General features: G+C 62.7%; 100 protein-coding genes, 2 tRNA genes and 3 pseudogenes (1 of these 105 running past the window's edge). 40 read left to right on the top strand and 65 right to left on the bottom strand.

Annotated elements, in window-relative coordinates:
* Nucleotides 1-2568, top strand: the 3' portion of a protein-coding gene (gene acnA / locus HV670_RS10370; protein ID WP_175104694.1) for an aconitate hydratase AcnA. The gene continues 147 nt to the left of window position 1, outside the view; 2568 of the gene's 2715 nt are visible here — the last part of the coding sequence; the start codon falls outside the window, past its left edge; its stop codon occupies nt 2566-2568.
* Nucleotides 2569-2819: 251 nt separating this feature from the next.
* Here the strand turns inward: acnA and HV670_RS10365 are convergent, their stop codons facing one another.
* Nucleotides 2820-3836: a hypothetical protein gene (locus HV670_RS10365; protein ID WP_175104693.1), complete on the bottom strand. Its 1017-nt coding sequence runs from the start codon at nt 3834-3836 to the stop codon at nt 2820-2822.
* Nucleotides 3837-4182: 346 nt separating this feature from the next.
* On the opposite strand from HV670_RS10365, the gene HV670_RS10360 reads away from it, so the two are divergent.
* A complete protein-coding gene (locus HV670_RS10360) occupies nt 4183-5403 on the top strand; it encodes a DUF2863 family protein (protein WP_175104692.1) in 1221 nt (406 codons plus the stop codon).
* Nucleotides 5404-5427: 24 nt separating this feature from the next.
* Here HV670_RS10360 and HV670_RS10355 read toward each other — a convergent pair whose 3' ends face one another.
* Nucleotides 5428-6663: a response regulator transcription factor gene (locus HV670_RS10355; protein WP_175104691.1), complete on the bottom strand. Its 1236-nt coding sequence runs from the start codon at nt 6661-6663 to the stop codon at nt 5428-5430.
* Between the two features lie 349 nt (nt 6664-7012).
* Between HV670_RS10355 and HV670_RS10350 the strand changes: the two genes are divergently transcribed.
* Both HV670_RS10350 and HV670_RS10345 read left to right on the top strand, forming a co-directional pair.
* Nucleotides 7013-7678, top strand: coding sequence for an energy-coupling factor ABC transporter permease (locus tag HV670_RS10350; RefSeq protein WP_175104690.1), 666 nt, complete (start codon nt 7013-7015; stop codon nt 7676-7678).
* A 70-nt stretch (nt 7679-7748) separates the two neighbouring features.
* Nucleotides 7749-8366, top strand: coding sequence for a BspC domain-containing protein (locus HV670_RS10345; RefSeq protein ID WP_246257204.1), 618 nt, complete (start codon nt 7749-7751; stop codon nt 8364-8366).
* 289 nt (nt 8367-8655) lie between these two features.
* Here HV670_RS10345 and HV670_RS10340 read toward each other — a convergent pair whose 3' ends face one another.
* Both HV670_RS10340 and yaaA read right to left on the bottom strand, forming a co-directional pair.
* Entirely contained in the window at nt 8656-9813 is a 1158-nt protein-coding gene (locus tag HV670_RS10340) for a M14 family metallopeptidase (protein WP_175104689.1), read from the bottom strand.
* 77 nt (nt 9814-9890) lie between these two features.
* Entirely contained in the window at nt 9891-10670 is a 780-nt protein-coding gene (gene yaaA, locus HV670_RS10335) for a peroxide stress protein YaaA (protein ID WP_175104688.1), read from the bottom strand.
* A gap of 49 nt (nt 10671-10719) precedes the next feature.
* On the opposite strand from yaaA, the gene HV670_RS10330 reads away from it, so the two are divergent.
* The 4 genes from HV670_RS10330 (at nt 10720) to HV670_RS10315 (ending at nt 14273) form a co-directional block, all read left to right on the top strand.
* Nucleotides 10720-11256 carry a putative toxin-antitoxin system toxin component, PIN family gene (locus HV670_RS10330; RefSeq protein WP_175104687.1) on the top strand — a complete coding sequence of 179 codons (537 nt, stop codon included), beginning with the start codon at nt 10720-10722 and terminating at the stop codon, nt 11254-11256.
* Between the two features lie 121 nt (nt 11257-11377).
* Nucleotides 11378-12553: a pyridoxal phosphate-dependent aminotransferase gene (locus HV670_RS10325; protein WP_175104686.1), complete on the top strand. Its 1176-nt coding sequence runs from the start codon at nt 11378-11380 to the stop codon at nt 12551-12553.
* A gap of 218 nt (nt 12554-12771) precedes the next feature.
* Nucleotides 12772-13488 (top strand): enoyl-CoA hydratase-related protein, encoded by a 717-nt coding sequence (locus HV670_RS10320; RefSeq protein ID WP_175104685.1) that lies wholly within the window; start codon nt 12772-12774, stop codon nt 13486-13488.
* 92 nt (nt 13489-13580) lie between these two features.
* A complete protein-coding gene (locus HV670_RS10315) occupies nt 13581-14273 on the top strand; it encodes a glutathione binding-like protein (protein ID WP_175104684.1) in 693 nt (230 codons plus the stop codon).
* Between the two features lie 9 nt (nt 14274-14282).
* Here the strand turns inward: HV670_RS10315 and HV670_RS10310 are convergent, their stop codons facing one another.
* From HV670_RS10310 to HV670_RS10195, 24 genes are all read right to left on the bottom strand, one after another.
* Nucleotides 14283-14918, bottom strand: a complete 636-nt coding sequence (locus HV670_RS10310; RefSeq protein ID WP_175104683.1) for a DUF1178 family protein — start codon at nt 14916-14918, stop codon at nt 14283-14285.
* 14 nt (nt 14919-14932) lie between these two features.
* Nucleotides 14933-15526, bottom strand: coding sequence for an NUDIX domain-containing protein (locus tag HV670_RS10305; RefSeq protein ID WP_246257203.1), 594 nt, complete (start codon nt 15524-15526; stop codon nt 14933-14935).
* A gap of 17 nt (nt 15527-15543) precedes the next feature.
* Nucleotides 15544-15840 carry a DUF2818 family protein gene (locus HV670_RS10300; RefSeq protein WP_175104681.1) on the bottom strand — a complete coding sequence of 99 codons (297 nt, stop codon included), beginning with the start codon at nt 15838-15840 and terminating at the stop codon, nt 15544-15546.
* Between the two features lie 16 nt (nt 15841-15856).
* Nucleotides 15857-17320, bottom strand: coding sequence for an NADH-quinone oxidoreductase subunit NuoN (gene nuoN, locus HV670_RS10295; RefSeq protein ID WP_175104680.1), 1464 nt, complete (start codon nt 17318-17320; stop codon nt 15857-15859).
* 21 nt (nt 17321-17341) lie between these two features.
* A complete protein-coding gene (locus HV670_RS10290) occupies nt 17342-18823 on the bottom strand; it encodes an NADH-quinone oxidoreductase subunit M (protein ID WP_175104679.1) in 1482 nt (493 codons plus the stop codon).
* Nucleotides 18824-18841: 18 nt separating this feature from the next.
* Nucleotides 18842-20905 (bottom strand): NADH-quinone oxidoreductase subunit L, encoded by a 2064-nt coding sequence (gene nuoL / locus HV670_RS10285; RefSeq protein WP_175104678.1) that lies wholly within the window; start codon nt 20903-20905, stop codon nt 18842-18844.
* A 24-nt stretch (nt 20906-20929) separates the two neighbouring features.
* A complete protein-coding gene (gene nuoK, locus HV670_RS10280) occupies nt 20930-21235 on the bottom strand; it encodes an NADH-quinone oxidoreductase subunit NuoK (protein ID WP_175104677.1) in 306 nt (101 codons plus the stop codon).
* Nucleotides 21236-21249: 14 nt separating this feature from the next.
* On the bottom strand, nt 21250-21927 hold the full coding sequence (locus HV670_RS10275; RefSeq protein WP_175104676.1) for an NADH-quinone oxidoreductase subunit J: 678 nt from the start codon (nt 21925-21927) through the stop codon (nt 21250-21252).
* A 99-nt stretch (nt 21928-22026) separates the two neighbouring features.
* Complete coding sequence (gene nuoI, locus HV670_RS10270) at nt 22027-22518, bottom strand: NADH-quinone oxidoreductase subunit NuoI (protein WP_425511410.1); 492 nt, start codon at nt 22516-22518, stop codon at nt 22027-22029.
* A gap of 14 nt (nt 22519-22532) precedes the next feature.
* Nucleotides 22533-23597: an NADH-quinone oxidoreductase subunit NuoH gene (gene nuoH, locus HV670_RS10265; RefSeq protein WP_175104675.1), complete on the bottom strand. Its 1065-nt coding sequence runs from the start codon at nt 23595-23597 to the stop codon at nt 22533-22535.
* The gene (gene nuoG, locus HV670_RS10260) at nt 23598-25937 is read right to left on the bottom strand and encodes an NADH-quinone oxidoreductase subunit NuoG (protein ID WP_175104674.1); all 2340 of its coding nucleotides are present in this window, start codon (nt 25935-25937) and stop codon (nt 23598-23600) included.
* Nucleotides 25938-25945: 8 nt separating this feature from the next.
* Nucleotides 25946-27247 carry an NADH-quinone oxidoreductase subunit NuoF gene (nuoF, locus tag HV670_RS10255; protein WP_175104673.1) on the bottom strand — a complete coding sequence of 434 codons (1302 nt, stop codon included), beginning with the start codon at nt 27245-27247 and terminating at the stop codon, nt 25946-25948.
* On the bottom strand, nt 27244-27720 hold the full coding sequence (gene nuoE / locus HV670_RS10250) for an NADH-quinone oxidoreductase subunit NuoE (protein ID WP_175104672.1): 477 nt from the start codon (nt 27718-27720) through the stop codon (nt 27244-27246). Before nuoE ends, nuoF begins: the two co-directional genes overlap by 4 nt.
* Nucleotides 27721-27735: 15 nt before the next feature.
* The gene (locus HV670_RS10245) at nt 27736-28989 is read right to left on the bottom strand and encodes an NADH-quinone oxidoreductase subunit D (protein WP_175104671.1); all 1254 of its coding nucleotides are present in this window, start codon (nt 28987-28989) and stop codon (nt 27736-27738) included.
* A 36-nt stretch (nt 28990-29025) separates the two neighbouring features.
* On the bottom strand, nt 29026-29628 hold the full coding sequence (locus HV670_RS10240) for an NADH-quinone oxidoreductase subunit C (RefSeq protein ID WP_175104670.1): 603 nt from the start codon (nt 29626-29628) through the stop codon (nt 29026-29028).
* 15 nt (nt 29629-29643) lie between these two features.
* A complete protein-coding gene (locus HV670_RS10235; protein ID WP_035534401.1) occupies nt 29644-30123 on the bottom strand; it encodes a NuoB/complex I 20 kDa subunit family protein in 480 nt (159 codons plus the stop codon).
* A 77-nt stretch (nt 30124-30200) separates the two neighbouring features.
* Nucleotides 30201-30560 (bottom strand): NADH-quinone oxidoreductase subunit A, encoded by a 360-nt coding sequence (locus HV670_RS10230; RefSeq protein ID WP_175104669.1) that lies wholly within the window; start codon nt 30558-30560, stop codon nt 30201-30203.
* A gap of 158 nt (nt 30561-30718) precedes the next feature.
* A tRNA-Leu gene (locus tag HV670_RS10225) sits at nt 30719-30803 on the bottom strand.
* 143 nt (nt 30804-30946) lie between these two features.
* Entirely contained in the window at nt 30947-31327 is a 381-nt protein-coding gene (gene secG, locus HV670_RS10220) for a preprotein translocase subunit SecG (RefSeq protein WP_175104668.1), read from the bottom strand.
* A 240-nt stretch (nt 31328-31567) separates the two neighbouring features.
* Complete coding sequence (tpiA, locus tag HV670_RS10215) at nt 31568-32362, bottom strand: triose-phosphate isomerase (RefSeq protein ID WP_246257200.1); 795 nt, start codon at nt 32360-32362, stop codon at nt 31568-31570.
* Between the two features lie 265 nt (nt 32363-32627).
* Nucleotides 32628-33632: an NAD(P)H-quinone oxidoreductase gene (locus HV670_RS10210; RefSeq protein ID WP_175104667.1), complete on the bottom strand. Its 1005-nt coding sequence runs from the start codon at nt 33630-33632 to the stop codon at nt 32628-32630.
* A gap of 264 nt (nt 33633-33896) precedes the next feature.
* A complete protein-coding gene (pnp, locus tag HV670_RS10205) occupies nt 33897-36038 on the bottom strand; it encodes a polyribonucleotide nucleotidyltransferase (protein ID WP_175104666.1) in 2142 nt (713 codons plus the stop codon).
* Between the two features lie 277 nt (nt 36039-36315).
* A complete protein-coding gene (gene rpsO, locus HV670_RS10200; RefSeq protein ID WP_175104665.1) occupies nt 36316-36585 on the bottom strand; it encodes a 30S ribosomal protein S15 in 270 nt (89 codons plus the stop codon).
* A gap of 304 nt (nt 36586-36889) precedes the next feature.
* Entirely contained in the window at nt 36890-38131 is a 1242-nt protein-coding gene (locus tag HV670_RS10195) for a branched-chain amino acid ABC transporter substrate-binding protein (RefSeq protein WP_246257211.1), read from the bottom strand.
* Nucleotides 38132-38465: 334 nt separating this feature from the next.
* Here HV670_RS10195 and HV670_RS10190 point away from each other — a divergent pair, with 334 nt between their 5' ends.
* A complete protein-coding gene (locus tag HV670_RS10190; protein WP_246257198.1) occupies nt 38466-39047 on the top strand; it encodes a hypothetical protein in 582 nt (193 codons plus the stop codon).
* Nucleotides 39048-39080: 33 nt separating this feature from the next.
* On the opposite strand, the gene HV670_RS10185 is transcribed toward HV670_RS10190, so the two are convergent.
* The 7 genes from HV670_RS10185 to urtA form a co-directional block, all read right to left on the bottom strand.
* Nucleotides 39081-39443 (bottom strand): FmdB family zinc ribbon protein, encoded by a 363-nt coding sequence (locus HV670_RS10185; RefSeq protein ID WP_175104664.1) that lies wholly within the window; start codon nt 39441-39443, stop codon nt 39081-39083.
* Between the two features lie 81 nt (nt 39444-39524).
* Nucleotides 39525-40757, bottom strand: coding sequence for a formamidase (gene fmdA / locus HV670_RS10180; RefSeq protein ID WP_175104663.1), 1233 nt, complete (start codon nt 40755-40757; stop codon nt 39525-39527).
* Between the two features lie 39 nt (nt 40758-40796).
* Complete coding sequence (gene urtE, locus HV670_RS10175; RefSeq protein ID WP_175104662.1) at nt 40797-41486, bottom strand: urea ABC transporter ATP-binding subunit UrtE; 690 nt, start codon at nt 41484-41486, stop codon at nt 40797-40799.
* A 20-nt stretch (nt 41487-41506) separates the two neighbouring features.
* A complete protein-coding gene (gene urtD, locus HV670_RS10170) occupies nt 41507-42250 on the bottom strand; it encodes an urea ABC transporter ATP-binding protein UrtD (protein ID WP_175104661.1) in 744 nt (247 codons plus the stop codon).
* 63 nt (nt 42251-42313) lie between these two features.
* Entirely contained in the window at nt 42314-43555 is a 1242-nt protein-coding gene (urtC, locus tag HV670_RS10165; protein WP_175104660.1) for an urea ABC transporter permease subunit UrtC, read from the bottom strand.
* A 150-nt stretch (nt 43556-43705) separates the two neighbouring features.
* Nucleotides 43706-44623, bottom strand: coding sequence for an urea ABC transporter permease subunit UrtB (gene urtB, locus HV670_RS10160; protein WP_175104659.1), 918 nt, complete (start codon nt 44621-44623; stop codon nt 43706-43708).
* Between the two features lie 265 nt (nt 44624-44888).
* Nucleotides 44889-46148: an urea ABC transporter substrate-binding protein gene (gene urtA, locus HV670_RS10155; RefSeq protein ID WP_175104658.1), complete on the bottom strand. Its 1260-nt coding sequence runs from the start codon at nt 46146-46148 to the stop codon at nt 44889-44891.
* A gap of 244 nt (nt 46149-46392) precedes the next feature.
* On the opposite strand from urtA, the gene HV670_RS10150 reads away from it, so the two are divergent.
* Together HV670_RS10150 and HV670_RS10145 are read left to right on the top strand one after the other, a co-directional pair.
* Nucleotides 46393-49806, top strand: coding sequence for a hybrid sensor histidine kinase/response regulator (locus HV670_RS10150; RefSeq protein ID WP_175104657.1), 3414 nt, complete (start codon nt 46393-46395; stop codon nt 49804-49806).
* Nucleotides 49799-50857: a response regulator gene (locus HV670_RS10145; protein WP_175104656.1), complete on the top strand. Its 1059-nt coding sequence runs from the start codon at nt 49799-49801 to the stop codon at nt 50855-50857. Before HV670_RS10150 ends, HV670_RS10145 begins: the two co-directional genes overlap by 8 nt.
* A 182-nt stretch (nt 50858-51039) precedes the next feature.
* On the opposite strand, the gene HV670_RS10140 is transcribed toward HV670_RS10145, so the two are convergent.
* From HV670_RS10140 to HV670_RS10115, 6 genes are all read right to left on the bottom strand, one after another.
* Nucleotides 51040-52581: a 2-isopropylmalate synthase gene (locus HV670_RS10140; RefSeq protein WP_175104655.1), complete on the bottom strand. Its 1542-nt coding sequence runs from the start codon at nt 52579-52581 to the stop codon at nt 51040-51042.
* A 131-nt stretch (nt 52582-52712) separates the two neighbouring features.
* Complete coding sequence (pssA, locus tag HV670_RS10135; protein WP_175104654.1) at nt 52713-53582, bottom strand: CDP-diacylglycerol--serine O-phosphatidyltransferase; 870 nt, start codon at nt 53580-53582, stop codon at nt 52713-52715.
* 50 nt (nt 53583-53632) lie between these two features.
* A complete protein-coding gene (locus HV670_RS10130) occupies nt 53633-54283 on the bottom strand; it encodes a phosphatidylserine decarboxylase (protein ID WP_175104653.1) in 651 nt (216 codons plus the stop codon).
* A gap of 172 nt (nt 54284-54455) precedes the next feature.
* Nucleotides 54456-55472: a ketol-acid reductoisomerase gene (ilvC, locus tag HV670_RS10125; RefSeq protein WP_175104652.1), complete on the bottom strand. Its 1017-nt coding sequence runs from the start codon at nt 55470-55472 to the stop codon at nt 54456-54458.
* Nucleotides 55473-55561: 89 nt separating this feature from the next.
* Entirely contained in the window at nt 55562-56053 is a 492-nt protein-coding gene (gene ilvN, locus HV670_RS10120) for an acetolactate synthase small subunit (RefSeq protein WP_175104651.1), read from the bottom strand.
* A gap of 268 nt (nt 56054-56321) precedes the next feature.
* Nucleotides 56322-58097 carry an acetolactate synthase 3 catalytic subunit gene (locus HV670_RS10115; RefSeq protein ID WP_175104650.1) on the bottom strand — a complete coding sequence of 592 codons (1776 nt, stop codon included), beginning with the start codon at nt 58095-58097 and terminating at the stop codon, nt 56322-56324.
* Nucleotides 58098-58465: 368 nt separating this feature from the next.
* On the opposite strand from HV670_RS10115, the gene HV670_RS10110 reads away from it, so the two are divergent.
* The 9 genes from HV670_RS10110 (at nt 58466) to HV670_RS10070 (ending at nt 64737) form a co-directional block, all read left to right on the top strand.
* Nucleotides 58466-59032: an RNA polymerase sigma factor gene (locus HV670_RS10110; RefSeq protein WP_175104649.1), complete on the top strand. Its 567-nt coding sequence runs from the start codon at nt 58466-58468 to the stop codon at nt 59030-59032.
* Nucleotides 59029-59481 carry a DUF3619 family protein gene (locus HV670_RS10105; protein WP_175104648.1) on the top strand — a complete coding sequence of 151 codons (453 nt, stop codon included), beginning with the start codon at nt 59029-59031 and terminating at the stop codon, nt 59479-59481. The genes HV670_RS10110 and HV670_RS10105 overlap by 4 nt, the downstream gene beginning before the upstream one ends.
* Nucleotides 59482-59519: 38 nt before the next feature.
* A complete protein-coding gene (locus HV670_RS10100; RefSeq protein WP_175104647.1) occupies nt 59520-60248 on the top strand; it encodes a DUF3106 domain-containing protein in 729 nt (242 codons plus the stop codon).
* Nucleotides 60245-60760 carry an RDD family protein gene (locus tag HV670_RS10095; RefSeq protein ID WP_175104646.1) on the top strand — a complete coding sequence of 172 codons (516 nt, stop codon included), beginning with the start codon at nt 60245-60247 and terminating at the stop codon, nt 60758-60760. Before HV670_RS10100 ends, HV670_RS10095 begins: the two co-directional genes overlap by 4 nt.
* Before the next feature lie 90 nt (nt 60761-60850).
* Nucleotides 60851-61786: a UDP-2,3-diacylglucosamine diphosphatase gene (locus HV670_RS10090; protein WP_175104645.1), complete on the top strand. Its 936-nt coding sequence runs from the start codon at nt 60851-60853 to the stop codon at nt 61784-61786.
* A 23-nt stretch (nt 61787-61809) separates the two neighbouring features.
* Entirely contained in the window at nt 61810-62841 is a 1032-nt protein-coding gene (locus HV670_RS10085) for a glycosyltransferase family 4 protein (RefSeq protein ID WP_175104644.1), read from the top strand.
* Nucleotides 62842-62862: 21 nt separating this feature from the next.
* On the top strand, nt 62863-63252 hold the full coding sequence (locus HV670_RS10080; RefSeq protein WP_246257197.1) for a diacylglycerol kinase: 390 nt from the start codon (nt 62863-62865) through the stop codon (nt 63250-63252).
* A gap of 52 nt (nt 63253-63304) precedes the next feature.
* The gene (locus tag HV670_RS10075; RefSeq protein WP_175104642.1) at nt 63305-64006 is read left to right on the top strand and encodes a TetR/AcrR family transcriptional regulator; all 702 of its coding nucleotides are present in this window, start codon (nt 63305-63307) and stop codon (nt 64004-64006) included.
* 146 nt (nt 64007-64152) lie between these two features.
* Nucleotides 64153-64737: an LOG family protein gene (locus HV670_RS10070; RefSeq protein WP_175104797.1), complete on the top strand. Its 585-nt coding sequence runs from the start codon at nt 64153-64155 to the stop codon at nt 64735-64737.
* A gap of 15 nt (nt 64738-64752) precedes the next feature.
* On the opposite strand, the gene HV670_RS10065 is transcribed toward HV670_RS10070, so the two are convergent.
* Both HV670_RS10065 and HV670_RS10060 read right to left on the bottom strand, forming a co-directional pair.
* A complete protein-coding gene (locus tag HV670_RS10065) occupies nt 64753-67368 on the bottom strand; it encodes an ABC transporter permease (protein ID WP_425511409.1) in 2616 nt (871 codons plus the stop codon).
* Nucleotides 67365-67979 (bottom strand): DUF4126 domain-containing protein, encoded by a 615-nt coding sequence (locus HV670_RS10060; protein ID WP_175104641.1) that lies wholly within the window; start codon nt 67977-67979, stop codon nt 67365-67367. The genes HV670_RS10065 and HV670_RS10060 overlap by 4 nt, the downstream gene beginning before the upstream one ends.
* A gap of 876 nt (nt 67980-68855) precedes the next feature.
* Between HV670_RS10060 and HV670_RS10055 the strand changes: the two genes are divergently transcribed.
* Nucleotides 68856-69140 (top strand): hypothetical protein, encoded by a 285-nt coding sequence (locus tag HV670_RS10055; RefSeq protein WP_175104640.1) that lies wholly within the window; start codon nt 68856-68858, stop codon nt 69138-69140.
* Complete coding sequence (locus tag HV670_RS10050; protein WP_246257196.1) at nt 69130-69423, top strand: DUF6723 family protein; 294 nt, start codon at nt 69130-69132, stop codon at nt 69421-69423. The genes HV670_RS10055 and HV670_RS10050 overlap by 11 nt, the downstream gene beginning before the upstream one ends.
* Nucleotides 69424-69493: 70 nt before the next feature.
* Here HV670_RS10050 and HV670_RS10045 read toward each other — a convergent pair whose 3' ends face one another.
* The gene (locus HV670_RS10045) at nt 69494-71236 is read right to left on the bottom strand and encodes an NYN domain-containing protein (RefSeq protein ID WP_175104639.1); all 1743 of its coding nucleotides are present in this window, start codon (nt 71234-71236) and stop codon (nt 69494-69496) included.
* Nucleotides 71237-71468: 232 nt separating this feature from the next.
* Between HV670_RS10045 and HV670_RS10040 the strand changes: the two genes are divergently transcribed.
* Nucleotides 71469-72590, top strand: a complete 1122-nt coding sequence (locus HV670_RS10040) for a fimbrial protein (protein WP_175104638.1) — start codon at nt 71469-71471, stop codon at nt 72588-72590.
* A 342-nt stretch (nt 72591-72932) separates the two neighbouring features.
* Complete coding sequence (locus HV670_RS10035; protein ID WP_175104637.1) at nt 72933-74033, top strand: fimbrial protein; 1101 nt, start codon at nt 72933-72935, stop codon at nt 74031-74033.
* A 139-nt stretch (nt 74034-74172) separates the two neighbouring features.
* On the opposite strand, the gene kdpE is transcribed toward HV670_RS10035, so the two are convergent.
* From kdpE to HV670_RS10000, 7 genes are all read right to left on the bottom strand, one after another.
* Nucleotides 74173-74871, bottom strand: coding sequence for a two-component system response regulator KdpE (kdpE, locus tag HV670_RS10030; RefSeq protein ID WP_175104636.1), 699 nt, complete (start codon nt 74869-74871; stop codon nt 74173-74175).
* A 103-nt stretch (nt 74872-74974) separates the two neighbouring features.
* The gene (locus HV670_RS10025) at nt 74975-77743 is read right to left on the bottom strand and encodes a DUF4118 domain-containing protein (RefSeq protein ID WP_175104635.1); all 2769 of its coding nucleotides are present in this window, start codon (nt 77741-77743) and stop codon (nt 74975-74977) included.
* 132 nt (nt 77744-77875) lie between these two features.
* Nucleotides 77876-78451 (bottom strand): potassium-transporting ATPase subunit KdpC, encoded by a 576-nt coding sequence (gene kdpC, locus HV670_RS10020; RefSeq protein WP_175104634.1) that lies wholly within the window; start codon nt 78449-78451, stop codon nt 77876-77878.
* 11 nt (nt 78452-78462) lie between these two features.
* Entirely contained in the window at nt 78463-80547 is a 2085-nt protein-coding gene (gene kdpB, locus HV670_RS10015) for a potassium-transporting ATPase subunit KdpB (RefSeq protein WP_175104633.1), read from the bottom strand.
* A gap of 97 nt (nt 80548-80644) precedes the next feature.
* Entirely contained in the window at nt 80645-82450 is a 1806-nt protein-coding gene (gene kdpA, locus HV670_RS10010) for a potassium-transporting ATPase subunit KdpA (RefSeq protein ID WP_175104632.1), read from the bottom strand.
* Nucleotides 82447-82539 (bottom strand): potassium-transporting ATPase subunit F, encoded by a 93-nt coding sequence (locus tag HV670_RS10005; protein ID WP_175104631.1) that lies wholly within the window; start codon nt 82537-82539, stop codon nt 82447-82449. Before HV670_RS10005 ends, kdpA begins: the two co-directional genes overlap by 4 nt.
* A 373-nt stretch (nt 82540-82912) precedes the next feature.
* Entirely contained in the window at nt 82913-83557 is a 645-nt protein-coding gene (locus HV670_RS10000; RefSeq protein ID WP_175104630.1) for a TetR/AcrR family transcriptional regulator, read from the bottom strand.
* A 104-nt stretch (nt 83558-83661) separates the two neighbouring features.
* Between HV670_RS10000 and rsxB the strand changes: the two genes are divergently transcribed.
* The 3 genes from rsxB to HV670_RS09985 all read left to right on the top strand — a co-directional run bounded on the left by rsxB (nt 83662) and on the right by HV670_RS09985 (nt 85957).
* The gene (rsxB, locus tag HV670_RS09995; protein WP_246257194.1) at nt 83662-84618 is read left to right on the top strand and encodes an electron transport complex subunit RsxB; all 957 of its coding nucleotides are present in this window, start codon (nt 83662-83664) and stop codon (nt 84616-84618) included.
* Complete coding sequence (nth, locus tag HV670_RS09990; RefSeq protein ID WP_175104628.1) at nt 84615-85259, top strand: endonuclease III; 645 nt, start codon at nt 84615-84617, stop codon at nt 85257-85259. Before rsxB ends, nth begins: the two co-directional genes overlap by 4 nt.
* 266 nt (nt 85260-85525) lie before the next feature.
* Complete coding sequence (locus HV670_RS09985; RefSeq protein ID WP_175104627.1) at nt 85526-85957, top strand: DUF1841 family protein; 432 nt, start codon at nt 85526-85528, stop codon at nt 85955-85957.
* A gap of 136 nt (nt 85958-86093) precedes the next feature.
* On the opposite strand, the gene HV670_RS09980 is transcribed toward HV670_RS09985, so the two are convergent.
* Nucleotides 86094-86459: a c-type cytochrome gene (locus HV670_RS09980; RefSeq protein WP_175104626.1), complete on the bottom strand. Its 366-nt coding sequence runs from the start codon at nt 86457-86459 to the stop codon at nt 86094-86096.
* 46 nt (nt 86460-86505) lie between these two features.
* The gene (locus HV670_RS09975; RefSeq protein WP_175104625.1) at nt 86506-86859 is read right to left on the bottom strand and encodes a c-type cytochrome; all 354 of its coding nucleotides are present in this window, start codon (nt 86857-86859) and stop codon (nt 86506-86508) included.
* Between the two features lie 260 nt (nt 86860-87119).
* On the opposite strand from HV670_RS09975, the gene HV670_RS09970 reads away from it, so the two are divergent.
* From HV670_RS09970 to tal, 4 genes are all read left to right on the top strand, one after another.
* Nucleotides 87120-87962 carry an AAA family ATPase gene (locus tag HV670_RS09970; protein WP_175104624.1) on the top strand — a complete coding sequence of 281 codons (843 nt, stop codon included), beginning with the start codon at nt 87120-87122 and terminating at the stop codon, nt 87960-87962.
* A 47-nt stretch (nt 87963-88009) separates the two neighbouring features.
* Nucleotides 88010-89194: a vWA domain-containing protein gene (locus HV670_RS09965; protein ID WP_175104623.1), complete on the top strand. Its 1185-nt coding sequence runs from the start codon at nt 88010-88012 to the stop codon at nt 89192-89194.
* Between the two features lie 127 nt (nt 89195-89321).
* Entirely contained in the window at nt 89322-90563 is a 1242-nt protein-coding gene (locus tag HV670_RS09960; protein ID WP_175104622.1) for a benzoate/H(+) symporter BenE family transporter, read from the top strand.
* Between the two features lie 164 nt (nt 90564-90727).
* Nucleotides 90728-91690 carry a transaldolase gene (tal, locus tag HV670_RS09955; protein WP_175104621.1) on the top strand — a complete coding sequence of 321 codons (963 nt, stop codon included), beginning with the start codon at nt 90728-90730 and terminating at the stop codon, nt 91688-91690.
* An 82-nt stretch (nt 91691-91772) separates the two neighbouring features.
* Here tal and mctP read toward each other — a convergent pair whose 3' ends face one another.
* From mctP to HV670_RS09920, 7 genes are all read right to left on the bottom strand, one after another.
* Nucleotides 91773-93326 (bottom strand): monocarboxylate uptake permease MctP, encoded by a 1554-nt coding sequence (mctP, locus tag HV670_RS09950; protein ID WP_175104620.1) that lies wholly within the window; start codon nt 93324-93326, stop codon nt 91773-91775.
* Nucleotides 93323-93556 carry a DUF3311 domain-containing protein gene (locus tag HV670_RS09945; RefSeq protein ID WP_175104619.1) on the bottom strand — a complete coding sequence of 78 codons (234 nt, stop codon included), beginning with the start codon at nt 93554-93556 and terminating at the stop codon, nt 93323-93325. Before HV670_RS09945 ends, mctP begins: the two co-directional genes overlap by 4 nt.
* Nucleotides 93557-93764: 208 nt before the next feature.
* Nucleotides 93765-94688: a class I SAM-dependent methyltransferase gene (locus tag HV670_RS09940; protein WP_175104618.1), complete on the bottom strand. Its 924-nt coding sequence runs from the start codon at nt 94686-94688 to the stop codon at nt 93765-93767.
* Between the two features lie 119 nt (nt 94689-94807).
* On the bottom strand, nt 94808-96061 hold the full coding sequence (locus tag HV670_RS09935; protein WP_175104617.1) for a Fic family protein: 1254 nt from the start codon (nt 96059-96061) through the stop codon (nt 94808-94810).
* Nucleotides 96062-96199: 138 nt separating this feature from the next.
* Nucleotides 96200-96673, bottom strand: coding sequence for a DNA-deoxyinosine glycosylase (locus HV670_RS09930; protein ID WP_175104794.1), 474 nt, complete (start codon nt 96671-96673; stop codon nt 96200-96202).
* Between the two features lie 131 nt (nt 96674-96804).
* Nucleotides 96805-98691, bottom strand: a complete 1887-nt coding sequence (gene htpG, locus HV670_RS09925) for a molecular chaperone HtpG (protein ID WP_175104616.1) — start codon at nt 98689-98691, stop codon at nt 96805-96807.
* Between the two features lie 77 nt (nt 98692-98768).
* A complete protein-coding gene (locus HV670_RS09920; protein ID WP_175104615.1) occupies nt 98769-100214 on the bottom strand; it encodes an aminotransferase-like domain-containing protein in 1446 nt (481 codons plus the stop codon).
* 398 nt (nt 100215-100612) lie between these two features.
* On the opposite strand from HV670_RS09920, the gene HV670_RS09915 reads away from it, so the two are divergent.
* The 4 genes from HV670_RS09915 (at nt 100613) to HV670_RS09900 (ending at nt 105488) form a co-directional block, all read left to right on the top strand.
* Nucleotides 100613-101299, top strand: coding sequence for a VOC family protein (locus tag HV670_RS09915; RefSeq protein ID WP_175104614.1), 687 nt, complete (start codon nt 100613-100615; stop codon nt 101297-101299).
* Between the two features lie 28 nt (nt 101300-101327).
* Nucleotides 101328-102260 (top strand): DMT family transporter, encoded by a 933-nt coding sequence (locus tag HV670_RS09910; protein ID WP_175104613.1) that lies wholly within the window; start codon nt 101328-101330, stop codon nt 102258-102260.
* A 135-nt stretch (nt 102261-102395) separates the two neighbouring features.
* On the top strand, nt 102396-102860 hold the full coding sequence (locus HV670_RS09905; RefSeq protein WP_175104612.1) for a RidA family protein: 465 nt from the start codon (nt 102396-102398) through the stop codon (nt 102858-102860).
* 324 nt (nt 102861-103184) lie between these two features.
* Complete coding sequence (locus tag HV670_RS09900; RefSeq protein WP_175104611.1) at nt 103185-105488, top strand: bifunctional diguanylate cyclase/phosphodiesterase; 2304 nt, start codon at nt 103185-103187, stop codon at nt 105486-105488.
* A 133-nt stretch (nt 105489-105621) separates the two neighbouring features.
* On the opposite strand, the gene HV670_RS09895 is transcribed toward HV670_RS09900, so the two are convergent.
* The 5 genes and pseudogenes from HV670_RS09895 to HV670_RS09880 form a co-directional block, all read right to left on the bottom strand.
* Nucleotides 105622-106077, bottom strand: coding sequence for a CopD family protein (locus HV670_RS09895; RefSeq protein WP_175104610.1), 456 nt, complete (start codon nt 106075-106077; stop codon nt 105622-105624).
* 111 nt (nt 106078-106188) lie between these two features.
* Nucleotides 106189-108492 carry a DNA topoisomerase IV subunit A gene (gene parC, locus HV670_RS09890; protein WP_175104609.1) on the bottom strand — a complete coding sequence of 768 codons (2304 nt, stop codon included), beginning with the start codon at nt 108490-108492 and terminating at the stop codon, nt 106189-106191.
* 1 nt (nt 108493) lies between these two features.
* Nucleotides 108494-110479 (bottom strand): DNA topoisomerase IV subunit B, encoded by a 1986-nt coding sequence (locus HV670_RS09885; protein WP_175104608.1) that lies wholly within the window; start codon nt 110477-110479, stop codon nt 108494-108496.
* A gap of 329 nt (nt 110480-110808) precedes the next feature.
* Nucleotides 110809-111072: pseudogene (locus tag HV670_RS32210) on the bottom strand (ABC transporter ATP-binding protein); the annotation flags it as partial.
* 74 nt (nt 111073-111146) lie between these two features.
* A pseudogene (locus tag HV670_RS09880) lies at nt 111147-112758 on the bottom strand (ATP-binding cassette domain-containing protein); the annotation flags it as partial.
* A 339-nt stretch (nt 112759-113097) separates the two neighbouring features.
* On the opposite strand from HV670_RS09880, the gene HV670_RS09875 reads away from it, so the two are divergent.
* The 5 genes and pseudogenes from HV670_RS09875 to HV670_RS09855 all read left to right on the top strand — a co-directional run.
* Nucleotides 113098-113280 carry a rubredoxin gene (locus HV670_RS09875; RefSeq protein WP_175104606.1) on the top strand — a complete coding sequence of 61 codons (183 nt, stop codon included), beginning with the start codon at nt 113098-113100 and terminating at the stop codon, nt 113278-113280.
* A 190-nt stretch (nt 113281-113470) separates the two neighbouring features.
* A tRNA-Arg gene (locus HV670_RS09870) sits at nt 113471-113545 on the top strand.
* Between the two features lie 322 nt (nt 113546-113867).
* Complete coding sequence (locus tag HV670_RS09865) at nt 113868-114542, top strand: hypothetical protein (protein ID WP_175104605.1); 675 nt, start codon at nt 113868-113870, stop codon at nt 114540-114542.
* A gap of 53 nt (nt 114543-114595) precedes the next feature.
* Nucleotides 114596-115141: a transposase gene (locus HV670_RS09860; protein ID WP_343054379.1), complete on the top strand. Its 546-nt coding sequence runs from the start codon at nt 114596-114598 to the stop codon at nt 115139-115141.
* Nucleotides 115138-115343, top strand: a pseudogene (locus HV670_RS09855) (IS3 family transposase); the annotation flags it as partial. The gene HV670_RS09860 and the pseudogene HV670_RS09855, both read left to right, overlap by 4 nt.

The raw sequence follows: 115343 nt of genomic DNA, 5'->3' as shown, positions 1-115343 counted from the left end.
CTGCGCAATTTCGACGGCAAGAAGATCACCGAAGAACACATCAAGCAGCTCGCCAACTGGGCGCCGACCGCCTCGCGCGTCGACGAGATCCCCTTCGTGGTCGCCCGCGTCGTGCTGCAGGACTTCACCGGCGTCCCGCTGCTCGCCGACATCGCCGCGATGCGCGGCGTGGCAGAGCGCATGGGCAAGGCACCGAAGGCGATCGAGCCGCTCGTGCCGGTCGACCTCGTGGTCGACCACTCGGTGCAGATCGATTACTTCCGCCGCCCGGATGCACTCGATCTCAACATGAAGCTCGAATTCCAGCGCAACAACGAGCGCTACGAGTTCATGAAGTGGGGCATGCAGGCATTCGACACGTTCAAGGTCGTGCCCCCGGGCATCGGCATCGTTCACCAGGTCAACCTTGAATATCTCGCACGCGGCGTGCACAAGAAGACCGAAGGCGCGGACGCGGTCTACTATCCGGACAGCCTCGTCGGCACCGACAGCCACACGACCATGATCAACGGCATCGGCGTGGTGGGCTGGGGCGTTGGCGGCATCGAAGCCGAAGCCGGCATGCTCGGCCAGCCCGTGTATTTCCTCACGCCCGACGTCGTCGGTGTCGAGCTCAAGGGCAAGCTGCGCGAAGGCCTGACGGCGACGGACCTGGTCCTGACGATCACCGAAATGCTGCGCAAGGAGAAGGTCGTCGGCAAGTTCGTCGAATTCTTCGGCGAAGGCACCGCCTCGATCGGCGTGCCCGATCGCGCAACGATCGGCAATATGGCGCCTGAGTACGGCGCGACGATGGGCTTCTTCCCGGTCGACGACAAGACGATCGAATACTTCGAAGGCACCGGCCGCACGAAGGAAGAAATCGCCGCATTCCAGGCCTATTTCAAGGCCCAGAAGATGTACGGCGTGCCGAAGGCCGGCGAGATCGACTACAGCAAGACGCTGACCCTCGACCTCTCGACCGTCACGCCATCGCTCGCGGGCCCGAAGCGTCCGCAGGACCGCATCGAGATCGGCAACGTCCGCGAAACCTTCCGCGACCTGTTCTCGAAGCCGGTTGCCGAAAACGGCTTCGCGAAGAAGACCGAAGACCTCGAAGCCGTCTACACGACGACCGACGGCGTCAATGTGATGAACGGCGACATCCTGATCGCCGCGATCACCTCGTGCACCAACACCTCGAACCCGAGCGTGCTGCTGGCCGCGGGCCTGCTCGCGAAGAAGGCCGTCGAAGCCGGCCTGACGGTCGCGCCGCATATCAAGACCTCGCTCGCACCGGGCTCGCGGATCGTCACCGAGTACCTGACGGCGACCAAGCTGCTGCCCTACCTCGAGAAGCTCGGCTTCAGCCTCGCGGCCTACGGCTGCACGACCTGTATCGGCAATGCGGGCGACCTGACCGCCGAGCTCAACGAAGCGATCACGAGCAATGACGTCGTCGCGGCCGCGGTGCTCTCGGGCAACCGCAACTTCGAAGCGCGGATCCACCCGAACATTCGCGCAAACTTCCTGGCCTCGCCGCCGCTGGTCGTCGCCTACGCGATCGCCGGCAACATCACGCGCGACCTGATGACCGAACCGGTTGGCAAGGGCAAGAACGGCAAGGATATCTACCTCGGCGACATCTGGCCGACCAGCGAAGAAATCCAGAGCCTGCTCAAGTACGCGCTGAACGCGAAGAACTTCAAGGCGAACTACTCGAAGCTCACGACCGAGGGCGACCTCTGGAGCAAGATCCACGGCGTGGACGGCGACGTCTACGAATGGCCGAAGTCGACCTACATCGCCGAACCGCCGTTCTTCGAAGGGTTCGCCATGGAACCGAAGGACAGCATCGAGCCGGTGAAGGCCGCGCGCGCACTGGGCATCTTCGGTGACTCGGTCACGACCGATCACATCAGCCCCGCGGGTTCGATCAAGGAAAGCTCGCCGGCCGGCGTATGGCTCAAGGAAAACGGCGTGCTCAAGGCCGATTTCAACAGCTATGGCTCGCGTCGCGGCAACCACGATGTGATGATGCGCGGCACGTTCGCCAACGTCCGGATCAAGAACCTGATGATCCCGCTGCAAGCCGACGGCAGCCGCATCGAAGGCGGTCTGACGATTCACCAGCCGAGCGGCCAACAGATGTCGATCTACGACGCGGCGATGAAGTACGTCGCGGCGAAGACGCCGACGATCGTGTTCGCGGGCGAGGAATACGGCACGGGTTCGTCGCGCGACTGGGCGGCCAAGGGCACGGCGCTGCTCGGCGTGAAGGCCGTGGTCGCACGCAGCTTCGAGCGGATCCATCGTTCGAACCTGGTCGGCATGGGCGTGCTGCCGCTGCAGTTCAAGGATGGCGACACGGTGAGCTCGCTGGGCCTGACCGGTGAAGAGACCTTCGACATCGAAGATCTCGGCAACGACTTCAAGCCGCAACAGCAAGTGACGCTCGTGATCCATCGCAAGAACGGCAAGACGGAGCGCGTGTCGGTCCTGCTGCGCATCGATACGCCGATCGAAGTCGACTACTACAAGCACGGCGGGATTTTGCCGTTCGTGCTGCGCTCGCTGCTCGCGGCGTAAGGGTCGTCGATCAAGGGGTGTCTTGCAAGGCACTGGGGATCGAGCAGCACCCCTGTCCGCCTCCGGCGCCCCGCCCGTTACCCTTTTGCGGGTGGCCGCGCTGACGCGCGGTCCTTCAAGCCCGGCTGAAAAGCCGGGCTTTTTTATGGGCGTTTGGATTGCTGAACCGGGGCTGATGCATCTCGCATGGCCATGTTCATGTTCGTGGCTCGCCCACGCATTGGGCTGGCCGCCGCCCCTGCATGCACGCGTCAGACGTAGTCGGGCTCATCGACCATGGCCCGCACCGCGACGCCGCCATAGGCCGGATCCAGCACGAGACCGACGTCTCGCTTGAGTTCGTCGAGCAAGTCCTTGAACGGCGCATCGAGCGGCGACGCGACGAACAGGTGTGCCTGGGCAGCGCCGTCCTCCGCGTCGGCGGCCTGGGGCAGCCGGAGCGCGATACAGCCGGTCAGCGACAGAGGCCCTGTGCCGAACAGGTAGGTCGCGCCGCACACGGCATTGAATGCACCGGGGGGCAACGGGCTCGGTTCGTCGAGAAGATTCGGGTACGTCTCGCAGGTCGACCTATAGGTCTCCCGCTCGGTCAGGCTCATTTTTTCGAGCGAAGCGGCCGAATAGCAGGCGTGCACGGTCGCGCCAGCATCGAGCAAGGCCCGCATCGAGGCGGCCCGGCGCGAGAGCGTTGCCTGCACACTGGCATCGTCGCGCAGGTGGGGCGCAAGCAGCGTTGCAGGAACAGGGGCGTCGGCCCAGTGCCGTAGCGGACTCGCCGGTGCCGGCGTATGAATCGCCGCGACTACCGCGAATGGGACGGGGCCTTGCAGACGTTCGGTCAGCCACCTCTCGACGAAATGCTGAATGCTGACCGCACAGGTCCGTGCATGGCGGTTGTCGCCGCATATCACTGCTGAGCCCGTCGTACAGGCGACTTGCCAGCTGTCGCTCATCGTCCAGATCTGAGCGCGTGAAAACGGTTCCGTGCCGGCCGGTCTCATCGATGCCGCGGCGCCATCGTCGAGCGTTTCATGAAATGCGGCGATGCGTTTGAAAACTGCAGGAGCGGCACCGTGCAGCAGAATATCGAAACGGTAGTCGAGTACACGCTCGCGACTCGACGCGCCCTCAGGACTCCGCCGCATCCGCACCGCCAGCCCTTCTCCTATCGCTGGCAGCGGCGTGGGCGGTCGGCCCGACAGCGCAGGCATGTCACGGTCAAGGGCACGCGGATCGGCTTCGGGCCAAGGGACGCGGGTATCCTCCATGGGCGCGCTTGGCAGGGGGTGCGTTAGGGGACTCGTTGGGGTGCGCGCCGGCGTATGCGTCAAGCGCGGCGAGAGCGGTGGACGTGTGCCAGATGGCTGGGCTGGGTTCAACTGACTCTCCTCGAAGAGTACCGGGACTCTCGACCCTATCCGGGCGAGTAGGGCGATACTTGTACAAATCGCTGAAAGAGCCGGTCGAAGCACGGCGATGCCCGTCGAAATGCGCGGCCTGCCCCCAATCCGCGCAGCGTTCGCGCGCGCACTCCCAGAACGACTAGAATGTGGGGCCAAGCCCGGTCAAACCGAATCGTAATGCGGGTTCACCCGCGCCCTCAGACTTGCCACCATGCGCTCCAGAATCGCCAAACGACTTCCGCCCGATGCCGACAAGCTTGTCGGCCTGTCGCTCGCCCTCGTTGCATCGGGCAGCCGTACTGAAGACCGTTTTTGGGAAAGCCGGATCGACGCACTGCTCGCCAAGATGTTGCGCAACGGCAGCCAGACGACGCTCGACGCCGCACTCGACCATCTCCAGCAAAACCATCCCGATGCGTATGCGGCACTGGCCGATATCGCCGAGACGCACAGCGAGTCGTTCGTCATCTCGCATGAGGAACAGGACTGGGACGTCGTGCTGCTTGCCGCCCCCGTGCTGGCCTGGACGCGTTATGCGATTCCGTCCGGCCCCCTGAAAGCCGATACCTCCGATGCGCTACGCACGCATCTGCATGCCCACGTGCTCGCGAGCAATGCGCGCGTATCGATGTCGCCCTATCTGTACAGCATCGACCAATTGCCGCGCCATCACGTCGAAACCTTCCGACTCGCCCAGCAGCTTGCGCAGGCGGCGCTCGGCGGCCATGCGCCGAAGCTCGCGTTCGGTGACCTGCCCGAGACCTCGCCGATCCTTGCCGACCCACGCTTCCTGCTCGCTGCGGTAGCGGCACCCGCGGGCATGGCCCTGTTCCGCTGGCAGGAAGACGATGCCGGCGTACGCATCGAGCGCGGCCAATGCCTCGATCAATGGTCGAACCAGGGCGGCGCGAACCTCGCGCTCGTGTTGCCGGGCTGCGAGATCGAGTGCCTGCTGCCCGATGCGTTCTATTCGGCCTGCCGCGATGCGGACGAAAAAATCCGCCCGCATACGGTACGCACGGCCGTGCGCTATCTTGCCGATACCTTGCAGGCCGAGCCGGCCGAACTGCGCGCGGTCATCGGCGGGTTCGGCGAGCGCCATGTCGACGAGTTCCGGATCGGCTTCACCCGTCGCGGCAGCAACGACGTGCTCTATGGCGTCGTCTGGCCGCTCTATGGCCGCGAGAACGTCGACGCGGATCTCGGCGACCATGATGTCGTCGGCGAGGTCCCGCTCGGTGCGGGTCCGCTCGACGAGCTGGTCGCCCTCCTCAAGGAGGCCGGTATCACTGAAGTGCGCCAGCACGCTGGCCGCTTCGAACCCGAGTATTGCGACGACTGCGGCGTGCCGCTCTATGCCGACCCGCTCGGCGAAATCGTCCATGCCGAAATGCCGGAGGATGTCCAGCCGGTGCAGCCGCATTTCCATTGACCCTCTAGCACCGGATCGTCGGCTTCATTCGTCGGCGAGCCCACGCCCACGGCGCGGCTTGTCATGACGTGGCGCGGCCAGGCCACGGCCTCGCGCGGTCGGCTTGGCCCTCGCCGAGGGCAACAGGTTTGCAGGGGAGTCGCCGGCCGGTGGCCCGAGCCCCTCATCGACAGGCGGCTCGACCGGCTTGAGCTCGGCCTCCTGCGTGGCAATGGGCGGCCGGCGCCGACGCGGTGCGAACGGCCAGGCCGGCTGGGCCGCGATCAGAAACGGGCCACCCCGCTCGGCCATGGGTAGGCTGACTGCCGGAGGTGAGCGTAAGGGCACCGGCGAACGCATGCCGCTGCGTGGCGACGGGTCGTTCAGCTGATGCTCGGTACGCAGCGCCTGGAGCTTGCCGTACTGCCAGCCGTTGTAGAGCGCGACCGCCGCGGCCCGATTCGCTGCGCCGAGCAATCGGAACACCGCCGCGAGATGGATCTTGACCGTTCCCTCACTGATGTTGAGCGCACGCGCAATGGTCTTGTTCGTATTGCCGAGATGGACAAGGCGCATGATTTGCTGCTGGCGAGGCGACAGCAGCCCCGCGCGCGCGCAGCGGCGCGAGGCCCGTTCATCGGCCAGCAAGGCCGCGCGCTCGGCACGGCTGCGCGCGGCGACCGGGCTGTACAAACTGGCAGACGCGTTGGCGGAAAGCCTTGCCACAGCCCCCTGCGACCCGGCCGGCCACGCACACGCCTCGGGCAATCCTGCCTCGGCCCGCTGTCCCGGCCGACCCGAAGCCCCCCGTTCAGGCCACATGGCTGGAATGTCCGGCCCCAGCGCGCAGATCGGCACATAGTAGCCACCGAGCAGCACGAGTTCGAGCGCACGCAGGATCAGCCGCGGCTCGAGCTGGCGCGGGATCACGCCGAGCGCCCCCGCGTTGAGCAGCGGGCCGACTGTAGAAGGGTCGCCGTCGTCGGTGAGCACTGCGATCGAGAGTGCCGGATGCTCGCGATGCAGTGCCCGCAGCGCGTCGAGTGTCATCGTGCGCACCTGCAAGTCGATCACGAGCAAGTCCGGCAGGCCGCGCCGCAACGCACGTTCGAGTTGGGCCCAGTCTCCCGCGTCCGAGATCCGCGCCTGCCGATGCACCTGCCGCAGCAGGGCTTTGAGGCCCTCGCGCCGCTCCGGCTGATCGTTCAGAACAAAAAAGAGCAAGGAAGCCCCCGCATGGGATGGTTGAACAAACGGATTGAACGAACGGGTGGCGGCCACCGGCCGTCCCCATGCCCGCAGACCAATCGAGCTGAAATCGACATCAGAAACCCACTCGGGGGCCTCCGGTCATCGCAGAGCAGAATCAGACCTTGACCTGCGCTTATGCTCGAGAAAACACCTCATCACGTTGACTTCATCTTCGCAAAACCCCTTGCAACATGCGCTTCAGCCGAAAGCGATAGCGGTCGAATCAAGATAACTCTAAGCTTGATTTAGGACGATTCCATACGTCATCTGACAGGAACCGTTCTCCGAAGCGAGCAATACTCTGAACGCAGGCGGGTTGTGCGCAACACCGCGCCGCCCTGCTCCCCACGCGCAGGATTTGTGCGAGTAAGATTGCTTTATGGGATTTATTTACGTACCCCTTCCATTGCCCTGGATGGTCTGCGGCTGGCTTGCCGCAGGAGGACTGCTCGCGTATGCCGTCTGGACACGCCCGCTGCGGCGCCTGCGCAATGACACGCTCCAGCACCTCTGGCTCGCAACGGTCGTCACCCTCTCGGTGCTTTGGGCCATCGACCAGTGGTTCAGCGACGGCCCCGCTTTCCACCTGCTCGGCGCCGCCCTGATGGTCACGCTGTTCGACTGGGCGCTTGCCCTGATCGGCATGAACGTGATGATCGTCCTTTCGGCGCTGGTGCTCGATGCACCGCTCGACACGCTCGGCCTGACGCTCCTCATGCTCGGTGCGGTGCCGGTACTCGTCGCGCTGCTGCTGCAACGCGTGATGTCGGCGTGGCTACCGCATAGCCGGATCGTTTTCGTCGGCGGGTACGGTTTCGTGGCGCCAGCGGCCTCGCTGATTGCCACAGCCCTGTCAGGGGTGGTGCTGCATACCGCGCTGAGCGGCGCGTGGACAGGCTTTCCTCACGCATTCTGGGACCAGGTGCTCTGGGTCGCCGGCGGCGAAGCCTGGTTCTCCGGCATGCTCACCGCGATCCTCGCGGTCTACAAACCTGCCTGGGTGACGACCTACGACGATCACCGCTATCATCTGGATCGTCGCTAGTCACCATTCATCAGTCTGAATGGAACTCGGATAAGCGATCCGGTATCTGACAGCAAAAGATCGCGGCCGCATGCCGCCCACGCGTTCGGCTTTCCTGAAACGGCAGCCGACAATCGGTTCCACTCAGTTGCGCTTTCCCTTGTCCACAGCTTCCCTTTTCTCCCGCTGCACAGCCGGCCTTGCGCTTCTGCTCGCCGCTTCATTGACCAGCCTTCCCGCCATCGCCGACCAGCTCGAGCAGCACAACGACCTCGTCAGCAAGTACATCAACGAGCAGCACGCGAACCCGATCGCCGCGGATTGTGCGGCGCACGCGGTCTTCATCATCGGCACCTCGCCGATCTATGACCATGTCGACTTCGGTGACGATGCCCTGACCGATGCGCATGCTTCGATCGAACCCTGGGACGGCGCCTTCGGAGCGGGCAAACAGAAGATCAAGGTCGACACGATGGTGGAGATCGAAGGCCTCGGCTACCGCAAGGGCGGCGGCGACAAGCCCGACGCGCTCAGCTTCCGCTGCGGCTACGCGGACAACAAGATGCTCGCCTTCGATTCGAACGAGCCCAATCCGGGCGCCTCAGGCAGCAAGAAACGAGGCGGACGAGGTTGGGCCCACGGCAAGCACGGCAGCTCGAAGAGTTCGAGCCATGGCTCGTCGCGCGCCAGCAAGAAGGCGAACCATTGAGCGGTACACGTCAGGTATGCCCGGATCTGCGTGGTCTGCGTGGTCTGCGTGGTCTGCGTCTTCGAAGTCAAGCAGTTGCGTGTCTTCCCGCAGCCAGGACATTGCCCGGGCCGTCGAGCACTGCCCGGGCCGTCGAGTTCAGTTTCGCTCCATGGCGATTCCCGGCGGCGCTCACCGGCCAGCCTGAACCGGACCCGCGCCGTCAGCCGCCGCCGTCAGCCGCCGCTGTTAGCCGCACTTAGGAGGCCCGGCGCCGAAAAGATCCGACCGGGCCGCCCGTCCCCTAGCCTCAGGGGGTCTTTGGAAACGCGTCGAGCTGCATCTCGATCGCTTCGAGCATCGCGGCGCCCAACGCGGCGCTGCGTGCGCCGTTCCAGCCGACTTCCGGGTCCGGCTGGTTCGCGTTGTCCTTGAATGGCATTTCAAGCGTCAGGGACAGGCAGTTGAATGCGTGCCCCGCGTACTTCGAGGCAAGCGAGAGCGCATCGTCGCGGTACTTGTCCGACTCATAGCCGTGGACGTCCTGGAAATCCTCGGCGACATCCTTGAAGAACTCGATGAACGCGCGTTGTTCGCGCGCCTGCTGCTCGGTGAAGTCAGGCAGCATTTCACTGCCGGCGACGAACACATAGGGCAGCGTCTCATCCCCGTGAATGTCGAAGAACATATCGACACCGACGCGGTGCATCTCGTCGCGCACGAGCTTCACTTCCGGGCTGCGCGCGAGGCTGGGATTCATCCATTCGCGATTCAGGTTGGCCCCAGTCGCATTGGTCCGCAGATTGCCGAGCGCCGAGCCGTCCGGGTTCATGTTCGGCACGACATAGAACGTCGCGCGCGAGAGCAGGTCCTCGCCGAGCGAATCGTCCACGGACCAGTCGCCCTGCGCGCTCAGCCGTCCCAGCAGGCCTTCGACGAACCATTCGGCCATCGTTTCCCCCGGGTGCTGGCGTGCGATGATCCAGATCTTCGGCTTGGCCGGATCGCCGTCGCCGAGCCTCAGCAGCTCGATGGGCCGGCCCTCGATCGTACGGCCGAGATCGGTCAGGCGCACGGCCGGATGGCGCTGCAGATGGCCGAGCACGACGTCATGGCGCGATTCGTCATAGGGCTCGAAATACGCGTAATAGACCGTGTCGCATTCGGGTGTGTGCTCGATCGTGAGCAACTGGCCGTCATAGGTGGTCGGCACGCGGAACCATTCGAGCTTGTCGTAGCTCGCGACCGCGGCATAGCCGTGAAAGCCGTCGGCGAAGGCGCACTGCCCCGCGTTCTCGAAGACGAAGCGGCATTCTTCGTCACGCACGCCATTCGCGCGGAAATAGAACCATTGCGCGAAGTCGGCATGGGTGTCGGCGCGTACGCGCAGGCGCACATCGCCGGCGCGCTCGGCCGAAACGATCTCGATCGCTCCGCCGTCGAAGCAACTCGTAATGCTCAGTGTCATGAAAATCCTCTCGCTGGACGTTTGCGAACGCATTGTCGGTCGTCTCGCGACATCGCGCTACCAGCAGTCGAGGCGCCCTATGCGAGCCGTCGGCGGAATACCCATGTCTGTTCGCTCGAGACATCCGGCTCGAACGCATACCCTTCGCTGTCGAAGGCCTTGAGCTTCTCGGGCTTCTGGATCCGGTTGAGCACTGCGTAGCGCGCCATCAGGCCGCGTGCGCGTTTCGCATAGAAGCTGATGATCTTGTAGCGGCCGCTCTTGAAGTCCTCGAACACCGGCGTGATCACCGGCGCGTCGAGCTGCTTGGGACGCACGGACCGGAAGTATTCCTCCGAGGCGAGATTCACGAGCGCTTTCGCCGCGGCCTTGCGCTCGGCCAACAGGTCGTTCAATGCATGGGTGATGCGCTCACCCCAAAATGCATAGAGATCGCGGCCGCGCGCATTGCCGAGCCGCGTGCCCATCTCGAGCCGGTAGGGTTTCATGAGATCGAGCGGCCGCAGCACCCCGTAGAGCCCCGAGAGGATCCGCAGATGCCCCTGCGCATAGTCGAGGTCGGCATCGGCCAGCGAAGGGGCATCGAAGCCCTCGTAGACGTCACCATTGAAGGCCAGCACGGCCTGCTTCGCATTGGCGGGGCTGAATTTCGGATCCCAGTCCTGATAGCGCTTGAAATTGAGTTCGGCGAGCGGATCGGAAATACTCATCAGCGAGCCGATCGAGGCCGGTGACAATCCACGCAAGGTATCGATCAAATCAGCCGAATGATCGACGAACGCCGGTAGCGTATGCCGGGCGACATGAGGCGGGGTCGTATAGTCGAGCGATTTTGCGGGGGATAGAACGATTATCATTAGGGCGCCGCCGCTTGAGCGGCCAAACATAACGGCCTTATTGTATCGAATGAGTTTTTTGACTGCCGCCCAGACGCCCCGCGTCGTGCTCGACTCGAACGTCTGGATTGACATCCTCGTGTTCGACGACCCCCATGCACGCCCTATCGCGGCCGCCCTCGCGCAGGGCGGGATCGAGGCCGTCATCGACGCGCGCTGCCTCGCGGAACTGACGCGCGTGCTCGACTATCCGCAGTTCGCGCGATTCGCGCTCGACAAGGAGGCGGCGCTCGCCCAGATCGCGCGGTGGACCACGATGATCGCGCCGGCGCAGGACACTCCGGCCGGCGAGGTCGCACCGCGCGCCCTGCCGCAGTGCCGGGACCGCGACGACCAGAAGTTTCTGGAACTGGCACGCCGCGCCGGCGCCGCGTGGCTGGTGAGCAAGGATCGTGAACTGCTCAGAATGGCCAAGCGCATCGCGCGCGACTTCGGCTTTTCGATCGGCCTGCCGGCCGCCTTCACCGCCCAACTCTCAGCCCGACTCTCAGCCCAACCCGCGGCCAAGCTCCCGGCCAGTCTCGCGGCGGCCACCCCGGCGCCATGAAGTGCCAGCCAGCGATGAGGGCGGAGCATCTCAGGCATACTTGCAATCTGAACGATGCTTTGGATCGTACAACGCTCGTCCAGTCTCGCGCCGCGAGCCCTCGCCGACCCTTCGTCAAGCCATGAACGCCCAGCCACAAGCCGCTTTCTCCGCCGATGCCCTGCAATCCCGCCTGCCGAAGGTCGGGACGACGATTTTCACCGTGATGTCCGCGCTCGCGACCGAACGCGGCGCCGTCAATCTCGGGCAAGGTTTTCCCGATTTCGACTGCGATCCGCGCATTGTCGACGCCGTGGCACAGGCCATGCGCGAGGGCGCGAACCAGTACCCGCCGATGGCGGGCATCCTGCCGCTGCGGCAGGCGATCTCGTCCAAGGTCGAGGCGATCTACGGCCATCGTTACGATGCCGATACCGAGATCACCGTGACAGCCGGTGCGACGCAGGGCCTGCTGACCTCGATCCTCGCGATCGTCCATCCGGGCGATGAAGTGATCGTCATCGAGCCGAACTACGACAGCTACCTGCCCGCGATCGAACTGGCCGGGGGCATTCCGGTCTTCGTCACGCTCGAGGCGCCCGACTATGCGCTTCCGTTCGACCGGCTCGCCGCGGCGATCACGCCGCGCACGCGCGCGATCATGATCAACACCCCGCACAACCCCACTGGCACGATCTGGCGCGAAGCCGACATGCGCAAGCTCGAGGCCATCGTGCGCGATACACAGGTACTGATCGTCTCGGACGAAGTCTACGAACACATGGTCTATGACGGCCAACGCCACGAGAGCGTCTCGCGTTATCCCGAACTGGCCGCGCGCAGCCTCGTGGTCTCGAGCTTCGGCAAGACCTATCACGTAACGGGCTGGAAGATCGGCTATGTCGCGGCACCACGCGCACTGACCGCCGAATTCCGCAAGGTTCACCAGTTCAATGTGTTCACGGTCAACACGCCGATGCAGGTCGGGCTCGCGCGGTTCATGGCCGATCCGGCACCCTATCTCGAATTGCCCGCGTTCTATCAGCGCAAGCGCGATCACTTCCGTGCGGGCCTTGAACATACGCGTTTTCGGATGCTGCCGTCCGACGGCACCTACTTCCAGTGCGTTGACTATTCGGCGATCAGCGACCTCCCCGAGGCCGAGTTCGCCAAATGGCTGACCACCGAGATCGGTGTCGCGGCAATTCCTGTGTCGGCCTTCTATCACGAACCGCATGAGTCTGGCATCGTGCGGTTCTGCTTCGCGAAGAAGGAAAGTACGCTCGACGAAGCACTCGGTCGGCTCGCGAAGCTGTAATCGCGGCAAGTTTTTCACGATCAGTCTTATATGAACATAAGAATTATCAAATACGACATTCAAGAGCCCACTATGTCGATGCCGACCCGTATAGAGAAACGGATCCCGATGGCGACTACTGCCGCGTCAGCCCTGACGCGTACCGAGGACTTCATCGGGGCATTCGCCACAGGGGTATTCGTCGACGGGCGGCCCATGCCGACATCCGGAGCCCTGCAATGAGCGCTGAACTCAAGACCGGGCAAAGCGGCGCGACCCTGATCCTCACCGTCTCGAACCCCGGCGGGCGGCTTGCCCATCCGGACCTGTTCGCTTCCGCGGTCGAGGCACTCGAAGTCGCCGAGCGCGATGACGGCACCCGCTCGGTGATCGTCAAAGGCCTCGACGGCTTGCTCAGCGTCTCGGGCAATCTTCGCGATCTCGCTGAACGGCGGCTGCCCGCACAGGATGCGCTTGCCCAGCGAATCGAACGGTTTGCGAGCTGGCTCGATGCATTGCGCATGTTTACCAAGCCCGTGATCGCGACTGTCGAACATAATGCCGACGGTGCCGGCCTCGCCGTCGCGCTCGCCTGCGACTTCATTGTCGCCGCCGAGAGCGCGCGCTTCAGCGTGCCGCAGCTCACGGCGGGTATCGCACCGGACAGCGGCATCACATGGCTCGCCGCACGCGGCTTGCCGAAGGCGCTTGCGTACGAACTGGTGCTCGCGGGCGCGACGCTCGATGCCGCACGGCTCTACCATGCGGGCGTCGTCAACCGGCTTGCGGAAAATGGCAAGGCGCTCGACGTGGCCATCGACCTCGCCGACGAACTCGGCACGCTTGGAGCAGGCGTTTTCGCACGCAGCAAACGGCTGCTCGAGGAAGCAGCCACACGCGATCTGCTTGCGCAGATGCGGGCAGAAGGCGATGCGCTTGTGGAGCTGTCGAGATAGGGTCTGCCAGTGCGGATCCCTGTTCGATCTGTGCTGTAATCATTGCCACCGTGGCGCCCTGCACCTGAACCTGCACTATCGACGGAGCAACCATGATCGACGTTTACAGTTGGCCCACTCCGAACGGCCACAAGATTCACATCATGCTCGAAGAGTGCGGCCTCGAGTATCACGTCCATGCGATCAATATCGGCGCGGGCGACCAGTTCACACCCGAATTTCTCGAGATCAGCCCGAACAACAAGATCCCCGCGATCGTCGACACCGATGGCCCGAAAGGCAAAACGATTGCCCTCTTCGAGTCCGGCGCGATCCTGATCTATCTGGCCGAGAAGACCGGCAAGCTGCTGTCCGACGACCCGATCGAACGCTACACGACGCTGCAATGGCTGATGTTCCAGATGGGCAATGTAGGCCCGATGTTCGGCCAGACCCACCATTTCCGGAACTACGCCCCCGAGAAGATCGAATACGCGATCAAGCGCTATACGAACGAGACCGGCCGGCTCTACGCCGTGATGGACAAACAGCTTTCGAAGACGGAATACCTGGCGGGCGATCGCTATTCGATCGCCGACATCGCGACGTTTCCGTGGACACGTTCATGGGAAAACCAAGGGCAAAAGCTCAGCGAGTTCCCGAATGTCGAACGCTGGTTCAATGCGATTGCCGCACGACCCGCCGTGCAGCGCGGTGTCGCGGTGCTGGCCAATGCGCGCCCGCCCGTGATGGACGACAAGGCAAAGGAACTGTTGTTCGGCGCGGCGCAATACGCGAGGCGCTGATACGAAGCCTTATTGCAAGGGACCTTCGAGCGAGGCGGGAATCGGCAAGGCAATCACCTCGATGCCTTCCTCGATGAGCTCTCGCGTTTCTTCGGCACTCGCCACGCCGCGAATCCCGCGCGCGGGCGCTTCGTCGTAGTGGATCTTGCGCGCTTCTTCGGCGAAGCGGTCACCGACGTTTTCCGTCTTCGCGATCAGCTCGCGTGCCGCCTGCATGAATTGGCGCTGCAGTTCATGCAGGGCTTCAGGAGGGAGAGACGGCGCCGGCACACCGTGCCCGCTGCCCGCGACACCACGGCCTTCTGCCCGCGCATCACGCACTGAACGCTCACTGCGTTCGTCTCGCTCACGCCGCCGCTCGCGATCCCCTGTTTCATCCCGCGCTTGTTCACGCTGTTGCGCCGCTGCACGCTCGCTCGCATGTGCCTCGCGCCCCTCCTCACGAGTCCCGCGACCACGCCCAGCCGGTGCGGTCGCGCCAGACAGATTGAGGCGCGGCGCCGAGGGCAGCTTGTCGATCTCGACCGAACCGCATATCGGGCAGCCGATCATCCGCTTCGCGTGTTGCGACTCGTAGTCGGCATCGGAGCCGAACCACCCTTCGAATCGGTGATCGTCCGCGCAACGCAGATCGAATACTTTCATGACGTCGATCGTCCTCAGACAGCCGGCGCGCCGAACGACCAGCTGCCGGACAGGATCTTCTCGAGCCAGAACGTACCAATGATCGTTTTCACGTCGGTGATGCGGCCTGACTTGATCCACTCGAACATCTGCGCAAGATCGGTCGTAAAGGTTTCGAGAAACTCGTGCTCGTCGAGTTCGGGCTCGCCGGCCGTGAGGCCACGCGCGGCAAAGAGATCGATATATTCGGTCGAGTACGAGAACACGGGATGGATCCGGGTCAGGAAGAAGAACTCCTTCGCCGAATAGCCGGTCTCCTCGCGAAGCTCGCGCTCCGCACACGTCAGGGAGCTTTCGTTCGGATCAATCTTACCAGCCGGATATTCGATCACGACCTGGTCGACCGGATAGCGAAACTGCCGCTCGACAAGCACGCGGCCGTCGTCGAACACCGGCAGCACCATCACCGCGCCCGGATGGACGATGTATTCACGCGTCGTGACGGCACCGTCGGGCAAGCGCACGCGGTCGCGCCGCACATCGAGAAAACGGCCCTTGAGCAGTTGTTCTCCGTCAAGCCGGGTCTCGATGAGTCCGGCGTCCTGATTACGGTTGAGATTGTCTGCCAAGGCCAGCTCCGAAAACTTCAGCGGTATTTGACGAGGTAGCGGAAGGTATAGCCGGGAAACGCGAACACGAGAAACAGACAAAACGTGACCGCGTAGAACTGCCATCCCTGCGGAAACAGATTCCCCGCTTGAGCCTCGAGGGTACGACCGATAGCGCCCACGACGAAATACAGCACGATCAGTTCCACGATACGCCACCAGGCGCTTTTGCGCTTGCCTCGCAAGGGAATGACCAGGAACAGGCGCTGATTCACGAACGGCAGATTCGCACCGACCAGCGCCAACAAAACGATAAACCAACCTGCTGCAGACATTCGGACGTACCAGCGCTTACGGAGTGAGTTGGTGAACTGCCTGGAGGCAGGCATTCATGAGCGGGCCCGGCAGAATACCGAGCACGATGACGACGAGGCCGTTCACCATCAGCAGCGCACGCGCGCCGCCGTAGGCGGTGATCGGTTCTTCGTCGGTCGGATCGTCGAAGTACATGATCTTGACGATGCGCAGGTAATAGAACGCGCCGAACACCGAGGTGATCACCGCAAGGATGGTCAGCCAGGTCAGGCCCGCGTTGACGGTCGCCTCGAGCACGGCGAGCTTCGCGTAGAAGCCGACGGTCGGCGGAATCCCCGCGAGCGAGAACATCAGCAGCAGCATCACGAAAGCATAGACCGGATGGCGGCGATTGAGCCCGCGCAGGTCGTCGATCGCTTCGCATTCGAAATCGCGGCGTGCGAGCAGCATGACGATGCCGAAGGTGCCAAGCGTCGTCATCAAGTAGATCACGCTGTAGAACATCGCCGAGCTATAGGCCCCGGCCGCGCCGTCCGCCTTGCCGTCGACCACGCCCGAGAGCAGGCCGAGCAGGATGAAGCCCATATTGGCGATCGCCGAGTAGGCGAGCATCCGCTTGATGTTCTTCTGGACGATACCGGTGATGTTGCCGACGATCAGGGAAAGCGCCGCGAGAATCACGAGCATCTGCTGCCAGTCAGCCGCATACGGCAGCAGCGCGATCACAAGGAAGCGCACCCCCCAGGCGAAGGCCGCGACCTTCGGGCCGCCGCCGGTCAGCAGTGTCATCGCGGTCGGCGCGCCGTGGTAGACGTCGGGCACCCACATATGGAACGGCACCGCACCCATCTTGAACGCGATCGCGGCGACCACGAAGATCACGCCGAACAGCACGACCGAGCTCTCGACACGACCCGAAGCGAGGATCTTGAAGACTTCGTTGAGGTTCAGCGTGCCGGTCGCACCATAAAGCATCGAGATGCCGTAGAGCAGGAAACCCGAAGCCAGCGCACCCAGCACGTAGTACTTCATCGCGGCTTCGGTCGACGATGTCGAGGTCGTGCGCAGCGCGATCACCGAGTACAACGACAGGGACATCAGTTCGAGTCCGAGGTACAGCGTCAGGAAGTTGTTGCCCGAGATCATCACCAGCTGACCGAGCAGCGAGAACATGCCGAGCAGGTAGAAGTCGCCGCGAAACAGCTCACGGTCCTCGATGTACTTGCGCGAATAGACCAGCGAGACGGCAAAACCGATCGAGACGAACGCCTTCATCACGTTCGCGAACGGATCGACCACATACATGTTCGAGAAAAAGAGCTGGCTACCGCCGTTCAGCGCGTTCACCGCATACCAGACCGCGGCGATGACCGACGACAGGACGGCGATCCCATAAGTTGTCTTGCGGCCCGGGAGTCCGAAGAACAGGTCGTTGAGCCAGGCGACCACGACAGCCGCCATCAGCAGCGCGTCGGGCAGAATGAGATAAGTATTTTGCATGGTGGTGGGTCTCGTCGGCTCTTATTGGAGCTTCGACTGCGCGACGTGCGAGAGAAGATTCGCGACGGACTCGTGCATCGGGTCGGTAAAGTACTTCGGATACAGGCCCATGAACAGCACGAGCAAGCCCAGCGCCATCAGCATCCAGAACTCACGCGAGCCGACGTCGAGCAATTCCTTCACATGGTTGTTCGGGATCGCGCCGAAGTATACGCGCTTGTACATCCATAGTGAGTAGGCCGCGCCGAGAATCAGCGTGGTCGTTGCGAGGAACGCAATCCAGAAGTTGAACTTGACCGCGGCAAGAATCACCATGAACTCGCCGACAAAACCACTCGTGCCGGGCAGACCGCTGTTGGCCATCGCGAAGAGCATGGCGAGTGCCGCGAACTTCGGCATCACGTTCACGACACCGCCGTACTCGGCGATATTGCGGGTATGCATGCGGTCGTACAACACGCCGATGCACAGGAACATCGCGCCCGACACGAAGCCGTGCGAGACCATCTGCACGATCGCGCCTTCGACGCCGAGCTGGCTGAAGATAAAGAAACCGAGCGTCACGAAGCCCATGTGCGCGATCGAGGAATACGCAACGAGCTTCTTCATGTCGGTCTGCACGAGCGCGACAAGTCCGATGTAGATCACCCCGATCAGCGACAGCGCGATGATCACCGGCGCGAGCAGATGGCTCGCATCCGGCGTGATCGGCAGCGAGAAGCGCAGGAAACCGTAGGCCCCGAGCTTCAGCATGATCGCAGCCAGCACGACCGAGCCGCCGGTCGGTGCCTCGACGTGGGCATCAGGCAGCCAGGTATGCACCGGCCACATCGGCACCTTGACCGAGAACGCCGCGAAAAACGCGATGAACAGCAGCACCTGCGGCACCATCGCGAGTGGCGCCTTGGCCCAGGCCGCCATATCGAACGTACCCGTGACGTCGTACAAATACAGCAAGGCGACCAGCATCAGCAGCGATCCGGTCAGCGTATAAAGGAAGAACTTGAACGCCGCATACACACGGTTCGCCCCACCCCAGACACCGATGATGATGTACATCGGGATCAGCGTGGCTTCGAAGAACACGTAGAACAGCACACCATCGAGCGCGCAGAACACGCCGACCATCAGGCCCGAGAGAATCAGGAAGGCCGCGAAGTACTGTGCGACATTCTTCGTGATCACGCTCCAGCCGGCGATCACGACGATGACCGTGATGAAGGCGCTCAGCACGACAAACCAGACCGAGATCCCGTCGACTCCGAGGTGATAGGTAATCTTGAAGCGCGTGATCCAGTCGGACGACTCGACGAACTGCATGGCCGCGGTACTGCTGTCGAAATGCGAGATCAGCGGCAAGGTCACGAGCAAACCCAGGATCGAGCCGATCAGCGCGATCCACCGGACGGTCCCCGGGCTACGGTCGTTGCCCACCGCGAGGATCAGCACGCCGAAAACGATCGGCAGCCAGATCGCAATACTCAAAAGCGGAAAAGATTGCATTGTGTCCCCTCGCCTTTTTTATTTTCCGCCGATCGTTACAAAGAGCGTCAGGAGCGCCAGCATGCCGATGATCATCGCGAATGCGTAGTGGTAGATGTAGCCTGACTGCAGGAATCGCAACACACCGGCAAACCAGGCTACCGCGCGCGCGCTGCCGTTGACGATGCCGTCGATGACCACCTGGTCGCCCTCTTTCCACAGCCCCGTGCCGATGGCGACGGCGCCGCGTGCGAAGACGGCTTCGTTGAACTTGTCGAGGTAGTACTTGTTGTCGAGCAAACGGTAGATGAACGGGAAGCGCGCGGCGATCTTCGCCGGCAGCTCGGGCCGCTTCATATAGCAGTACCACGCGACGATTACACCAGCCGCGGCGAGATAGAGCGGCAGGCTGCTGATCGAATGCATGCCCATCGCGAACCAGCCGTGGAACTCTTCGCCCATCTCGGCCAACGCCGGATGGTTTGCGCCGATTTCGATGACCTTGTCGAACACGACGCCGTGCGCAAAGAAGTCGCCGAACAGTACCGGACCGATCGTCCAGGCGCCGATGATGACCGACGGAATCGCGAGCAGAACGAGCGGCAGCCAGATGACCCATGGCGACTCGTGCGGCTCGACGGCATGGCCATGACCGTGCGCGGCATGAGCGGGCGCATGCGCATCCGCCCCGGCATGCGCATCGGCGGCCGAATGCTTGACGTTGCGGAAACGCTCTTCGCCGTGGAACACCATGAAGTACATGCGGAACGAATACAGCGCCGTGATGAACACGCTCGCGACGACCGCGAAGTACGCAAAGCCCGAACCCGGCAGATGCGAGAGCTTCACCGCATCGATGATCGAGTCCTTCGAATAGAAGCCCGAGAAGAACGGCGTGCCGATCAGCGCGAGATTGCCGAGCAGCATCGTGATCCAGGTGATCGGCATGTACTTGCGCAGGCCGCCCATATTGCGCATGTCCTGGTCGTGGTGCAGGCCGACGATCACCGAGCCGGCCGCGAGGAACAGCAGCGCCTTGAAGAACGCGTGCGTCATCAGGTGAAACACAGCGACCGGATAGACCGAGGCGCCGAGCGCAACCGTCATGTAGCCGAGTTGCGAGAGCGTCGAGTAGGCGACCACCCGCTTGATATCGTTCTGCACGACACCCAGGAAGCCCATGAACAGCGCCGTGATCGCGCCGATCACCATGACGAACGACAGCGCGCTATCCGAAAGTTCGAACAGCGGCGACATCCGCGTGACCATGAAGATACCGGCGGTCACCATCGTCGCCGCGTGGATCAGCGCGGAGATCGGGGTCGGGCCTTCCATCGAGTCCGGCAGCCAGACGTGCAGCGGGAACTGGGCCGACTTGCCCATCGCGCCGATGAACAGGCAGATGCAGGCCACGGTCAGCAAACCCCAGTGCGTACCTGGGAACACCATGGCCGCGAGTTCCGTGCGATGCGCGAACACGTCGCCGTAGTTCAGCGATCCCGCATAGCCGAGCAGCAGGCCGATGCCGAGGAGGAAGCCGAAGTCGCCGATGCGGTTCACGAGGAAAGCCTTCAGGTTCGCGTACACAGCCGACTGGCGGGTGTAGTAGAAGCCGATCAGCAGGTACGACACGAGCCCCACTGCTTCCCAGCCAAAGAACAGCTGCACGAAGTTGTTGCTCATCACGAGCATCAGCATCGAGAACGTGAACAGCGAGATGTACGAGAAGAAGCGCTGGTAGCCGGTTTCCTCGTCAGCCATGTAGCCAATCGTGTAGATATGCACCATCAGCGACACGAAGGTCACCACGCACATCATCATCGCGGTCAGCGAATCGACCAGGAAACCGACTTCGAATTTCAGCGAGCCGGCGCCATAGGGCACCTGCATCCATTCGTAGATCGTCGCGTTGAAGCTCGCGCCACCGAGCACGTCGAAGAGCACCATCATGGACAGCACAAAGGAGATCGCGACGCTGAGGATCGTCACGCGATGCGCGCCGACGCGGCCGATCGCGTTGCCGAACAGACCGGCAATCAGCGAGCCGGCGAGAGGTGCAAGCGGGATCGCGAGCAGCAGGGTTTGATTGAGTGTCGTTGGCATAACAGCTTCGGATTCGCCCTTGAATTAACCTTTGAGCCGGTCCAGATCCTCGACATTGATCGTGTCGAGATTGCGGAACAGCGTAACCAGGATCGCAAGGCCGATCGCTGCTTCTGCGGCAGCGACGGTCAGCACGAAGAACACAAACACCTGCCCGTGAACATCGCCGAGGTAATGCGAAAACGCGACGAAGTTCGTATTGACGGCGAGCAGCATCAACTCAATTGCCATCAGGATGATGATGACGTTGCGGCGGTTCAGGAAGATGCCGACGATGCTGATTGCAAACAGAATCGCGCCCAGAACCAGATAATGTGGAAGGGAGACCATATGAGTATCCTTGCTCAGTGCACCTGACCGGCGCCGGAGTTGCCGGGCGCTTCGGGATCTTGGGACGGTTCGGGGTTGGGGTCGAACTGCGGCGAGACTTCCGAGCCCATCTTGACGATGCGCACGCGATCCTTGGCCTTCACGCGCAGCTGGTCGGCGATGACCTGGCGCTTGCTGTCCTTGCTGTGCTTGAGGGTGAGGGCCAGCGCGGCGATGATCGCGACGAGCAGTATGAGGCCGGCGACCTCGAACGCGAAGATGTAGTCGGTATAGATCAGCTTGCCGATGATCCGCGTGTTCGACCAGCCCTGCGCGCTCGCGGCATCCTGCACCGGTGCGGCGATACCCGCATAACCGTGCCACAAGATCAGCGCGGCCTCGATGACCATGATGCCGCCGATGATCGTCGCGACTGGCACGAAGCGCTTGAAGTCTCGTCGCAGCACGTCGGTGTTGATGTCCAGCATCATCACCACGAACAGGAACAGCACCATCACGGCCCCGACGTAGACGAGCACCAGCAGGATCGCGAGGAACTCGGCCTTCAGCAGCATCCAGACCGCAGCGGCATTGAAGAACGCCAGCACGAGAAACAAGGCGGACTGCACCGGATTGGGCGCAGTAATCACCCGCAACGCGGAGACCACGAGGATCGCCGAGAAGACATAGAACAGAACGGTCGTGAATTCCATTTTTACCGGATCATCGTTGGACGGCTGCGAGGCAGCCGACGGTGGATCGGAGGGTGCACCGCGCGGCCGGGGCCGCATGCGGTGCAGATATCAACCGCATCAACGGTACGGCGCATCGGCCGCCTTGGCCGCTGCGATTTCCGTTTCGTAGCGGTCGCCGACCGCGAGCAGCATGTCCTTCGTGAAGTACAGGTCGCCGCGCTTTTCACCGTGGTACTCGAGAATGTGGGTCTCGACGATCGAGTCGACCGGACAGCTTTCTTCGCAGAAGCCGCAGAAGATGCATTTGGTCAGGTCGATGTCGTAGCGCGTGGTCCGGCGCGTGTTGTCAGCACGCGTTTCCGATTCGATCGTGATCGCGAGCGCCGGGCATACCGCTTCGCAGAGCTTGCAGGCGATGCAGCGCTCCTCGCCGTTTTCATAGCGGCGCAGCGCATGCAGGCCGCGGAAACGCGGCGAGATCGGCGTCTTCTCTTCCGGGAACTGCACCGTGATCTTGCGCGCGAACGCGTACTTGCCCGTGAGGGCCATGCCGCGCAGCAGCTCGGTCAGCAGGAAGGTGCTGAAAAAACTCTTGATGGAGGAAATCATGGTTCGGTCCGTCCTTACTTCCAGATATTCCACGGCGACATGAGCCAGAAGCCGACGATCACCAGCCAGACCACCGACACCGGGATAAAGATCTTCCAGCCCAGACGCATGATCTGGTCATAGCGGTAACGCGGGAACGTGGCCCGCACCCAGATGAACACCGACAACAGCGCGAAGACCTTCAGGACCAGCCAGAAAATGCCGGGGATGAAGTCAAGGAAACCGAACGGCGCCGACCAGCCGCCGAGGAACAACGTTGCCGCGATCGCCGAGATGACGATCATGTTGATGTACTCGCCCAGGAAGAACAGCGCGAACGCCATGCCCGAGTAGTCGACCATGTGGCCCGCGACGATTTCCGACTCGCCTTCGACGACGTCGAATGGATGGCGGTTGGTTTCGGCGATGCCCGAAATGAAGTAGACGGCGAACATCGGCAGCAGCGGAAGCCAGTTCCACGAGAGGACATTGATGCCGTGGCTTGCAAAGATCCCACGTTCCTGCGACATCACGATATCGGACAGGTTGAGGCTGCCCGATGTCATCAGCACAACGACGAGCGCGAAACCCATCGCAATTTCGTACGAGACCATCTGCGCGGCGGCGCGCATCGCACCGAGGAACGCATACTTCGAGTTCGATGCCCAGCCCGCGAGAATCACGCCGTAGACGCCGATCGACGAGATCGACATCACATAGAGCAGGCCCGCGTTGATGTCGCCGAGCACGACCTTGGCCTGGAACGGGATCACCGCCCAGACCGCGAAAGCCGGCGTCACGACCATGATCGGCGCGATGATGTAGAGCCATTTGGTCGACTGCGTCGGGTCGATGACTTCCTTGAGCAGCAGCTTGAGCACGTCGGCGATCGGCTGCAGCAAGCCTGCGGGGCCCACGCGGTTCGGCCCGAGCCGCACGTGCATCCAGCCGATCAGCTTGCGTTCCCAGAGAATCAGGTAGGCGACAGACAGCAGGATCGCGACGGCGACCACGAGGATGCGCACGAGCGCCCACACCGTCGGCCACGCGACCCCGAGGGCATGGCCCCCGGCTGAGTTGATCGAATCGTACAAGGTCATTTAGGCCTTCTCCACCACCAGTTCACCGAACATGCCGCCGAGCTGAGCGGAGGCGGACGTTGCGGCCGGCACACGGACCACGTTGGCCGGCAGGTTGTTGTCGAGCACAGCGGGCAGCGTCACCGACAGCTCGCCCTGACGAATACGAACCGCGTCGCCGTGGTCGAGGCCGAGGCGCTCGAACAGCGAGCCCGGCAGCGAGGCGCGGACCGCGACCTTCGCCGCATGCGTGAGCTGCAGCGATTGGGCGCGGCGCACGAGCGCATCGGCGTGATAGATCGGCACGTCGGCGAGGCGCTCGAAGCTGCCCGGCGCTGCCCCACCCTTCTCAGCGTTGCCCAGCGAGGGCGCGACCGTCGTGACGTTCGACAGTTTCGACGCGATGTCCAGCTTGCCCAGCGCCGCGTCGCGAACCTGTTCCGACGTATCGAATTCGAAGCCCGGCAGGCCCAGCAGGTTGCCGAGCACACGCAGCACCTTCCAGGCCGGACGCGTATCGCCGAGCGGGCGCACCACGCCGTTGAAGCTCTGCACGGTCCCTTCGGCGTTGACGAAGGTTCCCGACGTTTCCGTGAATGGCGCGATCGGCAGCATCACGTCCGCATACTCGGCGCCATGCTTGAACGCCGACAGCGAGATGACCATCTCGGCGCGGTTGAGTGCGGCGAGGGCCTGCTGCGGATGGGCCGTGTCGAATTCCGCTTCGACATTCATCAGCACATACGCCTTGCGCGGATCGGCGAACGCCTGCGCGGCGTTCAGGCCATTGTCGCCCGGCAATGCGCCGACCAGATGCGCACCGACTGTATTGCCCGCCTCGGTCAGGAAACCGAGCGTCGCACCCGTCGTATCGGCGATGAACTGCGCGGCTGCATGAATCCGCGCGAACTCCGGATGCTGGACGGCAGCGTTGCCGAGCAGCACGACGCGCTGTTCGCCGGCGACCAGCGAGGTCGCGGCCGCACGGCCTTCATCGGAGGCCTTCGCATCGGCGAACGCGGCCGGTGCGGCAACGCCCTTCGCTTCGGCGACCGCGGCGGCAATGCCCGCGAGTTCGGTAACCCAGCCCGAGGGCGCGACCACGACACGGCGCGCGGTCGGGATCAGCGAATCGTCGCCGCTTGCGTTGAGCAGCGTGATCTTCGCCCCGCCCTTCGCGGCCTGACGCAGGCGCGCGGCGAACAAGGCATGGTCGCGGCGCAGGAACGAGCCGATCACGAGCGCGGCATCGACCGTGCTCAGGTTCGCGATCGGCAGTCCGAGCCACGGCGTCGCGCCGGCCGGTGCGCTGAAATCGGTCTGCCGCAGGCGGAAATCGACGTTCGGCGTACCGAAGCCGGCCGCGAGCTGCTTGAGCAGATACAGTTCTTCGACCGTGCTGTGTGGGCTCGCGAGCGCGGCGATCGAGGCGGCGCCATGTTCGGACTTGATATTGCCGAGGCCGTTCGCGACGTATTCGAGCGCGGTCTGCCAGTCGACTTCACGCCATTCGTTGCCCTGCTTGAGCATGGGCTGCGTGAGGCGCTCGGCGCTGTTGAGCGCTTCGTACGAGAAGCGGTCCTTGTCCGAGATCCAGCATTCGTTGATCGCTTCGTTCTCGAGCGGCAGCACGCGCATCACGCGGTTGTTCTTGACCTGCACGATCACGTTCGCGCCGGTGCCGTCATGCGGGCTCACCGACTTGCGGCGCGACAGCTCCCAGGTCCGCGCGCTGTAGCGGAACGGCTTGGAGGTCAGCGCACCGACCGGGCACAGGTCGATCATATTGCCCGACAGTTCGGAATCGACCGAGTTGCCGACGAACGAGGTGATTTCCGAGTGTTCGCCGCGGCCGAGCATGCCGAGTTCCATGACCCCGGCCACTTCCTGGCCGAAGCGCACGCAGCGCGTGCAGTGAATGCAGCGCGTCATCTCTTCCATCGAGATCAGCGGGCCGACATTCTTGTGGAACACCACACGCTTTTCTTCGCTGTAGCGCGACGACGACTTGCCGTAACCGACCGCGAGATCCTGGAGCTGGCATTCGCCGCCCTGGTCGCAGATCGGGCAGTCGAGCGGGTGATTGATCAGCAGGAATTCCATGACGGACTGCTGTGCCTTGACCGCCTTGTCGGATCGGGTCCGCACGATCATGCCGGCGGCGACGGGTGTCGCGCAGGCGGGCACGGCCTTCGGTACCTTTTCGACATCGACCAGGCACATCCGGCAGTTCGCCGCGATCGACAGCTTTTTGTGATAGCAGAAATGCGGGATGTAGGTGTCCACCTTCTGCGCAGCCTGGATCACCATGCTGCCTGCGGGAACCTCAACCTTCTTGCCGTCTATTTCGAGTTCAACCATGATCTGACTCAGGCGAGTGCTTCAGCCGGCACGAGACAATGCTTGTGCTCGACGTGATATTCGAATTCGTCCCAGAAGTGCTTCAGCATCCCGCGCACCGGCATGGCCGCCGCGTCGCCGAGCGCACAGATGGTGCGACCCATGATGTTCTCCGCAACCGAGTTCAGCAGGTCGAGGTCTTCCTTGCGGCCCTGCCCATGTTCGATCCGGTTCACCACGCGATAGAGCCAGCCCGTGCCTTCGCGGCAGGGCGTGCATTGGCCGCACGATTCTTCATAGTAGAAATACGACAGGCGCAGCAGCGAGCGCACCATGCAGCGCGTCTCGTCCATCACGATCACCGCGCCCGAGCCCAGCATCGAGCCGGCCTTCGCGATCGAGTCGTAGTCCATGTCGGTCGCCATCATCATCTCGCCCGGGATCACGGGCGCTGACGAACCACCCGGAATCACGGCCTTGATCTGCCGGCCGCCGCGCATGCCGCCCGCGAGTTCGAGCAGCTTCGAGAACGGCGTGCCGAGCGGGATCTCGTAGTTGCCCGGCCTTTCAACGTCGCCCGAGATCGAGAAGATCTTCGAGCCACCGTTATTCGGCTTGCCCATCTCCAGATACTTCTGCGGGCCGATGGCCAGCAGGAAAGGCACGGCGGAAAACGTCTCGGTGTTGTTGATCGTGGTCGGCTTGCCGAACAGGCCAAAGCTCGCCGGGAAAGGCGGCTTGAAACGCGGCTGGCCCTTCTTGCCTTCGAGCGATTCGAGCAGCGCGGTTTCTTCGCCGCAGATGTAGGCGCCGTAGCCGTGGTGCGCATGCAGCTCGAACGAGAAGCCCGAGTTCAGGATGTTCGCGCCGAGATAACCGGCCGCACGGGCTTGTTCAAGGGCTTCTTCGAAGCGCTCGTATTCGGCCCAGATCTCGCCGTGGATATAGTTGTATCCGACCGTGATCCCCATCGCATACGCGCCAATGGCCATGCCTTCGATCAGCGCATGCGGGTTGTAGCGCAGGATGTCGCGGTCCTTGAACGTGCCCGGCTCGCCTTCGTCCGAATTGCAGACGAGGTATTTCTGCCCCGGGAACTGGCGCGGCATGAAGCTCCACTTGAGGCCGGTCGGGAAGCCCGCACCGCCGCGGCCCCGCAGGCCCGACGCCTTGACGTCGGCAATCACCTGCTCGGGAGGAATCTTTTCTTCGAGAATCTTGCGCAGCTGCGCATAGCCGCCGCGTGCGACGTAGTCTTCGAGACGCCAGTTCTCGCCATTCAGGCCGGCGAGGATCAGCGGATCAATGTGGCGATCGTGCAAGGACGTCATTTGGATAGTTCCTCGAGCATCTGGTCGATCTTCTCGCGGCTCATGAAGCTGCACATCTTCGTGTTGTTGACGATCATCACCGGCGCGTCACCGCATGCACCCATGCATTCGCCTTCCTTCAGCGTGAACTTGCCGTCGGCGGTGGTCTCGTTAAAATCGATGCCCAGCTTCTGCTTCACATAGTTCGCCGCGTCCTCGCCGCCGCCGAGCTGGCAGGGCAGGTTCGTGCAGATCGTGATCTTCGACTCGCCGACCGGCGAGGTGTCGTACATCGCGTAGAACGTCGCGACTTCCTGCACCGCGATCGCGGGCATGCCAAGATAGTCCGCCACGGCCTCCATCACATCGGGCGACAGCCAACCGTGCTCGCCCTGCGCAACCGCAAGGGCGTGCATCACGGCAGACTGTTTCCGATCCGCGGGGTACTTCGCGACCGCGCGATCGATTTTCTTAAGGGCTTCAGCAGAGAGCATTTTGAACCTTCAGTCTTAGCGATCGACTTCGCCGAACACGATGTCCTGTGTGCCGATAATCGTCACCGCATCGGCAATCATGTGACCCTTCGCCATCTCGTCGAGCGCCGACAAGTGCGCAAAGCCCGGCGCACGGATCTTGAGGCGGTACGGTTTGTTTGCGCCGTCCGAAACCAGATAGATACCGAATTCGCCCTTCGGGTGTTCGACGGCTGCGTAGGTTTCGCCTTCGGGCACGTGGAAGCCTTCAGTGAAGAGCTTGAAGTGATGGATCAGCTCTTCCATGTTCGACTTCATCGCGACGCGCTTCGGCGGCGTGACCTTGTGGTTGTCGATCATGACGGGGCCGGGGTTCTTGCGCAGCCACTCGACGCACTGGCGCACGAGTCGGGTCGACTGGCGCATTTCCTCGACCCGTACGAGATAGCGGTCGTAGCAATCGCCGTTCACGCCGACCGGGATGTCGAACTGCAGCTTGTCGTAGACCTCGTAGGGCTGCTTCTTGCGCAGATCCCATTCGATGCCCGAACCGCGCAGCATGGCGCCCGACATGCCGAGCGCAAGTGCGCGCTCGGGCGTCACGACGCCGATGCCGACCAGGCGCTGTTTCCAGATCCGGTTGTCGGTCAACAGTGTTTCGTATTCGTCGATATGCGACGGAAAACGTTGTGCGAAATCGTCGATGAAGTCGAGCAGCGAACCCTGGCGGTTCTCGTTCATCCTCGACAGCGCTTTCGCATTGCGGATTTTCGAAGCCTTGTACTGCGGCATCGAATCCGGCAGGTCGCGATAGACGCCGCCCGGACGATAGTAGGCCGCGTGCATGCGCGCGCCCGACACGGCTTCGTAGACGTCCATCAGGTCTTCACGTTCGCGGAACGCGTAGAGGAATACCGCCATCGCGCCGACGTCGAGTGCGTGCGCGCCGATCCACATCAGGTGGTTCAGCATCCGCGTGATCTCATCGAACATCACGCGGATGTATTTCGCGCGCTCGGGTATCTCGATGCCGAGCAGCTTCTCGATCGCCATCACATACGCATGCTCGTTGACCATCATCGACACGTAGTCGAGACGGTCCATATACGGCACGGACTGGATGAAGGTCTTGCTCTCGGCGAGCTTCTCGGTCGCGCGGTGCAGCAGGCCGATATGCGGATCGGCGCGCTGGATCACTTCACCGTCGAGTTCGAGCACGAGGCGCAGCACACCGTGCGCGGCAGGGTGCTGAGGCCCGAAGTTAAGCGTGTAGTTTTTGATATCGGCCATGGCGGGAACCTATTGTAGGGTGCTGGCTCGGAGGCTTCAGTGCTTGAGACCACCGTAACGATCTTCGCGGATCACGCGCGGCGTGATTTCGCGAGGCTCGATCGTCACGGGCTGATACACCACGCGTTTCGCTTCCGGGTCGTAGCGCATTTCGACGTACCCCGACAGCGGGAAGTCCTTGCGGAAGGGGTGACCGATGAAGCCATAGTCGGTCAGGATCCGGCGCAGGTCCGGGTGGCCTTCGAAGACGATGCCATACAGGTCGAAGGCTTCGCGCTCGAACCAGTTCACACCGTTCCAGATATCGATGACCGACGGCACGATCGGCATGTCGTCGTTCTCGGCGAACACGCGCACCCGCAGGCGCCAGTTATGGGTGATCGACAACAGATGCAGCACGGCGGCGAAGCGCGGGCCATCATAGGCGCCATCGCCGAAAGCGAGATAATCGATGCCGGCGACGTCCATGCACTGTTCGAAGCGCAGCGAGGGATCGTCGCGCAATTGCATGCAGACTGCGAGATAGTCCGCGGGCTTGACGACCGCGGTCAGCTGGTCCAGGTCCTCGGTCAGGCTCTGGAGGCGGCCGCCAAGCGCCGCCTCGAGATTGGCCTTCAAGGTCTCGAGTTTACTTGTCATGATGGGGGCTCGGCGTTACTGGCGGGCGATGGTGCTGGTACGGCGAATCTTCGCCTGCAGCTGGATGATCCCGTAGACGAGCGCTTCGGCCGTCGGCGGGCAACCCGGCACATAGACGTCGACTGGAACGATACGGTCGCAACCGCGCACGACAGAGTACGAATAGTGGTAGTAACCGCCACCGTTTGCACACGAACCCATCGAGATCACCCAACGGGGTTCGGCCATCTGGTCGTACACCTTGCGCAGGGCCGGCGCCATCTTGTTGCACAGCGTGCCCGCGACGATCATCACATCCGACTGGCGCGGGCTTGGACGAAACACCACACCGAAGCGGTCGAGGTCATAACGGGCAGCGCCCGCATGCATCATCTCGACCGCGCAACATGCAAGACCGAACGTCATCGGCCATAGTGAGCCGGTACGCGTCCAGTTGATCAGCTTGTCAGCCGTCGTGGTGACAAACCCTTCCTTCAAGACCCCTTCGATACTCATTTGCCTTTCGCTCCAGGCAGGCATCCGGTCCGGAGCTTGACTCCCCCGCAACGCCCGCATCGATCATGCTACGCGCGTCATTCCCAATCAAGCCCACCCTTTTTCCAGATGTAAGCAAAGCCGAGCAGAAATTCCAGCAGGAAGATCATCATCGCGATGAATCCGGTCCAGCCGATATCCCTGAGCGCCACGCCCCACGGAAAGAGGAAGGCAGTTTCAAGATCGAAAATGATGAAGAGGATTGCAACGAGGTAGTAGCGGACGTCGAACTTCATCCGGGCGTCCTCGAACGCTTCGAAACCGCACTCGTACGGCGCGTTCTTCGCGCTATCCGGCTTGTGGGGGCCCAGGACCTTGCCAACGCCGATCAACGCCATGCCCAGACCGACGCCCACCATGATGAAGAGCAGAACGGGGAAATAGGGTGCGAGGTTCACGGCCTTCCTCTGTCGGTTGATTCAGAGTGCCAGCCGCAACGACGCTACGGCCGGAGGATTCAAGCCGCGCCAAGACCAAGTAAATCAGTCGTGTATCACAGCCTTGAAAAAAACAATGCCAGCCAAGCACTCACGCATCTGGCTGGCATCTGTTTTATTGGTGCCGACGGCGAGACTCGAACTCGCACAGCTTTCGCCACTACCCCCTCAAGATAGCGTGTCTACCAATTTCACCACGTCGGCACTACTGCATTCCGTCCTCTTAAACCGCGTCACTCTTTGCGGTTGGGACTGAACGTTTCAAGACCAAGATTGTAACGGGTTGTTCTTGATTGTTCAACGCCGCAATGTGCAGTTTGTTTAAAAATTCTTAAACATCGCAGGGCTTATTTTGGAACGTCCTGACCCGGCGCCGAGGAAGCAACCGGAGCAGCCGGTACAGCCGACGCCCCGCTTGCCGAAGCCGATGCCGCCGCGGGTGCGCTGGCTGCCGGAATGGCGCCGAGCACGCCTGCCGAGACCTGCGACTTGTATGAACCGAGGTAGGTCAGGGCCAGCGTGCAGATGAAGAACACCGTGGCAAGCACGGCCGTGGTACGCGACAGGAAATTGGCCGAACCCGTCGCGCCGAACAGGCTGCCCGAGGAGCCGCTGCCGAAGGCCGCACCCATATCGGCGCCCTTGCCGTGTTGAAGTAAGACAAGGCCGATCACGCCGAGCGCGGACAGCACCTGCAATACGATAATCAAGCTTTTGAACAACAGCATTTGAATTCCACCCAATCTTCCAATGTTTGATGCCGGCCCGGTATCGAGCGATCGTAAAATATTCGTAAGCAACGCGCAGTGGCGCGCCTGATGCGACTTTAATTCAACCTCATTGGCGATACCCGTCGTTTCACGACGCAATGCGACGTTTCAACGACGGTTTATCACCGGCGATCCATCCAGGCGGCGGTATTCAGACCACCCGGCACCGCTACCCGGCATCGGCCATCCCGACACCTGCTACCCAAGCGCCCACTGCCCGGCACCCGCCTCGCAGATCGGCAGGAACTTGTCCGCCGAGAGAGACGCGCCGCCGACCAGCCCGCCATCGACGTTCGGCACCGCAAACAAGGCCGCCGCATTCTCGGGTTTCAGACTGCCGCCGTACAGCACGGGAATCCGCCCGACCGCTTCGCCCTTCGCCGCGAGTTGCCCGCGCAGGAACGCGTGCACATCGCGTACATCGTCGACACCCGCGCTCGTGCCCGATCCGATTGCCCAGACAGGCTCATACGCGAGCACCATCGAGGCCGCCTGCTCAACGCTCAGGCGGTCGAGCACCGCGCTCAGCTGCGCGCTCAGCACCCGCTCGGTGAACGCATACTCGCGCTCTTCGGCGGTCTCGCCCACGCAGACGATCGGCGTCAAGCCCGCCTCGAGCGCGCGCTCGGCCTTTTCGGCCACGAGAATCGCGCCCTCGCGATGGTATTCGCGCCGCTCCGAGTGCCCGACGATCGCATAACGGGTACCGAAATCGGCAGCCATGACTGCCGATACCTCGCCCGTGTAAGCGCCCTCGTGATGCGACGACAAGTCCTGCACGCCCCATTCCACTCGACTGCCCGCAAGCAGCGCATTGGCTTGCGCGAGATACGGAAAGGGTACGCACACACCTACTTTCAGCCCGGGAGGCATGGACTTCATCCCATCGACCAGCGCATTCAACAGAACCTCGTTGCTGCGCAAGCCACCATGCATCTTCCAGTTACCAATAACCAGCTTCGTGCTGACCGACGATTCAGGCATTCTCGACATGCAATTCGCCCCGCATTTCTGCAGTCCATCAGACGAATGACCGAAAGGGGCCTCACTGCCCCCCACGGTTGCTCTTCTTTTCCGATCGACCGGGTTTTGGCCACAAAATGTGCCGCGCCACCTTGGTGCTTCCGGCGCTGACAAAGCACACGCAAAATCCCGTAATTCTAGCTTCCGGCCTTCAGTGGGGCAAACCAGCGCTAGTGGGAGCGTTACCAGTCGATCGCAATGCCGAGGGCGAAGAGTATCACTTCTATCATATCCCTTACCATTCCAACATGATCTTCCCGATGTGCGTGCTGCTTTCCATGAGGGTGTGCGCGTCGGCCGCCCGCGCCGCCGGGAACACTTTATAGATCACCGGCTTGATGCGGCCCGAGCCCAACAGAGGCCAGACGTGCTCGTAGAGCCGCGCGGCGATCGCGCCCTTGAAGGCGATTGGCCGCGGGCGCAGGGTCGAGCCCGTGATCGTCAGGCGGCGCCGCATGATGTCCGCGAGCGGCACCTCGGCCTTCGTGCCGCCGAGCGTCGCGATCAGACAGAGCCGGCCGCCCTCGGCCAGCACCTTGAGTTCGCGCGGCACGTAGTCGCCCGCGACCATGTCGAGCACGACGTCGGCGCCATGGCCATGCGTCAGCTCGTTGACGACCTCGACAAAATCCTCGGTCCGGTAGTTGATGCCGCGCTCGGCGCCGAGCGCTTCGATCGCACGGCATTTTTCGTCGGAGCCGGCCGTGGCGAACACCCGATGGCCGAGCGCTTCGGCGATCTGGACCGCCGTCACACCGATTCCGCTCGTACCGCCCTGCACGAGCAGCACTTCCGACTCACCGCCTTCCCCGCGTCCGAGGCCCGAGCGGTCCATCACATTGCTCCAGACCGTGAAGTAGTTCTCGGGCAGCGATGCCGCTTCGACATCGCTGAGGCTGCCTGGAACAGGCAGGCATTGCAGCAGGGGCGCCGTCGCGTATTGCGCATAGCCGCCACCCGGCAGCAGCGCGCACACGCGGTCGCCCTTCTTGAAATGCCAGCGGTTGTCGGACGAATCGAAATCGCCGTCAACGATCTCGCCCGCGATCTCGAGACCCGGCAAATCCGACGCGCCGGCGGGCGGCGCGTAGTTGCCGCAGCGCTGGAACACATCGGGCCGGTTGATGCCCGACGCGGTCACGCGAATCAGCACTTCGCCCTTGCCCGCCACGGGCGTCGGCCGTTCGCAGACCTTCAGGACCTCGGGACCGCCAAACTGGGAAATTTCGATTGCGAGCATGTCAATGTCTTCAATAAGTGGGAAGCGACAAAATACCGGAAATCGGGATAAAACGGGGTGCAGCAGCCGTGCTGCCCGCGCCGGCTGGACCCACGTCATGGCAATGCCGGGCGCCGGCGCCATGGCCGATCGCTGTCCGCTTGCTCAAGCGCCCCGTACCGCGCATTTGCTCGGCCCGAAAAAAAACCGGCTCGCAGTCACCTGCCAGCCGGTTCCATCGGTCCACCACCTCGCGAGGCGTGGCGGACCCCTCATGCACAACGCTTACTGCGGCTGGCTTTCGCCGCCCTGCGGTGCGCCGCCTTCGTTCAGCAGCGCCTTGGCCGACAAGCGCACACGACCCTTTTCATCTGTCTGGATGACCTTGACCTTCACGGCCTGGCCTTCCTTCAGATAGTCGTTGATGTCCTTGATCCGCTCGTTGGCGATCTCGGAGATATGCAGCAGACCGTCCTTGCCCGGCAGGATATTCACGATCGCACCGAAGTCCAGCAGCTTGAGCACCGTGCCGTCGTACACCTGACCGACTTCGACTTCGGCCGTGATGTTCTCGATGCGGCGCTTGGCTTCCGCCATGCCCTCGCTGCTCGTGCTCGCGATCGTGATCACGCCGTCCTCGCCGATGTCGATCGTCGTGCCCGTTTCCTCGGTCAGCGCGCGGATCACCGAACCACCCTTGCCGATCACGTCGCGGATCTTTTCCGGATTGATCTTCAGCGTGATCATGCGCGGGGCGAATTCCGACAGCTCGGTACGCGCGCCCGTCACGGCTTCCTGCATCTTGCCGAGGATGTGCAGACGGCCTTCACGCGCCTGCGCGAGCGCGACCTGCATGATTTCCTTCGTGATGCCCTGGATCTTGATGTCCATCTGCAGCGCGGTCACGCCGTTCGACGTGCCGGCCACCTTGAAGTCCATGTCACCGAGGTGGTCTTCGTCGCCGAGGATATCGGTCAGCACGGCAAAGCGGTTTTCCTCGAGGATCAGGCCCATCGCGATACCCGCGACGTGCGAGCTCAGCGGCACGCCCGCGTCCATCATGGCCAGCGAGCCGCCGCAGACGGATGCCATCGACGACGAACCGTTCGACTCGGTGATTTCCGAGACCACGCGGATCGTGTAGCCGAATTCTTCCGGCGTCGGCAGCGTTGCGACGAGCGCCCGCTTGGCGAGACGGCCGTGACCGATTTCGCGGCGCTTGGGCGAACCCACGCGGCCGGTTTCGCCGGTCGCGAACGGGGGCATGTTGTAGTGGAGCATGAAGCGCTCGCGGTACTCGCCGTCGATCGCGTCGATGATCTGCTCGTCGCCCTTCGTGCCGAGCGTAGCGACGACCAGCGCCTGCGTTTCGCCGCGCGTGAACAGCGCCGAGCCGTGGGTCCGCGGCAGCACGCCGGTACGGATCGTGATCGGACGCACGGTGCGCGTGTCGCGACCGTCGATGCGCGGTTCGCCGTTCAGGATCTGGCTACGCACGATCTTCGCTTCGATCGCGAACAGGATATCGCCGACGACAGCGCTATCGGCCGCCGGTGCACCTTGGGCGACTTGCTCGGCCAGCTTGGCCGTCACGTTTGCGTACAGTGCCTTGAGCTTTTCGCTGCGCTGCGACTTTTCGCGGATCTGGTAGATGGCACGCAGTTCGGCGTCGGCGATTTCGGTCACGCGCGCGATCAGTGCATCGTCGCTCGCGGCCGGCTGCCAGTCCCACTCCGGCTTGCCGCCGTCGCGAACCAGTTCATGGATCACGTCGATCGCGGTCTGCATCTGCTCGTGGCCGAACACCACGGCGCCGAGCATCACTTCTTCGGAAAGCTGTTGTGCTTCGGACTCGACCATCAGCACGGCACGCTCGGTACCGGCAACGACGAGGTCGAGCTTCGATTCCTTGATCTGCGAACGCGTCGGATTCAGCACGTACTGGTCGTTGATATAGGCCACGCGTGCGGCACCGACCGGCCCGTTGAACGGCAGGCCCGACACCGCGAGTGCGGCCGAGGCGCCGATCAGCGCGGCGATATCGGCCGGCACTTCGGGGTTCACCGACAGGACGTGGATCACGACCTGCACTTCATTGAGGAAACCCTCGGGGAAAAGCGGACGCAGCGGACGATCGATCAGGCGCGAAATCAGCGTTTCGCCTTCGGACGGACGGCCTTCACGACGGAAAAAGCCGCCCGGGATCTTGCCGGCAGCGTAGGTCTTCTCGATGTAGTCAACCGTCAGCGGGAAAAAAGACTGACCCGGCTTGGCGGTCTTCGCGCCGACGACGGTCGCGAGAATCACGGTTTCATCAATGTCGACCAGCACCGCGCCGCTTGCCTGGCGGGCGATTTCACCGGTCTCGAGGCGCACCTTGTGCTGACCCCACTGAAATTCCTTGACGATCTTGTTAAACATTTTCACTCCTTCTCAATATGCCGCGCTCCATGCGGCGCGGCGCGCGACGGCAGCCGGGCGCGAGAGCGGAGGAGAGTTATGCCATTCCATCGGCGCGCGGAAAGCGTGCGCTGCTGGAATGACACAAGCATTCCGCTGACGTACCCGGTCCGTATAACCAGGTGTGCGCTAGGCGTAACGGCGCACAGTGAACAGCGACGCACGAACAAAACGCATAAAACAAAATGCCTGCATCAGCGGGAGGCTGATACAGGCATCGCTGGGCGAGGCGAAAGCCAGGCGCTTACTTACGCAGGCCGAGTTGCTCGATCAGCGAGCGGTAGCGGTCCGCATCCTTGCCCTTCAGGTAGTCGAGCAATTTGCGACGACGGCTCACCATGCGCAGCAGACCGCGACGGCTGTGGTGATCCTTCATATGCGCCTTGAAGTGACCGGTAAGCTCGTTGATGCGCGTGGTCAGCAGAGCGACCTGCACTTCGGGCGAACCGGTATCGTTGGCTGCACGCGCGAACTTCGCGACGATTTCCGACTTCTTGATTTCAGCGACAGACATGATTTTTCCTTTGAATCTGACAGGCGGTCACGGAAGAAAGGCCGTGCCGTGGATTTTCGACGATGCTTCGACATGGGCCGTGCACTGGCACGGCCTCTTTCATAACACGACTTCACACCACTACTTGACGCTCCGGCCGCGGTCGGCCAAAACGACAGGAGAAGCATTGTAGCACAGCGTCCCCGGCCGCCCGGCCCCAATCGTCGGGTGCGAACCGACGGGGCCACCCTGTGCCGCGCCCGGCTCGTCCACGATCGGTCCGGCCGGCTTGCGCCCTCCGCCGGGCTTGCCTCAGGGCATGCACTCAGGGGCGTTCCATCTTGCACGTGGTCGGCAGGACGGTCTTGTCGGCAGACAGCGCCTTGACAGTGCGGAAGCCATAGCCCGAGCCTTCCGCGTCGTGCGGCACGCCCTTCGCCCCCTGATGCGCCATCTCCATGACATAAAGCGGCTGGATCAACTGGTGATCGTCGGCACGCATCCATGACGGATGGAAATCGGTACCCGGATCGAAGCGCAAATTCTCGAGCGCCTTCGCGACCGGGACCGCATCGGTGCTGCCGGCCTTCTCGATCGCCTGTGCAAGCATGTCGATCATCACGGTCACACGCAACACCGGCCAGTCGTCGGCGGGCTTCGGCCAGCGTGCCTTGTAGCCCGAGTAGAACGCATCGGAGCCCGCGCCCTCGACGTTCTGGTGCCATTCGGCGACCGCCTGCACGCGACCCACGCCGGCATCGCCGATCGCGGCGGCCGCGCCCAGGCTGTTCGCGTAGAAGGTGTAGAAGCGCGTGTTCAGGCCGCCGTCGTGCGCGGCCTTGACCAGCAACGTGAGGTCATTGCCATAGTTGCCGGTGATCACCGCATCCGCTCCGCTTGCACGGATCTTCGAGATATAGGGCGTGAAATCCGTGACCTTGCCGACCGGGTGGAATTCGTCTCCGACGATCGCGATGTCCGGCCGCTTCTTCGCAAGCATCGACCGCGCAAGCGTGCTGACCTGATGACCAAAGCTGTAGTCCTGGTCGAGCAGGTAGATCTTCTTGACGCTCTTCTCACCTTCGATCACATCGGTCAGCGCATTCATGCGCATGCCCGCATGCGCATCGAAGCGGAAATGCCAGAAGCTGCAGTTCGCGTCGGTGAGCGCGGGATCGACCGCCGAATAATTGAGGAACAGCAGCCGTTCGTCGGGCTCGCGTGCGTTGTGCTTGTCGAGCGCCGCCTCGAGCGCCGCGGCGACTGCCGAACTATTGCCTTGCAGGACGAAGCGGACATGCGCATCTTCGGCCGCGCGCAATTGGGCGAGCGCCTGATCCGCGATCCCCTTCGTATCGAGTACGTCCAGTTCGAACGGATGTGCGCCGTCGGGCAGCCTGACACCGCCACGCGCATTGAGCGCTTCGATCGCATAGCGAAGATTGCGTTCGATCGCGGCGCCGCCGTTCGCGAACGGGCCCGACATGCCTTCGAGCAGCGCAAGATGAATCGGCTCGCCCGCGGCGGCATGCGCGATGCCCGGCCCGACGGCCCCGATGCCTGCCATCGCGAAACTGGCGAGTGCAAACGGCCGACCGGTCGCCAGCCGCGCAAGCGTGACCCGCATCAGGCGAGGAATAAAGCGCATGCGCGGGCCGTTAGTCGAATGTGACCCGGTGCGGCTCGCCAGGCAGGGCACGATGTTTCGGTAAGACAGGCGAAAAAAAGCACGACGCATCGGTAGATCCTTGCTGAACCAGCGCGGATCATAGCAGCCGGTCTCAGCTGCAGTCAGTCGCCGGCGCTTCACCCGATGGCCCTCGCCGATCTTTCGCCCCCGGCCACTGTCGAACGCATGGCAGAATCGAAGCATGTCATTGCATGCGCCCCCGGAGCTCCTTATGAAACAGTATGCCCCCCCCTCCCAGCCCTCTCGTTCTTACAGGACTGCACGGGTTGCTCCAAGCGCGTGGCAGACCGCCAGTCGCCGTGTACGCGCGATCGCCATCGTCTCGCTGAGCATCGGCCTGGCCGCCTGCGTCCAACCCTGGCAAGCCTTTCAGCCAGGTGCGAATCAGAGCGATCTGGTCGCGCGCTTTGGACCTCCGAAGGAAGTCTACGATCTGCCCAACGGCAACAAGCATCTGCTCTGGCCGACGCGTCCGCTCGGTGAAACGACCGTGGGCGCCGAGATCGGCCCGGACGGCAAGCTCGTCAATCTCCAGCAGGTACTCGACAACACGAACTTCGCTCGCGTCGTGATCGGCGAGTGGAACAAGCATGACATCCAGGTGAACTTCGGTCTGCCTGAGGAGACCGCCTATTTCCCGCTGATGAAGCGCGAAGTCTGGTCCTACCGGTATGTCGAGAACAATGTCTGGTACCGGCTCTATCACTTCTATTTCGACGACCAGGGTATCGTGCGGCTCACGCAGAAGACCGACGATCCGCTGCACGATCCCGATCATCGGGGGTTTCTTTGACGGCCGTGGTTTCGGCCGTATGCGATAAGGCGATCAGTGGCTGATCATCCAGGGCCTTCCTGCTGAATTGCCCTTGAGGGCGCCGGGTGCCGCACTTGGGGTGGCACCCGCGATCGCCGCCGAGGGGCTACCCGCCTTGCGTGAAGAACCGCAACCGCAGGACGGCCCATGCACATGCCGGTATTCGCTCGAGCGCTTGGGTGCGTGCGCAGCCTGCTCGTTGACCCGGTGGCCCGCACGCGCCGTGCCGGCCATCAGCGACAGCGAGGGCATGCTCAGTGTACGGGCGGCCGGCAGGCCGCAATCGGGACATGCGCAGTCGGCATCGCGATCGGCGATGCGGCGCACCGCGCTGAACACGCCACACGTCCCGCATCGAAAGTCGTAGGTCGGCATCCTTCTCTCCTGTTGCTTGTGTGCTTGTGGAGCACCCATCACTCAGGGTGCCCCACGCCCTTCAGAGTCGCGAAGCCGGCGTCAGACCAGATCGTGCGACAGCGGCAGATCGACACCGCCCTTGATGTGCTTGATCGGTCCCGCCGAAGTCGGCTGGATATCGAAGTCGAAGATCTGCGTCGGCAGCCACAAGGTCGCACAGGCATTCGGGATGTCGACGACCCCGCTGATATGCCCCTGCACCGGCGCGGTTCCGAGAATCGAGTAGGCCTGCGCACCCGAATAGCCGAACTTCTTCAGATATTCGATCGCATTCAGGCAGGCCTGGCGATACGCGATATTCACATCGAGATAGTGCTGCTTGCCGCCTTCGTCGACCGAGATCCCCTCGAAGATCAGGTAGTCGTTGTAGTGCGGCGTGATCGGGCTCGGCTTGAAGATCGGGTTCTTGATGCCGTACTTCGCCATCCCGCCCTTGATCAGCTCGACCTTCATATGGACCCAGCCGGCCATCTCGATCGCGCCGCAGAAGGTGATCTCGCCGTCGCCCTGGCTGAAGTGGAGATCGCCGACCGACAGGCCCGCGCCATCGACATAGACCGGGAAGTAGACCTTCGAGCCGCGCGACAGATCCTTGATGTCGCAGTTGCCGCCGTGTTCACGCGGCGGCACGGTGCGTGCGCCGGTGGCAGCGGCCTTGTCGCGCGCCGCACCCTTGAGCTTGCCCATATGCGCGGTCGGCGCGAACGGAGCATTGGCGAGCGGCGGTACGCGGTCGGGCTCGGTCGCGATCAGGCCGATTTCGCGTTCGTTCCAGGTCTCGAGCAGCTTCGGATCGGGCATGCAGCCGATCAGCCCCGGATGGATCAGACCCGCGAAGTTGACGCCTGGAATATGGCGCGAGCTCGTGTAAAGACCGTGGAAGTCCCAAATCGACTTCTGGGCTTCAGGGAAATGATCGGTCAGGAAGCCGCCGCCGTTCTTCTTCGAGAAAAAGCCGTTGAAGCCCCAGAGACTGTCGGACTTCGCGCCGATGTCGAGCAGGTCGACCACCAGCAGGTCGCCCGGTTCCGCGCCCTTGACACCTACCGGCCCCGAGAGAAAGTGGACGATCGACAAGTCGATATCGCGCACGTCGTCGGCGCTGTCGTTGTTCTTGACGTAGCCGCCGGTCCAGTCATAGGTCTCGAGCACGAAGTCGTCGCCCGGATTGACCCAGCAGGCCATCGGCACATCGGGGTGCCAGCGGTTGTGAACATTCTCGTTCTCATAGGCGGACTGGTTCAGGTCGACCTTGATCAGTGTTTCTGGCATCGCTCTCCCTCCTTTGGGTATTCAACTGCCTGGTTTGGACTAGACGGACAGGTATTCGCGGATTCGCGCGGCGTCGGCATCACCGCGCGTGCTTTCATGCACGAGCCGGCCGCCCTCGATCACGAACAGCCGGTCGGCGACGTCGAGTGCGAAGCTCAGTACCTGCTCCGACACGACGATCGTGATTTTCCGCATCTTGCGGATCTCGTTGAGCGCCTTGGCGATGTCCTTGATGATCGACGGCTGGATGCCTTCGGTCGGCTCGTCGAGCAACAGCACCTTCGGCTCGGTCACGAGCGCGCGCGCAATCGCGAGCTGTTGCTGCTGGCCGCCCGACAGGTTGCCGCCCTTGCGCTTGCGCATCTCGAACAGCACCGGAAACAGCGAGTAGATCTCGTCGGGAATCGTCTTGCTGCGCGCGTTCTCGAGGCCGGTCTGGATGTTCTCCTCGACGCTGAGCGTGGCGAAGATCTGCCGGCCCTGGGGCACATAGGCGATGCCCTTGGCCACGCGCCGGAAACTCTCGTCCTTCGACACATCCTGGCCGTCGACCACGACGGCACCCGACTTCAGCGGCAGGACCCCGATCAGGGACTTGAACAGCGTCGTCTTGCCCATGCCATTACGGCCCATGATCGCGACCGTCTCATTGCGCGCGGCCTCGAAGCTCACGCCGTGGAGCGCTTCGCTCTGGCCATAGCTGACGAATACGTTGTCGACTTTCAGCATCTCGTTCTCCTTCGGATTCCTCAGTGGCCCAGATACACATCGATCACACGCGGATCGGCCTGCACATCATCCATGGCGCCCTCGGCGAGAATCTTGCCCTGATGCATCACCGTGACCTTGTGCGCGATCTGCTTGACGAAGGCCATATCGTGTTCGATCACGATCATCGAGCGGTTCTGGCAGATCCGCTTGAGCAGCTCGGCGGTCACCTCGCGTTCACGCACGCTCATGCCGGCGATCGGTTCGTCGAGCATCAGCAGCTCAGGTTCCTGCATCAGCAGCATGCCGATCTCGAGCCATTGCTTCTGCCCATGCGACAGCAGGCCCGCTTCCTTGTCGAGCTGCGTGACGAGACCGATCTCCTCGCCCACCGTGCGCACGCGGTCACGCACGTCGGTGTCGCACCGAAAGGCGAGCGCGCCGAACACGCCGCGTCCGCGTGGATACGACACCTCGAGGTTCTGGAACACAGAGAGGTTTTCATAGATCGAGGGCGTCTGGAACTTGCGGCCGATGCCCTTGCGCACGCGCAGGTACTCGGGCATGCGCGTCATTTCCTCGTTCCTGAACTTGATGCTGCCCTGGCTTGCGCGCGTCTTGCCGCAGATCAGGTCGAGCAGCGTCGTCTTGCCCGCGCCGTTCGGGCCGATCACGACGCGCAGTTCGTTGCGATCGACATAGAGGTTCAGCGCATCGATCGCCTTGAAACCATCGAACGAGACGGTCAGGTCTTCGACTGCGAGAACGAAATCGGTATTGCTCATCGCCGGCTCCTTGCTGTACGCGGTCCACGGGACGATCCGGCCCCGGGAACGCGCACAAATTGTTCAGGTTTTCGAGACAGCCGGCGTGTCGGTGCCGTCATTGCTGGCGGTACCCACGGTACCGGCCACTTTCGAGAACCGCCTCGCGATCCATCCTTTGACATGACGCTCGTAGACCCCGGCGAGCCCATCGGGGAACGCCATCACGACCCCAATGAAGAGCGCCGCCATCAGGAACAGCCAGAGATTCGGAAAACTCTCGGAGAAATACGTCTTGCCGAGATTGACGAGAATCGTGCCGTAGACCGCGCCGACGAGCGACATGCGTCCACCGATCGCCGCATAGATCACCATCTCGATCGAGGGCACGATGCCGACGAACGACGGCGACATGAAGCCGACCTGCAGCGTGAACATCGCGCCGCCGATCGCGGCGAGCAGCGCGGCCAGGCAGAACGCGAACACCTTGAACATCGCCACGTCGTAGCCCGAGAAGCGTACGCGGTCTTCCTTGTCGCGCATCGCGAGCAGCAGCGTGCCGAGCTTGCTTCGCTGGATATACCGGCAGCAGACGATCGCGACGATCAGCAGCACGCCGCTCAGGAAATAGAGCGCGAGCTTTGCGCCATCGGTGCGGATATCCCAGCCGAGCAGCGTGCGCAGGTCGGTGATGCCGTTCACGCCGCCGGTGTAGCCCTGCTGGCCAATGATCAGCACCGAGAGGATCACCGAGACCGCCTGGGTGATGATCGCGAAGTAGACGCCGCCGACACGCCGCTTGAACATCGCGTAGCCGACCACAAACGCAAGCGCGGTCGGGACCACGAGGATCGCGATGATCGCAAGCGGTAGCGAGTGAAACGGCTTCCACCAGAACGGCAGCGCGGTCAACTGGTTCCAGTCCATGAAGTCGGGGATGCCCGGTGTCGACTGGATCTTCGTGCTGATCGGATCGGACGCCTCGAGCTTGAGGAACATCGCCATGCAGTAGCCGCCAAGGCCGAAGAACACGCCCTGTCCGAGGCTCAGCACGCCGCCGTAGCCCCAGGCCATCACGAGCCCGATCGCGACAAATGCATACGTCAGGTACTTGCCCATCAGGCTCAGCCGGAACATGTCGAGCGTCAGCGGGAAAATCACGAGAATCACCACGGCAAGGATGATCACGCTTGCATGGCCGCTCGAGAGCAGCCAGCGCAACACCGCGGCGGTGGGCTTCCTGCCGTTCGTGCCGGCAGAGGCGATCGCGGGTTCGCTCATCGTTGCACCCCCGGCCGCCGCAGGCGGCGGATGGATCGGTTCCATATGGGTTTCTCCAGGCTCGATCGATTGAATGACATATCCGTCTCATGCGTGAGCGGCGTGCACCACCCGCTCGTGGCACGCACTGCGCGCGCCGGTGTATAAGCTGCGTTCATTGGGGACTTGCCGTCAGGCCCGTGCTCATGTTCTTCGTCATGCTCGCCGCACCTTCGCCGCAAACAGTCCTTGTGGCCGCAGCATCAACACGATGACGATCGTCAGCAGCGTGATGACGCGCGCCGACGAACCCGTCATGAAGAACTCGCTGATCGACTGCATCTGCGCAATTCCGAACGCCGAGGCCACGGTGCCGAGCAGGCTGGCAGCGCCGCCAAAGGTCACGACGAGAAACGAGTCGACGATATAGAGCGAACCGCTGGTGGGCCCGGTCGAGCCGATCGCCGTGAACGCCGCACCCGCGACGCCCGCTATGCCGCAGCCGATCGCGAAGGTGAGCCGGTCGGTCTTGCGCGTATCGATACCCGTCGCGTTCGCCATCTGCCGGTTGGCGACTGTCGCGCGCACCCGCAGGCCCCAGCGCGAGCGATACAGCGCGACCAGCAGGCCGCCTGTCATCAACACCGCGAGACTCATCACGAACAGGCCGTTGATCGGGATGTCGAGCCCCTTCGCCGGCGACCACGATCCCATCAGCCAGTCGGGCAGCGTCGGGCTGACTTCCTTCGGCCCGAAGGTCGAACGGAAGACCTGCTGCATGCCGAGGCTCAAGCCCCAGGTCGCGAGCAGCGTATCGAGCGGGCGCCGGTACAGATGGCGGATCAGCGCCCACTCGGCGAGCCAGCCCGCAATGAATGCAATCACGAACGCCGCGACGATCGCGATTGGAAAATAGAACGGCGTGAACCCGAGCCAATAGTTGTCAGCGATCTGCGAGAACATATAGATCGTGTAGGCGCCGATCGTCATGAACTCGCCGTGCGCCATGTTGATCACGCCCATCTGGCCGAAGATCACGGCAAGGCCCAGGCCCATGAGCAGCAGCACGCTGAACAGGCTGAGCCCAGCGAACCCCTGCATCAGGGTGATATTCAGAATGTCTGACGGCGACATGTACTTCTCCCGAAAGCGTCCGCTAAGGGTTCTGAAAGGCCCGGCCACCGCTAGTCGCGACAGCCGGACGTGCTCTTTACTGCGTCTCCTACCCTGCCTCACCGGACATGAGCAGCCTCACCTCTGCACTGAGCGCGCGCAAAATGCGAGTTCCGGACAGGTCGCGCCATGGAGACGGCCTGTCCGGTTCACATCTGTCGTCCGAGCGGCGCGTCACGGGTACCTGAGTGTGTCGTCGCTACGTCGTACGCTTGCGCGTCGCGATTTACTGATAGCCCTTCGGGAACGGATTCGGTTCGATCAGATCCGGCGACTCGGCCACGACCTTGAACTGGCCGTCGGCCTGGGCTTCGCCGATCCGCGTGCGGCTCCACAGGTGATGGTTCGGGTGGATCTTGACGTAGCCTTCGGGTGCAGTCTTGAGTTCGATGCCCGCCGATGCGGCCACCACCTTGTCGACATCGAAGCTGCCCGCTTTCTCGCATGCTGCCTTCCAGAGCCAGGGGCCGAGGTACGCTGCCTGTGTGACGTCGCCGATCACCGACTTCGGGCCATACTTCGCCTTGAACGCCGCGACAAACTTCTTGTTGTTGTCGTTGTCGAGCGATTCGAAGTACTTCATCGCGGAGTAGAAACCCGCGACATTCTCGCCGCCGATGCCGAGCACTTCATCTTCGGTGACCGAGATGGTCAGCAGGAACTGCTTGTCGGCGGTAATTCCCGCGGCCTTCAGTTGCTTGTAGAACGCGACGTTCGAGCCGCCGACGATGATCGCGTAGATGCAGTCGGGCTTGGCGATCTTGATCTTGTTGATCAGCGAATTGAAGTTGGTCGTGCCGAGCGGGTAGTATTCCTCACCGACGACCTTCGCACCGGTCAGATGCTGTTCGATATGCTTGCGCGCGATCTTGCTCGAAGTGCGCGGCCAGATATAGTCAGAGCCGACCAGGAAGAAGCTCTTCGCCTTCTTGGTCTGCTGCGCCCAGTTCAGGCCCCAGAGAATCTGCTGGGTCGCTTCCTGGCCCGTGTAGAACACGTTCTTCGACTGTTCGAGACCTTCGTAGAAAGTCGGATAGTAGAGCAGTCCGTTGTCGCGCTCGAAGATCGGCAACACCGCCTTACGCGAGGCCGAAGTCCAGCAGCCGAAGACGGCCGCGACGTGATCGTTCTCGAGCAGCTTCTTCGACTTCTCGGCGAAGGTCGGCCAGTCCGATGCACCGTCTTCCTGGATGATCTTGATCTGGCGGCCGAGAATGCCGCCCGCCGCGTTGATCTGCTCGATCGCGAGGCGCTCGGCCTGGATCGAACCCGTTTCGGAGATCGCCATCGTCCCGGTCGCCGAATGAAGCTGGCCGACGGTGACTTCGGTGTCCGTCACCGCAAGCTTGGTCGTGTTGACCTTCGCCGTGGGGAACTGCTGGGCCCACGCCATGCCTGGCACCGCGAGTACCGGCGCGGCGGCAAGGCCCATCATCAACTTGCGTCGCAATGGCGACAGCGCATCGTTCTGATCGTGCTCGGACATTGAATTCTCCTGTAATCGTGTGGTCGGGCGACGCGCTGGTCATGCAGCCGGTGTCGTTGGACGGAATTTAGGGTTTCAATATGTGCAGATGAATACGTCACTTGACGTAGGGCGTGCGCAATTCCCACCTCCTACAATCGCGCCGGGTAGCGAAGTAGACGCGAGACCGGGCTCGGTGGAATGCAACTTGCATTCGGCTGCACCCAATCTCCGAACGCGTGATGCAAGGGCGCTGATGCACCAAATGGAAGCAAGCGAGAGTCGCGCCGCACCGTCGCCGCCACAGGGTGGCGCGCAGGTCGGCACGCAGCGCATCATCAAGATCCGGCGCGACTACAACGCCTGGGTCGGCGACGAAACTCTCGAAGACTATGCGCTGCGCTTCACGCCGCGCTCGTTCCGGCGATGGTCGGAATTCCGCGTCGCGAATACGGCGCTAGGCGCAGTGTCCTTCCTCGCGCTCGAGGCAATCGGCGGCACGCTGGTCGTCAACTACGGCTTCACCAATGCGGTGTGGGCGATCATCACGGTGTCGTTGTTGATCTTCCTGACGGGCTTGCCGATCAGCTATTACGCGGCGCGCTTCGGCATCGACATGGACCTGCTCACGCGCGGCGCGGGGTTCGGCTATATCGGCTCGACCGTGACCTCGCTGGCCTACGCGGTCTTCACGTTTATCTTCTTCGCACTCGAATCGGCGATCATGTCGCTCGCGCTCGAGTTGTATTTCCATATCCCGCTGCCGATCGCCTATATCGTGAGTGCGGTGGTCGTGATCCCGATCGTCACCTTCGGTATCACGCTGATCAACCGGCTGCAGGGCTGGACTCAGCCGCTCTGGATCGTCCTGCTCGTGGTGCCCTATGCCGCGGTGCTCTGGAAGGAGCCGCACGTGCTCTCGCAATGGGCGAGCTTCGGGGGCATGGCCGCCGACGGGCGGGAATTCAATCTGTTGGCTTTCGGTGCGGGATGCACGGTCGCATTCTCGCTCGTGGTGCAGATTGGCGAGCAGGTCGACTTCCTGCGCTTCCTGCCGCCGAAGACCCGTGCGAACCGCACACGCTGGTGGATCGCGATGCTTTGCGCGGGTCCCGGCTGGATCGTACCCGGCGCGCTCAAGATGCTTGGCGGCGCACTCCTCGCGTTTCTCGCGATCCAGCACGAGATCGACCCCGCTCACGCGAGCGAGCCGACGCAGATGTATCTGGTCGCCTATCACTATGTGATCGGCTCGCCCGAGGGCGCGCTGGCCGCCATGACGCTGCTCGTTGTCGTCTCGCAGATGAAAATCAATGTGACCAATGCCTATGCGGGCTCGCTCGCGTGGTCGAATTTCTTCGCGCGTCTTACACATAGCCATCCAGGGCGCATTGTCTGGCTCGTCTTCAATGTGCTGATTGCGCTGCTGCTCGTCGAAATGGGCGTGTTCGCGGTGATCAGCAAGGTCCTCGCGCTCTACTCGAGCGTCGCGATTGCCTGGATCGGTGCGCTGGTCGGCGACCTCGTGATCAACAAGCCGCTTGGCTACAGCCCGCCCTACATCGAGTTCAAGCGTGCCCACCTCTACGACATCAATCCGGTGGGGGTCGGCGCGATGCTGATCGCGTCAATCGTCGCGGCGCTCTCGCATGCGGGCCTGTTCGGCCCGACCGCCGAGGCGCTCTCGCCGTTCATCGCGCTGGTCATCGCTTTCGTCAGCGCGCCGTTGATCGCGATCGCGACGCGTGGCAAGTACTACCTTGCGCGCGACGATCGCGCGCTCGAGCCGGGTGCCGTGCTGCGATGTGTGATCTGCGAGAATGAATTCGAACGCGATGACATGGCGCACTGCCCCGCCTATGCAGGCTCGATCTGTTCGCTGTGCTGCTCGCTCGATTCCCGTTGCAACGATTCGTGCAAGCCTGATGCACGTATCTCCGCCCAGCTCAACCGCCTGCTCAAGACGCTGTTTCCCCGGCTCAAGCTCAACGCGACGACGCTTCGGCTGGCGCGGTACACGGGCGTGCTCGTGATCGTCCTCGGCTTGCTGGGCGGCGTGCTGTATCTGGCCTGGTTTCAAAGCGCGCAGGACCTCGACGCGACCACGATGCTGGCGCGCTCCACTCTGTTGCGCGGCTACGTGACGGCATTCTTTGCACTCGCGCTGGTCGGCTGCATCGGCGTCTGGTGGATCGTGCTTGCCAATGAAAGCCGCGAGGTCACGCAGGAAGAGTCCGAACGGCAGACCGAACTGCTGATGCAGGAAATCGAGGCACACCGCAAGACCGACGCCGCGCTCCAGCAGGCCAGCGCGGCGGCAGAATCGGCGAACCGCGCGAAGAGCCGGTATGTGACTGGACTCAGTCACGAATTGCGCACACCACTCAACAGCATCTTGGGTTATGCGCAGTTGCTGCTGCAGGACGGTGCTGAACTCGTGCCGCCCAAACGCAATGCGATCGCGACCATCCATCGGAGCGGCGAACATCTGCTTGCGCTCGTCGATGGATTGCTTGACGTGGCGCGCATCGAGGCCGGCAAGCTGCAACTCAATGTGACCGAGGTCGCGCTGCCAGCGTTTATCACCGAACTTTCGGCGATGCTCGAGCCGCAAGCGACGGACAAGGGTCTCCAATTCGAGTTGCGGGCGCATGGGCGGATGCCCGAAGTGGTCCGGGCTGATGAAAAGCGTGTCCGGCAGATACTGATCAACCTGATCGGCAATGCCATCCGTTTCACGCCGTGCGGCTCGGTGCAAGTGCGCGCCTCGTATGCATGGGAAACCGCGACGTTCGAGATCGTCGATACGGGGCCGGGCATCCCGCCCCTCGAACTCGAGCGACTGTTCCTGCCGTTCGAACGCGGTGCGAACGCAAGCGATCATGACCACGGCGCGGGGCTCGGCCTGACAATCTGCCGGCTGCTCACCGGTTTGATGGGGGGCGATCTGCAGGTCGAAAGCGAGGTCGGCAAGGGGACGCGGTTCATCGTCAAGCTGTTCATGCCCGAGGTCCGCGCGCCGCAGTGGCTCGCGGGACGTTCGCATCAGGTCAATGGCTATGTCGGGCCGCGTCGGACGATCCTCGTGGTCGACGACCTTTCGGACCAACGGCGCATTCTGACCAGTGCGCTGGTGCCGCTCGGATTTCATGTCGTCGAGGCCACCAGCGGACCCGCTGCGCTGCAGTGGCTCGCGACCGAAGTGGCCGACCTCATTGTGATGGACGTCTCGATGCCCGCCATGGACGGCTTCGAGGCGAGCCAGCTGATTCGCAGTCACGCGCTCTCGGCCGCACCGATCCTGATCCTGTCGGCGAACGCCTTCGCCGACGATCGCGAGAAAGGGGCCATTGCAGGCTGTGACGACTATCTGGCCAAGCCACTGCATCTTCCCCTGCTGCTCGACAAGCTTGCTACCCTGCTGGAACTCGAATGGGTCGACGTCGACGAGGCGAAGACCCTGAGACCACCGCTGCCCGCCGCCCTGCGCGAGCAACTGCAGGGCTTGCTGGCGATGGGTTATTTGCAGGGTGTGATCGAACGACTTGACGAAGCGCGCCGCGAAATGCCGTCGCTCGCGGGCACGCTCGAACCTTTGCGCTTGCTCGCCCAGCGCTTTCGGCTAGCGGAACTTGCACGACTGCTCGAAGCCTCTCCCACGGAGCCTGATCATGCTTAGCCACGACGAATCGATCCGCGTGCTGTCCGGTACCTTGCCGCCTTTGCCGACGTTGCCGGCGTTGCCGGATAACAAGCCGGTGATCCTGATCGTCGACGACACGCCCGATAATCTCGCGTTGCTGTCCGATACCTTGCAGGCCGCGGGCTATGCGGTACTGGTCGCGCTCGATGGCGTATCCGCGCTCGAGCGGCTCAATCTCATCACGCCCGATGCCGTGCTGCTCGATGCGATGATGCCGGGCATGGACGGCTTTGCAACCTGCAGGCTGATCAAGGCCGAGCCGCGCAACCGGCATCTGCCGGTCATTTTCATGACGGCGCTGACGGACAGCGAGCATGTGGTCCAGGGTTTTCGTGTCGGGGGTGTGGACTATGTGACCAAGCCCGTGCGGCCCAACGAGGTCGTCGCGCGCATCGCCGCGCACGTGCAGCGCTCGCAGGCCCAGCGGCAGGCCGATCTCGTGCTCGAAATGGGCATGAAGGCGGCGCTGATCGCGCGCAGCAATGGCGAAATCTCATGGCAGAGCGAGCTGGCGCGGCAGCGTTTGGTATCCATGTGGAACGCGCTTCCCGCCACGTCGCCCTCGCCCTCCTCTTTGCCCTCGTCCTTGCCCTTGGCAGCGTCATCGTTTTCGCCGGCGTCCTCTCCCGCCGTGGCCGCAGTGCTCCCGCCGTTGTTGCGCGACTGGTTCGCGCGATGGATCGAAGACGGGGCCAACCCTCAGCTGAGCTTCGACGCCGTCCAGGACGGCGTGCGTCGTGTCGCACGCGTGCTGGGCCGTGCCACGCGTGGTGACTGGGTGATCCTGCTCGAGGAGTTTGACGACGCCACGCAGACCATCGACCTCGCGAGCCGCTTCGGCCTTACCGCGCGCGAAGCGGAGGTGCTGTTATGGCTCTCGCGCGGTAAGACGAACCGCGACATCGGCGAGATCATCGGCATGGCCCCGCGGACCGTGAACAAACACCTCGAACACATCTTCGCCAAGCTGAACGTGGAAACCCGTGCGGCAGCCGCGGCAATCGCAGTGCATGCGAGTTCGAGATAGGACCGCCGCTCGGACCGGTCCGCCGCTTTGTGGCATCAGCGATGGTGGACAGCGGGTTTGGCGCTTGCCTGAGACGGCGGCCTAGGCCGCGGCCCCTGACCTCGAGTGGCAAAATGTATTGACGTCCAATACGAACAAAAACAGCCGCTGAGCGGCTGTTTTTGTTCCCGATTTTCGCGAGACTACAACTGCGGATTGAGCTTTTCCGTCTTCGACTGGAGGCGGTTCAGCGCGGCGAGGTAGGCCTTGGCCGAGGCGGCGACGATGTCCGGGTCGGTGCCGACGCCGTTGACGATGCGGCCGCTCTTCGAGAGGCGCACGGTCACTTCGCCCTGGGCCTGCGTGCCGGTGGTGATCGCGTTCACCGAATACAGGATCAGCTCCGCGCCGCTTGCCACCTGGCTTTCGATCGCATTCAGCGTCGCGTCGACCGGCCCGTTGCCGTCGCAGTCGCCCGTGACTTCCTTGCCGTCGACCGAGATGACGATCTTTGCGTGCGGACGCTCGCCGGTTTCCGAGCGCTGCGACAACGAGACGAAGCGGAAGTACTCCTGCAGGTGCGCAGCGGCGGCTTCGTCGGAGACGATCGACAGGATGTCCTCGTCAAAGATCTCGGCCTTCTTGTCGGCCAGATCCTTGAAGCGGACAAACGCGGCGTTCACATCGGTCTCACTCTCGAACTCGACGCCGAGTTCCTGCAGGCGCTGCTTGAACGCGTTGCGCCCGGACAGCTTGCCAAGCACGATCTTGTTCGTCGCCCAGCCCACATCTTCGGCACGCATGATCTCGTAGGTATCGCGCGCCTTGAGCACGCCGTCCTGATGGATCCCCGACGCGTGCGCAAACGCATTCGCGCCGACCACCGCCTTGTTCGGCTGCACGACAAAACCCGTGACCTGCGAAACCATCTTCGAAGCCGGCACGATCTGTGTCGTGTCGATGCCGAGCTCGAGGCCGTAATAGTCCTTGCGCGTCTTCACCGCCATCACGATCTCTTCGAGCGAGGTATTGCCCGCGCGCTCGCCCAGACCGTTGATCGTGCACTCGACCTGACGCGCGCCGCCGATCTGCACGCCAGCCAGCGAATTCGCGACAGCCATGCCGAGATCGTTGTGGCAGTGCACCGACCAGACCGCCTTGTCCGAATTCGGCACGCGTTCGCGCAGCTTCTTCACGAGCTGGCCGTAGAGTTCGGGCACCGCATAACCGACCGTATCGGCAATATTGATGGTCGTCGCCCCTTCCGCGATCACGGCTTCGAGCACGCGGCACAGGAAGTCGAACTCCGAACGGCTGCCGTCTTCAGGGGAAAATTCGACGTTGTCTGTGAACTTGCGCGCGAAGCGAACAGCCGTGCGCGCCTGCTCGAACACCTGGTCCGGCGTCATCCGCAGCTTCTTCTCCATATGGAGCGGCGAAGTCGCGATAAACGTATGGATTCGCTTGTTGTCGGACCCGGCGAGCGCATCGGCGGCACGCTGGATGTCCTTGTCGTTTGCGCGAGCCAGCGAGCAGACCGTGCTGTCGCGCACGGTCGCCGCAATCGCACGAATCGCTTCGAAATCGCCCATCGAACTCGCCGCAAAACCCGCCTCGATCACATCGACCTTGAGCCGTTCGAGTTGCTTGGCGATGCGAATCTTCTCGTCCTTGGTCATCGAAGCGCCGGGCGATTGCTCGCCGTCACGGAGCGTCGTGTCGAAAATAAACAGTTTGTCTGCCATGGTGGGGGTCCTCGGTCCTGCTTATCAGAATAACTCAGGCGCGGCGAGGCGCCTGCAACGCACAAAATTCAATACCGCGTTCGATGCCGACTTCCCGACTTCCCGCCTGGCCGCCGGGTGCCAACGCCCGGCTAGCGGTCCGTCACGGTCCGCGCGGGGTTTGGCCGGCCGCGCAGCAACTGGTAACCCCAGTAGAGGTAGCCCGACAGCCCATACAGCACGAACAGCCCGAACAACACGATCGGCGGATCGGAGGACACCGCGACAAACGCTACGACGACCAGCAGGATCACGCCAAACGGTACGCGGTGCCGCACATTGAACGCCTTTCCACTATAGAACGGCGCGTTCGAAACCATCGTCACGCCCGCATAAATTGTCAGCACGAACGCGATCCACGGCAGCCACGAGAGATTCACCGGCACGCGGTTGTCGGACGCGAGCCAGACAAACCCCGCGATCAGCGCGGCCGACGCGGGGCTTGGCAGACCCTGGAAAAAGCGCTTGTCGACCACCCCGATATTCGCGTTGAAACGCGCGAGCCGCAAGGCGGCACCTGCACAATAAACAAACGCCGCGAGCCAGCCCCAACGGCCGAGATCGCGCAGGATCCATTCGTAGATCACCAGTGAGGGCGCCACGCCAAACGACACCATGTCCGACAGACTGTCGAACTGCTCGCCGAAAGCGCTCTGCGTATGGGTCATCCGCGCGACGCGGCCGTCCATGCCATCGAGCACCATCGCGACGAAAATCGCGATCGCGGCGATCTCGAAGCGCAGGTTCATCGCCTGCACCACCGCATAGAAGCCGCAAAACAGCGCGGCCGTCGTAAACGCGTTCGGCAGCAGGTAGATTCCGCGCTTGCGCAGGAACTGCTGGCGCTTGTCGCGCAAACTCTCGAACTTCGACGAGTCGGTCACAGCCGCCTGGTTGCGGCGGAACGGCCGCGGCACGTGAGGAGAGGCTTTAGGGCGCTGGCGGCGTTTCATGGCAGGCATGGAGTTCTCTCCGGGTCAGCGTGACAAGGAACGTGACGAAGCAAGCACGCTCATGCGCGCTCGGCGAGTTCCGCCAGAACGGTCGACGACGCATAGACTTTTTCGCCGATCGACACGCGCGGCCGGCTACCGAGCGGCAGGTAGACATCGACACGCGAACCGAAACGGATGAAGCCATAGCGTTGCCCGCGCGTGAGCGGTTCACCCATGCGCACGTAGCAAAGAATGCGCCGCGCGACGAGCCCGGCCACCTGCACGGCCGTCACCGTATGGCCGGAAGCGGTCGCGATGACGAGCGCATTGCGTTCATTCTCGAGCGAAGCCTTGTCGAGCGCCGCATTCAGGAAAGAGCCCGGGAAATAGTCGGCCTTGATCACCGCACCGTCGACGGGCGAGCGCTGCGAGTGGACGTTGAAGACATTCATGAACACGCTTATCTTAAGCGCCTCACGGTCGGCATGGGGATCGCGGCTGGTCTCGACGGCGACGACACGCCCGTCAGCCGGGCACAGCACGGCGTTTTCCTGAGTCGGGATCGGCCGCGGCGGGTCGCGGAAGAACTGCACGACGAAAATCGTCAGCAGCCAGAACGGCACCGACCAGCCAAAACCGGCGAGGGCCATGATCAGCAGCGCCAGCACGGCGGCGATCGCAATAAAAGGCCAGCCTTCGCGGGCGATGATCGGATGCGGATAATTCATAAGGTCGTGGTTAGAGCGGAAACCGCTAGGATAGCAAAAGCCGCCCGTTGCTCAGCGCATCCGGGCGGCCAAATGTTCTGCGGGCTTCGACTTCACGCGGCAATCCATGCGCCGCGCTCGCCAAGTCCGCGAGCGGAGCCGGGCCTCGACGCACCCGGTTCTGCCCAGCTTTTTAGTTCTTCGACTGGTCGACGAGCTTGTTCTTGGCGATCCACGGCATCATCGCGCGCAGCTTGCCGCCCACTTCCTCGATCTGGTGTTCAGCGGTCAGGCGGCGGCGCGATTGCAGCGTCGGCGCGCCGGCGCGGTTCTCGATGATGAAGCTCTTTGCGTATTCGCCGGTCTGAATGTCCTTGAGGACCGCCTTCATGACCTTTTTCGTCTCTTCGGTGACCACGCGCGGGCCGGTCACGTATTCGCCGTATTCCGCGTTGTTCGAGATCGAGTAATTCATGTTGGCGATGCCGCCTTCATAGATCAGGTCGACGATCAGCTTGAGTTCGTGCAGGCATTCGAAATAAGCCATTTCCGGCGCATAGCCGGCTTCGACCAGCGTTTCGAAGCCAGCCTTGATCAGCTCGACGGTACCGCCGCACAGCACGGCCTGTTCACCGAACAGATCGGTCTCGGTTTCTTCGCGGAAATTCGTTTCGATGATCCCGGCACGGCCACCGCCGTTCGCAGCTGCATACGACAGCGCGACGTCGCGCGCGGCGCCCGACTTGTCCTGGTGCACGGCGATCAGGTGCGGCACGCCGCCACCTTGCGCGTACGTCGAGCGGACCGTGTGGCCCGGCGCCTTCGGCGCGATCATGATGACGTCGAGATCGCTGCGCGGGATGACCTGGCCGTAGTGAACGTTGAAGCCGTGCGCGAATGCGAGCGCGGCGCCGTTCTTGATGTTGGCGGCCACTTCCTTGTTGTAAACCTCGGCGATCTGCTCGTCGGGCAACAACATCATGACGATGTCGGCGTTCTTGACGGACTCACCCACTTCCTTGACCGTCAGGCCCGCGCCTACGGCCTTGCTCCACGACGCGCCGCCCTTGCGCAGGCCGACCGTCACGTTGACGCCGCTGTCCTTGAGGTTCTGCGCGTGCGCATGGCCTTGCGAGCCATAACCGATGATCGTGACCTGCTTGCCCTTGACCAGCGAGAGGTCGGCGTCTTTATCGTAGTAAACCTTCATGATGATGTCCTTTGCTAATTTCAAAAAAGAGATGCCGCCAGCCGCGCGGGATGCCGATATTGCGAGCGCCCAGGCCGCCGAGCCGGCGCTTAAACCTTCAGGATCCGCTCGCCGCGGCCGATGCCCGAGCTTCCGGTGCGAACGGTTTCGAGAATGGCGGTCGAATCGAGACCTTCGATGAATGCATCGAGCTTGCCGGCGTCGCCAGTCAGTTCGATCGTGTAGGATTTTTCAGTCACGTCGATGATGCGGCCGCGGAAGATGTCCGCCATCCGCTTCATTTCCTCGCGTTCCTTGCCGACGGCTCTCACCTTGATCAGCATCAGCTCGCGTTCGGTGTGGGCGCCCTCGGTCAGGTCGACCACCTTGACCACCTCGATCAGGCGGTTCAAATGCTTCGTAATCTGTTCGATCACGTCGTCCGAGCCGATCGAAACGATCGTCATCCGTGACAGTGAACGGTCTTCAGTCGGTGCGACCGTCAGCGACTCGATGTTGTAGCCACGCGCGGAAAAGAGGCCCACGACACGCGATAACGCGCCGGGTTCGTTTTCCAGCAGCACGGAAATAATATGTCTCATGATGTGCGCTTGATTCGTTCTTGATGTTCCATTAACCGGGACATGCCCGCTGTCCGGTCATGTGCAACCCTTCCTGCGCGCAGACCCGCACGTTGTGAGTGCGGCGCACGTACGTCGCGCCCTCACGCGGCGCATTGACGTACTGGAAACGCAAGCCTGGATGCACACCCCGGGGAAGTCGCGCGAAAACGCCAGCATCTGCTGCCCGCGTACCCGCCAGCTTCGGCGGACACGCGGCGACGGCCGCGCGACAAAGATCAGCGAACGCCTATAGATCCTCCGAGCCGAGCAGCATCTCTGAGATGCCCTTGCCCGCCTGAACCATCGGCCAGACATTCTCGGTGGGGTCGGTCTGAAAATCGAGGAACACCGTGCGGTCCTTGAGCCTCAGAGCTTCGCGCAAAGCAGGCTCGACATCGGCCGTCTTCTCGATACGCATGCCGACGTGCCCGTAGGCCTCGGCGAGCTTCACGAAATCGGGCAGCGCATCCATATAAGAGTGCGAATAGCGCTTGTTGTACTCGAGCTGCTGCCACTGGCGAACCATGCCCAGATAGCGGTTGTTGAGCGAAATGATCTTGATCGGCGTCTGATACTGCTTGCACGTCGACAATTCCTGGATGCACATCTGGATTGAGCCTTCGCCCGTGATGCAGACCACCTCGTCGTCGGGGTGCGCCATCTTGACCCCCATCGCCGCCGGCAGGCCGAAGCCCATCGTGCCGAGACCGCCCGAGTTGATCCAGCGACGCGGCTTGTCGAACGGATAGTACTGGGCCGCCCACATCTGATGCTGGCCGACGTCCGAACAGACATAGGCGTTGCCGCCCGTGAGCTCGTGGAGCTTTTCGACGACGTATTGCGGCTTGATCACTTCGGTCGAACGGTCGAACTTCAGGCAGTCGATCGAACGCCACTTCTCGATCTGCTCCCACCAGTCGGCGAGGGCCTTGCGGTCCGGGCCGTGCGGCGCGGTCTGCAATTGTTCGATCATTTCCTTGAGCACTTCCTTGACATCGCCGACGATCGGAATGTCGACCTTCACGCGCTTGGAAATCGACGAGGGATCGATATCGATGTGGATGATCTTGCGCGGCGAGGACGCGAAGTGCGCGGGGTTGCCGATCACACGGTCGTCGAAACGCGCGCCGATCGCGATCAGAACGTCGGAGTTCTGCATCGCCATATTGGCTTCGTACGTGCCATGCATGCCGAGCATGCCAAGGAATTTCTTGTCGCTCGCGCGATAGCCGCCGAGGCCCATCAAGGTGCTCGTGACCGGGAAGCCGAGCAGGTCGGCGAACTGGTTCAGTTCGCGCGCCGCATCGGCGAGGATGATGCCGCCGCCCGTATAGATATAGGGTCGCTTGGCCTGCATCAGCATGCCGATCGCCTTGCGGATCTGGCCCGAGTGGCCCTTCGTGATCGGGCTGTATGAACGCAGCGCGACCGTTTTCGGGTACTCGAACTTGCAGGGCGTCTTCGACACGTCTTTCGGAATGTCGATCAATACCGGACCCGGACGGCCCGTGCGCGCGATATAGAACGCCTTCTTGACCGTCGCCGCAAGATCGCGGACGTCCTTGACGAGAAAGTTGTGCTTCACGCAAGGCCGGGTGATCCCGACCGTATCGCATTCCTGGAACGCATCCTGGCCGATCGCCGCGGTCGGGACCTGACCGCTGATGATGACCAGCGGAATCGAGTCCATGTAGGCGGTGGCGATCCCGGTGACCGCATTGGTCACGCCAGGGCCGGAGGTCACGAGGCAGACGCCGACCTTGCCGGTCGAACGCGCATAGGCGTCGGCCGCATGCACGGCTGCTTGCTCGTGACGCACCAGGATGTGCTGGATCTTGTCCTGCTTGTAAAGCTCGTCGTAAATGTAAAGGACCGAGCCGCCGGGATAGCCCCAGATGAATTCGACCTGCTCTTCGGCAAGGGACTTCATCAGGACGGTTCCGCCAATCGAGTCACCCGCGTGTTCGCTGGGGTCGAGGGGAAGGCTTTCCGACGTGGAGAATTCCGCGCTGGGCATATTCATTCATTCACCTTTCAAATTTTCGGCAAAAAATTGATCGGGTGCTCTCCCCACGCGCTTGTGGCACGGGATCAAGCTGCGCGTCCAACGGGCAGGCGAGCCTCGTAAGCTCACCTCTGTAAGACAGGTACGTTTTGTTTCGAACCAAGGAGACTACCTGCGTCTGCGCCGCCAAGTCAAGCAAAAAACGGAACAGACCGCCACGCTGTCGCGCCCGACCAAAGTGATCCAATGAACGTCTTGCGCGATTTTCACAATCAAATTACGCCCCAACCCCCAATTGACGCGCTTTTTTTGCTAGCATTCGCGGGTTTTTACCCACTCAAATTACGGACGATTTCCGGGCAGACTGCACGGTCGCCCTATCCCGGATGGCATCAGACAAGGAACTGGCCGACTTTCTGGCGAGCGTCGAACGCAGGGCATTCAAGCACACCGCGTTTGCGGTGCGCGACGACGATGCCGCACTCGATATCGTGCAGGATGCGATGATCAAGCTCGCCGAGAAGTATGGCGACAAGCCGGCCGCCGAATTGCCGATGCTGTTTCAGCGCATCCTCCAGAATTGCCAGCACGACCATTTCCGGCGCCAGAAGGTCCGCAACACGTGGATCAGTCTTTTTTCGTCGTTCGGTAATAATAGTGAAGATGACGATTTCGATCCGCTTGAAACCCTTGCGACGCATGAAGGGTCTATCGACCGGCATAGCAGCGAAAGCGAAGTGGAACGCAAGCAGGTGCTGCAGATCATCGACGGCGAGATCCAGAAGCTTCCGACACGTCAACGCGAGGCGTTTCTGATGCGTTACTGGGAGGATATGGATGTAGCCGAGACCGCCGCCGCGATGGGGTGCTCCGAAGGCAGTGTCAAGACACACTGCTCACGGGCCACCCATGCGCTGGCACAGGCTCTCAAGGCAAAAGGAATCACGTTATGAGCTCCACTCTCGAAACGAGGGAAATTGAATTCGCGCTCGCGGTGCGCCGTGCGCTCGACGAAAGCGTCGCCGAGCTGCCGACGCCGACGCTCGACCGCCTGGCCGCCGCGCGTGCCGCCGCGCTCGCGCGCCGCAAACCCGAACCGGCACGGGCGCCTCAGCTGGTGCCGGCGTTTGCCGACGGCCACGGAATGTTCGGCCCGACGGATGCATTGAATGCGGCATCGCAGCAAGCGCGCCGGCCCTCGGGCCGCAGGCCGCTGCAGGGCCTGTCTGTCCTGCTCCCGCTCGCCGCGCTCGTGGTGGTACTGATCGGTGTCGCGTCCTGGGAAGATCAGCGCCGCATCGACGAAAATGCCGATATCGACGCAGCGATGCTCAGCGAGGACCTGCCGCTGTCGGCCTACCTCGACCACGGCTTCCGCGCCTACCTTTCTCATTCGCGATAAGCGTCGATCGTCGACGTCATACATAACCGGGACATGCGGTGCGGAACAAACGGGGGCTCGCGGTCTTTTCACTGTCGGCGATTGCCGTGCTGGTCTCGGTCGCCGCTACCTGGCCGCGTTTTCACGTGCGTCCGGTCGATCCCGTTGCCGAACATCCCAGTGTGAAACTGCCGCTCGTCGCCTCCGCTCCCGAGGCGAGCGGCCCGCTCTCGTGGGCTCGCCTGAGCGCCGACCAGCATGAGGCGCTCGCGCCATTCGCGCACGACTGGGACAAGTTCGACGACGATCGCAAGCGCCGCTGGATCAAGATCGCATCGCGTTATAAGAAGATGTCCCCCGATGCGCAGAAACGGCTGCACGGCCGCATGCACGAATGGCTGAGCATGACACCCGAGCAGCGTCGCACCGCGCGCGAGAACTATCAGCTTTCGAAGCAGGTACCGGTCCAGCAGCGTGAAAACGCGTGGAACGCCTACCAGCGGCTTCCCGAAGACCAGAAGAAGACGCTCGCCGCAGCCGAGAAACGCAACCACCGGCCGACCGTCGTCACCGCGCCGCCGACCGGCACGCCCGAACTCAAGAACCTCAACCACGCGCTGCACGCCGAGACGCTCGCCGAGGAACTGCCTGCGGCAGCCTCCCAGCCGGTGCCTCTCGCGCCACCCGCGCCCGCATCGGTGCCCGCCTCTGCACCCGAACCCGCGTCAACGCCTCTGCTCACGCAGCCGGCTTCGACGCCGTGGTATTTCGAGGACCGCCATCCATGAGCACCGCCGGGGTATCGCCGGCGAATTCGGGCAGCCAGGCACCGGCGTTGCGTCGGCGCCTGCTCTGCATGGTCTATGAGGCAGTGCTGTTGTTCGGTGTCGTCTTCATTGCAGCCTATTTGTTCAGCACGCTGACCCAGCAACGCAACGGGTTGACCCACCACCTCTGGCTGATGGGTTGGCTCGGACTCGTCGTCGGCATCTATTTCGTCTGGTTCTGGACACACGGCGGACAGACCCTGCCGATGAAGACCTGGCGACTCCGGCTGGTCGACGCACAGTTGCGGCCTGTCTCGGTCGCTCGGGCCGTCGCACGCTATGTGCTCGCCTGGCTCTGGTGGCTTCCGCCGCTCGCGATGCACCCGCTGCTCGGACTCAACGTGCCGTTGACGCTTGCCTTGCTCGTCGTCTGGATCGCCGCCTGGGCGGCGGCCACCGCGCTCGACACCGACCGGCAGTTCATCCACGACCGCCTTGCCGGCACGCGTCTAGTCCCGCTGGCGGAACGCTAGACCGGGCAGTAATAAGAAGATCTTGTTACTGTCATCGTATGGTCACGTTCGGCTGGCGAAATGCGGCTATCGCATCCGACCCGCGCCGCCATGAAACCCAAGACGACGTCCCTGCCTCCGCTGTTCCGTCAGACCGTCATGGATGCCCCCTCATTCACCGGCGGCCCGCCTACCCCGCAAGCGCTGCGCGACGACCCGACCTCCCCGCCTTCCTCCGCCTTCCTCCCCGACGACGAACCCCAGCACCGCTACCGCACCATCTGGCTATCGGATGTCCATCTGGGCACGAGCGGTTGCCAGGCACCCTATCTGCTCGACTTCCTGCGCCATAACGATTCCGAGTACCTGTATCTGGTCGGCGACATCATCGACGGCTGGCAGCTCAAGAAGGGCTGGTTCTGGCCGCAGGCACACAACGACGTCGTGCAGAAAGTGCTGCGCAAGGCACGCAAGGGTACGCAGGTCTTCTATATTCCGGGCAATCACGACGAATCGGCGCGCCAGTTTTGCGATCACGCGTTCGGTGATATTCAGATTCGCGAGGAGGCCTTCCACACGACGCTCGCGGGCAAGCGGCTATGGGTGGTTCATGGCGACCTGTTCGACGGCGTGATCCAGCACGCGAAATGGCTCGCCTATGTCGGCGACTCGCTTTACACGCTGATCCTGCTCCTGAACCGGTGGTTCAACCGGATCCGTGCGCGCCTCGGCTTCCAGTACTGGTCGCTCTCGCAGTACCTCAAGCATCAGGTCAAGAATGCGGTCAATTTCATCTCGCAGTTCGAGAAGGTCATGACCGACGAAGCGCGCCGGCGCGGCTGCGACGGCGTGGTCTGTGGCCACATCCACAAGGCCGAGATCCGCGAGATCGACGGCGTGCTCTACTGCAATGATGGCGACTGGGTCGAAAGCCTGTCGGCACTCGTCGAAACATTCGAAGGCGAGCTCAAGGTCATCTACTGGACCGTGCTCCGTTCCCCCGAAGGAACAACGCTGAGCCGCGCGCCCGCGCGGGTTGCCGCATGACCGACAACAATCCAGGAGCCGCGATGAAGATCATGATCGTTACGGATGCGTGGGAGCCTCAGGTCAATGGTGTCGTACGTACGTTGAAGAACACGTCGCGCGAGCTCACGGCGCTTGGTCATCAGGTCGAACTGCTGACGCCACTCGACTTCACGACCCTCCCCTGCCCGACGTACCCGGAGATCCGTCTGTCGCTGTTCCCGGGCGGCAAGGTCGCCACACGCATCGCGGCCTTCAGGCCGGACGCGCTGCACATCGCGACCGAAGGGCCACTCGGCATGGCCGCCCGCGGCTATGCGAAGCGCCACCAGTTGCCGTTCACGAGTGCCTACCACACGCGCTTTCCCGAGTATGTGCAAGCGCGTTTCGGCATGCCGCTCACCTGGACGTATCGCTTCCTGCACTGGTTCCACGGCCGCTCGCAGGCTGTGATGGCACCGACGCCAGTGGTCAAGCAGGACCTCGAGAAGTTCGGCTTCGACAATGTCGTGCTTTGGTCGCGCGGCGTCGACCTCGACATCTTCCATCCACAGGAATCGAAGGTGCTGAATACGGCCCGACCGATCTTCCTGTATGTCGGCCGGGTCGCCGTCGAGAAGAATGTCGAGGCTTTCCTGAAACTCGACCTGCCCGGCTCGAAATGGGTCTGCGGCGAAGGTCCGCAACTCGCCGAGCTCAAGTCACGTTACCCTGAGGTCAACTATCTCGGTGTGCTGTCACAGCCCGAACTTGCAAAGGTCTACGCGGCAGCGGACGTGTTCGTGTTTCCGAGCCGCACCGACACATTCGGCCTCGTGCTGCTCGAGGCCCTCGCCTGCGGCCTGCCGGTGGCCGCCTTTCCGGTCACGGGCCCGATCGACGTGCTTGGCGACGGCCCGGCCGGTGCCATGAACGAAGACCTGCGTGAGGCCTGCCTCGACGCACTGAAGATCGATCGCGCCGACGCACGTGCATGGGCTGAACGGTTTTCGTGGCGCGCCGCTTCGGAACAGTTCGCCTCGCATCTGCGCCCCTTGCCGCACGTCGCGGCCACAAGCGAGAATGTGGCCGTCTGAATGTCCAATAACGCGCCACCCTTGAAGAATCCCTACAAAGGCAATCGCGGCTTTACGCGTGCCTGGCATGCTCTAAAGAACTCGATCAACGGGTTCCGCGATGCCTGGCGCGAGGAAAGCGCATTTCGCCAGGAGCTCACGTTCGCGGCGATCCTCGTGCCCTGCGGCATCGTGATCCCGGTCACGGCCGTCGAGCATGTGCTTCTGATCGGCTCGGTGCTGCTCGTGCTGATCATCGAACTGCTGAATTCGAGCGTCGAGGCCGCGATCGACCGCATTTCGCTCGATCTCCACGAGCTCTCCAAGCGCGCGAAGGACTTCGGCAGTGCGGCGGTCATGGTCGCCCTGCTGCTGTGCCTGCTGACCTGGGTGTTGCTGGCGGGGCCGGTCGTGCTTCATTGGTTCAAGTAAATCGAACGATCGGTTTATAATGGCCCGGGTATATTCTGCAGGGGCCGTAAACATGGCGGAAGCGAAACCACCTCGTCGCACCCGGGAGCGTATTCTCGAATTGTCGTTGAAGCTCTTCAACCAGATCGGCGAGCCCAACGTGACGACCACGACAATCGCCGAGGAAATGGACATCAGTCCGGGCAACCTGTACTACCATTTCCGCAACAAAGACGACATCATCAACAGCATCTTCGCTCAGTTCGAGCTGGAGATCGAACGGCGCCTGCGGTTTCCCGAAGACCACAAGCCGACCATCGACGAAGTCTGGGCCTATCTGCAGTACATGGCCGACTTCACCTGGACCTACCGGTTCCTGTACCGCGACCTCAACGACCTGCTCGCGCGCAACCGGACCCTCGAAACCCACTTCAAGCAGATCATCGGACACAAGGTCCGCTTCGCACAGGATATGTGCGAGATCCTCGTGGCCGACGACGAAATGGTCGCGACACCCGAAGAGATCAAGGTCATCGCGACCAATATCGGGGTGATCGCGACATATTGGCTGTCGTACCAGTTCGTCATGAACCCGCGCAAATACAACGACCAGGATGCGATCCAGGCCGAGCTGCATCAGGTCAGCGTGCAAATCCTGTCGCTGATGGCGCCGTATCTGCGCGGCCGCTCGCGTCGGCTGTTCGATGACCTCGTCTCAGGCAAGCTGCCACGCCGCGAGTTTCACGATTACCGTACGCCGAAGGAAGTCAGCTGAAGCGCGGTGAAAGTGCAATTGAAGGGCGATGTAGATCGGTGGAAGAACAGGGGAACAGGGGAACAGGGCGAAGCAAGTGGAACAGCCCGAACCGGGCGAACTGCGGCATCATGAGCGCTTGATCAACCGATAGAGAGGGCTCGATGATTCGTTCGGTCTGTGTTTATTGCGGTTCTTCGCCGGGTGCGCAGCCGGCTTATGCCGAAGCGGCGCGCGGTTTCGGGCGCGCGCTCGCCGGGGCCGGACTGACGCTGGTCTACGGCGGCGGCAGGGTCGGCCTGATGGGCATTGTCGCAGACGAGGTGTTGGCGGCCGGCGGCACAGCGATCGGCGTGATTCCCGAACTGCTGCTGTCGAAGGAAGTCGGTCACACCAGCCTGACGGAACTCCATGTCGTCAAGGACATGCACGAGCGCAAGAAGATGATGGCCGATCTCTCGGATGCGTTCGTCGCGCTGCCCGGCGGCGTCGGTACCTACGAAGAACTGTTCGAAGTCTATACATGGGCGCAGCTCGGCTATCATCACAAGCCGGTTGGCGTGCTCAATGTCGCGCAGTACTTCGCCCCCTTGAAGGCGATGCTCGACCACACGGTTAGCGCCGGCTTCATGCGGCGTGAGTTTGCGGACCTGTTGCAGTTCGCCGACTCGACCCCGGTACTGCTCGACAAGCTCCAGCGCTATTCGCCGCCCTCCCGTGACAAGTGGGCCGAACATCGCGACGAGGTCTGATCACGCGGGTCTTGATCAGGCGTCCCGCAGTGACTGGAGCGCGGGCCGCTTGAGCACCTGCCGCAGACCGAACCATCCGCCCGCCGTCGCGCAGACGATGCCCGCCGCGAGTCCCACGAATGGCAGCCACGCGCTGAGCGCGAGGTGGAACTGGAACACGCGGTCGGCGAGCACCCAGCCGATCGTTTGTGCACCGAGCGCCGCGAGCAGGCCGGCGAGGCCGCCGACCACGACGAATTCGGTCACCTGCACGGCGCGAATCTGTGCCTGCGAGGCGCCGAGCGCGCGCAGCAGCGCGGCCTCGCGTGTGCGCTCGTCGCGCGTGCCCGCGAGCGCCGCGTAGAGCACGAGTATCCCGGCCGCGAGCGTAAATACGAACAGGAACTGCACGGCACTGATGACCTGGTCGAGAATCCGCTGCATCTGCGCGATGATCTGCCCGGTATCGATGACGGTCAGGTTCGGATACCGGTGCACCAGCGCATCAACGGTGGCCTGCCCTGCTTCCCCGGGTGGCAGGCGGAATGCCGTGATGAAGGTCGCCGGAAAATCGGCGAGCGCGGTGGGTGGCAGCACCGCGAAGAAATTCACGCGGAACGTGCCCCAGTCGAGTGTGCGGATGCTGGTCACAGGGGCATCGATCTGCTGGCCTGCCACGTCGAAACGCATCTGGTCGCCGACCTTGATATGCAGGCGCTTGGCCATCCCCTGCTCAAGCGAGATCTGCGGCGCACGATCGTCGCCGAACCATTTGCCGGACACCACGCGGTTGTCCGGCGCAAGCTCGGTCGTATAGGAAAGATTGAACTCGCGATCGACGAGGCGCCGGGTCTCGTTGTCCTTGTAATCGTCGGGATTCACCTTGCGGCCCGCGATCGCGACCAGCCGGCCACGCACCATCGGCGCAAGCGTGAGATCGGGATAGCCCTGCTGCTTCATGAGATCGAGCACGCCGGCGCGCTGGTCGGGCTGGATATCGATGACGAACTGGTTGGGCGCGTCGGGCGGCGTTGATTTGCGCCAGCCGTCGATCAGGTCGTTGCGCGTCATCCCGAGCAGCAGCAGGCACATCAAGCCGATACCGAGCGCGGTGATCTGCAGCGCGCTCGCCACGCCGCGCCGTTCGAGAGAAGCCAGCGCATAGCGCCAGCCGAGCCCCGAGAATGCACGCGTGGCCCTGCCCCCACGCGCTGCGCGCGAGAGGCCGTGCAACACAAGACGCGAGATCACCCCGAATACCAACAGGCCACCGGCAAAGCCTCCTGCAACAATCCCGCCGAGCTTCCACTCGCCCGCTGCGATGATCAGCAGACTCGCGAACAGCGCGACACCCACCGTATAGGCAAGCCAGGCGATGCGCGCGGCATCGCCCAGTTCGCGCCGGAGCACGAGTGCGGGCGGCACCTGCGTGAGCGGCAGCAGCGGCGGCACCGCGAAACCAAGCAACAGCACGAGCCCGGCGGCGATACCTTCGGCGACCGGCCAAAGCGTGGGCGCGGGAAGCACGACGTCAATCAACTGGCCGAGCCAGCGCAGCAGGATCTCATGACCGCCGTAACCGATCAGCACACCGAGCGCGCTCCCAACGAAGCCGATCAACAGGAATTCGATGATGAACCATGCGCGCATCTGCGCACGGCTCGCGCCAAGACAGCGCATCACCGCGCAACCGTCGAGATGGCGGCGCATATAACGTTGAGCGGCCATCGCGATCGCCACCGCGGCGAGCAGCGCGGTCAGCAAGGCCACGAGCGTCAGGAAATGGCGCGCGCGGCTCAGCGTATCGCGCACCTGGGGCTGCCCGTCGTCGACCGTCTCGATCGACATGCCACGCAGCCTGTCGTTTTCGGCGCTGCTCTTGTCCGTACCCCCGTCGACCTGTGCCCGTGCCCATTGCGTGAACTGCGCGACCCCGGGATCCGCACCCGCGACAAGCAGACGATAGGTGACCCGGCTGCCATAGCCGACCAGATGCGTCGACGGCAGATCCGCTGCATCGAGCATCACGCGAGGCGAGAAACTGACAAATGAGAAACCGCGGTCAAGTTCGCGTGTGATGACCGCCGCGATCTGGAAATTGCGCACGCCGAGCTTGAGCGTGTCACCGATCTTGAGGTGAAGCGCATCGAGCAGCGAAGGATCGACCCAGACGGTACCCGGCTCGGGAATCCGCGCAGCCGCCTGGTCGGCCGCGCCCGCGCCAGTCCTGATGCGTATCTCGCCGCGCAACGGATACCCGGGCGAGACGGCCTTGAGCGCGGCGAGCCGGCTCGCATCGGAGCCGTTGTTCGCCGACACCATGCTTGGGAAAATCGCGGTGGTCGCGGTTTGCAGTCCATGCGCGCGCGCCTGCGCCATGAACGCCTCGCCGACCGGATGATCGGCCCGAACCACTAGATCCGCGCCGATCATCTTGCGCGCGTCGCGCTCGAGCCCCTGGCGCAGACGGTCACCGACAAAACCGACGCTGGTCAATGCGGCAACCGCGAGGACCAAGGCGAGCAGTAGCATCGTGAGTTCGCCGGCGCGCCAGTCGCGCACGGTCATTCTCAAGGACTGGCGCAAGATCTCGGCTAAGGCGGAAGGACGGCGGGGTGCGGCGGTGCTGGTGCTGGTGCTGACTGCGGTCACTCGTGCTTGCTCCCGAGCGGTTCAACCCCCAGCATATGCGTCGCCATGCCGCGCCAGCCTCCCTGTACGCCTCGCCAGAGGCGCGGCAGCACCCAGCCTGCGAAACACAGGAAGCTGATCAGCAGCACGAGGAATACCAGCGGGAGAAACAGGGCAAGCATCAGGCCGACGACCATCAGCACGTCCTCGGCGATCGAGGCGATCCAGTTCGACAGCGGTTCCGGCGACATATTGATCAGCACCCGGCTACCGGCCTTGGTCAGGTGTGCCGTGCCCGCGAGCGTGCCACCGGCCAGCGCGGCCAGGGTCTGCATCGAAGGATCGGCATGGCCGAGCGCCGCGGCGGCGAGCAGGGCACCGGCGGGAATCCGGATCAAAGTATGGATGGCGTCCCAGAGCGAATCGAAGGCGGGAATCTTGTCGGCGAGAAATTCAATGACTGCGAGCACGACGGCGGCACCGATGACCCAGGGGGACGCGAGCACGGCAAGCTCGGGAGGCAGATGGACCAGCCCCATGGCCGCACAGACACCGACCAAGGCGATCGTCAGATACAAACGTAAGCCGCTGGCCCAGGCCAGGCCGGCCGACAAAGATATTGCTGAAAGCATTGCCGCCTCCTTCACACGCCTCGCACCTATTCGCGGCACACGCGCTCGTGCAATCGATTATAACCACCGCTCAGCGCACCATCCATGCAAATGCGGTGCCATTCGGCCGCATCTCGCGTTTTTCGCGTGGATTCGAATCGAATCTTTCGCGAACGCCTCGAATGTCGCGGTCGCATGTGCCTCGTCGGCCTTAAAAAAGCCAAAGGCCCGCGGAGCAATCCCGGGGGCCTTTGTATTGCCACATGCGTTGCCGATATTCGCCAGCGTTCGTCATCGTTGTCACCCTGCCCCACCCGCTGGCGCGGGGCGAGTTGCGAATCGGAAAGTGATCCGTCAGTCCTTGCGCACCGATTTGACGGGATCGGGCGCGTAACGCCATTTCGCAACATGCGAATCCAGGTTTGCACAGCCGAGCCGGAGCTTTTCCATGCGTGCCTCGTCTTCAATACGCAATTGTGACCGCTTGTCTTCGTGAAACCGAGTTGAACCGGGAGATTGCGTCATATTGACCTCAAAGAAACGCACCACCGGCGGACCCCATGGCTCGCCGCGATGATGGCACAGTCTAAAGCATCAGCCCCCGCAAGCCCCGCATTCAAATGTAAGGGTTCGACACGTGGGTTCTGGGAACAGTGCGTGCTACACTGATTTATCGACCTTTGTGTCCTTGCCCGCCCTAGTCATTGCACGTGTCAGGCGCTCGTCGACTTTCGACACAGCGAAGCCTGACAAGAAGCCCTCGCGTTTCTGCGCCAGCCCGCACCGGGCCTAACTTTTTCCCTCCGCCACGCACTGTTGCGTCGCGCACGCGCCGCTCTCGGGCGCCGCCTCCACCCCGCGCAATTCGACGAGGGATGGACAACCTGGACTCATATCATGATCGAAACCATCCGGCAGTACCGGGGACTGGAAATCCACCCCCTTGTCTACCCGCGCAGCCCTCATCGCGAAGACGGCTCCCACAACTACGAGTCGGGCTTCGACGCTTCGGTGCAGATCTGCCGTCGCGGCTCGGACAACACCATCACCGGCACCCGCGTATTCCGCGTGTCGGGCGACGTACCGTTCCCGGGAGCCGGCCAGGCACGCCTTGCGTCGGCGCGCTTTGCCGAGCGCCTGATCGATGGAGAAATCGAGGGTCAGTCCATCGATGATCTCTGATCGCACCGCGACGAACGCGACCGCCAGCCGACGGCGCCAGGACGTGCCGATGCCGTCCGGCACGGTGCCGCGCGACAATTATCTCGTCGCCGTGTCGTCACGCCGGACCTCGAGCGGCACGATCCCGACGCTCAAGATCGTCCGCCTGAGCGACAAGCGGGTCATCTACCCGTTCACAGGCTGTGCCGATATGCCCTTGTTCGAGGACGCGCAAGCTGCGCGCCTTTATGCGGAAACTTACGGCTGGCAACTGGTTGACGGCGATATCGCCGTGCCTGAATAGGCATCGGCGAGCGACTCTCATTTTCCGGGCATTGCTCAGTTTCCAGACTTCAGCTTACAGCCCTCGACTTTCAGCCTTCAGCCGGCGTGGCCGCCGGCTTGCGCGGACGGCGCGGGCGCGCAGCGGGTTTTTTCGCCTCTTCAGCAGGCTTCACCGTATCGGGTATCGCGATATCAGCCGGTTTTGCCTCGCCCCGTTTTCTCGCCGCCCTCCCTTCCCTCGCTTTTCCTGACGCAGGTTTCGCAGCCATCGGGGCGACCGTTTCGCTGACCGCCCTTGCTTCGACCTCTCGGCTCGACGTGCCGGCCGCTTCGACATCGCCGGTTTGAACCGGCGCACTCGATCGGGCCGTCTTGGCCGCCGCGGGTCTACGCGTACCGCGCGGCCGGCGGCGTGCCTCGGGCTGATCGGCCTGCTCGGCTGAAGCCTCTGCGCTACCGGACCTGCCCAGGTCTTCCGCGAAGATCGATTGCACGCTCTCTTCAGCGCGATTCCGTCGTGAAGGGCGCTCAAAGAAGGGATCTGGGGTCGCGTCGGCCGTCGATCCGGAGGGGGACCGGGAGGAGAACTCCGGCTCGAAACCGGACGAGGATTCTGGCAAGGGCCGGGATTCAAGCGGAGGCCTCGAAGAGGATCCTGCGGGCGAACCTGCCGCGGACTCGGACGTCGAGGCAAACGTCGGCTCATCCCCCCGTTCGTCCGGGCGTTCGTATGCCGGTTCGCCCCCATCCTGCGGCACACTCGGCTGAAGCGTCGACACCTCGCTGCCCGCGAACAGATCCGGGTGGCGCTGCCCGCGCCCCCCCGGCCGTTCGACGCCTTCGCCGCGCGACGCGTCGCCCGCCTTCCCTCCGCGGCGGCTTCCGCGCCCCTTTCGGCGCGGTTCAGCCCGCGTTTCCGGGGGGTCGCCAGCCGCTTCGCCCTGCGTTTCGCCGTTCTCCTGCGACACCGAAGCGCCACGTCTCGGCGCGACCTCGCTGCTCACCACACCTTCATGGCCGCGGAACACGAACGTTCCCGATTTTTCGTCGCGCCCGACATCGAGCAAGCCACGCGCACGTGCTTCCTCCAGCAAATTGCCAAACGCGCGGAAGCCGTAGTACGACTCGCTGAAATCGGGTTTGCGGCGCTTGATCGCATCCTTGAGCACCGAGGCCCAGATCTTTCCACCGTCGCCTTGTTCGGAGACCAATGCATCGAAGGTCTCGACGGCAATTTCGATCGCCTTGACCTTGCGTGCCTCGAGTTCGTCCTTGCGGCTACGCACCTCATCCGACGAACGCTCGAGCGCCGGTTGCGGCTCGCGCTTGTCGCGTTTGGCCGCCTGACGCTGACTTTCGCGCACGAGGTCGTCATAGAAAATGAACTCGTCGCAGTTGGCAACGAGCAGGTCCGAGGTCGACTGCTTGACGCCGACGCCGATCACGCGTTTCGCGTTTTCGCGCAGCTTCGAGACGAGCGGTGAGAAATCCGAATCACCGCTGATGATGACGAAGGTGTCGACATGCGACTTCGTATAGCAGAGATCGAGCGCATCGACGACCAGGCGGATATCCGCCGAGTTCTTGCCCGACCGCCGTACATGGGGGATTTCGATCAGCTCGAAGTTCGCCTCGTGCATGGAGGCCTTAAAGCCTTTGTAACGCTCCCAGTCACAGTACGCCTTCTTGACGACGATGCTGCCCTTGAGCAGCAGGCGTTCGAGCACGGGCTTGATGTCGAACTTTTCGTACTTTGCATCACGCACGCCGAGCGCGACATTCTCGAAGTCGCAGAACAGCGCCATGCTGACGTTTTCGTTGGACGTGGCCATCGGGGATTTCCAGTGTAGGGCGGCCCCGAAGCATCCGCGGGGTCATGGCGTTCATGATAGCCGACACGCGAGCCGGCGAGCAGCAAGGACACACTTGGCGTCGGGGACGTAGTCGGCAAGGCACTTTCACGGTGTCTTGTCAGTGAGCTGAAGCCACCCAATTTCGATGACTCGCGCAAAGCGCGAATTCGATTCGTACATAGGATTGTTCTTATAGGAACATCAGATTTAATTGAATCTATTCCAACCCAATTCTGAAGCCAAGTCATTCAATGCAAAACCGTACAATCACTTTATTATATCAATGCATCAAAAATATCATATTAATATGATTAAACAAGAACCATCTACTTGGTGCGCGGAGTCGACAAATTGGTCAGTGCAATTTCGGCGCGCCTACCGAACGCTTTTGGGCCTTCTGATTTTTTCTCTCGCGCCCAGTTGGTCACTGGCCGGCACAGTCACCTATCCAGCGAACTTTGCGACAATTCCCGATCTTTCATTTGATTCGAATATAACCGTGTCCCCGGATATAGCTATCGGCACGGTTCTTCAGACTGTCGAACAGAATCTGGGTATACGCATCAGCGACATCACTTGCGATTGGGAAAAAAACGCGACGGTCAACGGAACCCCGGTTCCGGGGGATCCCAAGACCTTTCAGACCAACGTTCCCGGGATCGGTGTGCGTTTTTATATAACCGAGGGATGGGTTGGCCGCTTTGTCCAAGCACCGATATCCACGACGATTTCAAAAAGAGGAAACGGTGCCGCAATAGATTACACAAGAGCGGCTTTGGTTGTCACTGGACCTGTCAGCGGCGGAACGCTTTCAACACTGCCGAGCATGCAGATAACCTTCTCCGGAAGCTGCATAACAACTGTGAGCCAGACGCAATACATCAAGCCCGGCTCGACTATTGCACAACGCACTTGCAGTGTGACCACCCCGTCAGTCATTGTTCCTCTACCCCAAATAGGCGCAAGAAGTCTTCCGAATATCGGTTCGACGGCCGGAAACACCGCCTTTGGGATCAAGGTTGAGTGTGCTGCCGGGATCGACCTCTATATGACCATGACTGACGCATCGTCCCCATCGAACCGCTCCAGCAACCTGAGCCTCTCTTCGGACTCGACAGCCAAGGGCGCGGCCTTGCAAATTCTTCGAGGCCAGACACTTATTTCGTATGGTCCGGATTCCGCGCTGTCAGGCACTCAAAATCAATGGTACGTAGGCAACGCAACTGGCGGGGTAATGAATATTCCCTTGAGTGTGCGCTACATCCGAACCGCAGAGACCCTCAGCGAGGGAACGGTCAAGGGCAGCGCCACGTTCACGATGTCCTATGAGTAATCGGAACGGTGCCCTGCGGGCACCTCACGCACGAGGGTGATACCGCTGCAAGTCTTGCTCGCGCTTGCCGATGTCGGTCGATACATGAGCGAAGACCGCATTCGTTGCGTATGGCGGCCCGTCATCCTCCTATTGGAAAGCAAGCGGACTCCGACAAAAACCGAGGAAAGGGCCGAAAGGAGAGACGCCTGACGCAGTCGTCCAATGCATGCAAGTCGACGCCTTCGTCAGACAGACGACGGTCCGCATCGTTTGATTCTGTTCCGGACTACGCTTCTTGCCAGGCGTCCGGGTTGGACACGGACGCGTCTTTGCAATGAATCAAACCCTATCGAGTCCCTGATGACCCTAAGTCTGTGCGCCTCTCTGTGGCAAGCCTGTCAGTACCTTCAGATGAAAATAGCGGGCAGCGGCCGCCTCGAGGAAAGCCCGACTGCCCCGCAGGCCGTCCTGCCCGCTCGGCACAAGAAAGGAAACTCGCGGATCCGATGGTCTTTGTCTCTCTGGATAGCCGTGGCGCTGTTGCCCGGCACAGCGCTCGCCGGCTCGATCGAATTTCCCGTCAACGGGACCGCACTTGAGGATCTCTCGTTCTTGCGAGCCACCGTGCAGTCACGCGATCGCGGACCCGGCACCTTCGAACGAACCACGAACTTTGCTGACATCAAAGCACAGGGCATCGATTGCACAGCAACGAAAACCGTCACTGTGAACGGCACTGCCGTTCCTGGCGATCCGACAACGTTCAAAACGAATATCGAGGGGCTGGGCGTGCGCTTCTATGCATCGAAGGGCTGGCAGGGCGGCGCGACCCTTGCTCCATTCACCGAAAGCCTCGAACCCGTATCGTCCCTGACGGGATCGTTCCTCCTCCGCGCGGAAGAGGTGGTCTACGGCGTTCTCGGTTCCGGGGTGCTCACAAGCCTACCGAGTATGAATATCACGTTTTCCGGAAGCTGTTTCCCAACGGTTTCGCGCAATCAGTTCATCAAGCCCGGCACCGTCGTCACCCTGCGTTCCTGCAGTGTCACCACTCCGATGGTCCAGGTTCCCATGTTCCCCATCCGACTGTCCGATCTCCCCGTTATCGGTTCAACCGCGGGCACTACACCATTCAGCCTCGGCCTCAATTGCGATCGCGGCATTGCTCTCTATGTCACCCTGACCGATGCGTCAAACCTGGCCAACCGATCAACGATACTGAGCCTGGCTACCGACTCGTCGGCATCTGGCGTCGGCTTGCAGATTCTCAATGGTCAAACACCGGTCGCCTACGGGCCGGACTCGCCGCTGGCGGGCACACCCAATCAATTGGCGGTCGGCGGCTATACCGCTGGAGGCTCGATGAAAGTCCCATTGCAGGTCCGCTACATACGGACTGGAAGCAATCTGGGCAGCGGAAGCGTCATTGGCCGGGCCACTTTCACGATGTCGTATCAGTAATCGACACAGACAGCCCCATGCATGCCCTCGGCTGAGCTTTCCCTGCATGAATCCATGGGCAACCCTTCAACCAAAAACCAATCACTTGACCGACCAACGGCGGCGAAACAGGCCGGCCGTTTTGGCGATCATAGCGTTCTCAAGCCGCCCCGACGAGCCGGTAGCCCACGCCGGTTTCGGTGATGATGTGTTCAGGCTGGGCGGGATCGCGCTCGAGTTTCTGGCGAAGATGGGCCATATAGATACGCAGGTAGTGCGAGCTCTCGACATGGGACGGCCCCCAGACATCGCGCAGCAACTGCCGGTGCGTGAGCACACGGCCCGCATGACGCACGAGCGTCGCAAGCAGGCGATATTCGAGCGGCGTGAGATGAACAAGCTCACCGTCCCGGCGGACATGCCGCATCGGCAGATCGACTTCGATCGTGCCGAAGTGCACGATCGGCGCCTCGCTGCCGCTCGCGCGGTCGCGGCGGCGCAGATGCGCGCGAATACGCGCAAGCAACTCTGACACACCGAACGGCTTGGTCAGATAGTCGTCGGCGCCCGCATTGAGCGCATCGACCTTCTCGCTTTCCTGGCTGCGCGCCGACAGCACGACGACCGGCACTTCGGCGAAACCGCGCAGGTCGCGTATCACATCGAGTCCGTCGACGTCGGGCAGGCCGAGGTCGATGATCACGAGATCGGGACGCCGGGTCGCCGCATCGACCAGCCCTTGCCGCCCGGTCTCCGCTTCATGCACGACCATGCCTTCGGCTTCGAGCGAGGTACGCACGAAACGACGGATCTGCTTGTCGTCCTCGATCAGGACGATATTGACGACGGGTTCACTCATGCTGCTTATCCTTGCCTTTCATATGCAGGTCGCGTCCCGCGAAATGCGTACTTGCACTTCGTTCACCGTGCCTTGACTTCGCTCCCGCCTGCTCGACGGGTATTCATTCGAGCTCGTCCTCGGGGGGCGGGGGTGGCGTATCGATCGGCAGCGTGAACCAGAACCGCGCGCCCGCGACGGCACCCTCGACGGGCATGCCACTCGCATCGAGCAGCGGGCGATTGGACGCGCCGATTGTACCGCCATGCGCCTCGACGATGGCCCGGCAGATCGCCAGACCCAAGCCGATGCCGGGCTTCGCGGACTCCTTCTCACCGCGTGTGAACTTGTCGAAGACTCGATTCTCGGTGCCGGGCAGCAGGCCCGGACCTTCGTCGTCGACGTGCACCCGTAGCATCGGTTTTCCGCTCGTCTCGATGACGGCCGCGCCGATCGTGAGCGGCTTGCCGGCCGGTGTGTACTTGGCGGCATTCTCGAACAGGTTCGCAAACACACGCTCGATCAGCACGGAGTCGATCTGCACGAGCGGCAGGTCGGCCGGCAGGCGCACCGAGGCCGGATGCGTGGCCAGGGTGTGCCTCGCGTTGCGCAGCGCTGCACCGATGACCTCCTCGATCATGGTCCAGTCGCGGTTCAGCCGCACACGCCCGGCCTGCAGGCGCGCCATGTCGAGCAGGTTCGTGACGAGGCCGGTCATGCGCAGCGCTTCGTCATGGATGGCATCGAGCAGCGGTGCCTGCGCGGGGTCGAGCCGGTCGCGCGACTGGGCAAGGACCGACGCAAAGCCGACCAGTGCCGTGAGCGGCGTGCGCAGATCGTGCGAGATGGCCGAGAGCAAGGAGTTGCGCAGGCGTTCGGATTCCATGTCGACGAGCGCATCGCGTGCAATGTCGACATAGTGGACCCGTTCGAGCGCCAGCGCGATCTGGGCGGCGAACGCATCGAGCATGCGCTGCTGCTCGGGCACGGCGAGTGTGCCGAAGTCCTCGCTTTCGAGCGCGAGCACGCCGCGGGTACGCATCGGCGCCTTGAGCGGCAAATAGAGCGCATTGCCGGCAGGCAGCGTATCGGTGCCATGGCCTGCGCGTTTCTGCTGGTCGTAGACCCATTGCGCGACATCCATGTCGATCGCCGCGTTGGACAACATCGACACCGGATTGGGATCGTCGAGCGGCTGCCGGACCTTCTCGTCGGAATCGGGCAGGAGAATCGCTACATGCGCGCGAAACAGCTCGGACACATGCCGTGCGCCGATCTCGACGATCTGCTCGGTGGTCAGCGCGGCCGCGAGCTCGCGTGCGATCTCGTACATCGCGCTGCTGCGCCGCTCACGCAGCGACGTGACCCGCACCTGGCGGCGCAGGCTCGAAGTCAGGTGGCTGATCACGAGCGAGGTGATCAGAATGCCCGCGAAGGTCAGCAGGTATTGTGTGTCCGACACCGAAAACGACAACTTCGGTGCAATAAAAAAGAAATCGAAAGCAGCGACGCTGAGGAACGACAGCAGGATGCCCGGCCCCCGGCCCAGCCGGAAGGCGGCGAACACCACGCCGAGCAGGTAGAGCATCGCGAGATTGGTCACTTCGAAGCGATGCTCGAGCACCGAGGCGAGCGAGGTGATGACCGCGCAGATCGCGACGGCGCCGAGATAGTTGCGCGGATGCGAATGATGCTCGTCGCCGCCCACCCAGCCGGGCAACGCACGCCGCATCGCGGCGACGTCTTCGCGCAGCGGCTGGACGTCGACCCCGATACGCGTGACGTCGAGGTCGCCCGACATCTTCGCGATGCGCTCGCCGACCGGGCGCCGCAACCGATGCCAGAAGCGTTCGACCTGGGTGCCCCCGACGATCAGCTTCGAGACGTTGCGCAGGTGCGCATAGTCGACCAGCGTGACGGCCGCATCGTCGCCGTCGAGCGTGGCGGTCTCGCCGCCGAGGTCCTGTGCGAGCTTCAAGGCGCGCAGCGTGCGTTCGCGTAACGCGTCGGGCAGGCGCTGGAGTCGTGGCGTCTCGACATAGACGGCAATCCAGTCGGCGCGCAGGCTGCTGGCGAGCCGGGCCGCGGCGCGCACGAGCGCGCTCGACTCGGGTCCCGGCCCGACACAGACAAGCACCCGTTCGCGCGTCTGCCAGACACGATCGATCGAGCGATCGGCGCGGTATTCGCGCATCTGCGCATCGACACGATCCGCGGTGCGGCGCAGGGCAAGCTCGCGCAGCGCGATCAGGTTGCCCTTGCGGAAGAAATTCTTGATCGCCCGCTCTGCCTGCTGGGGCAGATAGACCTTGCCCTCGCGCAGGCGGTCGAGCAGGTCGTCGGCCGGCAGGTCAACCAGGGTGACGTCATCGGCATGATCGAACACGCGATCGGGAACGGTCTCCCAGACGCGGATGCCGGTAATCTGGCCGACGATATCGTTCAGGCTCTCGAGATGCTGGACATTGACAGTCGTGAAGACGTCGATGCCCGCATCGAGCAATTCATGTACGTCTTGCCAGCGCTTCGCATGGCGCGCGCCGGTCACATTGGAGTGGGCGAGTTCGTCGACCAGCAGGAGCTGGGGCTTGCGTGCGAGTGCGGCATCGAGATCGAACTCGCCGAGGGTCCGGTCGCGATAGTCGAGCTTCTGCAGGGGCAGGACTTCGAGTCCTTCGAGCAGGGCCTCGGTCTCGGCACGGCCGTGGGTCTCGACGATGCCGACGACCACGTCGAGGCCATCGTCGTGCAGGCGGCGTGCGGCCTGCAACATGCCGAATGTCTTGCCGACGCCGGCCGATGCCCCGAAAAACACTTTGAGGCGGCCGCGCCGGGCTTTCGCCTCATCGCGCTGAAGTTTGTCGAGCAGGCTATCCGGATCGGGGCGACTCATCGAAACTCTTAGTCTGGCTTGGGAAATGGCACGGCGCCGCGTCAGCGGCGCCGTACGGTTCATCTGTATGGAAAGCCCGGAAGTTCATGCCTGTGACATGAATTCCGGGGTCTTCCTCAGCACCCTACTGGCTCAATGATGCAGGCCGTCGAGTGCGAGGTTCAACTTCAGGACATTGACCTGCGGCTCGCCCAGTATGCCGAATTGGCGGCCGTCCGTGAACTCGGTCACAAGATTGCGCACGACGTCGGGCTTCAGATTGCGCGCCTTGGCGACACGCGCGATCTGGAACTCGGCGGCTTCGGGCGTAATCGCCGGATCAAGACCGCTGCCCGATGCCGTCACGAGATCGACCGGAGGTGCGACCTTGTTGGAGGCATCAGCGGCCTTGAGAGCGTCGAGCCGGCCCTGCACGTTCGCGATCAGCGCGGGGTTGGTCGGACCGAGATTCGAACCCGAGCTCGCGCTCGCGTTATACGGCATCGGCGAGGTGGCCGACAGACGGCCCCAGAAATACTGGGGCGCATCGAACTGCTGGCCGATCAACTCCGAGCCGACGACCTTGCCGTCCTGCTTGATCAGGCTGCCTGCGGCCTGGTGGGGAAACACGGCCTGGGCGATACCGGTGACGACCAGGGGGTAGGCAACCCCCGTCAGCACCATCAGGGCAATGAACAGCGCCAGCATGGGGCGCACGATGGATTTCATGATGATTCCTTTTATACCCAGCCGGCCGCGGCCAGGATCATATCGATCGCCTTGATCCCGATGAACGGCACGATGATGCCGCCCAGGCCGTAGATCAACAGGTTACGCCTGAGCAGCGTCGCGGCGCCGAGCGGCCTGTAGCGAATGCCTTTGAGCGCGAGCGGGATCAGCGCAATGATCACGAGGGCGTTGAAGATCACGGCCGACAGGATCGCGGACGACGGCGTCGAAAGATGCATGATGTCAAGCAGACGCAACTGCGGGTAGGTCGTCGCGAACGCCGCCGGGATGATCGCGAAGTACTTGGCCACGTCGTTGGCGATCGAGAAAGTCGTCAGCGAACCGCGAGTCATCAGCATCTGCTTGCCGATCTCGACGATCTCGATGAGCTTCGTCGGGTTCGAGTCGAGGTCGACCATGTTGCCGGCTTCCTTCGCGGCCTGCGTACCCGTGTTCATCGCGACGGCGACGTCGGCCTGGGCCAGCGCCGGGGCGTCGTTGGTGCCGTCGCCGGTCATCGCGACGAGCATGCCGCGCGACTGGTAGTCGCGAATGGTCGCCAGCTTGGCTTCCGGCGTGGCTTCCGCGAGGAAGTCGTCGACGCCGGCTTCGGCAGCGATGGCGGCGGCGGTCAGGCGGTTGTCGCCGGTCACCATCACCGTCTTGATGCCCATCTTGCGCAGTTCGGCAAAACGCTCCTTGATGCCGCCCTTGACGATGTCCTTGAGCTCGATCACGCCGAGCACGCGGGCATTGCCGTGAGCGATTTCAGAGACCACCAGCGGTGTGCTGCCACGGCGTGCGATGTCGTCGACCTGAGCCTGCACGCTCGGCGGAAACTGACCGCCGTGCGCTTCGACCGACTTGCGGATCGCCTCGGATGCGCCCTTGCGGATCTGACGATCATGCAGGTCGACACCGCTCATGCGGGTCTGTGCCGTGAACGGCACGAAGGTCGCCGCCAGCGCTTGCATATCGCGTTCGCGCAAATTGAAGCGGTTCTTCGCGAGCACCACGATACTGCGGCCTTCAGGCGTCTCGTCGGCGAGCGACGACAGTTGCGCGGCATCGGCGAGCTCTTGCTCGCTGACCCCGGCCGCCGGCACGAACAGCGATGCCTGGCGGTTGCCCAGCGTGATGGTGCCGGTCTTGTCGAGCAGCAGCACGTCGACGTCACCTGCCGCTTCGACAGCGCGGCCGGACGTCGCGATCACGTTCGCCTGCATCATGCGGCTCATGCCTGCGACACCGATCGCCGACAGCAGTGCGCCGATGGTGGTCGGAATCAGGCAGACGAGCAGCGCCACGAGTGCGGTGATCGTCACGACATGGCCGGCCTTGACGGCTTCGACACTGAAGATCGAGAACGGTAGCAGCGTGGCCGTTGCGAGCAGCAGCACGACGGTCAACGCCACCAGCAGAATCGTCAGCGCGATTTCGTTCGGCGTGCGACGGCGCTTGGCGCCTTCGACCATCGCGATCATGCGGTCGAGGAAGGCTTCGCCCGGATTGACGGTCACGCGGACCACGATCCAGTCGGACAGCAGGCGCGTACCGCCGGTCACGGCGGAAAAGTCTCCGCCGGACTCGCGGATCACAGGCGCGGATTCACCCGTGATCGCCGATTCGTCGACCGATGCTACGCCTTCGATGACCTCACCGTCGGCCGGAATCGCATCGCCGGCCTCGACGAGCACGACATCGCCCTTGCGCAGGTCCGAGGCCGTCATCACACGCACGCCGGCTGTACGGTTCGGCTTGTCGAGCTTCTTCGCCATCACGTCGCGCTTGGCACTGCGCAACGCCGCGGCCTGGGCCTTGGAACGGCCTTCGGCCAGTGCTTCGGCGAAGTTCGCGAACAGCACGGTGAACCACAGCCACAGCGTGATCGCGAGGATGAAGCCCGCCGGCGCTTCGGCGTCGCCCGTCAGCGCGGCGACCCAGAGGACCGTCGTCAGAATGCTGCCGACATACACGCAGAACATCACCGGGTTGCGGAACTGCGTGCGCGGCGACAGTTTCCGGAAGGAGTCGATGATCGCCGGCTTCACGAGCGCCGGGTCGAACATCGAACGAGTACCTGAATGAGCTTTCATGTCTTTCTTGTGTTCAGGACCCGGGGTCGGCGACGGTGTCGTCGCACGAGCCTGGTCTGAACGAATGCGAGAATTGGGAGCCATATCTATCCTTATATCAATGGCCTGCGATCATCTGCAGATGCTCGGCGATAGGACCCAGCGCAAGTGCGGGTACGTAGGTCAGCGCACCGACCAGCAGCACCGTGCCGAGCAGCAGCACGACGAACAGCAGGCCATGGGTCGGCATCGTGCCGGCGCCCGGAGCAATACGTTTCTTGGCGGCGAGCGAACCTGCAATCGCGAGCATGGCGATCAGCGGACCAAAGCGGCCGCCCCACATCGCGATAGCCGTCATCCAGTTGTAGAACGGCGTCGACACGGTCAAGCCACCAAACGCGCTGCCGTTGTTGTTGCCGGCGGAGCTGAACGCGTAGAGGATTTCCGAGAAGCCATGCGTACCCGGGTTCGCGATACCCGCGACACCGGCCGGCACCAGCACGGCGATCGCCGTTCCGACCAGCACGATGAGCGGCGTCAGCAGCACGACGATCGCGACCATCTTCATCTCGTAGGCTTCGATCTTCTTGCCGATATATTCAGGCGTACGTCCGATCATCAGGCCGGCGACGAACACCGCGAGCAAGGCAAAGGCGAGCATCGTATAAAGACCCGAACCCACGCCGCCAAAGATGACTTCGCCCAGTTGCATCAGCAGCATCGGCGTGAGGCCGCCGAGCGGCGTCAACGAGTCATGCATGTTGTTGACCGCACCGCACGAAGCCGAGGTCGTCGCGACCGTGAAGATCCCCGAAGAGACGATCCCGAAACGCGTTTCCTTGCCTTCCATATTGCCGCCGGACTGCGTGGCGCTGGCGGTCTGGTCGACGCCAACCGCAGTGATCAGCGGATTGCCGGCCTGCTCCGAGGAAATCTCGCAGACGCAGGCAACAGCGAAGGCAATGGACATCACCGCGAGCACGGCAACTCCTTGCCGGCGGTCTCCGACCATCTTGCCGAACATCAGGCACAGCGCCGCAGGAATCGCGAGCATCACGATCATCTGCAGGAAGTTCGTGAACGGCGTCGGGTTCTCGAACGGGTGCGCGGAGTTCGCGTTGAAGAAGCCGCCACCATTGGTGCCGAGCATCTTGATCGCTTCCTGCGAGGCGACCGGACCCATGGCGAGCGTCTGCGTCTTCGCGGTCAGCGTATCCATCACCGGATTGCCCTTCGCATCCTTGACGGCATTGCCCTGTGCATCGACCTTCGGCTGCGTGTACTGGGTGGCTTGCAGCGTCGGCACGTCCTTGTACGTCGAGAAGTTCTGGATCACGCCTTGCGACACGAACACGAGCGACAGCACGATCGAGATCGGCAGGAGCACGTAGAGCGTGGCGCGCGTCAAGTCGACCCAGAAGTTACCGACGGTCTGTGCAGAGTGGCGCGCAAAGCCGCGGATCAAGGCGACCACGACCGCAATGCCCGTGGCTGCCGACAGGAAGTTCTGCACGGTGAAGCACAGCATCTGGATCAGATAGCTCGCACCCGATTCACCGGCATAGTCCTGCCAGTTCGTATTGGTCACGAAGCTGATCGCGTTGTTGAACGACGCATCTGGCGTCATCGCCGCGATGCCGGCCGGGTTCAGCGGCAAGCCGCCCTGCAGGCGCAGCAGCACGTAGATCACGATCGTGCCGAGCACGTTGAATGCGAGCATCGCGACCGTGTAGGTTTTCCAGCCCATTTCCTTGGACGCGTCGACGCCGGCGACCTTGTAGAGCCCCCGTTCGGCCCAGCCGAACCAGCGCAGCATGCGCGACGACCCGTCGAACACATTGCTCATGTAGCGGCCGAGCGGCACCGCGACAGCTAGCAATACGACGACGTAGATGACTAATTGAAGCCAGTCGTTCGAGGTCATTCGAGCTCCTCGGCGTTGAACAACGCATAAGCAAGATAAACAATCAGCAGCACCGTCGAGGCGGTAGCCAGCCATAGCATCCAGTTCATGGCCGACCTCCGACCGCGCGGCGGCGAAGAACCTCGCAGCCCTTGATCAACCCGTAGGTCAAGACAGTGAACAGGACGAGTCCACCGACATACAGCACGTCCATTTTTGGTCTCCGTGGAGCGGAATAACAAGAGCTGAATCGTGGCCCTATGGCGGTAAAGGGCGGGGTAAAGTTGGCGCGGATGGTATAAATAATGTGTAAACGCACAAAAATTGCGTCCAGGGCGAGGAAGGCGCGGAAGGGCAATAGAAAACGCGGCCGCCGAAGGATCCGGGGGCCGCGTCAGGCCGAGGAGGAGGGAAACCTCGCTCAGTTCGATTCAGTTTCGTTTCAGGCAGGGCATCGACCCGCTCGCGCGAGCGTGAGGAAGGCTAGCTACCCTCAGGCTTCGAGCGGAGATAGCACAACACCATTTCGGTCGAAAGCTTGAGAACTTCAACACGCTCTTCCGGTTCGGTGAAATCGCGCCCGAGAATCGCGGCAAGCGTGTAGCGATTCGACAGCACGTAATAACCGAGCGCCGACAAGGTCACATAAAACCGCAAGGGATCGACGTCCGCTCTGAAGACACCGGCTTCGGCACCTCGCATGAGAATACTCGCGAGTACCGAAGTCACCGGCGACATCATCTCGTTGATCCGCGCCGAACTCTTGATATAACGCGCTTCGTGCAGGTTCTCATTGTTCAGCAGGCGGAGCAGGTCCTGATGTTCGAAATAATAATTCCAGATGAAATGCGCGAGCTGCGTGATCGCCTCGACGGGCTCGAGACCTTCGAGATCGAGTTGGCGTTCGGCCTCGCTGAGGCACGAAAAGGACTGTTCAAGCACCGCGGTGAACAACTGCTCCTTGCTACCGAAGTAGTAATAGAGCATTCGCTCATTCGTGAGTGCGCGGCGCGCGATCTGATCGACGCGCGCGCCTGATAATCCGCCATTGGCGAATTCTTCGGCTGCCGCAGCAAGAATGCGGCGCCGGGTCCCCTCTGGATCTCTTTTGATTTTCGACTCGTTCATGGTGGCATCCGCGACCAAGGGAGAGGCAACTGATTATGGCATACAGATCTGAAAGCCAAGCGAAATCGGCGATAATCGGGGGTCCGTGTTTTCACTCATATCCAGTGCCTTTCGCTACCGTCAGTTCCCCACCGTCGCTCGCCGACCGGATCGAAGACTTGCTACCGCAAACCCAGTGCACCAAGTGCGGTTACGCAGGCTGCCGTCCGTATGCAGAAGCCATTGCAGCCGGCGAGGCGAGCCATGACCAGTGTCCGCCCGGCGGAGCCGAGGGCGTGGCGCGGCTGGCGGCGCTGCTCGGCAAGCCGGTGATCCCGCTGAACGTCGAACATGGCATCGAACGGCCGCGGCCCGTGGCACGCATCGACGAGTCGGTCTGTATCGGTTGCACGCTATGTATCCAGGCGTGCCCGGTCGATGCGATCGCCGGCGCGGCCAAGCGCATGCATACGGTTATCGAATCGCTGTGCACCGGCTGCGATCTCTGCGTGGCGCCCTGCCCGGTCGACTGCATCGAGATGGTCGCCGTGACCGGCGAGGCGACCGGCTGGAATGCCTGGACTCAGGCACAGGCCGATGCGGCGCGTGCACGGCACGACCGCCGGCTCGAACGCCAGCAACATGAACGCGAAGACGCCGAGCGCCGCGCAGCCCTCAGACAAGCAGCGCATCGAGCGCAGGCGGGAGCAGCGGCGAGCGTGCCCGGTTCGTCTACCGTCGGCATGGAACCGCGCGCCGTGGATGCCGCCGACCGTACGGCAACCCATGAAGTGCCGCCCGCCAAGGTATCCGACGTCGGGGCACAGGGGGACGAGGTTCCGGGCAAGGCCTTCGCCCAAGCAATGCCTGAGCCAGTGCCGCCCGCCTTGTCACCCGACGAACGTAAGCGTGCGATCATCCAGGCCGCACTCGAACGCGCGCGCGCAAAGAAAGCCGAGCTCGCCAAGGAGGGCGTGGCGCCGAAGAATACCGTCGAAGTCAGTGCCGCCGTGCAGGCACAGATCGACGAAGCCGACGCCCGACGCAAACGCCTCGGCATCGACGTGGACCCGAGCTCATGAACGCCGCCAAGCGCCGCGCAATCTACGAAACGCTCCAGAGTCTCGATCCGCATCCGACTACCGAGCTCGAATACTCGACCCCGTTTGAACTGCTGATCGCCGTGATGCTGTCGGCGCAGGCCACCGATGTGTCGGTCAACAAGGCCACGCGCAAGCTCTACCCGCTTGCGAATACACCGCAGGCGCTGTTCGATCTGGGCGAGGAAAAGCTCAGCGACCATATCAAGACCATCGGCCTCTACCGGACCAAGGCGAAGAATGTGATCGCGACGTGCCGGATCCTGCTCGACCTGCATGGCGGCGAGGTGCCGGCCAACCGCGAGGCGCTCGAATCGCTGCCCGGCGTCGGACGCAAGACCGCGAACGTCGTCCTCAATACGGCGTTCGGGCAGCCGACCATCGCGGTCGACACGCATATCTTCCGCGTCGCCAACCGGACAGGGCTCGCTCCCGGCAAGGATGTGCGCGCGGTCGAAACCGGCCTCGAGAAATTCACGCCCCCCGAATTCCGGCAGGATGCGCATCACTGGCTGATCCTGCACGGACGCTATGTCTGCAAGGCGCGTTCTCCACTGTGTTGGCAATGCGCGATCGAACCGCTCTGCGAGTTCAAGCCGAAAACGCGCGCGCCCGACGTGTAGCGCACCGCTAGCGAGCGCGCATGGCTTGGCCAGCTAATTAGCAAGCACGCGAGGCGTTGGCCGGGCGGACAAGGGTTCGGCAAATCCCGGCGAAGATGTCGGGAAGCCGGCCGCTTCGCGAATCTGCCGGCCAGCGCGTAAAATACGGCGACATGTCCGAGCCGTGTGCCGTGTGCCGTGTGCCGTGTGCCGTGTGCCGTGTGCCGTGTGCCGTGTGCGCCGGATGTTACCCATACCGGCTTTCCCAGCCTGCCGAAAGACCCAAGATGTTCAATCCGACCCGTGACGAAGTCCGCCAGTTCTTTGCACAGACGTGGCACAAGCAGCGCGCTGGCCAGATCCTGACACCGCTCGAAAGCATGGCCGCCGACTGGATCATCGAGCACCCCGAATACCAGGAGACGCTCGGTGCAACCGAGGCGAGCGTCCAGGACTACACGCCCGAAGAGGGCGAGACCAATCCCTTCCTGCATCTTTCGATGCACCTCGCCATCAGCGAGCAGTTGTCGATCGACCAGCCGCCGGGCATCCGCGCGGCGCACGACCGGCTCGCCGCACGGCTCGGCTCCTCGCACGATGCGCAGCACGCCATCATGGAATGCCTCGGCGAAACCCTCTGGGAAGCCCAGCGCACACAGACCCCACCCGACCACGAGGCCTACCTCGCAAGGATCGAGCGGCGCGCTTCGAAAGACTGAACCTGGAAAGCCCGCTCGAAAAAAAATCCCCATGCCGCAAAGCATGAGGATTTTCTATCCGCACAAGGCGCCGTTCCGCCTCAGCCCGCGGTTGAGCCCGGCAATCCGGGCCTCGCTGCCTGAGCCTGGCGAATCGTTACTTCTTCTGCACCAGATCGCCGGGCAGCGACTGGACATAAGCGCCGATATCGTGCAGATCGCTTTCCGACAGCCCTTGCACCTGCGCCGCCATGATCGCATTGTTGCGGCCGAACAGCGGGTTGCCGGCACCGACCTGATAGGCACGCAGAGCGAAGAAAATATAGTCGTTGAACTGGCCGGCGAGCTTCGGATACTCGGGCGACACGGGCGTGTTGAGATTCGCGCCGTGACAGGCCGCACAGTTGTGGCTCGCCACGAGCGCCTTGCCGTTGTCGACGTCGGCGGCGTGCGCCCCTGCGCTTACTGCTGTCAATCCGAGGAACGCGACCGCGGCCGCGAACTTGCTGATGCGCTGATTCATGCGTGCTCCTGTCCGTGCTGGACCTAAACGTGTGGCACCGGGCCGGTCACTTGTTCGGATTGTCTTGACTGGTGGGCGTTTGCGCCGCGTAGTAGACAGCGATGTCGGCGATATCCTGGTCGGACAAGGACACGGCATTCGCATGCATCGTCTGGAACTTACGATCGCCTTTCTTGTACGCAAGCAGGGCCAACTCGAGATAGCGGGCATTCTGGCCACCGAGCTTCGGCACCCGGTAGACCTCCGGGTAGGCGGTCCGGTAGTCCGCAATGCCGTGACAGCCGATACACGCGGACACCTTGCCTTGCCCGGCCTTCACATTGCCGACGACATCGGCAGACGCGCCGCTCGAAGCGACCGCCAGGGCGGCCAGCACGGCAATCGTCACTTGTCTTTTCATAGCTTTATCAACCTGAGCGTTCGGGGGGACCCGGATGCCGGGGCGCGCATGGGAGCGCACCTGCGACGACCGGCGGCCGTGTCTGTTCGAATTCGTCGGCACGCGGGCCAAAAAACCGGTGCATTGTAGCGTGCTGGCCGCGCCGCCGTCCACATCGCAGGCCGCCGCCGCTGTCGGAGGGCCTCGCGTCTACCCTCGCGTGCACCCTCGCGTCTACCCTATATACTGGCTTTTTCGCTGCCCGCCCCCGGTCTACTGCCATGCGCTTCGAAGGCTCATCCCAATATGTTGCCACCGACGACCTGCGTCTCGCGGTCAATGCGGCCGTCACGCTCCAGCGCCCTCTGTTGATCAAAGGCGAGCCCGGCACCGGCAAGACCATGCTCGCCGAGGAAGTCGCCGCCGCGCTCGGCATGCCGCTGCTCCAGTGGCATATCAAGTCGACCACGAAGGCCCAGCAGGGTCTCTATGAATACGATGCGGTCTCGCGGCTGCGCGATTCGCAGCTCGGCGACGAGCGAGTCCGCGAGATCGGCAACTACATCGTCAAGGGTGTGCTCTGGCAGGCATTCGAGGCCGATCAGCCCACCGTGCTGCTGATCGACGAAATCGACAAGGCGGACATCGAATTCCCGAACGACCTGCTGCGCGAACTCGACCGCATGGAGTTCTATGTCTACGAGACGCGCACGCTCGTCAAGGCGCGTCACCGGCCGCTCGTGATCATCACGTCGAACAACGAGAAGGAGCTGCCGGACGCGTTCCTCCGCCGCTGCTTCTTCCACTACATCCGCTTCCCGGATGCGGAGACGATGCAACAGATCGTCGACGTCCACTACCCCGGGGTCAAGAAGGAACTGGTGAGTGCCGCACTCAACAGCTTCTTCGAGTTGCGCAACGTCCCGGGCCTCAAGAAGAAGCCCTCGACCTCTGAACTGCTCGACTGGCTCAAGCTGTTGATGGCCGAGGACATTCCGCTCGAAGCGCTGCACAGCCCCGACAACAAGCAGGTGATGCCACCGCTCGCCGGTGCGCTGCTCAAGAACGAGCAGGATATGCATCTGTTCGAGCGGCTGATCTATATGAACCGCAGCAACCGCTAGATGAAGCGCGGCAACCGGCCAGGAACCGGGACGCAAGGAGGCAGGCGATGTTGATCGATTTTTTCTTTTCGCTGCGCAATGCGAAGCTGCCCGTCAGCGTCAACGAATACCTGACGCTGGTCGGCGCGCTCAAGAAGCAGGTGATCGCACCGTCGATCGACGAGTTCTACTACCTTGCGCGGCTCACGCTGATCAAGGACGAGAAGCACTACGACAAGTTCGACCGGGCGTTCGGCTTGTACTTCAAGGGCGCATCGTCGTTGCTAGAGGCCGGGCTGGACCCGTCGCAGGTTCCGCTCGACTGGCTGAAGAAACGACTCGAACGTGAACTCACCCCCGAGGAAAAGGCACAGATCGAGGCGATGGGCGGGCTCGACGCGCTGCTCGATCGGCTCAAGCAATTGCTCGACGAGCAAAAGGAGCGCCACGAAGGCGGCAATAAATGGATCGGCACGGGCGGCACCTCGCCGTTCGGCCATGGGGGCTTCAACCCAAAAGGCATCAGGATGGGCGGCGACGCCGGCGGCAGCCGCAACGCAGTCAAGGTCTGGAATGCGCGCGCGTACAAGGACTACGACGACGATGTCGAGCTCGGCACACGCAATATCAAAGTCGCCCTGCGAAGGCTGCGGCGCTTCGCGCGCAAGGGCGCGGCCGAGGAGCTCGACCTCGACGATACGATCCGCAGCACCGCGGCCAATGCCGGCTGGCTCGATATCAAGATGGTCCCCGAGCGTCACAACACCGTCAAGGTACTGATGCTGCTCGATGTGGGCGGCTCGATGGACGACCATATCAAGCGCACCGAGGAACTGTTCTCGGCCGCCAAGAGCGAGTTCAAGCATCTCGAGTTCTACTACTTCCACAACTGCGTGTACGACTACCTCTGGAAGCAAAACCGACGGCGCCATGCGGAGCGTTTTCCGACCTGGGATGTGCTCCACAAATATCCGTCGGAATACAAGCTGATCTTCGTCGGCGACGCGACCATGGGGCCGTACGAGATCCTGCAGCCAGGCGGCTCGGTCGAGTACACCAATGCCGAGGCGGGGGCGACCTGGCTCACCCGGCTCACCGAGCGCTACCCCCACTATGCCTGGCTCAACCCCGAGCCCGAGCGGCTGTGGGAGTATCGGCAGTCGGTCGCGCTGATACGCCAGCTCATGTCGAACCGGATGTTTCCCTTGACCTTGAACGGGCTCGAGGGTGCAATGCGCCTGCTGAGCAAGTAGCAAGGGGGCCGGCCGTGTCGTCGAAACGCGCGACCCCACGCCCCGACGGCCCGATGCTTTTTGATCACCCCGCGGCGCGGCCCTTGCCGGCCTTTTCCCCGCATCCCTTTTCTTCGGCTGCATTCCCATGAACGCTGCGCCTCCGACCCACGCCTCCGATACCGCCCCCCTGCCCCTGCGTCCGCTGCGGGACAGTTCCGTCTCCGCGATCGTCGCCGGCTTCGTCGCGATGATGACCGGCTATACGAGCTCGCTTGCACTCATGTTCCAGGCGGGCCACGCTGCTCGCCTCAGCGATGCGCAGGTTTCGTCGTGGATCTGGGCGCTGTCGGTCGGCATGGCGCTGAGCACCATCGTGCTGTCGCTGCGCTACCGCGCGCCGATCGTCATCGCGTGGTCGACACCAGGCGCGGCGCTGCTGATCACGAGCCTGCCCAATGTGACCTACCCGGCCGCGATCGGCGCCTTCCTCGTCTGCGCCGTGCTGATCGTGCTGGTCGGCGTGACCGGCGTGTTCGAGACCATCATGAAGCGCCTGCCGTCCTCGCTGGCCGCGGCGCTGCTCGCGGGCATCCTGTTTCGCATCGGCATCGGGCTGTTCAGCGCGGCCGAGCACGATACCGCGCTCGTGCTGGCGATGCTGTTCACCTATCTCATCGTCAAGCGCCTTTCACCGCGCTATGCGGTAGTGACCGCGCTGCTCGCCGGCGTGGCCGTCTCGGGTGCGCTCGGCCTGCTCGATTTCAGCCACTTCAGTGTCGCGCTCGCGCGGCCGGTATTCACGATGCCGGTGTTCTCATGGTCCGCTGCGATCAGTATTGGCGTGCCGCTCTTCATTGTCGCCATGACTTCGCAGAACGTGCCGGGGCTTGCGGTGCTGCGTGCCGACGGCTACCAGACACCGTCGTCGCCGCTGATCACCTCGACGGGGATCGCCTCGCTCCTGTTCGCTCCGTTCGGCTCGCACGGCATCAACCTCGCCGCGATCACGGCGGCCATGTGTACCGGTCCCGACGCCCATCCCGATCCGCGCAAGCGCTACACCGCGGCGCTCTGGTGTGGCGTCTTCTACCTGGTCGCCGGCACGCTCGGTGCGACCATCGCCGCGCTGTTCGGCGCGTTTCCGCGCACACTCGTGATCTCGATCGCGGCGCTCGCCTTGTTCGGCTCGATCATGAACGGGCTCGCGAATGCGATGTCCGATCCGCGGCAGCGCGAACCCGCCTTGATCACCTTCATGGTGACCGCGTCGGGACTCACGCTCCTGTCGATCGGCTCGGCGTTCTGGGGTCTCGTCGCGGGCGTGCTCGCCTACCTGATTCTCGCAGCGCGCAAGCCTGCTCCCCAGCCTCCCCCGCGCAAGCCGTGAAAGCGGTTTGCGCGTGCATTGTCGCAACGCAACATCCCTGCTCCGGCGCCCCGATCGGTACGATTGTCGGCAAAACGTAGCGCCCATCGGTAACAAAAGCACTGGCCTTGCCGGTCGGCTGGTCGCACAATATCAAGTTCCGAGTCCTGCAGATATCTAACGCCATGACCGCACTCGACCAGCTCAAGCAATACACGACTGTCGTCTCCGACACCGGAGACTTTCAGGCCATCGCCCAGTACAAGCCCCAGGACGCGACGACGAATCCGTCGCTGATTCTCAAGGCCGTCCAGAAACCCGAATACCGCCCCTTGCTCGAAAAGGTAGTCCGCGAGAGCAACGGCGAAGCGCTCGATTCGATCATCGACCGACTGTTGATCACCTTCGGCACCGAAATTCTCAAGATCATCCCGGGCCGCGTCTCGACCGAGGTCGACGCGCGCCTGTCGTTCAATACGGAAGGCTCGATCGAGAAAGGCCGCCACCTGATCTCGCTCTACGAGGCCGCGGGCTTTTCGCGCGACCGCATCCTGATCAAGCTTGCCTCGACGTGGGAAGGCATTCGCGCGGCCGAAGTGCTGCAGCGTGAAGGCATCCACTGCAATATGACGCTGTTGTTCTCGCTCGCGCAGGCCGTCGCGGCTGCCGAAGCCAAAGTGCAACTGATCTCGCCGTTCGTGGGCCGCATCTACGACTGGTACAAGAAGACCGCGGGCGCCTCGTGGGACGAAGCCAAGAACGGTGGCGCGAACGACCCGGGCGTCCATTCGGTGCGCACGATCTATGCGTACTACAAGAAATTCGGCTATCCGACCGAAATCATGGGCGCGAGCTTCCGGACCATTTCGCAGATCGTCGAACTGGCCGGCTGCGACCTGCTGACGATCAGCCCCGAGTTGCTCAAGAAGCTTTCCGAAGAATCGTTCCCCGTCGAGCGCAAGCTGTCGCCGGAACTCGCGAAGGGCGATCCCGTTGCACGGATCGCCGTCGACGAAGCTTCGTTCCGCTTCCAGCTCAATGAAGACGCGATGGCCACCGAAAAGCTCTCGGAAGGCATTCGTACCTTCGCCGCTGACGCGATCAAGCTCGAGAACCTGATCCTGGATCTGCAAAAGCAGCCCGCGTGAAATAGCAGAGCCGCGGCATGAGCCGATACTGAGCGCTTCGCGGCTCATTTGAAGCCGGGCTAAACGCCCGGCTTTTTCACATTCAGCTCTCGACCGGATCGAGATAGTCCTCGGGCTCCGTCCGATCGATCGTCTTCGACAGTCCTGTGGCGCGGAACACATACGACAAGCCGAACGCGATCACGATATTGACGATCAGCGACCACACCGCCGCGTAGCCCGGGATCGTGTATCCGAACAGATGCAGCGGATAGATCGATCCCTTGAGGTGCAGCGAGGCGGCCATCCAGGTCCCGGTGACGATGCCGACGAGCCAGCCGATCAACAGTGCCCGATGGTCGAGTATCCGCGCATAGAGGCCCAGCACGATCGCCGGCAGCGTCTGGATGATCCAGATCCCGCCGAGCAGTTGCAACTGGATCGCATACGTCAACGGCAGGAAGATGATGAAGGCGAGCGCGCCGACCTTCACGACCAACGACACCGTCTTCGCGATATGGGTCTCTTCGTGATAGTTGACCTTCTTGTTGAAGAACTCGCGATGGATGTTGCGCGTGTAGAGATTGGCTGCCGCGATCGACATGATCGCCGCCGGCACGAGCGCGCCGATGCCGATCGCCGCGAACGCGACGCCGACGAACCACGACGGGAAGAAGTGCAGGAACAATGCCGGTACGGCGAAGTTCGCCCCATACGCCTTGAAGTATGGCGCGAACTCGGGCATGTCCTTGACGCCCGAGGCGAGCGCCATGAAGCCGAGCAGCGCGAGCATGCCGAGCACCAGCGAATAGGCTGGCAGCAGCGCCATGTTGCGGCGGATCGTATTGCCCGAGGCCGAGCTCAGCATCGCCGTCACGGAGTGCGGATAGAGGAACAGCGCGAGTGCCGAACCCACCGCGAGCGTGGTGTACGCGCTGTAGCCATTGAGGCTCGAGGTGTCAGGGGCCTGGAGCAGTATCTTGGCCGGTGAAATGACGTCGAAGATATGACCGAAGCCGCCGAGCTGCGCGGGGATCACGATCATCGCCGCGGCGATCGTGATGTAGATCAGCAAATCCTTGACCACCGCGATCATCGCGGGCGCGCGCAGGCCCGAGGTGTACGTGTAGGCCGCGAGAATCGCAAAGGCGACGATCAGCGGCAGGTCGCCGACGAAGCCCTGGGTCTGGATCCCGAGGCCGCCGATCACGACTTCGATGCCGACGAGCTGCAGTGCGATATAGGGCATCGTCGCGACGATACCCGTCAGCGCGACGGCCAGCGCGAGCCAGCGGCTGTTATAGCGCGCATGGACAAAGTCGGCCGCCGTGATGTGTCCGTGCCGTTTCGCGACGTTCCAGAGCTTCGGGAACACGATGAAGGCGAACGGATAGATCAGGATCGTATAGGGCACCGCGAAAAAGCCCGTGGCACCGGCGCCGAACACGAGCGCGGGTACGGCCACGAAGGTGTAGGCGGTATAGAGATCGCCGCCGAGCAGGAACCAGGTGACCATCGTGCCGAAACGCCGTCCGCCGAGGCCCCATTCGTCGAGCAGCTTGAGGTCGCCGCGGCGCCAGTTGGCCGCGAAAAAGCCGATCACGGTCACGCCGAGAAACAGCAGCACAAATACGAAGGTCGCGATCGGATTCGTCATTGGCCACCCTTGCGTGCTTTGCCTTTGGGCTTGGTCTTGAAGTAGACGAGCGCCGTCAGCACCGCGCTGATCAGCACCCACAGCAATTGGTACCAATAGAAGAACGGCAGGCCCAGCAGGCGCGGTTGATCGATGTTGTAGACCGGCACGAGCAGCACGCCGATCCAGGGCAATAGAAGCAGCCAGAGCCAGCGTCTGCTGGCATGGGCCGAAGCGTCAGGCAGAGCCATGCAGGTTCCCCAGGATATTTTTTTGATTAGTTTCGGCCGAAGTCTTTCTGAAAGCCGGCCGGCGCGGATTTCGAGAGTATAAGTTGCGGCCACCGCAGGCTCAAAACCGGGGGCGGCCTTTCCCTGCACGAGCGATGGCGGCTCGACGGACGCGGCACGCGCCAGGGAAAGCGGCCCGCGCATCGACCTGATGCCCGGGCTTCGAAGTTCAGACTGTGAACACCGGCCCCGGACGGACAGCCTTGAGCCCCTTGACCCACGAACGCGCGGGCAGACGGAGCGTCTGCTCGATATAAGCGGCGCGGCGCTCGAGCGCGGCCCATTCGAAGGACAGCGCCGGCCCCGAGAACGCGTAGGCGATCCGATTGCCGTCATGGACTTCGGGCAGTGCGAGCACGCGGTTGTCGAATGCGACGCCGAGCTGCTTCATATTGCGCAGGAAACTCGGATGATCGCCGAACAGGTTGACGGTCACGACGCCCGGCTGGACGAGACTCTCTCGGCAGGCCCGATAGAAGGCGGCCGAATCGAGCACGGGGCCGCGCGCCGTCGCATCGTAGAGATCGACCTGGAGCGCGCCGATCGTGCCGCTCCGCTCGGGATCGTTGACATAGTCCCATGCGTCCGCCTCAGTCACGACGAGACGCTTGTCGTCGGGCGGCAGCTCGAACATGCTGCGTGCGGCGACCACGACTGCCGGATTCAACTCGACGGCTTCCGTGAACGTTTTGGGCAGGAAGCGATAGCAGAACTTTGTGAGCGAGGCCGAGCCGAGCCCCAGCTGGACGACCTTCGCGGGCGGATCGAGAAACAGGAGCCAGCCCATCATCTGCTGCGCGTATTCGAGTTCGAGCTTGTCGGGCTGGCGCAGGCGCATCGCCCCCTGGACCCATTCCGTGCCGAAATGCAGATAGCGCACGCCGGATTCTTCCGAGAACGTGACGGGTGCGAAGCGAGGCTTGCGGCGTCCTTCATGCGGCAGGGCCTCGGTCACGTAGTCTTGGTCGCGCGGCTTGCGTGCGGGCTTGGCGGACACGCCATCGAGCGACGCTTCGCGACGCGCCGACCGGTCGCGCTCACGGCGGCCGAATGCACGTGCTTCGGCGGATGCGCGTTTGATGAGTTCGGTCATTCAGAAAAGAGGGAAAGAGGATCAGTCGACATGGCGCCCAGCGCACCCGTTTCCGATCGAGCGAGAGAATAGCATTGGCAGCAGCGAGAAGGGCTTCACGGCGGATTCGACGACGTTCCCTATACTTCGCCCTGAACAACTCTCGGGGCAGGGATACTCTCGGCTTCGGGCCACAACCCCGGAAAGAGAAATCGCAGACTGAAGAACGGCAGCGCAGGTTCAAGTGAACCCACGCGACTTGCGCTCTTTACGAGCCGTAAGTCGAGTAGCTGCGAAATCACGCGTGACGCAGTTCGATCAGAGAGCCCTAGCATTGCTTTGAATTCACCGCGCTCCAGCCGTCCCACCTGGAACAACCGGTACAGCGTGCGTCCAAGCGACTCTGGCTGAAGCGAGCTCCGGTGGTGAACCATGTTTCGCCCGAAATCATGCACGATCTGCAAGGCAAGACTGCCGAAGCGGTGCTCGAGCGTGTCGAACGCCAACTGCCCTGACATGAATTTCACCTGATCGATGCATACGTCGATCCAGAACTTCAGGAACGTGGTGAGCCCACTCGAGCTCAGGTTGCCACGCCCATCCGTATCGTTGCGCCGTGGCTTGTCGGCTGCCCCTAGCGCTTCGTAGTACTCCTGCTGTCGTCGTGCCAAACCTCGCATCGGCGACCAAAGGCCATCCGCCAATTTGAGGTGTGTCATCAATAGATGGTTTTGCAGCCGGCTCACCCGGCCGTTACCGTCCGGGAAGGGATGGATCCATGACAAACGGTGCAGTGATGCGCCTGCGGCGATGACCTTCTTGCTGGCGCTATACCCTTCCACGCCGTAGCGAAACGCAAAATGGCGCAAAAGGTCCGGCAGCATATCGGGAGAAGGCGCATGATGCGAGCCGACCGTGACCTCTATTTCCCTCAGCACACCTGGTTGCAGCTTGCCACGTTCCTGACCCGTTGCATCCAGAATGGCAAGTGATGCCTCCGGCAGTTGAGCATAAAGTTCGCGATGAATTCGGCAAATCCATTCCTGCTCAAATTGATGGGACCATGCCGACTGGACTGCGACAGGTTCGAGCTCCTTTTCAAGGCGCATGTGCGCGATCGCAAGCTGCTGGCGACGAAACGTGTCCTGCTCCTTCGAAAAGTTCTTTTCGATGGCGGCCTCGAGATCTGCGGGATAGGTGTGCTGGCCTTCAATCTTGTTTGTGTAGTACGAGTTCATGGCTCGCAGCAGCGGAGCCAGCGCGCTGCGAGAGTCCGGCCCAACCCCTGTCGCCAGCCGCGCGGCTGCTTCTCGCAAGTCTCCAACTCTATCGAAAATTTCGATCAGCTCGCCGTCGTTCGGAAATGCAGGCTCAATCATGTTGCTGGCGTACATCTGGCGAATCCCCCTCCAAAAATTCGATCTCCAATTAACTGAATTTTATAGAAAAATCCAGAACGATGGCGAATTTATGGCTGATATCCAATACCATCTTCACGTCAATGCGTGCGCCACGACGTGGCGGATCGTAAGTCAATCGTTGACGCCACGCCAAACCACGAGCTTCTGCTCGAACGACAACATCGCATGCGCAGGGCTCGACGACGGCAGCACTAGTGTCTTATAGCCCGCTTCCCGCATCACGGGTTCGAAGCGGCCCGCGGTCTTGCCGTTGAAGCAGACCTTGCGAAGCGACGGTGCATGACGGCGCAAAGCCGCGAAATCGTTGGGGGAAGCGTTGCGAATCGCCGCATCGAGGCTGCCCGTGCGCTCGCACGCAGCGAGCACATCCCACACGCCGATGCGATGGGCGAGCAGCCGAATCAGACGCTCGGCATAAGGAAGAGAAGGCAGCGGCTCGTCAAGCACTGCCCCCAACAGCCGCCAGAACTGGTTCTGGGGATGCGCGTAATACTGCGTCGCCGACAGCGAGGCGACGCCCGGAAAGCTGCCGAACACCATCGTATGTGTATCAGCCGCGACTACAGGCGGAAAACCCTCGAGCAAAGGCTCCGCGGACACCGGCACCGCAACCGGCTCTGCCTCTGTCCGCGCCTTCTTCACCCTCGCACCTGGTTTTTCCACCCATTCGCCGCCCACGGACCGCCCAGCATCTCCGGGGGCCCGCGTCTTCGACATCAGTGCGCGCCCGCCAACAGCAAGGCATTGGTACGCCGCACATAGCTGGCCGGATCTTCAAGCGCACCACCCTCCGCCAGCATGGCCTGGTCGAACAACAAATGCGACCAGTCATCGAGCGAAGGCGTCTCGGCCGTCAAACGCTTCACGAGCGGATGCTCGGGATTGATCTCGAGGATCGGGCGAGCCTGCGGCGCCGCTTGCCCGGCTGCCTTCAACATGCGCTGCAGATAGCCGCTCATGTCGTTGTCGTCGGCCACGAGGCATGACGGCGAATCCGTCAGGCGGAACGTCAGCCGAACCTCCTTCGCCTTGTCCTTGAGCACTTCCTGGATCTTCTCGACAAGCGGCTTCAGCTCACCGCTGACTTTCTCCTGGGCCTTCTTCTCGTCGTCCGACAACTCGCCAAGATCAAGGTCGCCACGCGCCACGCTCGACAGCGGCTTGCCTTCGAATTCGGTTAGGAACGACAGTGCCCACTCGTCGACACGATCGGACAGCAGCAGCACCTCGACACCCTTCTTGCGGAACACTTCGAGGTGCGGGCTGTTGCGCGCCGCCAGCCACGAATCCGCGGTCACGTAGTAAATCTTGGTCTGGTTGCCCTTCATGCGGCTCACGTAGTCCGCGAGAGAGACGTTCTGCTCGGCGGTGTCGCCTTGTGTCGTCGCGAAGCGCAGCAGCTTCGCGATTCGCTCGCGATTCGCCTGGTCTTCGCCCACGCCTTCCTTGAGCACCTGGCCGAACGCACCCCAGAAGGTCGCGTACTTATCCTTCTCGTTCTCGGCAAGGTCCTCGAGCATCGAGAGTGCACGCTTGGTCACACCCTCGCGAATGGTCTTTACGTCACGGCTTTCCTGCAGCAGCTCACGCGAAACGTTCAGCGGCAGATCGCTCGAATCGACAACCCCGCGGATATAGCGGAGATAACCCGGCAGCAGTTGTTCCGCATCGTCCATGATGAACACGCGGCGCACGTAGAGCTTCAGGCCGCCGTGCTTGTTGCGGTCATATAGGTCGAACGGGGCCTGCGACGGCACATACAGCAACTGGATATATTCGCTGCGGCCCTCGACGCGGTTATGCGTCCAGGCGAGCGGATCGAGATGGTCATGCGAGAGATGCTGGTAGAACTGCGTGTACTGGCTGTCTTCGATCTCGCTCTTCGAACGGGCCCACAGCGCGCTCGCCTGGTTGACGGTCTCGTCTTCGTCGCGGCGCACCATCTCGCTCTTTTCCTGGTCCCATTCTTCCTTGGGCATCAGGATCGGCAGCGCGATGTGATCGGAATACTTCTGGATCACGGACTTGATCTGCCATCCGTTGAGCAACTCGTCCTCGCCTTCACGCAAATGCAGGGTGATTGTCGTGCCGCGCTCCGCGCGCTCGATCGTATCGACATCGAACTCGCCGTCGCCCGCGCTGCTCCAGCGCACACCTTCGGCAGCCGGCAGGCCAGCGCGGCGCGACTCCACCGTGATGCGGTCGGCCACGATAAAGCCCGAATAGAAGCCCACGCCAAACTGGCCGATCAGTTGCGCATCCTTTTGCTGGTCGCCGGATAGCTTCGAGAAGAAATCGCGCGTACCCGACTTGGCGATCGTGCCGAGGTGAGTGATCGCTTCTTCACGACTCATACCGATGCCGTTGTCATCGATCGTGATCGTGCGCGCGGCCTTGTCGAAGCTAACGCGAATCCGCAGGTTCGAATCGCTCTCGAACAGCGCCGGGTTTGCGATCGCCTCGAAGCGCAGCTTGTCGGCCGCATCTGATGCGTTCGAAATCAGTTCGCGAAGGAAAATTTCCTTGTTGCTGTACAGCGAATGGATCATCAGTTGCAGAAGCTGCTTCACTTCTGCCTGAAAACTCAGCGTCTCTTGCGCCATCTAACAACCTCGTCTTGAAATCAGGGTGAACAGGTACAGCAGGATCTGCGGGCGATGTGGGGCCGGACCGCCACATTTCAAGGGGGCGGCCCCTTGTCCGCGGCCCGCGCGAGGAAATCGAACAGGCCGGGATCGCCGCAATTCGCGATATTGAAACGCATCCAGGTCGAAGGCGACTGGTTCGGCGAAAACAGCGCTCCCGGGGCAAGCAGGTAGCCCGCCTCGTGCCCGGCCGCGGTCAGCACAGCCGTGTCGACGCCCGTGTCGACCCAATGGAACATCCCATGGCCGGGCGTCGAGAACAAGCGAAAACCGATCAATTCAAGGGCTCGCGCGGTCCGTTCGCGCACCGCATCGAGCCGGTTGCGCAGCCGTTCGGCATGCCGGCGGTAATGCCCTTCGGTGAGAATCTTGAAGACGACGCGCTCGTTGATCTCGGGGCTCGTCATGCCGACCAGCATCTTCTGGTCAGCCAGCGCACGTGCGACGTCGGGCGAACAAGCCGCGAAACCGACGCGCAGGTTCGCGGCGAGCGTCTTGGAAAAACTGCCCAGGTAAATGACGCGCCGCAACTGGTCGAGGCTTGCGAGCCGGGTCGTGGTCGAGCCGGGCATCGCGAGATCGCAGTAGATGTCGTCCTCGACGACGATCAGATCGTGTTCCTCGGCGATCTTGAGGATACGGAATGCCTGCGCGGCCGCCAGCGATGTACCGGTGGGATTGTGCAGCACCGAATTGATCACGAGCATGCGCGGCTTCCACTCGATCACGAGGCGCTCGAGCGCAGCGAGATCGGGGCCGTCGGCGGTATAGGGAATGCCGACGAGATGCGCGCCCTGCGACGCGAAGCGGCCGAACATCTGGAACCATGCGGGGTCGCCGACCAGCACGGTGTCGCCGGGCTGTACGTAGAGGCGCGCGATCAGGTCGAGTGCCTGTGTCACGCCCGAGGTCATGACGATTTGTTCGGGCGAGGCGCCAATCTCCATTTCGGCGAGCCGGGTCTGCAGCTGTTGGCGCAGGGGGTAGAAACCCTGCGGCGTACCGAGCTGCAGCAATTGCGCGCCGCCCTGCCGACCCAGGGCGCGCAGTGCATTCGAGATCAGTTCGCCATCGAGCCAGCGATTGGGCAGGTAACCGAGGCCCGGACCTTTCTCCGGGCTCGTGGTGCCCACCATATTGCGCAACAGCCACACCACGTCGATCGCATGGTTGACTGCGGCCGCGACGCGCGGCGAACGCGATCCCACGGTCGCGGCCTCGCGTACATAGAAACCCGAGCCGCGCCGGGAATCGAGATATCCCTGTGCAACGAGCCGCTCATAGGCTTCGACCACGGTAAAGCGCGAGACGCCCTTGTCCAGCGCCAGGCGCCGTATCGAGGGCATGCGCATACCCGGGCGGAATACACGCTCCTCGATGCGGCGGCGTCCCCATTGAACGAGCTGATCGACCAGCGTGAGCTGGGTCGATTGGATGGGAGCCGGTATCTGTTCGGTGCCGGGCGATTGGTCGTCGGGCATGGCTGGCGCACGCTCAATGAGGGAAACGGAAGCCGTCGCGAAGCGCGCACCAGTGACCCTGATGAGGAGCTTTAGATCACCGCACAAGGAATGTGCACGCCACGCCGCCACGAAAGGCCTGATTTTACCCCTCCCGTCGAGACACACGGATGAATTGCGCCTTGGGTCCATTCGCGGCGCAACGCTCATTATTTGGGGCATTGACCGTGGACTGTACAGAGAAGTATTTGTCCAACCGTACCGTTACTGGCCCGGTCCAAACCGCTAAAGTGAGCAAATCCGGAAACCGGATGCGCGGCTCAGGGCAGTCTGGTTATCATCGTCGGCTTCGATCCTCGTCGACCGGACGTCCCATGGACGGCCTGCCCACCTGCCAGCCCTTTTAGCGTATTGAACTCATGACCGTGCCGTCCCTCCGTCTTGACCACCTAGTTGTCGCCGCACCTACGCTTGACGCTGGTGTCGCCCATGTCTGCGATGCACTCGGCTTGTCCGCCGATGCATTCGAGGCCGGCGGGCGCCACCCGGGGATGGGCACGCACAATCGCCTGCTGGGACTATGGGGCGGCATCTATCTGGAAGTCATGGCCTGCGATCCCGAGGCACCGGCGCCCGAGCGCAAGCGCTGGTTCGGGCTCGACAGCAAGGCCGTCAAGGCACGCCTCGCCAACGGTCCGTATCTGGCCCACTGGGTCGCGCGTGTCGAGCGTCCGCGCCAGCTCCAACTCTGGCAACAGCAATACCCGGCACGGATTCCGCCATTGCTCCAGATGCAACGCGGCGACTATGCCTGGCACATCAGCGTGCCCGAGAACGGCGCGCTGCCGAGCTGGAAACGCCACGGCGGCGACGGACTGCTGCCGACCCTGATCCAGTGGGACCTGCCGCTCCATCCGAGTGAGCGGCTCGCCTATCAGGGCATCGCACTCAAGCGTCTGCGCGGCTTTCACAAAAACGCGAACGGCCTCGCCAAGCAGTTGGAATGGCTCGGCGCCTCCTCGCTGATCGCGCTCGAGCCGACCCTCGTCGAGCCGTGCCTCGTCGCCGAATTCGAGACCCGCACAGGTCCGCGCACCTTGCGCTGAACCCCCGTCCTCACGTACCGGAGTCATCATGCCGTCGAGCCAGCGTGCCCCGATCAACCCGCAGACCCAGGGGATGCTGCTCGGCCTGCTCGGCGTCACCGTGTTCAGCCTGTCGCTGCCGATGACGCGTCTCGCGATCACCAGCCTGGACCCGGTGCTCGTCGGACTCGGCCGCGCGTTGCTCGCCGCGATCCCGGCCGCCGCGCTGCTGCTCTGGCGCCGTGAGCGGTTACCGACCCCTGCGCAGATGCGCCGGATCGCGGTGATTTCGCTCGGGGTCATCGTCGGCTTTCCAGTCCTGTCGGGGCTCGCATTGATGACCGTGCCCTCCTCGCACGGCGCGGTCGTGAATGGCTTGCTGCCTCTTGCAACCGCGCTTTATGCGGCATGGCTCTCGCACGAACGGCCTTCGCGCGGGTTCTGGTTCTGTGCGGTGCTCGGCAGCGCACTGGTGGTCGCCTATGCCTTGGTAACCGGACATGGCGCGCCCGCGGCGGGAGATCTGTGGATGCTCGCCGCGGTCGCCGCCTGCGGGCTGGGCTACGCGGAAGGCGGCCGCCTCGCGAAGGAGCTCGGCAACTGGCAGGTGATCTGTTGGGCACTCGTCCTGTCGGCACCCGTGCTCGTGTTGCCGGTGGGCTGGCTCGCATGGCGTCACCATGGGCCGGTGTCCATGCATGCGTGGTTCGCGTTCGGCTACCTTTCGCTGTTTTCGCAGTTCCTCGGCTTTATCGCGTGGTATGCGGGTCTCGCGCGCGGCGGCATTGCGCGCGTCGGACAAGTACAATTGCTGCAGATCTTCATGACGCTCGCTTTCTCGGCCTTGTGGTTTGGCGAGACCGTGAGCCCGCTGAGCTGGCTGTTCGCGCTCGGCGTGCTGGCCACGGTGGTGGCGGGACGCCGGACGGCAATTGCTCATGCCGCACCCGTCACGGCCGATCCGGCGGGCCGCGTCGTCTAGCTGTATGTCCAACCGACGGCGCCCATACTCTGCGGCTCTCGTTCGCGACCGTCTCGTCCGCGAAAATCGACGAGTGCATCGCACGCCTCGCCGCGCTGATCCGCGCGTGCTGCTCATTCAACCTTAGGAGATTGCATGTCGAACCAAGACGTCTACACCCAACTGAAATCCCTCGGCATCGAACTGCCGTCCGCCGGCGCACCGGCCGCCGCCTATGTCATGAGTGCGCAAACCGGTAACACAGTCTTCCTGTCGGGCCATATCGCCAAGCGTGACGGCAAGGTCTGGGCCGGCAAGCTCGGCGCCGACCTCGTCACGGCCCAAGGCCGCGACGCCGCGCGAGCCATTGCGATCGACCTGATCGCCACCCTGCATGCCCATACCGGCGACCTGAACCGCGTCACGCGGATCGTCAAGGTCATGAGCCTGGTCAATTCGACGCCCGACTACACCGAGCAGCATCTGGTGACCAATGGCGCATCGGAACTCTTCGACGAAGTGTTCGGCGACGCGGGAAAGCATGCGCGCTCGGCATTCGGCGTGGCCCAGATTCCCCTGGGCGCCTGCGTTGAAATCGAACTCATCGCGGAAGTTCGCTAAAGACCACACGTGCAGCGTGAGACGCGCAAACGTACAACTCTGAGGAGGTTCACATCGACCCGAACGGTTGACGTTCCCGATGCGTCTCTCTGAGAAAGCGGCCCCCGAGAGGGGCCGTTTTCATTTACTTTCCCATTTGCAACAGATTTCGCTACTATTCCGGTGGTCAGTCAGCCTTGCGGCCGCAAGCGCCGGCCGCTCGTTCAAGACATCCTTTAACGATCACGACAACGCCGATTCGGGGAACATGCGCGAACCTTCGACACGCTTCGCGGACGTTTGGGCAAACAAGCGCAAGGGAGTTTTCGGGCGCCACCATCCGCGATGAAACTTCAGACTCCCAAAGCTCCGATGCGCACCGCGGATCGCGCGGCGATCCGGAGCCGTTCGCTGCTTGCGATTCCGCTGCTCGGCCTTGTGTTGCTGGGCCTGCTCTGGGCCGCGATCGTCACTCGCCTGCAGGCCGAGAAGGAAAGCGCCTATCGCGCATCGAGCGCGTCGGCCGCGATTCTGTCGACCGCGCTCGAACAGCACACCATCAAAGCGATCCATCAGGTAGACCAGATCACCCGCTTCGTCAAGTACGAGTTCGAGAAGGCGCCCGAAGATTTCGACCTGCGCCACACCGTCGACCGGGGCCTCGTGCAGAGCGACACGCTCGTGCAGATCTCGCTGATCAACAAGAACGGCAAGCTCGTCGCCACGACGGCTGATCCCGCCCCGCAGCAGACCGACCTGTCCGACCGCGAGTACTTCCTGGTTCACAAACGCGAGGACAACGATCAGATATATATCAGTACGCCCGTGCTCAACCGGACCTCGAGACGTTGGTCGCTGCAATTGACACGCCGGCTCAACAATCCGGACGGTTCATTCGCCGGAGTCGTGGCGGTGTGCGAAGATCCGTCGTATCTCACCAATGATTTCTACAACAGCGCCGCGATCGGCAAGGACGGCGTGATCCTGGTCGTCTCCGACAACGGCACGGTGCTCGCGCGCCGGACCGGCAGCACGCCGCATGCACCGGGGTCGTTCTCGGCCGCCGGCAAGTATCCGACCGGACGGCATGTGTCCGGTGTGTACGACGACCCGATCGACGGGGTGACGCGCATCGTTTCGTACCGGCATATCGACGGCTATCCGCTCGGCGTGCTGGTCGGACTTTCGGAAGCCGAGGAGTTGGCCGACTACTATCACATGCGCAATGTGTATCTGCTGATGGGATCCTTCATCACACTTGCGATGATTGCGTTCTTCGGTGTCGCGACGGGGCTGATCCTGAAGCTGCTCGGCCGCGAGCGCGAGATGATCGATCTCGTCGAATTTGATTTGCTGACCCGTCTGCCGAACCGCTATCAAACCGTCAGGGTCCTGCGTCATGAAGTCGGCCAGCCCGGCAATGTCGGCCGGCTCGCCTTGCTTTATATCGATCTCGACAACTTCAAGACGGTCAACGATACGCTCGGCCACAACGAGGGCGATGCCGTCCTGCTGATGACCGCCAACCGCCTGCGCGACACCGTCGGCGACGCGGGCATGCTCGCACGGTTCGGTGGCGACGAGTTCGTCGTCGTCATGCGCGGCGACCACGTCGAGGAAGCCTCGACCCGGCTCGCCGAGGCGATCGACCGGATGTTGCGCGAGCCGTTCGACCTGCAGGGCTCCGCATTCGTGTTGCATGCGAGCATCGGGATTGCGCTGCATACGATTGTCGATGAAAGCGACATCGACCTGCTGAAGAAAGCCGACCTCGCGATGTACAGCGCCAAGGACGCGGGCAAAGGCTGCTATGCCTTCTACTCGCCCGCGCTCGCGCATCGCGCCGATCATTTGATGAAGTGGGAACAGCAGTTGCGCGTGGCGCTTGCCGAGGGACAACTGTTCCTTGCCTACCAGCCGAAGATTGATCTGAACCAGCGTTGCATTACGGGTTTTGAAGCGCTCGTGCGCTGGGATCATCCGCAGCGCGGGTTGATCGGGGCGGCGGATTTCATTCCCGTCGCCGAGTCGACCGGGCTGATCGTACCCATCGGCGACTTCGTGCTCGAGTCGGCATGCCGACAACTCAGCCTGTGGCAGCGGCAGGGCCATGGCTCGCTCACGCTCGCGATCAATATCTCGTCGGTCCAGTTCTGGCGCGGCGATATTCTTGATACTGTCGGCCGTTGCCTGCGCGATTTCAGTATTCCGCCCTTCAGGCTCGAACTCGAGATCACCGAGACGGCGATGATGGAGTACCCCGATCTCGTCTCCGAAAAAATCTTCGCGCTCAAGCGGCTCGGCGTGCGCATCGCGCTCGATGATTTCGGCACCGGCTATTCGTCACTGTCCTATCTGAACCGGTTCGCCGTCGACACACTCAAGGTCGACAAGTCGTTTATCCAGGCGATTCCGCACGACCGCAGCGTCTGCGTGATGGTGTCGGCGATCATCGGTCTCGCCCGATCGCTTGGCCTGACCGTCGTCGTCGAAGGCACGGAAACCGAGGAGCAGATCGCCTGGCTCGCCTCGGTCGGTCGCGTCGAGGCACAGGGTTACCTGTTCTCGCGGCCCGTGCCGGCATCGGAAATCGCGGGACTGATCGAGCGCTTCGGCGTCTGCACGACGAGGTCGGAGAGCCTGGCTTAGGGCGTGTACGGGAGGGTGCCTTCGAGGACATCACCGCCCGACGCATTCATAGCGTAGCGCTGCCGCGCCTCATCTTTGGCATCCTCTCTCCCCGCCCCAAAGAATCCCTGAAGGAGGATTGCCGCGCACTTGTTCAGACGCGGCCCATCACGGCAAGCGCGATCGTCACAAAGCCAAGCACCATGTTCACGACGACGATCCGGCGCATCGAGGTCATCGCGCGTGCGCCGTCAGGCCAGCGCTGTGCCTGCACCGCGCGCTGGACACGCGGGTAGACTGCGAAGCGCAGATGGCCGAACATCAGCATCATCACGATACCCGTCACCGCCATCGCGAGGATCGGCCAGGGCGCCTGCATATTGCCGACCTTGGACATCATGAAACCGCCGCTCAACAGGATCGCGACAATCGCCCACGTCACCCAGTTGAAGAACTTGCCGAGCGCCGATTCCATCAGCGGCAGCCGCGACTGCGGCGTGAGTTCGGCAAGCGATGTGCGCAGGCAGAAGTGCGCGAAGACCATGCCTCCGACCCAGATGGAGACACCCGCAAGGTGGGCAAACAGCGCAATTTGAAAAGCGTGAATCATCGATAGATCTCGCGAACGTTGTCGTTCAAATGGGGGATAAGTGATGAGATGTCGCTTGCAACGCAAGACGCAACGTCATAAGTCACATTGCAAGCGACATCACGGAGAAATTCACAAGGCCGGGCGCAATGCTTCGATCTTCAGCCGGGTATCGGGCTTGTGTCCCTTGCGCGCGCGCTTTCCGACATGCGAGGCCAGCGCGGCCCCCTTGAGCTCGAGCTCGCTCGGCTTGCTGCCGCGCGTGCCGAACAGCACGACACCCGCGGTGCCGATAGGTGCCGCCTGGACCAGGCGCTCCTTGCCCTCGAGCCCGATCAGTGTCACACCGCGTCCGCCACCGCTGAGCGTCTTCATCTCGTCGAGACCGAACACGAGCAAACGGCCATCGTCGGACAGACAGGCCACCTGTGTCGCCTGCGGCCACAAGGGCATCGGCGTGAGCGGCAGCGCGCCGTCGTCGAGCGTCATAAAGGACTTGCCCGCCTTGACCCGGCTAACCATATCGCCGATCTTCGCAATGAAACCGTAGCCTGCCGACGACGACAGCAACAAGGCCTGTTCGGCCGGTGCCGCGTAGTAGTGCATCAGGTGCGTCCCGCCCTCAAGTTCGATCAGGGAGGTCACCGGCACGCCATCGCCGCGACCGCCCGGCAGGGCTGCGACACTCACCGAATAGACCCGCCCGTTGCTGCCCCAGGCCACCAGCGTATCGGTCGTACGGCTCGCGAAGGCACCGTAGAGCGCATCGCCCGCCTTGAAGGCGAACTGCGCGGGATCGAGACCATGCCCTTTCGCCGTGCGCACCCAGCCGCGCTGCGAGACCACCACGGTGACCGGCTCGTCGACCACGCGTTGTTCGAAAACCGCGCGCTTGTCGGCCTGGATCAGCGTGCGGCGCTCATCGCCATACTGCTTCGCATCGGCCTCGATCTCACGGATCATCAGGCGCTTGAGCGCCGATTCGCTTGCGAGCAGTTCTTCGAGCTTCGACTTGTCGTCGCGCAGGCCCTGCAATTCCTTTTCGATCTTGATGCTTTCGAGCCGCGCCAGCTGGCGCAGGCGGATTTCAAGAATGTCCTCGGCCTGCCGCTCGCTGAGTTCGAAGCGCGCCATCAGCGCGGCCTTCGGCTCCTCGGCTTCGCGAATGATATGAATCACCTCGTCGATATTCAGGAAGACGATCATCCGCCCTTCGAGAATATGAATCCGGTCGTTCACCCGGGCGAGCCGGAAGCGGCTGCGCCGCGTCACCGTCAGCGCGCGGAACTCGACCCACTCGCGCAACACGTCGAGCACGGACTTCTGGCGCGGCCGGCCGTCGGTGCCGATCATCACGAGATTCAGCGCGACGCCCGACTCCATACTCGTGTGCGCAAGCAGCGTGTTGATAAACTCGGTCTGGTCGATGCGGCTCGACTTCGGCTCGAACACGATGCGCACGGGCGCATCCTTGCCCGATTCGTCGCGTACCGTATCGAGCATGGCGAGCAGGCTCTGCTTCGTCTGCATCTGCTCGGGTGTCAGCGACTTCTTGCCGAGCTTGATCTTCGGATTGGTCAGTTCCTCGATTTCCTCGAGCACCTTCTGACACGACGCGTTCGGCGGCAGTTCGGTAATCACCACCTGCCACTGGCCACGTGCCATCTCTTCAATCTTCCAGCGCGCGCGCACCTTGAGGCTGCCGCGGCCGCTCTCATAGGCCGCGGTGATTTCCGCGGGACTCGAGATGATCTGGCCGCCACCGGGGAAGTCCGGACCCGGCAGGTGTTCGATCAGCTCGGCGCGCGTGAGCTTCGGATTGCGGATCAACGCGACCGCGGCTTGCGCGACCTCGCGCAGATTGTGCGGCGGGATTTCGGTCGCCAGCCCCACGGCGATGCCCGATGCGCCATTGAGCAACACGAACGGCAGGCGTGCGGGCAACAGCTTCGGTTCCTGAAACGAACCGTCGTAGTTCGGCATGAAATCGACCGTACCTTCGTCGATTTCATCGAGCAGCAGACGCGCGATCGGCGCGAGCCGGGTTTCGGTGTAGCGCATCGCCGCCGCGCCGTCGCCGTCGCGCGAACCAAAATTGCCCTGGCCGTCGATCAGCGGATAACGCAGCGAGAAATCCTGCGCAAGACGTACGAGTGCGTCATAGGCGGATTGATCGCCATGCGGATGGTATTTACCGAGCACATCGCCGACCACGCGAGCCGACTTCACGGGCTTCGCGTCGGCGCGCAACCCCATTTCGTTCATCGCGAAGAGCAGGCGGCGCTGCACCGGCTTCTGCCCGTCGCTGACGTCGGGCAGCGCGCGACCCTTGACGACGCTGATCGCGTAGTCGAGATAAGCCTGTTCCGCGTACTTGCCGAGCGTCAGGTATTCGCCGTCCGCGGGCGGTGCGAAGTCAATATCCTGCTGTTCCATATCAGATATCCGCCTCTACCTCGTTGCCCTTGTCTTCGATCCAGCCGCGCCGTGCGGCGGCCTCGCCCTTGCCCATCAACATGTTCATCGTGCCGACGGTCGCGAGATAGTCGAGCTCGCCGAGCGCGACCGGCATCAGCCGGCGCGTGTCGGGGTTCATCGTCGTGTCCCAGAGCTGTTCCGCGTTCATTTCACCAAGCCCCTTGAAGCGGCTGATCGTCCATTGCGTTTCGCGCACACCGTCCTTGCTCAGCTTGTCGAGGATCGCCTCGAGCTCACCGTCGTCGAGCGCGTAGAGCTTCTGCGCAGGCTTCTTGCCACGCGCGGGCGCATCGACACGAAACAGCGGCGGCCGCGCGACATGAACATGCCCGCGCGCGATCAGCTGCGGGAAGTGCTTGAAGAACAGCGTCAGCAGCAAGACCTGGATGTGCGAGCCATCGACGTCCGCATCCGACAGAATGCAGATCTTGCCGTAGCGCAGATTGCTGAGATCCGGCGTGTCTCCATCGCTATGCGGATCGACGCCGATCGCGACCGCGATATCGTGGACTTCGTTGTTGGCGAAGAGCCGATCACGCTCCGTTTCCCAGGTGTTCAGCACCTTGCCTCGCAGCGGCAGGATCGCCTGGAATTCCTTGTTGCGCCCCATCTTCGCCGAGCCGCCAGCCGAGTCGCCCTCGACGAGGAACAATTCATTGCGTGTGAGCTCGGTCGATTCGCAGTCGGTGAGCTTGCCCGGCAGCACCGCGACACCCGAGCTCTTGCGCTTCTCGACCTTCTGGCCCGCGCGTGTGCGTGCCTGCGCCTGCTTGATCACGAGGTCGGCGAGCTTGCGGCCCAGGTCGACATGCTGGTTCAGCCAGAGTTCAAGCCCCGGACGCGTGAACGACGAGACCAGCCGGACCGCATCGCGGCTGTTGAGCCGTTCCTTGATCTGCCCCTGGAATTGCGGATCGAGCACCTTGGCCGACAGCACGAAAGACACGCGCGAGAACACGTCTTCCGGCAACAGCCGCACACCCTTGGGCAGCAAGCCGTGCAGTTCGATAAAGCTCTTGACCGCCTGAAACAGCCCTTCGCGCAGGCCGGCTTCATGCGTGCCACCGGCGGGAGTCGGTATCAGGTTCACATACGATTCACGCAGCAGCGGCCCTTCTTCGGTCCATGCGACCACCCAGGCGGCGCCCTCGCCTTCCGCGAAGTTGTCGTCGCTGCCACGCGCGCCGTCCGCGAAACGCTCGCCTTCGAACAGCGGGATCAGCGGCTCGTTGTCGTTCAGGCCTTCAAGCAGATAACCGCGCAGGCCCGCTTCATATTTCCAGGCGAAGCGCTCGCCCGTCTTCTCTACCACGAGGACGACTTCGACACCCGGCAGCAGGACCGCCTTGGAACGCAACAGGCGTTGCAGCTCGGCGATCGGCAGGTTGGACGAATCGAAATACTTGGGGTCGGCCCAGGCGGTGACGCGCGTGCCTGATTTCTTGTCGGCCTTCGTCGCCGGACGCACCGTCAGCGGCCGCACCACGTCGCCATGCGCGAAGCCCAGCTCCGCCACCTTGCTGTCGCGCCAGACCAGCACGTCGAGCCGCGTCGACAGCGCATTGGTCACCGACACGCCGACGCCGTGTAGACCACCCGAGAACGTATAGGCGCCGCCCGCAGCCTTGTCGAACTTGCCGCCCGCGTGGAGCCGCGTGAAGACGATTTCGACGACCGGTACGCCCTCCTCGGGATGCATGCCGAACGGGATGCCTCGACCGTCGTCCTCGACGCTGACCGCGCCATCCGCGTGCAGCGTGACGGCAATTTGTTTGCCATGGCCGCCGAGCGCCTCATCCGACGCGTTGTCGACCACCTCCTGCATGATGTGCAGCGGGTTCTCGGTACGCGTGTACATGCCGGGACGCTGCTTGACCGGCTCGAGACCCTTGAGCACCTTGATCGATGCTTCGCTATACGACGGTGTTGCCTTCTTTGTTGACATAGCCCGTTGCGCTTCGAAACTTGGTTTGCACTTGGTTCGCTTATGGCAGAACGGCCTGGAGAGTCGACGCACGGCATCCTGATCGATGCGGCCCGGTTATCCCCATCCTCTGTGGACAACTGCGTGGACAAGCCAGGGAGTTCTGCAAAAACCCGATAAGAAACAAGGTGCTCGTCATACGCGCCAGTAAATTGGGCGGTGCCGCCGACGATCACCTCGCAGCTCCGGCGAGACTATTGTAATGGCGAGCCGGGCGGGCGGCGGCATCGGCGCGTTGCGGGGGCGCAAAGGGCGTCGGGAACCGGACGCCGGGAAAGCTCCAGTCCTGCCTAGGCCTTTCCGCCCGACTTGGCTTCGAGCGCCTCCCAACGCTCGAGGGCGACGAGCAATGCTTCGTCGATTGCGCCATTGCGTTCGGTCAGGCGTTGCGCTTCTTTCGCATCCTTGTTGAAAGCCGTGCCATTGCTGAGCTTGTCGACGATCTCCTTCTGCTCCGCCTCGAGCGTCGCGATCTGCTGCGGCAGGCTTTCGAGTTCGCGCTGCTCCTTGAACGACAGCTTGACCGAGCGCTGCGCATTACGGCCCGAGGCGCTGTCCTTCGCTCCCTTGCCGTTTGCCGCTGCCGCGGCGGCATTGCTCGCCGCCGTGGCTGCGCGTGCCATCTCATCCGAACGCGCTTTCTGCACCTGCCAGTCGCTGAAACCGCCGACGTATTCGCGCCACTTGCCCTCACCCTCCGCGGCGATCACCGAGGTCACCACGTTGTCGAGGAATGCGCGGTCATGGCTCACGAGCAATACCGTGCCGTCATAGTCCGTCAGCAACTCCTCGAGCAATTCGAGCGTCGGAATATCGAGATCGTTGGTCGGCTCGTCGAGCACCAGCACATTGGCCGGCCGCGCAAATAACCGCGCGAGCAGCAAGCGGTTGCGTTCCCCGCCCGACAGGGAGCGGACCGGTGAACGTGCACGCTCGGGCGAGAACAGAAAATCGCCCAGATAGCTCATCACATGCTTGCGATTGCCCGCGATCTCGATCCAGTCGCTACCGGGTGCGATCGTATCCGCGAGGCTGCGCTCCGGGTCGAGTTGCGCGCGCATCTGATCGAAATAGGCCACTTCGAGGTTGGTGCCCGTGCGCACCTTGCCGCTGTCGGGCTGGAGCGCCCCGAGAATCAGCTTGAGCAAAGTCGTCTTGCCCGCGCCGTTCTGCCCGACGAGGCCGACCTTGTCACCGCGCATGACCGTCGTTGTGAAATTGTCGACGATCATCCGCTCGCCATACGACTTCGAGACATCCGTGAGTTCCGCGACGATCTTGCCCGATCGCTCGCCCTGGCTGACGTCGAGCTTCACATTGCCTTGCACATTGCGACGTGCCGCGCTGTCCAGGCGCATCTTCTGCAGCCGTTCGATCCGGCTCACACTGCGGGTGCGGCGTGCCTCGACCCCTTTTCGGATCCAGACCTCTTCCTGCGCGAGCAGCTTGTCGAACTTCGCCTGTTCGACCATTTCCACTTCGAGCTGCTGCGCCTTGCGCTCCTGGTATGCCGTGAAGTTGCCCGGATACGAGAGCAGCTTGCCGCGGTCAAGATCCACGATTCGCGTCGCGACGCGATCGAGGAAAGAACGATCGTGGGTGATGAACAGCAGACTGCCGCCGAACGACAGCATCAGCTCCTCGAGCCAGCGAATCGAATCGAAGTCGAGGTGATTGGTCGGCTCGTCGAGCAGCAGCGCATCCGGACGCGCGACCAGTGCGCGTGCGAGTGCGAGCCGCTTCTGAAGGCCGCCTGACAGCGCCCCTGCCTTGACGTCGCCGTCGAGATTCAGTTGCTGAAGCGTCGTCGCGACGCGCGTTTGCCACTGCCACGCATCGAGCGCATCGAGTTGGCCTTGCAGCGTATTCATTCGCGCAAGCAACGCCTCGTGGTCGTGGTCATGTTCCGGCTCGCCGAGCATGTGCGCGACCTGATCGAACTGCTCGAGCAGGCTGCGCGTATCGCCGAGGCCCGAGGCGACGATATCGAACACCGTCGCTTCCGGATCGAAGGCCGGCTCCTGCGGCACGTAGACCGTCGTCAGATTCTGCTGACGCGAAATCAGGCCGTCATCGGGTTTGGCTTCTCCGGCGACGATCGTGAGCAAAGAGGACTTGCCGGCGCCATTGCGGCCGATCAGGCCGACGCGTTCGCCGGCTTCAAGTGAAAAATCGGCGCCATCGAGCAAGGCGACGTGGCCGAACGCGAGATGCGCGCCGGTGATGGAAAACAGCGACATGACGACCTGGTAGGTACGGAAAGACGCTCATTGTACCGGTCGGCTTGATACCTGCGCCTGCTGGCCGGAAGGGGGTAGGCATTTGTGAGAGATATGGGTCGGGGAAAGGCTGTGACTGGGTAGGAAGAGGCGTGTTTCCGCCGTTTGGCGGGGATCACCGTTGCGAGCTTGCTTGCGCTTCCCTCGAATCGGTCGGGGGAAGTCGTTCTCAGTGCCGCGCCGGAAGCGGATCTCGGGGTGGCTTGTAATTCTTGTAATGGGGGCACGCATCTGCAGGTGTCCAGCCCGGGTAGAATCTCGCCTTCCTTGGGATCTTTAGACGATTTGGCGGGTGGCAACGTGAGCGAAGTAGTTGAATACAAGACCTGGATCTGCCTGATTTGCGGCTGGGTCTACAACGAACTGGATGGGCTTCCGGAAGAAGGCATCGCCGCGGGGACACGATTCGAGGACATCCCCCAGACCTGGCGGTGTCCGGAGTGCGACGTGGGGAAAGAGGATTTTGTGATGGCGGAGTTTTGAGGTGAGGGCTGGCTGAGCCTTCTGCTCACGTGATCTTGGCGGGGCTTTGCGCAGGCTTGGTTTTCGAGCGTCTTTGCTATACTCTGCCCGCGCTGGCGGATTTCGCGGACTGCGCGGATGGCCAAGCCGCCCTGGAGACAGGGCGAAGGCCAATCCCACACAGCCTCCGCGCCGCTGGATAATGGTCCATCTCCCCGTAGTTCAATGGATAGAACAAGTGCCTCCTAAGCGCTAGATGCAGGTTCGATTCCTGCCGGGGGGACCAGGAAAGACCCCAAGAGCCCCATGCAACAAGGATGCTCGTGAAATTTGGCGTAATTCTGGCGTAACGAATGTGGGAAAGCACATGTTCTTCTGCCCAGACGGCAGGTTCGGGCCGGTGCCTGTCGCGCCGCGAACACGGCCCGTAGCGCAGACACAGGCTAGGCACATAGAATGGCGGCATGACTCCGCTCAATATAATCACAACATGGCAGCCGGGCTGCTGGTGCGTCGCACAGCTGCAGCTCTGCGTGCAGCATCTCGAAGAAACTCCGATCGAAAGCTTTCGCTACCCGGCGCAATGGGCCTGGTTTGGGTGGCGGCCGTTGGATACCAGCCTACCATTCCGCCTGCCGGACGGCTGGGGGCTGACGCTGGAGCCGCCCGGTCCTGAGCTGGCCGACGAGGTCGGCGCGGCACCCGTCTATGTGCTCGGTGATGCGGAGGCGGACTGGCCCGCGCTGCTCGACATCCTGCTCGTCTCTGCCGATACCGAACCGTGGCTGCGATCGATCATCATGCAACGCCACGAGACCGAACGGCTAGCCCTGAAGACGCGTTATGCGCAGCGATATGGCGTGGGTGAGTCGGCCGCATTCGAGCGCTTCATGCAGGTGACGGTTGCACCTGCAACGGCTCCTGGCGATGCGGTTAACTCGTCGGCCAGTGACAGACCGCCGCCCGTGGAACTCCGCTCCATCAGCCTGACGTCGTATCCCCACTGTACGGCGACGGTCAAATCAGAGGACGACGGCGGTTTGCTGTTCGACCTTTATGACCGCGATTACCTGGGAAGCGATAGGGCCGACATGTACCGCGTTGCGCCCGAAGCGCTGCCGGGACTCTACCTCGCGATGACGCAGACGACCGGCGACAGCCCCGGCACGCCGGCGAAACTACTGGCGTCCATTGGCCGGCACTATCCTGCGTGGGACGACGCGTTCAGCTGGCTCAAACACTCGGGTGTTCCATTCACGCACGAAGTCGACCCGTGGGCATAGGCACATAAACTAACTACAAAGAAAGGACCAATCCACCCCCGGCGTCATAGTAGTTGTCGCCTCTGAAATTTCTTATCAAGAAGAGTCAGAGGTGCAGGTTGAAGGCGAGACAAACGTATTCTGTCGAGTTCAAGGAGCAGGCCCTGTCGAAGGTCCTGCAGCGCGGGAACCGCACGGTTGGATCTGTGGCAGACGAATTGAACGTGAACGTAATGACGTTAAGGAAATGGATGAGAGGCGCCACCACCGCGAACCGGAGCTCGGGCTCCGGGCACGCAAGACGTCCGGAAGACTGGTCGCTGGAAGAACGACTGATGGCATTGCAGGAGAGCCATGGACTGATCGACGAAGCCTTGAACGGCTGGTGTCGTGAGCGCGGCCTGTTTGCGCATCATCTCGCGCAGTGGCGCGCGGATTTTTGCACGGTTGGCGGGGCTGGTGGCCGGCGCGAGAGCGCTCAGGAAGTGCGGGATCTGAAGCAGGCCAACGTACAACTGCAGCGCGAATTGAACCGCAAGGAGAAGGCGCTGGCTGAAGCTGCGGCGCTACTGGTGTTGCAAAAAAAGTACCGTGCGCTGTTCGAGGGCGAGGCCGAATGACGGCCCCTGAAGAGCGCAAGACATTGATCGACCTGATCGGCGAGGCGACCCTGGCCGGGGCTCGTCAGGAACATGCGTGCAACATTCTGGGGCTTAGTGCCCGGACAGTCCAGCGCTGGCAACTCGGCGAACCTGGCGCGGTGGACGGGCGCTCGTTGCGGCGCCATGAGCCGCTCCACAAGCTTTCTGCCGATGAACGCGC

This window comes from Pararobbsia alpina (assembly GCF_902859895.1).
Taxonomy (GTDB): domain Bacteria; phylum Pseudomonadota; class Gammaproteobacteria; order Burkholderiales; family Burkholderiaceae; genus Pararobbsia; species Pararobbsia alpina.
The sequence above is the reverse complement of the archived record's forward strand: the minus strand, read 5'-3'. Positions and strand labels throughout refer to the sequence as shown.

Coding starts and splice junctions, on each gene's coding strand:
- HV670_RS10365 (WP_175104693.1), bottom strand. CDS start 3,836: ATGGAGGATACCCGCGTCCCTTGGCCCGAAGCCGATCCGCGTGCCCTT.
- HV670_RS10360 (WP_175104692.1), top strand. CDS start 4,183: ATGCGCTCCAGAATCGCCAAACGACTTCCGCCCGATGCCGACAAGCTT.
- HV670_RS10350 (WP_175104690.1), top strand. CDS start 7,013: ATGGGATTTATTTACGTACCCCTTCCATTGCCCTGGATGGTCTGCGGC.
- HV670_RS10345 (WP_246257204.1), top strand. CDS start 7,749: ATGCCGCCCACGCGTTCGGCTTTCCTGAAACGGCAGCCGACAATCGGT.
- HV670_RS10340 (WP_175104689.1), bottom strand. CDS start 9,813: ATGACACTGAGCATTACGAGTTGCTTCGACGGCGGAGCGATCGAGATC.
- yaaA (WP_175104688.1), bottom strand. CDS start 10,670: ATGATAATCGTTCTATCCCCCGCAAAATCGCTCGACTATACGACCCCG.
- HV670_RS10330 (WP_175104687.1), top strand. CDS start 10,720: ATGAGTTTTTTGACTGCCGCCCAGACGCCCCGCGTCGTGCTCGACTCG.
- HV670_RS10325 (WP_175104686.1), top strand. CDS start 11,378: ATGAACGCCCAGCCACAAGCCGCTTTCTCCGCCGATGCCCTGCAATCC.
- HV670_RS10320 (WP_175104685.1), top strand. CDS start 12,772: ATGAGCGCTGAACTCAAGACCGGGCAAAGCGGCGCGACCCTGATCCTC.
- HV670_RS10315 (WP_175104684.1), top strand. CDS start 13,581: ATGATCGACGTTTACAGTTGGCCCACTCCGAACGGCCACAAGATTCAC.
- HV670_RS10310 (WP_175104683.1), bottom strand. CDS start 14,918: ATGAAAGTATTCGATCTGCGTTGCGCGGACGATCACCGATTCGAAGGG.
- HV670_RS10300 (WP_175104681.1), bottom strand. CDS start 15,840: ATGTCTGCAGCAGGTTGGTTTATCGTTTTGTTGGCGCTGGTCGGTGCG.
- nuoN (WP_175104680.1), bottom strand. CDS start 17,320: ATGCAAAATACTTATCTCATTCTGCCCGACGCGCTGCTGATGGCGGCT.
- HV670_RS10290 (WP_175104679.1), bottom strand. CDS start 18,823: ATGCAATCTTTTCCGCTTTTGAGTATTGCGATCTGGCTGCCGATCGTT.
- nuoL (WP_175104678.1), bottom strand. CDS start 20,905: ATGCCAACGACACTCAATCAAACCCTGCTGCTCGCGATCCCGCTTGCA.
- nuoK (WP_175104677.1), bottom strand. CDS start 21,235: ATGGTCTCCCTTCCACATTATCTGGTTCTGGGCGCGATTCTGTTTGCA.
- HV670_RS10275 (WP_175104676.1), bottom strand. CDS start 21,927: ATGGAATTCACGACCGTTCTGTTCTATGTCTTCTCGGCGATCCTCGTG.
- nuoI (WP_425511410.1), bottom strand. CDS start 22,518: ATGATTTCCTCCATCAAGAGTTTTTTCAGCACCTTCCTGCTGACCGAG.
- nuoH (WP_175104675.1), bottom strand. CDS start 23,597: ATGACCTTGTACGATTCGATCAACTCAGCCGGGGGCCATGCCCTCGGG.
- nuoG (WP_175104674.1), bottom strand. CDS start 25,937: ATGGTTGAACTCGAAATAGACGGCAAGAAGGTTGAGGTTCCCGCAGGC.
- nuoF (WP_175104673.1), bottom strand. CDS start 27,247: ATGACGTCCTTGCACGATCGCCACATTGATCCGCTGATCCTCGCCGGC.
- nuoE (WP_175104672.1), bottom strand. CDS start 27,720: ATGCTCTCTGCTGAAGCCCTTAAGAAAATCGATCGCGCGGTCGCGAAG.
- HV670_RS10245 (WP_175104671.1), bottom strand. CDS start 28,989: ATGGCCGATATCAAAAACTACACGCTTAACTTCGGGCCTCAGCACCCT.
- HV670_RS10240 (WP_175104670.1), bottom strand. CDS start 29,628: ATGACAAGTAAACTCGAGACCTTGAAGGCCAATCTCGAGGCGGCGCTT.
- HV670_RS10235 (WP_035534401.1), bottom strand. CDS start 30,123: ATGAGTATCGAAGGGGTCTTGAAGGAAGGGTTTGTCACCACGACGGCT.
- secG (WP_175104668.1), bottom strand. CDS start 31,327: ATGCTGTTGTTCAAAAGCTTGATTATCGTATTGCAGGTGCTGTCCGCG.
- tpiA (WP_246257200.1), bottom strand. CDS start 32,362: ATGTCGAGAATGCCTGAATCGTCGGTCAGCACGAAGCTGGTTATTGGT.
- HV670_RS10210 (WP_175104667.1), bottom strand. CDS start 33,632: ATGCTCGCAATCGAAATTTCCCAGTTTGGCGGTCCCGAGGTCCTGAAG.
- rpsO (WP_175104665.1), bottom strand. CDS start 36,585: ATGTCTGTCGCTGAAATCAAGAAGTCGGAAATCGTCGCGAAGTTCGCG.
- HV670_RS10195 (WP_246257211.1), bottom strand. CDS start 38,131: ATGGCAGGCATCGGGGCCGTCGGGCCGGGCATCGCGCATGCCGCCGCG.
- HV670_RS10190 (WP_246257198.1), top strand. CDS start 38,466: ATGAAACAGTATGCCCCCCCCTCCCAGCCCTCTCGTTCTTACAGGACT.
- HV670_RS10185 (WP_175104664.1), bottom strand. CDS start 39,443: ATGCCGACCTACGACTTTCGATGCGGGACGTGTGGCGTGTTCAGCGCG.
- fmdA (WP_175104663.1), bottom strand. CDS start 40,757: ATGCCAGAAACACTGATCAAGGTCGACCTGAACCAGTCCGCCTATGAG.
- urtE (WP_175104662.1), bottom strand. CDS start 41,486: ATGCTGAAAGTCGACAACGTATTCGTCAGCTATGGCCAGAGCGAAGCG.
- urtD (WP_175104661.1), bottom strand. CDS start 42,250: ATGAGCAATACCGATTTCGTTCTCGCAGTCGAAGACCTGACCGTCTCG.
- urtC (WP_175104660.1), bottom strand. CDS start 43,555: ATGGAACCGATCCATCCGCCGCCTGCGGCGGCCGGGGGTGCAACGATG.
- urtB (WP_175104659.1), bottom strand. CDS start 44,623: ATGTCGCCGTCAGACATTCTGAATATCACCCTGATGCAGGGGTTCGCT.
- urtA (WP_175104658.1), bottom strand. CDS start 46,148: ATGTCCGAGCACGATCAGAACGATGCGCTGTCGCCATTGCGACGCAAG.
- HV670_RS10150 (WP_175104657.1), top strand. CDS start 46,393: ATGGAAGCAAGCGAGAGTCGCGCCGCACCGTCGCCGCCACAGGGTGGC.
- HV670_RS10145 (WP_175104656.1), top strand. CDS start 49,799: ATGCTTAGCCACGACGAATCGATCCGCGTGCTGTCCGGTACCTTGCCG.
- HV670_RS10140 (WP_175104655.1), bottom strand. CDS start 52,581: ATGGCAGACAAACTGTTTATTTTCGACACGACGCTCCGTGACGGCGAG.
- pssA (WP_175104654.1), bottom strand. CDS start 53,582: ATGCCTGCCATGAAACGCCGCCAGCGCCCTAAAGCCTCTCCTCACGTG.
- HV670_RS10130 (WP_175104653.1), bottom strand. CDS start 54,283: ATGAATTATCCGCATCCGATCATCGCCCGCGAAGGCTGGCCTTTTATT.
- ilvC (WP_175104652.1), bottom strand. CDS start 55,472: ATGAAGGTTTACTACGATAAAGACGCCGACCTCTCGCTGGTCAAGGGC.
- ilvN (WP_175104651.1), bottom strand. CDS start 56,053: ATGAGACATATTATTTCCGTGCTGCTGGAAAACGAACCCGGCGCGTTA.
- HV670_RS10115 (WP_175104650.1), bottom strand. CDS start 58,097: ATGAATATGCCCAGCGCGGAATTCTCCACGTCGGAAAGCCTTCCCCTC.
- HV670_RS10110 (WP_175104649.1), top strand. CDS start 58,466: ATGGCATCAGACAAGGAACTGGCCGACTTTCTGGCGAGCGTCGAACGC.
- HV670_RS10105 (WP_175104648.1), top strand. CDS start 59,029: ATGAGCTCCACTCTCGAAACGAGGGAAATTGAATTCGCGCTCGCGGTG.
- HV670_RS10095 (WP_175104646.1), top strand. CDS start 60,245: ATGAGCACCGCCGGGGTATCGCCGGCGAATTCGGGCAGCCAGGCACCG.
- HV670_RS10090 (WP_175104645.1), top strand. CDS start 60,851: ATGAAACCCAAGACGACGTCCCTGCCTCCGCTGTTCCGTCAGACCGTC.
- HV670_RS10085 (WP_175104644.1), top strand. CDS start 61,810: ATGAAGATCATGATCGTTACGGATGCGTGGGAGCCTCAGGTCAATGGT.
- HV670_RS10075 (WP_175104642.1), top strand. CDS start 63,305: ATGGCGGAAGCGAAACCACCTCGTCGCACCCGGGAGCGTATTCTCGAA.
- HV670_RS10060 (WP_175104641.1), bottom strand. CDS start 67,979: ATGCTTTCAGCAATATCTTTGTCGGCCGGCCTGGCCTGGGCCAGCGGC.
- HV670_RS10055 (WP_175104640.1), top strand. CDS start 68,856: ATGATCGAAACCATCCGGCAGTACCGGGGACTGGAAATCCACCCCCTT.
- HV670_RS10050 (WP_246257196.1), top strand. CDS start 69,130: ATGATCTCTGATCGCACCGCGACGAACGCGACCGCCAGCCGACGGCGC.
- HV670_RS10045 (WP_175104639.1), bottom strand. CDS start 71,236: ATGGCCACGTCCAACGAAAACGTCAGCATGGCGCTGTTCTGCGACTTC.
- HV670_RS10035 (WP_175104637.1), top strand. CDS start 72,933: ATGACCCTAAGTCTGTGCGCCTCTCTGTGGCAAGCCTGTCAGTACCTT.
- kdpE (WP_175104636.1), bottom strand. CDS start 74,871: ATGAGTGAACCCGTCGTCAATATCGTCCTGATCGAGGACGACAAGCAG.
- HV670_RS10025 (WP_175104635.1), bottom strand. CDS start 77,743: ATGAGTCGCCCCGATCCGGATAGCCTGCTCGACAAACTTCAGCGCGAT.
- kdpC (WP_175104634.1), bottom strand. CDS start 78,451: ATGAAATCCATCGTGCGCCCCATGCTGGCGCTGTTCATTGCCCTGATG.
- kdpB (WP_175104633.1), bottom strand. CDS start 80,547: ATGAAAGCTCATTCAGGTACTCGTTCGATGTTCGACCCGGCGCTCGTG.
- kdpA (WP_175104632.1), bottom strand. CDS start 82,450: ATGACCTCGAACGACTGGCTTCAATTAGTCATCTACGTCGTCGTATTG.
- HV670_RS10005 (WP_175104631.1), bottom strand. CDS start 82,539: ATGAACTGGATGCTATGGCTGGCTACCGCCTCGACGGTGCTGCTGATT.
- HV670_RS10000 (WP_175104630.1), bottom strand. CDS start 83,557: ATGAACGAGTCGAAAATCAAAAGAGATCCAGAGGGGACCCGGCGCCGC.
- nth (WP_175104628.1), top strand. CDS start 84,615: ATGAACGCCGCCAAGCGCCGCGCAATCTACGAAACGCTCCAGAGTCTC.
- HV670_RS09985 (WP_175104627.1), top strand. CDS start 85,526: ATGTTCAATCCGACCCGTGACGAAGTCCGCCAGTTCTTTGCACAGACG.
- HV670_RS09980 (WP_175104626.1), bottom strand. CDS start 86,459: ATGAATCAGCGCATCAGCAAGTTCGCGGCCGCGGTCGCGTTCCTCGGA.
- HV670_RS09975 (WP_175104625.1), bottom strand. CDS start 86,859: ATGAAAAGACAAGTGACGATTGCCGTGCTGGCCGCCCTGGCGGTCGCT.
- HV670_RS09970 (WP_175104624.1), top strand. CDS start 87,120: ATGCGCTTCGAAGGCTCATCCCAATATGTTGCCACCGACGACCTGCGT.
- HV670_RS09965 (WP_175104623.1), top strand. CDS start 88,010: ATGTTGATCGATTTTTTCTTTTCGCTGCGCAATGCGAAGCTGCCCGTC.
- HV670_RS09960 (WP_175104622.1), top strand. CDS start 89,322: ATGAACGCTGCGCCTCCGACCCACGCCTCCGATACCGCCCCCCTGCCC.
- tal (WP_175104621.1), top strand. CDS start 90,728: ATGACCGCACTCGACCAGCTCAAGCAATACACGACTGTCGTCTCCGAC.
- mctP (WP_175104620.1), bottom strand. CDS start 93,326: ATGACGAATCCGATCGCGACCTTCGTATTTGTGCTGCTGTTTCTCGGC.
- HV670_RS09945 (WP_175104619.1), bottom strand. CDS start 93,556: ATGGCTCTGCCTGACGCTTCGGCCCATGCCAGCAGACGCTGGCTCTGG.
- HV670_RS09940 (WP_175104618.1), bottom strand. CDS start 94,688: ATGACCGAACTCATCAAACGCGCATCCGCCGAAGCACGTGCATTCGGC.
- HV670_RS09935 (WP_175104617.1), bottom strand. CDS start 96,061: ATGTACGCCAGCAACATGATTGAGCCTGCATTTCCGAACGACGGCGAG.
- htpG (WP_175104616.1), bottom strand. CDS start 98,691: ATGGCGCAAGAGACGCTGAGTTTTCAGGCAGAAGTGAAGCAGCTTCTG.
- HV670_RS09920 (WP_175104615.1), bottom strand. CDS start 100,214: ATGCCCGACGACCAATCGCCCGGCACCGAACAGATACCGGCTCCCATC.
- HV670_RS09915 (WP_175104614.1), top strand. CDS start 100,613: ATGACCGTGCCGTCCCTCCGTCTTGACCACCTAGTTGTCGCCGCACCT.
- HV670_RS09910 (WP_175104613.1), top strand. CDS start 101,328: ATGCCGTCGAGCCAGCGTGCCCCGATCAACCCGCAGACCCAGGGGATG.
- HV670_RS09905 (WP_175104612.1), top strand. CDS start 102,396: ATGTCGAACCAAGACGTCTACACCCAACTGAAATCCCTCGGCATCGAA.
- HV670_RS09900 (WP_175104611.1), top strand. CDS start 103,185: ATGAAACTTCAGACTCCCAAAGCTCCGATGCGCACCGCGGATCGCGCG.
- HV670_RS09895 (WP_175104610.1), bottom strand. CDS start 106,077: ATGATTCACGCTTTTCAAATTGCGCTGTTTGCCCACCTTGCGGGTGTC.
- parC (WP_175104609.1), bottom strand. CDS start 108,492: ATGGAACAGCAGGATATTGACTTCGCACCGCCCGCGGACGGCGAATAC.
- HV670_RS09885 (WP_175104608.1), bottom strand. CDS start 110,479: ATGTCAACAAAGAAGGCAACACCGTCGTATAGCGAAGCATCGATCAAG.